The organism is Algibacter sp. YIN40 (assembly GCF_057219435.1).
Genome location: NZ_JBXVVC010000001.1, coordinates 1,268,768 through 1,384,110 on the forward strand (window position 1 = coordinate 1,268,768; position 115,343 = coordinate 1,384,110).

102 protein-coding genes, 1 tRNA gene and 1 pseudogene (1 of these 104 cut by a window edge) are annotated in these 115,343 nt (G+C 32.5%); 64 read left to right on the top strand and 40 right to left on the bottom strand.

Annotation, left to right across the window (positions count from 1 at the left end):
- Positions 1–74: 74 nt before the first annotated feature.
- The 8 genes from AC2D6V_RS05840 to AC2D6V_RS05875 all read left to right on the top strand — a co-directional run bounded on the left by AC2D6V_RS05840 (position 75) and on the right by AC2D6V_RS05875 (position 14,153).
- Positions 75–3,326: a SusC/RagA family TonB-linked outer membrane protein gene (locus AC2D6V_RS05840; RefSeq protein WP_484647121.1), complete on the top strand. Its 3,252-nt coding sequence runs from the start codon at positions 75–77 to the stop codon at positions 3,324–3,326.
- 117 nt (positions 3,327–3,443) lie between these two features.
- Complete coding sequence (locus AC2D6V_RS05845) at positions 3,444–4,847, top strand: SusD/RagB family nutrient-binding outer membrane lipoprotein (protein WP_484647122.1); 1,404 nt, start codon at positions 3,444–3,446, stop codon at positions 4,845–4,847.
- Between the two features lie 15 nt (positions 4,848–4,862).
- The gene (locus tag AC2D6V_RS05850) at positions 4,863–5,645 is read left to right on the top strand and encodes a hypothetical protein (RefSeq protein ID WP_484647123.1); all 783 of its coding nucleotides are present in this window, start codon (positions 4,863–4,865) and stop codon (positions 5,643–5,645) included.
- The gene (locus AC2D6V_RS05855; RefSeq protein ID WP_484647124.1) at positions 5,642–7,111 is read left to right on the top strand and encodes an SLC13 family permease; all 1,470 of its coding nucleotides are present in this window, start codon (positions 5,642–5,644) and stop codon (positions 7,109–7,111) included. The genes AC2D6V_RS05850 and AC2D6V_RS05855 overlap by 4 nt, the downstream gene beginning before the upstream one ends.
- A gap of 37 nt (positions 7,112–7,148) precedes the next feature.
- The gene (locus AC2D6V_RS05860; RefSeq protein ID WP_484647125.1) at positions 7,149–8,924 is read left to right on the top strand and encodes an Ig-like domain-containing domain; all 1,776 of its coding nucleotides are present in this window, start codon (positions 7,149–7,151) and stop codon (positions 8,922–8,924) included.
- A gap of 64 nt (positions 8,925–8,988) precedes the next feature.
- The gene (locus tag AC2D6V_RS05865) at positions 8,989–10,362 is read left to right on the top strand and encodes an Ig-like domain-containing protein (RefSeq protein WP_484647126.1); all 1,374 of its coding nucleotides are present in this window, start codon (positions 8,989–8,991) and stop codon (positions 10,360–10,362) included.
- 136 nt (positions 10,363–10,498) lie between these two features.
- Entirely contained in the window at positions 10,499–12,331 is a 1,833-nt protein-coding gene (locus tag AC2D6V_RS05870) for a lamin tail domain-containing protein (protein WP_484647127.1), read from the top strand.
- Between the two features lie 499 nt (positions 12,332–12,830).
- Positions 12,831–14,153: a glycoside hydrolase family 2 TIM barrel-domain containing protein gene (locus AC2D6V_RS05875; protein WP_484647128.1), complete on the top strand. Its 1,323-nt coding sequence runs from the start codon at positions 12,831–12,833 to the stop codon at positions 14,151–14,153.
- A gap of 178 nt (positions 14,154–14,331) precedes the next feature.
- Here the strand turns inward: AC2D6V_RS05875 and AC2D6V_RS05880 are convergent, their stop codons facing one another.
- The 3 genes from AC2D6V_RS05880 to AC2D6V_RS05890 all read right to left on the bottom strand — a co-directional run bounded on the left by AC2D6V_RS05880 (position 14,332) and on the right by AC2D6V_RS05890 (position 17,494).
- Entirely contained in the window at positions 14,332–15,495 is a 1,164-nt protein-coding gene (locus AC2D6V_RS05880) for a DUF2652 domain-containing protein (RefSeq protein WP_484647129.1), read from the bottom strand.
- Positions 15,496–15,609: 114 nt separating this feature from the next.
- Positions 15,610–16,110: a YybH family protein gene (locus tag AC2D6V_RS05885; protein WP_484647130.1), complete on the bottom strand. Its 501-nt coding sequence runs from the start codon at positions 16,108–16,110 to the stop codon at positions 15,610–15,612.
- A 346-nt stretch (positions 16,111–16,456) separates the two neighbouring features.
- The gene (locus tag AC2D6V_RS05890; RefSeq protein WP_484647131.1) at positions 16,457–17,494 is read right to left on the bottom strand and encodes a LacI family DNA-binding transcriptional regulator; all 1,038 of its coding nucleotides are present in this window, start codon (positions 17,492–17,494) and stop codon (positions 16,457–16,459) included.
- Between the two features lie 151 nt (positions 17,495–17,645).
- Here AC2D6V_RS05890 and AC2D6V_RS05895 point away from each other — a divergent pair, with 151 nt between their 5' ends.
- The 6 genes from AC2D6V_RS05895 (at position 17,646) to AC2D6V_RS05920 (ending at position 23,970) form a co-directional block, all read left to right on the top strand.
- Complete coding sequence (locus tag AC2D6V_RS05895) at positions 17,646–18,692, top strand: PfkB family carbohydrate kinase (RefSeq protein ID WP_484647132.1); 1,047 nt, start codon at positions 17,646–17,648, stop codon at positions 18,690–18,692.
- Positions 18,693–18,774: 82 nt separating this feature from the next.
- The gene (locus AC2D6V_RS05900; protein WP_484647133.1) at positions 18,775–19,443 is read left to right on the top strand and encodes a bifunctional 4-hydroxy-2-oxoglutarate aldolase/2-dehydro-3-deoxy-phosphogluconate aldolase; all 669 of its coding nucleotides are present in this window, start codon (positions 18,775–18,777) and stop codon (positions 19,441–19,443) included.
- Positions 19,444–19,597: 154 nt separating this feature from the next.
- Entirely contained in the window at positions 19,598–20,608 is a 1,011-nt protein-coding gene (locus tag AC2D6V_RS05905; protein ID WP_484647134.1) for a LacI family DNA-binding transcriptional regulator, read from the top strand.
- A gap of 408 nt (positions 20,609–21,016) precedes the next feature.
- Positions 21,017–21,160, top strand: a complete 144-nt coding sequence (locus AC2D6V_RS05910; protein ID WP_484647135.1) for a hypothetical protein — start codon at positions 21,017–21,019, stop codon at positions 21,158–21,160.
- Positions 21,161–21,274: 114 nt separating this feature from the next.
- The gene (locus tag AC2D6V_RS05915) at positions 21,275–23,287 is read left to right on the top strand and encodes a tetratricopeptide repeat-containing sensor histidine kinase (protein ID WP_484647136.1); all 2,013 of its coding nucleotides are present in this window, start codon (positions 21,275–21,277) and stop codon (positions 23,285–23,287) included.
- 8 nt (positions 23,288–23,295) lie between these two features.
- Entirely contained in the window at positions 23,296–23,970 is a 675-nt protein-coding gene (locus AC2D6V_RS05920; protein WP_484647137.1) for a response regulator, read from the top strand.
- Positions 23,971–24,226: 256 nt separating this feature from the next.
- On the opposite strand, the gene AC2D6V_RS05925 is transcribed toward AC2D6V_RS05920, so the two are convergent.
- The gene (locus AC2D6V_RS05925; RefSeq protein WP_484647138.1) at positions 24,227–24,724 is read right to left on the bottom strand and encodes a DUF456 domain-containing protein; all 498 of its coding nucleotides are present in this window, start codon (positions 24,722–24,724) and stop codon (positions 24,227–24,229) included.
- A gap of 120 nt (positions 24,725–24,844) precedes the next feature.
- Here AC2D6V_RS05925 and AC2D6V_RS05930 point away from each other — a divergent pair, with 120 nt between their 5' ends.
- Positions 24,845–25,321 carry a hypothetical protein gene (locus AC2D6V_RS05930; RefSeq protein ID WP_484647139.1) on the top strand — a complete coding sequence of 159 codons (477 nt, stop codon included), beginning with the start codon at positions 24,845–24,847 and terminating at the stop codon, positions 25,319–25,321.
- A gap of 5 nt (positions 25,322–25,326) precedes the next feature.
- On the opposite strand, the gene AC2D6V_RS05935 is transcribed toward AC2D6V_RS05930, so the two are convergent.
- Genes AC2D6V_RS05935 through AC2D6V_RS05950 form a run of 4 tightly spaced genes read right to left on the bottom strand, consistent with a single transcriptional unit; the run spans position 25,327 to position 28,858 of the window.
- A complete protein-coding gene (locus AC2D6V_RS05935) occupies positions 25,327–26,061 on the bottom strand; it encodes a Bax inhibitor-1/YccA family protein (RefSeq protein ID WP_484647140.1) in 735 nt (244 codons plus the stop codon).
- Positions 26,061–26,930, bottom strand: a complete 870-nt coding sequence (locus AC2D6V_RS05940; RefSeq protein ID WP_484647141.1) for a hypothetical protein — start codon at positions 26,928–26,930, stop codon at positions 26,061–26,063. Before AC2D6V_RS05940 ends, AC2D6V_RS05935 begins: the two co-directional genes overlap by 1 nt.
- 54 nt (positions 26,931–26,984) lie before the next feature.
- On the bottom strand, positions 26,985–28,130 hold the full coding sequence (locus AC2D6V_RS05945; protein WP_484647142.1) for a glycosyltransferase: 1,146 nt from the start codon (positions 28,128–28,130) through the stop codon (positions 26,985–26,987).
- Complete coding sequence (locus AC2D6V_RS05950; protein WP_484647143.1) at positions 28,127–28,858, bottom strand: hypothetical protein; 732 nt, start codon at positions 28,856–28,858, stop codon at positions 28,127–28,129. The genes AC2D6V_RS05945 and AC2D6V_RS05950 overlap by 4 nt, the downstream gene beginning before the upstream one ends.
- 329 nt (positions 28,859–29,187) lie before the next feature.
- Between AC2D6V_RS05950 and AC2D6V_RS05955 the strand changes: the two genes are divergently transcribed.
- From AC2D6V_RS05955 to AC2D6V_RS05990, 8 genes and pseudogenes are all read left to right on the top strand, one after another.
- Positions 29,188–29,781, top strand: a complete 594-nt coding sequence (locus AC2D6V_RS05955; RefSeq protein WP_484647144.1) for a cell envelope biogenesis protein OmpA — start codon at positions 29,188–29,190, stop codon at positions 29,779–29,781.
- Positions 29,774–30,331: a crossover junction endodeoxyribonuclease RuvC gene (ruvC, locus tag AC2D6V_RS05960; protein ID WP_484647145.1), complete on the top strand. Its 558-nt coding sequence runs from the start codon at positions 29,774–29,776 to the stop codon at positions 30,329–30,331. The genes AC2D6V_RS05955 and ruvC overlap by 8 nt, the downstream gene beginning before the upstream one ends.
- A 211-nt stretch (positions 30,332–30,542) precedes the next feature.
- Positions 30,543–31,694 (top strand): radical SAM family heme chaperone HemW, encoded by a 1,152-nt coding sequence (hemW, locus tag AC2D6V_RS05965; RefSeq protein ID WP_484647146.1) that lies wholly within the window; start codon positions 30,543–30,545, stop codon positions 31,692–31,694.
- A 14-nt stretch (positions 31,695–31,708) separates the two neighbouring features.
- Positions 31,709–32,458: a cyclase family protein gene (locus AC2D6V_RS05970; protein ID WP_484647147.1), complete on the top strand. Its 750-nt coding sequence runs from the start codon at positions 31,709–31,711 to the stop codon at positions 32,456–32,458.
- 1 nt (position 32,459) lies between these two features.
- Entirely contained in the window at positions 32,460–33,068 is a 609-nt protein-coding gene (locus tag AC2D6V_RS05975) for a DUF4230 domain-containing protein (RefSeq protein ID WP_484647148.1), read from the top strand.
- Positions 33,065–33,425 (top strand): annotated as a pseudogene (locus AC2D6V_RS05980) (MmcQ/YjbR family DNA-binding protein). Before AC2D6V_RS05975 ends, AC2D6V_RS05980 begins: the two are co-directional and overlap by 4 nt.
- A gap of 169 nt (positions 33,426–33,594) precedes the next feature.
- Positions 33,595–34,398, top strand: a complete 804-nt coding sequence (locus tag AC2D6V_RS05985; protein WP_484647149.1) for a hypothetical protein — start codon at positions 33,595–33,597, stop codon at positions 34,396–34,398.
- Positions 34,399–34,513: 115 nt separating this feature from the next.
- Positions 34,514–35,092 (top strand): PhnA domain-containing protein, encoded by a 579-nt coding sequence (locus AC2D6V_RS05990; protein ID WP_484647150.1) that lies wholly within the window; start codon positions 34,514–34,516, stop codon positions 35,090–35,092.
- Here AC2D6V_RS05990 and AC2D6V_RS05995 read toward each other — a convergent pair.
- Positions 35,089–35,934 carry an AraC family transcriptional regulator gene (locus AC2D6V_RS05995; RefSeq protein WP_484647151.1) on the bottom strand — a complete coding sequence of 282 codons (846 nt, stop codon included), beginning with the start codon at positions 35,932–35,934 and terminating at the stop codon, positions 35,089–35,091. The two genes, AC2D6V_RS05990 and AC2D6V_RS05995, sit on opposite strands and share 4 nt — an antisense overlap.
- Positions 35,935–36,090: 156 nt before the next feature.
- Here AC2D6V_RS05995 and AC2D6V_RS06000 point away from each other — a divergent pair, with 156 nt between their 5' ends.
- From AC2D6V_RS06000 to AC2D6V_RS06025, 6 genes are read left to right on the top strand one after another with little or no spacing between them, the layout of a single operon-like run.
- Positions 36,091–37,020, top strand: a complete 930-nt coding sequence (locus tag AC2D6V_RS06000; RefSeq protein ID WP_484647152.1) for a dihydrodipicolinate synthase family protein — start codon at positions 36,091–36,093, stop codon at positions 37,018–37,020.
- A gap of 12 nt (positions 37,021–37,032) precedes the next feature.
- The gene (locus tag AC2D6V_RS06005; RefSeq protein WP_484647153.1) at positions 37,033–37,299 is read left to right on the top strand and encodes a DUF1272 domain-containing protein; all 267 of its coding nucleotides are present in this window, start codon (positions 37,033–37,035) and stop codon (positions 37,297–37,299) included.
- Positions 37,296–38,879, top strand: coding sequence for an aldehyde dehydrogenase (NADP(+)) (locus AC2D6V_RS06010; protein WP_484647154.1), 1,584 nt, complete (start codon positions 37,296–37,298; stop codon positions 38,877–38,879). The genes AC2D6V_RS06005 and AC2D6V_RS06010 overlap by 4 nt, the downstream gene beginning before the upstream one ends.
- Positions 38,876–40,606, top strand: a complete 1,731-nt coding sequence (locus AC2D6V_RS06015) for a DUF885 domain-containing protein (protein ID WP_484647155.1) — start codon at positions 38,876–38,878, stop codon at positions 40,604–40,606. The genes AC2D6V_RS06010 and AC2D6V_RS06015 overlap by 4 nt, the downstream gene beginning before the upstream one ends.
- A complete protein-coding gene (locus AC2D6V_RS06020; protein ID WP_484647156.1) occupies positions 40,599–41,606 on the top strand; it encodes a 4-hydroxyproline epimerase in 1,008 nt (335 codons plus the stop codon). Before AC2D6V_RS06015 ends, AC2D6V_RS06020 begins: the two co-directional genes overlap by 8 nt.
- A gap of 54 nt (positions 41,607–41,660) precedes the next feature.
- Positions 41,661–42,908 carry an NAD(P)/FAD-dependent oxidoreductase gene (locus AC2D6V_RS06025; RefSeq protein ID WP_484647157.1) on the top strand — a complete coding sequence of 416 codons (1,248 nt, stop codon included), beginning with the start codon at positions 41,661–41,663 and terminating at the stop codon, positions 42,906–42,908.
- Between the two features lie 5 nt (positions 42,909–42,913).
- Here AC2D6V_RS06025 and AC2D6V_RS06030 read toward each other — a convergent pair whose 3' ends face one another.
- From AC2D6V_RS06030 to AC2D6V_RS06040, 3 genes are read right to left on the bottom strand one after another with little or no spacing between them, the layout of a single operon-like run.
- The gene (locus AC2D6V_RS06030; protein WP_484647158.1) at positions 42,914–43,696 is read right to left on the bottom strand and encodes a class I SAM-dependent methyltransferase; all 783 of its coding nucleotides are present in this window, start codon (positions 43,694–43,696) and stop codon (positions 42,914–42,916) included.
- A 1-nt stretch (position 43,697) separates the two neighbouring features.
- Positions 43,698–44,165 (bottom strand): GNAT family N-acetyltransferase, encoded by a 468-nt coding sequence (locus tag AC2D6V_RS06035; RefSeq protein ID WP_484647159.1) that lies wholly within the window; start codon positions 44,163–44,165, stop codon positions 43,698–43,700.
- 3 nt (positions 44,166–44,168) lie between these two features.
- Entirely contained in the window at positions 44,169–44,600 is a 432-nt protein-coding gene (locus AC2D6V_RS06040) for a YybH family protein (RefSeq protein WP_484647160.1), read from the bottom strand.
- Positions 44,601–44,823: 223 nt separating this feature from the next.
- Between AC2D6V_RS06040 and AC2D6V_RS06045 the strand changes: the two genes are divergently transcribed.
- Positions 44,824–45,102 carry an STAS domain-containing protein gene (locus AC2D6V_RS06045; RefSeq protein WP_484647161.1) on the top strand — a complete coding sequence of 93 codons (279 nt, stop codon included), beginning with the start codon at positions 44,824–44,826 and terminating at the stop codon, positions 45,100–45,102.
- 3 nt (positions 45,103–45,105) lie between these two features.
- Here AC2D6V_RS06045 and AC2D6V_RS06050 read toward each other — a convergent pair whose 3' ends face one another.
- From AC2D6V_RS06050 to AC2D6V_RS06060, 3 genes are all read right to left on the bottom strand, one after another.
- A complete protein-coding gene (locus tag AC2D6V_RS06050) occupies positions 45,106–46,206 on the bottom strand; it encodes a DUF4407 domain-containing protein (RefSeq protein ID WP_484647162.1) in 1,101 nt (366 codons plus the stop codon).
- A gap of 75 nt (positions 46,207–46,281) precedes the next feature.
- Positions 46,282–47,142, bottom strand: a complete 861-nt coding sequence (locus AC2D6V_RS06055; protein WP_484647163.1) for a DMT family transporter — start codon at positions 47,140–47,142, stop codon at positions 46,282–46,284.
- Positions 47,143–47,256: 114 nt separating this feature from the next.
- Positions 47,257–48,645, bottom strand: a complete 1,389-nt coding sequence (locus tag AC2D6V_RS06060) for a dipeptidase (RefSeq protein WP_484647164.1) — start codon at positions 48,643–48,645, stop codon at positions 47,257–47,259.
- Positions 48,646–48,761: 116 nt separating this feature from the next.
- On the opposite strand from AC2D6V_RS06060, the gene AC2D6V_RS06065 reads away from it, so the two are divergent.
- Positions 48,762–48,843 (top strand) — tRNA-Leu (locus tag AC2D6V_RS06065).
- Between the two features lie 147 nt (positions 48,844–48,990).
- Positions 48,991–51,363 (top strand): GAF domain-containing protein, encoded by a 2,373-nt coding sequence (locus AC2D6V_RS06070; RefSeq protein WP_484647165.1) that lies wholly within the window; start codon positions 48,991–48,993, stop codon positions 51,361–51,363.
- Here the strand turns inward: AC2D6V_RS06070 and AC2D6V_RS06075 are convergent.
- A complete protein-coding gene (locus AC2D6V_RS06075; protein WP_484647166.1) occupies positions 51,353–52,555 on the bottom strand; it encodes a Pycsar system effector family protein in 1,203 nt (400 codons plus the stop codon). The genes AC2D6V_RS06070 and AC2D6V_RS06075 overlap by 11 nt on opposite strands.
- Before the next feature lie 203 nt (positions 52,556–52,758).
- On the opposite strand from AC2D6V_RS06075, the gene msrB reads away from it, so the two are divergent.
- Genes msrB through AC2D6V_RS06115 form a run of 8 tightly spaced genes read left to right on the top strand, consistent with a single transcriptional unit; the run spans position 52,759 to position 60,932 of the window.
- Positions 52,759–53,220 carry a peptide-methionine (R)-S-oxide reductase MsrB gene (gene msrB / locus AC2D6V_RS06080; protein ID WP_484647167.1) on the top strand — a complete coding sequence of 154 codons (462 nt, stop codon included), beginning with the start codon at positions 52,759–52,761 and terminating at the stop codon, positions 53,218–53,220.
- Complete coding sequence (gene msrA, locus AC2D6V_RS06085; RefSeq protein ID WP_484647168.1) at positions 53,210–53,749, top strand: peptide-methionine (S)-S-oxide reductase MsrA; 540 nt, start codon at positions 53,210–53,212, stop codon at positions 53,747–53,749. The genes msrB and msrA overlap by 11 nt, the downstream gene beginning before the upstream one ends.
- The gene (locus tag AC2D6V_RS06090) at positions 53,750–54,271 is read left to right on the top strand and encodes a peroxiredoxin family protein (protein ID WP_484647169.1); all 522 of its coding nucleotides are present in this window, start codon (positions 53,750–53,752) and stop codon (positions 54,269–54,271) included.
- 3 nt (positions 54,272–54,274) lie between these two features.
- Positions 54,275–54,523, top strand: coding sequence for a glutaredoxin family protein (locus tag AC2D6V_RS06095; protein WP_484647170.1), 249 nt, complete (start codon positions 54,275–54,277; stop codon positions 54,521–54,523).
- Positions 54,523–55,065, top strand: coding sequence for a peptide-methionine (S)-S-oxide reductase (locus AC2D6V_RS06100; protein ID WP_484647171.1), 543 nt, complete (start codon positions 54,523–54,525; stop codon positions 55,063–55,065). Before AC2D6V_RS06095 ends, AC2D6V_RS06100 begins: the two co-directional genes overlap by 1 nt.
- On the top strand, positions 55,034–56,254 hold the full coding sequence (locus AC2D6V_RS06105; protein ID WP_484647172.1) for a bifunctional alpha/beta hydrolase/OsmC family protein: 1,221 nt from the start codon (positions 55,034–55,036) through the stop codon (positions 56,252–56,254). The genes AC2D6V_RS06100 and AC2D6V_RS06105 overlap by 32 nt, the downstream gene beginning before the upstream one ends.
- Positions 56,254–57,216: an aldo/keto reductase gene (locus tag AC2D6V_RS06110; RefSeq protein ID WP_484647173.1), complete on the top strand. Its 963-nt coding sequence runs from the start codon at positions 56,254–56,256 to the stop codon at positions 57,214–57,216. The genes AC2D6V_RS06105 and AC2D6V_RS06110 overlap by 1 nt, the downstream gene beginning before the upstream one ends.
- Positions 57,217–57,227: 11 nt before the next feature.
- The gene (locus AC2D6V_RS06115) at positions 57,228–60,932 is read left to right on the top strand and encodes a metallophosphoesterase (protein WP_484647174.1); all 3,705 of its coding nucleotides are present in this window, start codon (positions 57,228–57,230) and stop codon (positions 60,930–60,932) included.
- A 121-nt stretch (positions 60,933–61,053) separates the two neighbouring features.
- On the opposite strand, the gene AC2D6V_RS06120 is transcribed toward AC2D6V_RS06115, so the two are convergent.
- Positions 61,054–61,845, bottom strand: a complete 792-nt coding sequence (locus AC2D6V_RS06120; RefSeq protein WP_484647175.1) for a hypothetical protein — start codon at positions 61,843–61,845, stop codon at positions 61,054–61,056.
- A 66-nt stretch (positions 61,846–61,911) separates the two neighbouring features.
- Here AC2D6V_RS06120 and AC2D6V_RS06125 point away from each other — a divergent pair, with 66 nt between their 5' ends.
- The 9 genes from AC2D6V_RS06125 to AC2D6V_RS06165 all read left to right on the top strand — a co-directional run bounded on the left by AC2D6V_RS06125 (position 61,912) and on the right by AC2D6V_RS06165 (position 69,248).
- Positions 61,912–62,598 (top strand): glycerophosphodiester phosphodiesterase, encoded by a 687-nt coding sequence (locus AC2D6V_RS06125; protein WP_484647176.1) that lies wholly within the window; start codon positions 61,912–61,914, stop codon positions 62,596–62,598.
- On the top strand, positions 62,595–63,803 hold the full coding sequence (locus AC2D6V_RS06130; protein ID WP_484647177.1) for a BaiN/RdsA family NAD(P)/FAD-dependent oxidoreductase: 1,209 nt from the start codon (positions 62,595–62,597) through the stop codon (positions 63,801–63,803). The genes AC2D6V_RS06125 and AC2D6V_RS06130 overlap by 4 nt, the downstream gene beginning before the upstream one ends.
- Positions 63,804–63,805: 2 nt before the next feature.
- Positions 63,806–64,333 (top strand): DUF1697 domain-containing protein, encoded by a 528-nt coding sequence (locus tag AC2D6V_RS06135; RefSeq protein WP_484647178.1) that lies wholly within the window; start codon positions 63,806–63,808, stop codon positions 64,331–64,333.
- Between the two features lie 5 nt (positions 64,334–64,338).
- Positions 64,339–65,448, top strand: a complete 1,110-nt coding sequence (locus tag AC2D6V_RS06140) for a diphosphomevalonate decarboxylase (RefSeq protein ID WP_484647179.1) — start codon at positions 64,339–64,341, stop codon at positions 65,446–65,448.
- A gap of 27 nt (positions 65,449–65,475) precedes the next feature.
- Entirely contained in the window at positions 65,476–66,405 is a 930-nt protein-coding gene (locus tag AC2D6V_RS06145) for a mevalonate kinase family protein (protein ID WP_484647180.1), read from the top strand.
- A 54-nt stretch (positions 66,406–66,459) separates the two neighbouring features.
- A complete protein-coding gene (locus AC2D6V_RS06150; protein ID WP_484647181.1) occupies positions 66,460–67,362 on the top strand; it encodes a geranylgeranylglycerol-phosphate geranylgeranyltransferase in 903 nt (300 codons plus the stop codon).
- Between the two features lie 64 nt (positions 67,363–67,426).
- Positions 67,427–68,272 (top strand): pseudouridine synthase, encoded by an 846-nt coding sequence (locus tag AC2D6V_RS06155; RefSeq protein WP_484647182.1) that lies wholly within the window; start codon positions 67,427–67,429, stop codon positions 68,270–68,272.
- A 414-nt stretch (positions 68,273–68,686) separates the two neighbouring features.
- Complete coding sequence (locus AC2D6V_RS06160; RefSeq protein WP_484647183.1) at positions 68,687–69,007, top strand: hypothetical protein; 321 nt, start codon at positions 68,687–68,689, stop codon at positions 69,005–69,007.
- A 19-nt stretch (positions 69,008–69,026) separates the two neighbouring features.
- On the top strand, positions 69,027–69,248 hold the full coding sequence (locus tag AC2D6V_RS06165) for a hypothetical protein (protein WP_484647184.1): 222 nt from the start codon (positions 69,027–69,029) through the stop codon (positions 69,246–69,248).
- A 95-nt stretch (positions 69,249–69,343) separates the two neighbouring features.
- Here the strand turns inward: AC2D6V_RS06165 and AC2D6V_RS06170 are convergent, their stop codons facing one another.
- Positions 69,344–70,795, bottom strand: a complete 1,452-nt coding sequence (locus tag AC2D6V_RS06170) for an MptA/MptB family glycosyltransferase (RefSeq protein WP_484647185.1) — start codon at positions 70,793–70,795, stop codon at positions 69,344–69,346.
- Positions 70,796–70,911: 116 nt separating this feature from the next.
- Between AC2D6V_RS06170 and ggt the strand changes: the two genes are divergently transcribed.
- A complete protein-coding gene (gene ggt / locus AC2D6V_RS06175) occupies positions 70,912–72,600 on the top strand; it encodes a gamma-glutamyltransferase (RefSeq protein ID WP_484647186.1) in 1,689 nt (562 codons plus the stop codon).
- A gap of 23 nt (positions 72,601–72,623) precedes the next feature.
- Here ggt and AC2D6V_RS06180 read toward each other — a convergent pair whose 3' ends face one another.
- The 5 genes from AC2D6V_RS06180 to AC2D6V_RS06200 are packed head-to-tail and all read right to left on the bottom strand — an operon-like array spanning position 72,624 to position 78,187.
- Complete coding sequence (locus AC2D6V_RS06180; protein ID WP_484647187.1) at positions 72,624–74,114, bottom strand: cellulose synthase family protein; 1,491 nt, start codon at positions 74,112–74,114, stop codon at positions 72,624–72,626.
- Positions 74,111–74,803: a glycosyltransferase family 2 protein gene (locus tag AC2D6V_RS06185; protein ID WP_484647188.1), complete on the bottom strand. Its 693-nt coding sequence runs from the start codon at positions 74,801–74,803 to the stop codon at positions 74,111–74,113. Before AC2D6V_RS06185 ends, AC2D6V_RS06180 begins: the two co-directional genes overlap by 4 nt.
- The gene (locus AC2D6V_RS06190; protein ID WP_484647189.1) at positions 74,800–75,276 is read right to left on the bottom strand and encodes a toxin-antitoxin system YwqK family antitoxin; all 477 of its coding nucleotides are present in this window, start codon (positions 75,274–75,276) and stop codon (positions 74,800–74,802) included. Before AC2D6V_RS06190 ends, AC2D6V_RS06185 begins: the two co-directional genes overlap by 4 nt.
- Positions 75,276–76,877, bottom strand: a complete 1,602-nt coding sequence (locus AC2D6V_RS06195) for a 4Fe-4S binding protein (RefSeq protein WP_484647190.1) — start codon at positions 76,875–76,877, stop codon at positions 75,276–75,278. Before AC2D6V_RS06195 ends, AC2D6V_RS06190 begins: the two co-directional genes overlap by 1 nt.
- A gap of 11 nt (positions 76,878–76,888) precedes the next feature.
- Complete coding sequence (locus AC2D6V_RS06200) at positions 76,889–78,187, bottom strand: NAD(P)/FAD-dependent oxidoreductase (protein WP_484647191.1); 1,299 nt, start codon at positions 78,185–78,187, stop codon at positions 76,889–76,891.
- A 204-nt stretch (positions 78,188–78,391) separates the two neighbouring features.
- Between AC2D6V_RS06200 and AC2D6V_RS06205 the strand changes: the two genes are divergently transcribed.
- The 5 genes from AC2D6V_RS06205 to AC2D6V_RS06225 all read left to right on the top strand — a co-directional run bounded on the left by AC2D6V_RS06205 (position 78,392) and on the right by AC2D6V_RS06225 (position 83,129).
- On the top strand, positions 78,392–79,105 hold the full coding sequence (locus tag AC2D6V_RS06205) for a DUF547 domain-containing protein (protein WP_484647192.1): 714 nt from the start codon (positions 78,392–78,394) through the stop codon (positions 79,103–79,105).
- A gap of 71 nt (positions 79,106–79,176) precedes the next feature.
- Entirely contained in the window at positions 79,177–80,052 is an 876-nt protein-coding gene (locus AC2D6V_RS06210; RefSeq protein WP_484647193.1) for a transporter, read from the top strand.
- A 35-nt stretch (positions 80,053–80,087) separates the two neighbouring features.
- Entirely contained in the window at positions 80,088–81,092 is a 1,005-nt protein-coding gene (locus AC2D6V_RS06215) for a glycoside hydrolase family 113 (protein WP_484647194.1), read from the top strand.
- Positions 81,089–82,351: a BamA/TamA family outer membrane protein gene (locus tag AC2D6V_RS06220; protein WP_484647195.1), complete on the top strand. Its 1,263-nt coding sequence runs from the start codon at positions 81,089–81,091 to the stop codon at positions 82,349–82,351. The genes AC2D6V_RS06215 and AC2D6V_RS06220 overlap by 4 nt, the downstream gene beginning before the upstream one ends.
- Before the next feature lie 46 nt (positions 82,352–82,397).
- Entirely contained in the window at positions 82,398–83,129 is a 732-nt protein-coding gene (locus tag AC2D6V_RS06225) for a metallophosphoesterase family protein (RefSeq protein WP_484647196.1), read from the top strand.
- 19 nt (positions 83,130–83,148) lie between these two features.
- Here the strand turns inward: AC2D6V_RS06225 and AC2D6V_RS06230 are convergent, their stop codons facing one another.
- The 17 genes from AC2D6V_RS06230 to AC2D6V_RS06310 all read right to left on the bottom strand — a co-directional run bounded on the left by AC2D6V_RS06230 (position 83,149) and on the right by AC2D6V_RS06310 (position 98,136).
- On the bottom strand, positions 83,149–83,715 hold the full coding sequence (locus tag AC2D6V_RS06230) for a YceI family protein (RefSeq protein WP_484647197.1): 567 nt from the start codon (positions 83,713–83,715) through the stop codon (positions 83,149–83,151).
- Positions 83,716–83,720: 5 nt separating this feature from the next.
- Entirely contained in the window at positions 83,721–84,209 is a 489-nt protein-coding gene (locus tag AC2D6V_RS06235; protein WP_484647198.1) for a hypothetical protein, read from the bottom strand.
- Position 84,210: 1 nt separating this feature from the next.
- A complete protein-coding gene (locus AC2D6V_RS06240) occupies positions 84,211–84,615 on the bottom strand; it encodes a hypothetical protein (RefSeq protein ID WP_484647199.1) in 405 nt (134 codons plus the stop codon).
- 120 nt (positions 84,616–84,735) lie between these two features.
- Entirely contained in the window at positions 84,736–85,851 is a 1,116-nt protein-coding gene (locus tag AC2D6V_RS06245; RefSeq protein WP_484647200.1) for a helix-turn-helix domain-containing protein, read from the bottom strand.
- 24 nt (positions 85,852–85,875) lie between these two features.
- Positions 85,876–86,667 (bottom strand): TIGR04283 family arsenosugar biosynthesis glycosyltransferase, encoded by a 792-nt coding sequence (locus AC2D6V_RS06250; RefSeq protein WP_484647201.1) that lies wholly within the window; start codon positions 86,665–86,667, stop codon positions 85,876–85,878.
- On the bottom strand, positions 86,660–87,598 hold the full coding sequence (locus AC2D6V_RS06255) for a DUF547 domain-containing protein (RefSeq protein WP_484647202.1): 939 nt from the start codon (positions 87,596–87,598) through the stop codon (positions 86,660–86,662). Before AC2D6V_RS06255 ends, AC2D6V_RS06250 begins: the two co-directional genes overlap by 8 nt.
- A gap of 28 nt (positions 87,599–87,626) precedes the next feature.
- On the bottom strand, positions 87,627–88,598 hold the full coding sequence (gene arsM, locus AC2D6V_RS06260; protein ID WP_484647203.1) for an arsenosugar biosynthesis arsenite methyltransferase ArsM: 972 nt from the start codon (positions 88,596–88,598) through the stop codon (positions 87,627–87,629).
- Positions 88,599–88,674: 76 nt separating this feature from the next.
- Positions 88,675–89,487 carry a purine-nucleoside phosphorylase gene (locus tag AC2D6V_RS06265; protein WP_484647204.1) on the bottom strand — a complete coding sequence of 271 codons (813 nt, stop codon included), beginning with the start codon at positions 89,485–89,487 and terminating at the stop codon, positions 88,675–88,677.
- A complete protein-coding gene (locus tag AC2D6V_RS06270; protein ID WP_484647205.1) occupies positions 89,480–90,109 on the bottom strand; it encodes a TIGR04282 family arsenosugar biosynthesis glycosyltransferase in 630 nt (209 codons plus the stop codon). The genes AC2D6V_RS06265 and AC2D6V_RS06270 overlap by 8 nt, the downstream gene beginning before the upstream one ends.
- Entirely contained in the window at positions 90,102–90,596 is a 495-nt protein-coding gene (locus AC2D6V_RS06275) for a rhodanese-like domain-containing protein (RefSeq protein ID WP_484647206.1), read from the bottom strand. Before AC2D6V_RS06275 ends, AC2D6V_RS06270 begins: the two co-directional genes overlap by 8 nt.
- Before the next feature lie 9 nt (positions 90,597–90,605).
- A complete protein-coding gene (gene arsS / locus AC2D6V_RS06280; RefSeq protein WP_484647207.1) occupies positions 90,606–91,661 on the bottom strand; it encodes an arsenosugar biosynthesis radical SAM (seleno)protein ArsS in 1,056 nt (351 codons plus the stop codon).
- A 47-nt stretch (positions 91,662–91,708) separates the two neighbouring features.
- A complete protein-coding gene (locus AC2D6V_RS06285; RefSeq protein ID WP_484647208.1) occupies positions 91,709–92,044 on the bottom strand; it encodes an arsenosugar biosynthesis-associated peroxidase-like protein in 336 nt (111 codons plus the stop codon).
- Positions 92,045–92,189: 145 nt separating this feature from the next.
- Entirely contained in the window at positions 92,190–94,118 is a 1,929-nt protein-coding gene (acs, locus tag AC2D6V_RS06290) for an acetate--CoA ligase (protein ID WP_484647209.1), read from the bottom strand.
- 35 nt (positions 94,119–94,153) lie between these two features.
- Complete coding sequence (locus AC2D6V_RS06295) at positions 94,154–95,245, bottom strand: acyltransferase family protein (protein ID WP_484647210.1); 1,092 nt, start codon at positions 95,243–95,245, stop codon at positions 94,154–94,156.
- Between the two features lie 14 nt (positions 95,246–95,259).
- Positions 95,260–96,585, bottom strand: a complete 1,326-nt coding sequence (locus AC2D6V_RS06300; RefSeq protein WP_484647211.1) for a sugar MFS transporter — start codon at positions 96,583–96,585, stop codon at positions 95,260–95,262.
- Between the two features lie 25 nt (positions 96,586–96,610).
- Positions 96,611–97,333, bottom strand: a complete 723-nt coding sequence (locus AC2D6V_RS06305) for a LytR/AlgR family response regulator transcription factor (protein ID WP_484647212.1) — start codon at positions 97,331–97,333, stop codon at positions 96,611–96,613.
- Positions 97,330–98,136: a sensor histidine kinase gene (locus tag AC2D6V_RS06310; RefSeq protein WP_484647213.1), complete on the bottom strand. Its 807-nt coding sequence runs from the start codon at positions 98,134–98,136 to the stop codon at positions 97,330–97,332. The genes AC2D6V_RS06305 and AC2D6V_RS06310 overlap by 4 nt, the downstream gene beginning before the upstream one ends.
- Before the next feature lie 469 nt (positions 98,137–98,605).
- Here AC2D6V_RS06310 and AC2D6V_RS06315 point away from each other — a divergent pair, with 469 nt between their 5' ends.
- The 9 genes from AC2D6V_RS06315 to AC2D6V_RS06355 form a co-directional block, all read left to right on the top strand.
- Entirely contained in the window at positions 98,606–101,614 is a 3,009-nt protein-coding gene (locus tag AC2D6V_RS06315) for a TonB-dependent receptor domain-containing protein (RefSeq protein WP_484647214.1), read from the top strand.
- A gap of 12 nt (positions 101,615–101,626) precedes the next feature.
- Entirely contained in the window at positions 101,627–103,213 is a 1,587-nt protein-coding gene (locus tag AC2D6V_RS06320) for a RagB/SusD family nutrient uptake outer membrane protein (RefSeq protein ID WP_484647215.1), read from the top strand.
- Between the two features lie 116 nt (positions 103,214–103,329).
- The gene (gene nagB, locus AC2D6V_RS06325) at positions 103,330–105,255 is read left to right on the top strand and encodes a glucosamine-6-phosphate deaminase (protein WP_484647216.1); all 1,926 of its coding nucleotides are present in this window, start codon (positions 103,330–103,332) and stop codon (positions 105,253–105,255) included.
- An 11-nt stretch (positions 105,256–105,266) separates the two neighbouring features.
- Complete coding sequence (locus tag AC2D6V_RS06330) at positions 105,267–105,695, top strand: hypothetical protein (RefSeq protein ID WP_484647217.1); 429 nt, start codon at positions 105,267–105,269, stop codon at positions 105,693–105,695.
- A 30-nt stretch (positions 105,696–105,725) separates the two neighbouring features.
- On the top strand, positions 105,726–107,765 hold the full coding sequence (locus tag AC2D6V_RS06335; protein WP_484647218.1) for a beta-N-acetylhexosaminidase: 2,040 nt from the start codon (positions 105,726–105,728) through the stop codon (positions 107,763–107,765).
- A 14-nt stretch (positions 107,766–107,779) separates the two neighbouring features.
- Positions 107,780–108,631, top strand: coding sequence for an N-acetylglucosamine kinase (locus AC2D6V_RS06340; RefSeq protein WP_484647219.1), 852 nt, complete (start codon positions 107,780–107,782; stop codon positions 108,629–108,631).
- A 40-nt stretch (positions 108,632–108,671) separates the two neighbouring features.
- A complete protein-coding gene (locus AC2D6V_RS06345; protein ID WP_484647220.1) occupies positions 108,672–111,923 on the top strand; it encodes a VCBS repeat-containing protein in 3,252 nt (1,083 codons plus the stop codon).
- Positions 111,924–112,232: 309 nt separating this feature from the next.
- Entirely contained in the window at positions 112,233–114,563 is a 2,331-nt protein-coding gene (locus tag AC2D6V_RS06350) for a TolC family protein (protein ID WP_484647221.1), read from the top strand.
- Between the two features lie 11 nt (positions 114,564–114,574).
- A protein-coding gene (locus AC2D6V_RS06355; protein WP_484647222.1) for an efflux RND transporter periplasmic adaptor subunit crosses the window boundary here: on the top strand, positions 114,575–115,343 show its 5' portion. The gene runs 323 nt beyond the window's last position; only the first 769 of its 1,092 coding nucleotides appear in the window; the start codon lies at positions 114,575–114,577; the stop codon falls past the right edge of the window.

Here is a 115,343-nt window from a genome sequence, read left to right on the forward strand (position 1 = left end):
ATTTATCACTAAAAACATCAAGCCTTTATTGCGTTAAATTACAGTAAAACTAAACTTTTAAAACCAATTTTAAGATGAAATGCATAACTAAACCACTATTTTTTCTATTTCTCTTTTCATTTCAAATATTAATTGCTCAAACTGTTGTTAAAGGTACTGTTACCGATGAAGAAGGTGTTCCTTTATCTGGTGTAAGTATATTAGAAAATAATGCTTCTAATGGTGCAATAACAGATTTTGATGGTCTTTATAAAATATCATTAGAAACTGAAACCCCTACCTTAACATTTAGTTTTATAGGTTTTAAAAGAGTAACTATTGATGTGAATTTAAGAGATGTTATTGATGTAGTGATGGTAGAAGATTTAGAAGATTTAGACGCCGTTATTGTAAATGCCATAGGATTTACTAAGAAAAAAGATAATTTAGGTTATGCGAGCTCAACGGTTAAGGGAGATGCAGTTGCAAAATCTGGAGAGGCGAATGTTTTAAATGGACTTTCAGGTAAATCATCAGGTGTAAGAATAACCAGAAATTCTGGTGATCCAGGTGCAGGATCATTTATCCAAATTAGAGGGCTTTCTTCTATAACAAGAAATAGTCAGCCATTAATTATTTTAGATGGTATTCCTATTAGTAACGATGTGCGGGGTAACAGTGATAGAGGTGGTGTTAGCCAGCAATCACGTCTTAACGATATTAACCCAAATGACATAGAATCTATTACTGTTTTAAAAGGAGCTGCTGCTGCTGCGTTATGGGGTACACAAGCTTTGGGTGGTGTTATTAATATTACGACCAAAACTGGAAAGTATAATAGTAAGTTGTCTGTAAGTTTAAAATCTACTTATTCTTTAGATAAGATTAATGTAAAATACCCTGTTCAAAGAAGATATGGACAAGGTGATAATGGTGTCTATAATCAAAGAGCACGAGATTCATGGGGTGACTTAATCTCAGATCGTTCAGGTGGTAATGATGAATTTAATACTTCCGGTGAATTTTATTTAGATCAAAATGGAAGAGTTTATTACCCTATATTAAATAAAAACTCGCAAGCTATATTTAGCGATTCTAATTTTAATCAGGTTTTTGGTAATGGCCATTTTTTAGAAAACAATTTAAGTTTAAGTGGTGGTACCGCAAAAAGTACTATGTTTTTTAGCTTAAGTGATTTGGATCAAAAGGGAATTGTAAAAAACAATTCTGATTATAGAAGATCAACAGTTAGATTTAATGCCAAACAAAACTTTACTGATGCTACTAGTTTAAAAGTAAGTTCAACTTACACAAGAACTTCATCTAATCGTATTCGATTAGGAGCAAACTCTTCAGGGCTTTATTTAGGCTTGCTAAGAAATCCAGCTGATTTTGATATTTCTGGTTATAGAGGAGATTATTATGCTTCTAGTGATAGTTCACCAATTCCTAATAGACATCGGTCTTACAGAGAGCCATTAGGCGCAGATGGAACAGCTACTTATAACAATCCGCTTTGGACTATTAATGAACAAGAAAATAAAGCTAAAGTAGATCGCTTCATTACTAATTTTGAGTTTATGACATCGCCTAATAGCTGGCTAACCTTTATAGCAAGAGCAGGAGTTGATCACTATAGCGAAACTAAATCTGAGTTTATGACCCCTGGTTCTGCTTCGGGAGCCTTTACAGCAGGCTTTATAGATCAATCTACTGCTTCCAACACGATTTTTAATACAGATTTTATAGCTAAAACTACATTCAATATTCAAGATATTATTACTGATGGTAGCTTTTTAGTAGGATTCAATTATAACAGTAGATCAAGAAATGTAAATGGTGTAGAAGGTAATGGTTTTATTCAATTTCTTGATGTGGCAAGTGGTATCCGTGATATAGACAATACACTTATTGAAAACACCGTAGTAAGCAGTTCTTTTGGACAAGAGCGAACGGCAGGATTATATTCTTCCTTGTCTTTTTCGGCATACGATATGTTTTTTATAGATAGTACTATTAGAATTGAAAACGCATCAACATTTGGACAAAATTCAGATAAGCCATTTCTATTTCCATCAACATCCTTAGCATGGCAGTTTTCACAGTTAGATATTTTTAAAGACAGTGATTTTTTATCCTTCGGTAAGATTAGAGCTTCATATGCCGAAGTAGGTGTTCAGCCAGCACGCTATAATACTGCTAATATTTTTGTTTCGCCAACATATAATGATGCATTAGGAGGCGGATTAAATTCTGGATTGTTTGGAAATGGAGCTTTTGTACCAAGTACTAATAGAGGTAATGCATCACTAAAACCTGAACGAAAAAAAGAATTTGAAATTGGAACAGATTTAAGGTTTTTTAAGAATAAACTATCCTTAGGACTAACTTATTTTGAAAATGTTACTGAAGATGTTCTTCTAGATTTTCCTGTAGCAAACGCAACTGGATATTCTTCTATTTATGCAAATGGTGCTGAAATTGAGAATAAAGGTTTAGAACTTGATTTAGGGTACAAAATAATTAATACCAATGATATTTCTTGGTCTATTGATGCTAACTTTACTAAAGTAAAAAATGAAGTTACAGATTTAGCGGGAGCAGAATCTCTTAATTTAGGAGGCTTGTCTGCAGTAAGTTCTAGGGCTGTTGAAGGTCAGCCACTAGGTGTTTTATGGGGTTCTAGAACACTAAGAAATGATAATGGGTCAATAGTTTTTGACGAGTTTGGCTTCCCTGAGCAAGACCAATTGGAAGGTGTTATTGGTAATCCAAATCCTGATTGGCAAGGAGGTGTTACGAATACATTTAAATATAAAAATTTCAGATTGTCAGTTTTATTTGAAACCTATCAAGGTGCTGATATTTATGCTGGAACCAAATCTGTAATGAGAGATTTAGGAACATGGTATGATACCGGTAATGAAGTTACAGCTACTAGAAATTACTTCCAATCTAATGGTAATATTATAAATATTGGTGAAACGTTTCGAGGTAATGTAGTAGATTTTGGTGCTGGACCTGTAGCTTTAACAGAGGTTTGGTATAATGGCGATGGTGGATTTTTTGGCGGCGGAAATGATGAGTTATATGTTGAAGATGGATCTTGGACTAGATTAAGAGAGCTTACTTTATCATATATATGGAAATCGGATTGGCTAAAAAAGTCTACATCTTTAAAATCTGTAGAATTTTCAGTGACAGGAAGAAATTTGTTTTTATGGACTAAGTTTGAAGGTAATGACCCAGACACAAATTTATCTGGAGTGAGTGCAGCAAGAGGATTAGATTACTTTAATAACCCTGGCACCAAATCTTATCTTTTTAGTGCAACATTAAATTTATAATCTAAAAATTAATATCCAAAGGTAAACTTTGATAATCAAGTAAACTGACTAATTGGATGATAAAAGTGTCCATTGAAGACCAATAAAAATAAACATACTAATAAAAAATAGTTAATTATGAAATCATATATTTTATTATTTCTTAGCATTATTCTAACTCAATCTTGTAGCGATTTAGTAGAAGACCTAAATAATGACCCGAACAACCAAACTCAAAGCGCATATCAAACCATTTTAACAGGAGCTGAAGTTGGCAATATGTTATTTCAAACTGGAGAGAATGCAAGAAGGGCTTGCATTTTTGCAGGGCAATATACTGGAATAGATAGACAACATTTAGGGTTTAGTCAATACTCAGTAACTACCAGTGATTTTGATGCCTTATGGAATGATGGCTATGTAGATGCTCTAAGAAATGCTATAATCACAGAGGAAGCTGCCAATAATGAAAATATTGGGCCTGTCACTATAGGTATTACTCAAGTATTACAAGCGCAATCCTTTGGTACGCTAACAGCACTATACGGAGATATCCCATTTGACGAGGCTGTAAATGGGGACTTTCCAAACCCAATGTTTAATAATCAAGTAGACGTTTATTCTAAGATACAAACGTTATTAGATAAAGCCATTTCAAATCTGCAACAGGGTAGTGGAAGACCAGCAACAGGATCTGATATTTATTTTGATGGAAATGCTCAAGCTTGGATTGAAAATGCATATACTTTAAAAGCACGGTTTTACATGCATGTTAAAGATTATAGTAACGCTTATGCCGTGGCTCAAAATGGAATTAGTTCATCAAATAATAGTATGTATGGACCTCATGGTACAGCTGCTGAAGATTCAAATTTAAACTATCAATTTTTTGCAATTGAAGTTAGACAAAGTGATCTGGTTGTTTCAAATTTTATGGCAAATTTGATAAATCCAACTAGTAATACTTATAGAGGACATTCTAAAACAAATGAAAGTGGTAGAAATAATTTCTACTTTACAACAAATTCGTTAGGTGTTCAACCAAATATATCTAATGGATATGCTGCACAATCAGCACCTATAGCATTAGTAACTTATCAAGAAAACTTACTCATATTGGCAGAAGCTGGTTTTAGAACAAATGGTTTTGATAACGGGTTATTTCACTTAAATAATTTTAGATCATTCATGAACAATGGAGGGTATTTAACAAATGTAAATTCTTCTAATATTACATATGAACCATTTGTAGCTGCAGATTTTACATCTGGAGGCATTGAAAATCTTGATGGTATAAGTACTGAAAATGCGCTTTTAAGAGAGATATTGGAAGAACGTTATATTACTTTATTTGGACAGATAGAAGTATTTAATGATACCCGCAGAACAGAAAATGAATCTATAGTAAGAGTTCCCGTTATACCTAATACTGGCAATGTTTTACCACAACGTTTTATTTATCCTCAATCAGAAATTGATAGAAACAGTAATACACCTAATCCTATACCTGACTTCTTTAATAAAACACCTGTAAACCAATAGACTATTTATAAGAACATGATAGGACTTAAAAACATAAAAAAGAATTTTATTTTAGTTTTAGCAATAGTTTTACTAGTGCCCTTAGGATTGTTTTCACAGGAAGAACAGCCGCTTAAAGTATTATTTGTAGGGAATAGTTTTACTTATTTCTGGAATATGCCACAATTGGTAAAAGCTATGGGTGAATCTCAAGGCATTGCTCTAGATATTCATCAATCTACAGTTGGAGGTACTAATTTAAAACAGCACTGGAATGAAGAGAAAGGAACCATTACAAGAAAGCTTTTAAATGAACAAGATTGGGATTATGTGATTCTTGGAGACCATAGCTTAAGTACAATAAATTCTCTGGAACGATTTAAAGAGTACGGAGGAAAATTTTCAAAATTAATTCGATCGAAGGGTGCTGAACCCATATTTTATATTACTTGGGCTTATAAATCTAACCCTTTAATGCAGCCTGCAATTACAAAAGGATATTTAGAATTAGCACATGAGCTGAATGCTAAAGTAATTCCTGTAGGTCCTATTTGGATGAAGGCTCGAAATTTAAGGCCAGATTTAAACCTTTATTTTGATGATAAACATCCATCATCAGACGGTAGTTATTTAATAGCCTTAATTGCTTATAAAGCACTTACCGGAAAATCAGTATCTGAAATATCTAACAGAGTAACTACTATGGATAAAGATGGAGAAAAATTATATCTTTCATTTGTATTGCAGGAAACTTCAGCATTCTTTAAGCAACTGGTAGAGGAATCTAAAATTGAATCTTTTAATAAAATAAAAGAATGAAGTCCATACAAAAAAGTATATTCTTAATTTCAGGGCCTCTATTGTTTATTATTTTACAGTGTTTTGATCCACCTGCTGGAATGTCTGAGAAAGCTTATGACTTACTTTCTATTACATTATGGATGGCATTGTGGTGGGTTACAGAATCCGTCCCCATAGCTGTTACAGCATTACTTCCAATTATATTATTCCCAATGACGGGAGCTGTTGATTTACAAACTACAACAGCATCTTATGCCCATAAGTATATATTTTTATATATGGGTGGTTTTATGCTTGCTATTGCTATTGAAAAGTGGAATTTACATAAACGTATTGCATTAAATATTATTAAGATAATTGGCACCAATGTTTCCAAAATCATTTTAGGCTTCATGGTTGCAACAGCATTTCTTTCCATGTGGATTTCGAATACTGCAACAGCTGTAATGATGCTCCCCATAGGAATGTCCATAGTTGCTCAACTTCAAGATAATCCAGATACTGAAGAAGATGAAAATTTTATTTTTGGTAAAGCACTTATGTTGAGTATTGCCTATAGCGCCTCAATAGGTGGTATGGCTACACTTATAGGTACACCTCCTAATTTAGTGTTTGCAGGTTATGTAGAAGAAATTTATGGTATTGAAATTACCTTTTTACAATGGTTGAAATTTGGCTTACCTATAGCAATCCCATTACTTGTTATTGCATGGTTATACCTAACAAAATATGCATTTAAGTTTAAGCAGAAAGAATTTCCAGGAGGAAAACAAGAAATAAATAGACTATTGGTTGCTATTGGCCCAATGAAACGTGAAGAAAAAATTGTATCAGTAATTTTCATGCTAACCGCATTTTGTTGGATAACAAGATCGTTTATTTTACAGAAATTTTTTCCATTTATTGATGATACTATAATCGCTATGGCTGCAGGTGTATTATTGTTTATTGTGCCAGCTAGCGATTTTAAAAAACGTATAATTACTTGGGAGGATGCTGTAAAATTGCCTTGGGGTATTATTCTTTTATTTGGAGGTGGTATGGCGCTTGCTGCAGGATTTCAAATTACAGGACTAGCGTCTTGGATAGGTTCTCAAATGTCTATGCTTCAAGGACTATCAATGATTTTGTTGGTGTTAGTAATAGTTGCTGTAGTCAATTTTTTTACAGAGTTTACTTCAAACCTAGCAACAACAGCGATGTTGTTGCCTATTTTAGCTCCTATTGCTATATCATTAAACATTAACCCGTATATACTAATGGTGTCTTGTACCATAGCTGCGTCTTGCGCATTTATGATGCCAGTTGCAACTCCCCCTAATGCCGTTGTATTTGGATCTGGTTATTTAAGAATACCAGACATGATAAAAAGTGGTATATGGATGAATATTATATCTATTATATTTTTAACAATTATGGTGTATTATTTTTTACCAATAATTTGGGGTTTTGATTCGAGTGATTTCACCGAATTTATAAAATAAAAAGAAATATTTAATAAAACGTAAAACTAAACATATCATGAAGATTATTAAAAAATTTACAATTTACATGCTTATCCCTTTGGGGTTTCTTTCTACATTTTTGGTAGGCTGTGATGACGATGATACTAGTTCTATTGTTGATAACACGCTAATAGTTATGACAAAAACTATTAATGATGTAAAATTTGATAGTGGTATTGAAAATGTAAACATAAATGCTACAATTGAAATTATTTTTTCACATACTCTAAATACAGATCTGTTCTCTTCGTCCTTAACATTAAATTCGGTTTCTGGAACTGTAGATTATACTATAGATTTTTCAAATACTAACTCAACAATTACGATAATTCCTAGCAACCCTTTAGATTATGAAAGTACTTACACCTTAACATTACCAGCTGGAGATTATGGTTTGTCAGGTGAGTCTTTGGAAGAGCCGCTTTCACTTAGCTTTACAACAGCTGCATTTGTACCGCCTGTATTTACTTTGTCAAGTGATGTTTTAGAATTAGAAGAAGATGGTGAAACGGCAACTATTACAGCTAGTCTTGATAAAGTATCTCAAGAGGATATAACTGCCACCTTTGTTTTAGCAGGAACCGCAACCGAAAATACAGATTATTTAGTAACTGGCAATTTAATTATAACAATTCCAGCAGGGAGCTTATCTTCATCTATCTCATTAACCTCAATTGTAGATGGGGAAAACGAAGGGAATGAGACTATCGTAATCTCTCTAAGCGATGTTGTTAATGCTACCAGTGATTCTCAAGAGCTTATAATTACTATTAACGAGCAATTACCTGCAATTTCATTAAAAGGCGTATTTGCTTTAACTTGGGATGGTTCAGGAACTAATGACGGTAAAGCAATTCATTTAATTGCAAATCAAGATATAGCAGATTTAAGCATATATGGTCTTGGTGTTGCAAATAATGGTGGTGGAACCGATGGTTTAGAATATACATTCCCAGTAATGTCAGTGTCTATTGGAGATGATATTCTTGTAGCAAGAGAGCCAGCGTTAATTTCAACCTATTTTGGAGGATGTGCTAGCGAATTTGAGCATGTTTTACAGGCAAACACATCTATAAGTCAAAATGGAGATGATGCTATTGAGCTGTTTAGTGGTAATACCATTATAGAAACATATGGTGATGCAGATGTTGATGGAACTGGAGAGGCATGGGAGTACAAAGGATCTTGGGCATATAAGTTTGATGGTGTTTGGATTTATGGAGGTGTAGATTGTTCAATAGGATCTACAACCACGCAAAGTTCTAATTGCGTATATCCCGTATGTGGTGAGGCATTATCGTTAAAAGGTGTTATGGCAATTCTTTGGGACGGAAGTGGCACCAACGGTGGTAAAGCGGTTCATTTAAAAGCGCAAAAAGATATTGCCGATTTAAGTTTATATAGTGTTGGAGTAGCAAATAACGGTGGCGGAACAGATGGTATAGAATTCACCTTCCCTGTAATGTCAGTTTCTGCTGGAGATGACATTCTTTTAGCAAGAGAACAGGCAACAATAGCAACCTATTTTGGAGCCTGTATAAATACTTTTGAACATGTTATTGAAACTGGTTCTATGAACCAAAATGGAGATGATGCCATAGAGCTTTTTAAAGGGAATGATGTTATAGAAACCTATGGTGATGCAAATGTTGATGGCACTGGAGAAGCATGGGAATATGCTGGATCTTGGGCATACAAGTTAAATGGTAACTGGATAACTGGTGGTTTAGCTTGTGCTGCTGGATCAACTAGTACGCAGGCCTCTGCCTGTGCTTATCCAGAATGCAATTAAACTGACTAATAAATTTAGGTAATGTGCAAAACCTTTCTTTATATTTTAAAATAAAAAATACAATATGAATACAAAAAGAAATATTTTTAGAAAGATTAGTGTGTTCTCAATGATACTGGGCTTATTATTCTTAGTTGGCTGTAATGATGATGACAGTGATTTATTATCATTATCAATACTGTCTATCATAGTAAATGGTACGCCTCTTGAAGACGGAGCTACTAATGTACCAGTTAATTCGGTTATTGAGATTGCCTTTTCATCAGAAATTACCCCTTCTAAATTCGAAGACTTACTTTCAATAACAACAGGATCTGCAGCCCTTGACTATACGGTTTCATATTCAAATGTGTCTTCAAAGGCAATTGTAGCCCTTGCTCAAATGGATGCAAATGAAACTTACAGTTTGTCAATACCAGCAGGAGATTTAGGGCCAAACGGAGAGTATTTCAATAATGGTATATCCTTATCGTTTGTTACTAATTTTGGAAAAACACCATGCCTAAGCGCTACAAACGCGTGCATACAAACTTTACAGGTACCAAATGGAGCTGGTGATCAATTCAATTTTGATATGTATAGTAATTATGATTTTATAGATGACCCAGAATTTACATATAATTCAATAAACCAGTTAGTTATTGTTGTTCATGGTTTAACAAGAAATGCCAACGACTATTTTTCATATATGGCTTCTTCGTTACAAGACATTAACATGGAAGAAAACACTTTACTTATTTCCCCTTATTTTAAGGATAATGCAGCTGCAACTGGTGATGATTTATATTGGGACACACGTTGGAGAGAAGGTGCAAATTCTAGTAATACCAATGCCTCTATAAGCTCATTTACAGCCATAGATGCCATTATTGAGAACATTGCAAATTCTGGTAACTTTCCAAACTTGTCGACCATATTTGTTACTGGGCATTCTTCTGGGGCAGCTTTTGCACAACACTACGCTTTGGCTAATAGAGCTGAAAACACACATACAAATATTAATTTTGAATATGGTATTGCCAATAATCAATATTTTTATTACCCTGACGGGCAGAGGTATGATGAAAGCACACAACAATTTGTAACACCTACGGGTTGTTCAGGATATAACTTTTGGCCCTATGGGTATGAGTTTTCTGTACCCTATCTTGATGGTATAGAGCAACCTGTAATTACAGAGCAACAAGTAACCAGAAATACTACGTATTTATTAGGTAGTAATGACACCACTAATTTCTTGTTAAATACAACAGATTGTCAAGCAACTTTATTAGGCTCAAACCGAGTAAAACGAGGTGAAAATTTGCTTTTGTATATGCAAACTTTTTATAGTGCCACAAACAATCATGATAAGATTATTGTAAATAACGTGGGACATAATGCTAATGGGATGTATAATTCTCCGGAGTTTAAACAATATTTAGTTGATCGTCAATAATTTATAAATAATTTTAATAGATAACCTTATTTTTGCTATATTTAATGGCATTTATTTGTAGCTTACAATTAAGCATATTTGTGGCTTCCCGAGTTTTATTTTAACCTATAATTTTAACTTTAATACTATAATTATTATGAAAAAACTTTACTTTTTATTTTTATCACTTTCAACTATTTTGGCTTTTGGTCAGGATAATTATCTTGTAGAAAATTTTGATTATGCACCAGGAGCCTTATTAACGGATAATGGTTGGTGTTCACACAGTGCGCCAGGAACAAATTCTATGGATGTGGCAAGTGGCAGTTTATCATTTACTAATTATATAGGAAGTGCTGTAGGTAATGCTGCTTTAGTTGACAATACTGGCTCTGATGAAAACAAGATAATGAGTGATTGGATTACTTCTGGAAGTGCATATGCTTCATTTTTAATGAAACCTAATTCGGCTGCAACAACTAGTAATGATGGTTATTTTTTCCATTTTCTTAAATATGCAAATGAAGCCACGCCTAATTGTTTGGAAGAGAGTTCGTTATTTAGAGGTAGAGTCTTCTTTTTACCGGGTTCAACTGCTAGTGATTTTAAGCTTGGGCTCTCTTATGAAACAGGTACTTTTCCTTCAAATGACTCAGTATCTCCATTTGATTTGACAGGTGATTTAAATCTTGCTGACACTTATTTAGTTGTTGTAAAATATACTTTTGTTGATGGTGCCGATAATGATACTGTTAGTTTATTTGTTTTTGCGGACGGCGATAACCTGACTACTGAACCGGGAACACCTACTCTTGGACCACTACCATTTGCAAATTCTGAAATAGGAACAATACAGGGAATAGGATTAAGGCAATATGCTGCAGCAGAAGATTTAACCGTAGATGGTTTTTATGTAAGAAATGAATGGAATTTAATTGATGCAGGTACTAATTTATGTACTGTAGCATTGGGAATAGGGACTGCCAGTTGTAATGCAAATACTGCTGGAAATGATAACGATAGTGTTACTATTAATATTCCATATTCGGGCTTGGATGCTTCAATTACATCTGTAACCACAACTTCTGGAGGTGTTGTTGGAGGAGACAATCCTAATAGTATCTCTGATGGAACAATTACAATAACTGGGTTATCTGAAGGAGATGCTTGGGATATTCTTTTAAATGGAGGAGCTTGTGATGGAAGAACAGCCTCCGGGTCTGTTCCATCTGCGGAATGTGATCCTCGATTTTTAGTTATCAACGAAGTTCTTGCTGATCCTGCAAGTGATATTACTGGAGATGCCAATGGAGATGGAGTAAGAGATTCTAGTGATGACGAATTTGTAGAAATTTATAATACGGACTCTAACCCCATTGATCTAGAAAATTACACTATATCTGATGCTTCTGGAGTTAGACATATATTTCCAGCCAGTAGTATTGTATTAGCAAATAATTTTATAACTGTTTTTGGTGGAGGGACACCGGATCAAAACATTGATGAAGCTGGTGCAGTAATACAAGTTGCAACGGCAACTTCTTTAGGTTTCAATAATTCTGCGGATGTTGTAACGCTTAAAGATCCATTTGGAACAATAGTTGCTCAATTTGATTATAGTGGTGGTGGTATTGATCAATCATTTGGTCGTAGTCCAGATTTTACTGGATCATTTGTAGATCATACGACAATAGTTACTGCACTATTTTCTCCTGGGAAAAAAAATGATGGAACTACACTATCTACAGGCGATTTCGAACCCAATAGTTTATTAATTTACCCTAATCCAGTAAGTAATGGTTTTGTAACTATTAAATCTCAACTTTCTGGAATTAAAAGTATTGAGTTGTACGATATGTTAGGAAGATCTGTACTAAACACAACATTAAATTCAGATGTACTTAATGTTAGCTCAATTAAAAGTGGGTTATATTTATTAGAAGTATCTATTGGAGATCGTTCATCGACTACCAAACTTATTATTAAATAGTAATTATTACGTAATATTTAATTTAGGCGTTTTTTTAAAAGCGCCTTTTTTATTGAATATGGTGGCTTAAATTTTAATATGTTATAAGCGGGTTCGAGTCCCGTCCAGACCGCAATCCCGATAGCTATCGGGAGCGAAAAAGCTCTGAGAAATTAGGGCTTTTTTAGTATTAAGATGTTGTGTTGTTCACGCCAAAAGCGTGATGTAGTCTACTAAGTTAGCTTAGTAGCCAATGGAAAGCTTTCCTTTTTTCTCCCGATAGCTATCGGGAATAAGAAAATTGGGATGCTTTTTTGTTTTGGGGAAGTTTGTAATTACAAAGGCACCAAGTTCCTATTTTTTTTATTGAATCAAAATAGAGGTAATATTCGATTTGAATGATTTGATTAGAATATTTTAAGTCAGCTAATTTTCAGTAATAAGTTATTAGAAACATAGGTTAAAAATTTAAACATTAAAAACTCTTGCATTATATTTACAATAAAAAAAATATAGGGTTATGAGATATTTGGTTTTCCAAAGGCATTATTTTCTATCATTATTTGTTTTTTTCTTGTTTGCAGGTTGTAAATCCAAAGTTAAAACGGCATCTAGTGGAGTAGGGATAGGGATAACAAAATCAGAAGTTCGTCTAACGGATGAGGGCTATGGCATTTTTTTGAATGGCGCACCTTTCTATATCAAGGGAGCTGGTGTCGATAAAGGGAATATTGATGCTTTAGCTAAGCATGGAGGAAATGCAATTAGAACCTGGAGTACAGATAATGGAAAAGAAGTATTGGACAAGGCACATGAGCTTGGTTTAAAGGTAATGATGGGCGTATGGGTTGGTCTAGAACGTCATGGATTTGATTATAATGATGAAGAGGCTGTAAAAAAGCAATTAGAAAGTATAAGAGAGCGCGTTATTGTACTTAAAGATCACCCTGCATTGATGATATGGGGTGTTGGAAATGAAATGAACCATGGTTCGCAAAACCCGAAAGTATGGGATGCAGTTAACGAGATTTCTAAAATGATTCATGAGGTAGATCCATATCACCTAACGACCTCCCCTTTGGCAGGTATTAATAAAGAGCTGGCAGATTTAGTTAATGAAAGAGCATCCGATTTAGATTTCTTGAGTTTACAGCTATATGGACCAATGGATGTACTTCCAGATATTATTAAAAACTCTGACTATAAAGGCCCTCTATTGATTACGGAATGGGGAGCTACAGGCTATTGGGAGGTACCTAAAACAGAATGGGGAGCACCCATAGAGAACAATAGCTCCAAAAAAGCAGACCTTTACCTAAGTAGATATCAAAAGTCCATTATATCTCAATCGCAGCAAGTAATGGGGTCTTTTGTTTTTCTTTGGGGGCAAAAACAAGAACGAACCCCTACTTGGTTTGGTATGTTTATGCCAGATGGGAATGAGACTGAATCTGTTGATGTTATGCATTATGTTTGGAATGGAAGATGGCCAGAGAATCGTACGCCCAGGATTCATGATTTTACTTTAGAAGGACAAAAGGCTATTGATAATATAAAACTGAAAGCAGGTAACACCTATAGGTCTCAAGTTATAGTAAGAGATCTAGATAATGATGAATTAACATATAGATGGGAAATCAGGAGAGAAAGCGAGTCGAAGAAATCAGGCGGCGATAAAGAGTATATACCAGATGCTATTGGCGATTTATTTACAGAGAATTCTTCTAATACTGCGAATTTAATTGCTCCTTCAAAACAGGGTGCTTATCGTTTGTTTATATATGTAGAAGATGCGAACAATCACACCGCTCATGCTAACATACCTTTTTTAGTGGAGGATTAAGCTTCAAGGATTGGATATTTGTATCCTTTTTAGAACTTAGGATATATTTAATATTAAACGAGCTTTTTTGGCAAGTTAAAGAAATTGTACTGTTTGGTAAAAAATTGTGTTTATCTCTCTAAATAGTTGAGAAGCTGATATGAATGTAGTGCCAGCCATTAGATAAGATTCTTTTTTATTATAATAAAGTACTTCGGTCTGCAGGTTCCAACAAAATACCAGAAGAATGTTTTCTACCCTCTTTCTCCAAACCTTTGCAGTATTCGTTGAGTTTTTCTACTGAACCGCCATAGAATTGAACAAAACCTTTCTTTTTAAATAAATTATATAGTATTTTTTTGATAACATTCTGTTTTTGCATAACCGTTAAATTGATTCTGGTTAGCCGGTTTCCAATACGTTGAAGAGTTATTACAAGATCAGATTTCCCTGCATGATTGGTATCGATCCAAGTTATTAGGTCTTTAGTTATTTTAAACCCCCGAGACGTTAAAAAAGGGTCGTTTTCATCTCCGTTCATAATACATCGATGGGTACTGCCGTTTTTGGGAATCTTGCCATTTGTTTTATCACTTCCTGTAACATGAAGCACCCAGAGGTGCTTAGCGTGAGTATCAGAAACAACATCAAAGACTAATTCAATTGGTGCATTTATTACAGATTCTACAGATAGAGTTTTGCTCATTTTCGGATCAAGAGCATAATCTTCAATCGTGGGTTGTGGGATATGTGATTCTAAAGGAGCTAGAGATAAGTAACAATATTTAATAGAGCCAAAGTCATAATCACCATTTCCTTTACTTGGTTTCTCCCACGCTACCTGATCAATTTCGACCCAAGAGGAACATGCATTAATAAGTTGATTAGTTATTAAAACATACTCTTTTAAGGAAATGTCATTTTTCATGAGTCGGTGAGCCACTATGAGATCTTTACCAAAAAGTTTTGATCTGGATTTAACTTGATTAATGGAAATATTTCCGTAATGGATGATGAATTTCAAGGAAAGATCATTAGCACTTATACATGCACCACATTGGCAAATTCGTTGCGAATCATACTTTCGTAACGCGGCATGAAACTTAATATACATTCTTTGAACTTGAGCTAGGGTTTCTGCAGCGGTAGGTTTTCGACCTTTCCTGTAAAAAAGAACAGCATCACCTTCAATTTCTGAAATCTCAAGATCCATTTCATTAGCATCTATAAGAGCTTCCAAAAGCTCTTTAATAATATGCTCACTATGAGATATTTCGGTTTCGTGTACAAATTTAGTGAAGCCACTTATGTCAGGAATAAAAAGCAGTGTTAGTTCTGCAGAAGTGTTTTTTGTTGATGTCATAAGTTGAAAATATAGAAGAATTTCTTGAAAAAGCTCGCGTGGTTAACAAGGTTTTTGCTTTAAAAACAAAACATGAAAGAGGAGTTCGTGACTCCCCTTTTTTAATATATTATACTATTTCTCTTCTTCACCTTGGTCTTCAGAAGAAGATGGTTCTTCTTCCTGTGGCACTGGTAATGGAATGTTAGAGCTAAATATATCCCTGTCTAAATGCCATTTACCATCAATATTCTTCCAAATAATAATGTATTTGCCTTCGTCTAACTTATTATCACTGGCATCAAAAAGATTGTATACACCTTCTTCAATAGCCGTGTTTTCGTAAGATTCAACATGAACCGTCGTTAAAGTCGCATTGTCAATTCCCATGCCAAATACAGCATTCCAAAAAGAGCCTATAGCTTCTCGCCCTTCAATTACAGGACTGTTAGCAGGGAAGAGTCTTCCGTTTTCTGTGTAAAGCTCACCAATGGCTTTTCCATTATGAGCATTAAAAAATTCAGCAAAAACTTTATTAGCTTCTACAATTTCATTTGTTACATCTTTTGATGTTTGAGAACAGTTAATAATTAAAATCGAGGCAAGAAATACAATGAATAATGCTTTAGTTTTCATGTTCTTAGTGTTGGTTGGTTTAAAAAATAGAATTTAGGAAAACTATCAAAGTAGAAAGGATGTTATAAATATAGTGATTTTTAAGATTATGAGAAAGTAAATAGCTTTTGTTGCTATAAAAATTTTAAGTCATAATAATCGTTTTAGGTAGAACAAATTTTTGATTTTATTTCAATCTAGAAGAATCCCGAGCCACCAATTCAGCCTTCAAAATTATTTTGTGAAGTGTAACAGATGTTACACAAAACTATTTTTTTAATGTTATCTATGCATTCTGAATTCTGTTTAAGAATTAAGAATGTTAATAGCTAAAAAAGGTATATACTCTCGTATATGCCTTTTTGTATTATAGGTTTTTATTTAATATTTTAGAAGAATCCCGAACCACCAATTCAGCCTCTAAAATTATTTTGTTAAGAGATTGCGTAATTATTTCTTGTTTGGTATGCTCTAAAAAAACCATAGCAGCTTGCTTTCCAATTTCTGCGCTATGCTGATTAATACTAGAAATAGAAGGGGTTACCATGGAGGCAAAAGGTTCATTACCAAAACCCACCAATGCGATTTCTTCGGGAATATTTATATTTTGCTCGCTAAGCACCTGCAGAGCTCCTAAAGCAGCATAATCACTAGCAACATAAATAGCATCAGGTCTGTTTTCTAGTGCTAATAATTGAAGCATTTTTTCTCGCCCATCCTCAGTTGTTAAACTACTTTCAAGAAGTAACTCATTATCTAGAGGGAGGTGGTGTTTTTTTAAGGCGTCCACATAACCTCGAATTCTATTGTTAAAAATGCGCGTGTGCTTATAACCTCCTATATGTGCTATTCGGTTACAACCTTGCGCAACAAGATGTTCAACAATCATATGGCTGCTATCGTAGTCATTAATACCAATATAGTCCACATTTAAATCATTTTCACCACGATCGAATAGGATTAATGGAATTCCTTTCGACTTAATTTTCTCAAAATATTCTAAATCTACTGTTTCATTTGCCATGGAAGCAATAATACCATCAACTTGGGTAAATAATAAGGTGTCAATATTAGCGCATTCTTTTTTGTATGATTCGTTAGATTGTGTGATAATAATATTATAACCCTCTTTATTTAGAACTTCTTCTATATTCTGAACAACAGATGAAAAAAAATGGCTATTTGTTCGAGGCACAATAACACCAACTAAGTTGCTTTTCCCCTTTCGTAAGGCACTGGCTAGATGGTTTGGTTGATAATTTAGATTTTTTGCAACTTGTTTAACAGCCTTTTTTGTCTTTTCGCTAATTCTTGAATCGTTGTGAAGTGCTTTAGATACAGCAGCGGCAGAGATATTTAAGACATTGGCAATATCTTTTATAGTGGTTTTCTTTTTATTTGCCAATTTTTTATATATTTGCTTAAACGTTTAAACAAATATAAACTGTTATTCGTTATAATCAAAATACTATTGACTTAATATGGTTTTGATTATTTTTTGAAAACATTGCTTAAACGTTTAAGCAAATATAATAAAACTAAATAAGACCGTAAAAATGAGTAAAGTAGTAACGTTTGGAGAAATCATGCTAAGATTGGCTCCTCAAGGATTTTTAAGATTTTCACAGGCTAATAATTTCGACGCTATTTATGGTGGTGGAGAATCGAATGTAGCAGTTTCATTAGCTAATTATGGTGTTGCAGTAGATTTTGTAACACGTTTGCCAAAGAATGATATTGGCGAATGTGCGATGATGGAAATGCGTAAAAGAGGCGTTGGGGTAGATAAAATCGTTTACGGTGGAGACCGTTTAGGTATTTATTTCTTGGAAACAGGAGCCGTTTCAAGAGGAAGTAAAGTTGTATATGATAGGGCACATTCAGCTATTGCTGAAATTGAATCAGGAATGATCGATTGGGATGCTGTTTTTGATGGAGTTGAATGGTTTCACTGGACAGGAATTACACCTGCAATTTCTCAAGGTGCTGCCGATGTGTGTTTAGAGGCTGTAAAAGCTGCTAGTGCAAAAGGGATTACTATTTCAACAGATTTAAATTACCGTGCTAAGCTTTGGAAGTATTGTGATAATGCTCATAGAGAAGCTGTTATGACAGAATTAACTTCCTATTGTGATATAGTGTTAGGAAATGAAGAAGATGCAGAAATGCATTTTGGAATTAAACCCGAAGGAGCTGCTGTACAAACGGCTGGACATGATGTAAAAGCGGAAGCTTTCTTATCTGTTTGTCAACAAATGATGGAGAAATTCCCTAGAGCTAAAAAAGTAATTACAACTTTAAGAGGTTCTATTTCTGCTTCTCATAATACATGGGCTGGAGTTTTATATGATGGAAAACAAATGTTACAGACACGTCAATATCAAATTACTGATATAGTAGATAGAGTAGGTGGTGGAGATTCTTTTATGGGCGGATTAATCTACGGATTATTAACATATCCAGAAGATGATCAAAATGCATTAGATTTTGCAGTTGCTGCATCTTGTTTAAAACACACTATTAAAGGTGATGCAAACTTGGTAACGGTAGCTGAAGTAGAAAAGTTAATGGGTGGCGATGCTTCTGGTCGTGTAGCAAGATAAATAAAAGGTTCATCCCCTTAAACGTTGAGTTGTTTAATCAATAATTCAACAATTAAACAGTTTAACAAATAAACAATACGAAATGGCACAATTTTCAAGAATAGAAGTAGCGCAAGCGATGAAAGAAACAGGGATGATTCCTTTGTTTTTTCATAATGATATTGAACTGAGTAAAAAAGTATTAAAAGCTTGCTATGATGGCGGCGCAAGATTAATGGAGTTTACCGCTCGAGGTGATTTTGCTCATGAAGTTTTTGGAGAATTAACTAAGTATGCAATAGCTGAATTACCTGGAATGATTATGGGTGTTGGCTCTGTAACAGATGGGGCAGCAGCATCTTTATATATGGCGTTAGGTGCTAACTTTATTGTTACACCTGTTTTAAGAGAAGATATTGCAATAGCATGTAACCGTAAAAAAGTATTATGGTCTCCAGGATGTGGTACGTTAACCGAAATTACTAAAGCAGAAGAACTAGGTTGTGAAGTTGTAAAATTATTTCCAGGAGATATTTACGGGCCACAATTTGTAAAAGGTATAAAAGGCCCTCAACCTTGGACAAGTATTATGCCAACAGGAGGGGTTTCTCCAACAGAAGAAAACCTAAAAGGATGGTTTGATGCTGGTGTAACCTGTGTAGGTATGGGTTCAAAACTTATATCAAAAGATATAATTGCTAAACAAGATTATAAAAAGCTTGAACAAGACGTTAAGATTGCTTTAGATATTATAAAATCTGTGCGTAAATAACAATTAAAAATAAGCCTATATTAATAAAAAAGAGTCACATTATGTGACTCTTTTTTAGTTGCTAAAATGTTGTTTTTTCTATTTTTAGAATACAGTGCATAATACAGCAGGTAATTTTGTAAATTGCATAGCTTTTAAATATTTAATAATACAAATGGTTACTTTAAAACAATTAGCAAAAGAGTTAAATGTTTCTATATCTACAGTTTCTAAGGCTTTAAATAATAGTGAAGAAATTGGAGAAGATACAGTTAAGCGCGTTAAGGAACTTGCTAAATTGTATAATTATACACCTAATAAAGTTGCCTTAAGTTTAAAGCAAAACAAAACTAAAACGATTGGGGTTATCATTCCAGATATCTTGAATCATTTTTTAGCGAAAGTGCTTTTTGGTATAGAAAGAGAAGCCACCCAACGAGGTTATAATATTATTACATGTATTTCTAATGAGTCTCTCGACAAAGAAAAAGAAGCGCTAAATTTACTAGCAAATGGAAGCGTTGATGGTTTTATTTTATGTGTTGCTGAAGAGTCGCAAATTAAAAATGAAATAGACCATTTTAAGAGAACTATGGCAAAAGGATTGCCGCTTGTTATGTTTGATAGAGTAGCTCATGATGTTTTATGCGATAAAGTGATTGTTGACGATTTTGATGCTACTTATAAAGCTACAAATAGTTTGATAGCAGAGCATAGAAAAAACATAGCCTTTATAAGTAGCATCGATGACTTAAGTGTTGGTAAATTAAGAGAACATGGTTATAACAAGGCCATTTTGGAAAAAGCAAATCAAGAGCCATTGGTTTTAAAGCTGAAAAAAAAGGATGACAATCAGCAAAAAATAAAATCGTTTTTTAAGAAACATAAAAGTATAGATGGTGTTATTGCTGCAGATAGTTCTTCTGGTATAATTGCCATAAATACAGCATTAAATAAAGGGCTTAAAGTCCCTAAAGATATTTCGGTTATTGGTTTTGCAAGTAAATCTGTATCAGATCTCTCCATTCCTAGATTGACAATTATTAGACAACATGCAAAACAAATTGGAGCTAATGCAGCCGATTTACTTATTCGTCGATTGGAAAAGAAGTACGATGAAGAAATAGACTTTAAAACCAAAATAGTTAAAACGACTTTGGTTAGCCATAAATCTACTTTAAATTAATAGTCTATTTTATTGCTAAAATAGTTTAGAGCTTTGGTTCGATTTTAGTGAGTTTTTTGTAGGAAATTAACCTTATTACCGTTTATCGATACTTTTAATCGGTAAAATATGTATTTCATCGATTATATTCTATCCTGAATGTCTCTTTAACCTAGTTTAGTTCCCTCTTAGCGAGCACTATTATTTTCCCCTCAGCGAGTTAAGAAAATTAATCCATTTTTTGACTGTAAAGTCAGATTCCCTCGAAATTTAAAGTAAAGAAATCTGTACGCTTTTTTGCGTTCGATTTTAAAGTTAATTATCCATTTTTTCCCTCGTTAGAGATTTTGATTTTCAAAGTCTTTAAACAGATAAGTATTTAATATTTAAAAAAATATAGAAAAAATGTTTAACCTTAAATCGAATAATATGAAAGCCCTAAAAGTTACTTTACTAGTTGCTGTATTTTTTGCAGCTTTAACATCATGTACTAAGCAAGACTTAAATGAAGATGATGTATTAATTGAAGATTCACAGTCATTTTATAAAGGAGGAGACACTCCCAACAGATAAAATTTAACGAAGATTTACTTTTTGTTGAAGCCCTTATCAATTGATAAGGGCTTATTGTTTTGCTTAAAATTAAAAAATTATAGATACATTTGAGATACTATATATTTAATCCAATTGAACTTTAAATTTTTTGTTTTATTTATTTTCTGCGCTTTTGTCTCTTTTGCTCAAGAAGACAGTAAGGAAGGTGTTTTTGATAGCATCACTTTTTATTTAAATAATTCCAAAAACGTAACGTTCAATTCTGAAGTCAAATTAAAATATGCCCATCGAGCCAAAGTGTTATCAAAAATTAATAATGACAATTCTTTATTAATAAAAAGCGTTAAGAATTTAGCGACCTTATATTTAGAGGATAATAATTCAGATCTGTTTGTTAAATATAGCCATCAGGCATTAAGCTTGGCAAATAAAATAAACGATTCAACGTCAATGGCAGAGGTTAATAAAAATTTGGGTTATCATTATTTCAACGTATCAGTTGATAGCGCTTATTATTACGATAGTAAGGCAGAGAAATTATTTAGAAATTTAAAGGACAATTTTAATACGGCCATTGTTCTTCTTGATATTGCTTTACTTCAGTTTAATGATAAGGATTATACTGGTAGTGAATTAACCAGTATAAAAGGACTTTCATTGCTGGACAAACTAGAAGAAACAAATGAGGTTATTAAATATAAATCTTTTTTTTATGAAAGGTTAGGTCAGGTGTTTAGACAGCTTGAGCAGTACGAAGAATCAATAGATTATTATAAAAGAGCTTTAAAATTACAAAAACAAATATATGATGAATCAAATATTATTATTAATCGCGAAAAGAATAATTTAGGGAATACCTATAGAAGCTCAGGACAATTTGATCTAGCTTTAGAAAGTTATAGTGAAATATTGTCAATTAAAGATTTAATTAATCAGAATCCAAGTTTTTATGCAGTTGTATTAGGTAATTATGCGCGTACACTTTACTTGTCTAAAAATAACGATAAACTTCCCTCCTTATACCTTAAAGCATTAAAGGTTTGTGATAGTATTGGAGATAGTTATAACTCTATTGCGATAAACCACTATTTAGCCGAATATTATTACGAAGAGGATAAAAAGGACTCGGCTTTGTATCATGCATATAATGCTAAGAATATTTCAGAAAAATATTTTAAAGATGATTTACTAGAGTCTCTTCTGTGGCTTTCTCGCATTGAAGATGACAGCATAGCTGTAAAACATTATAATGCTTATATAAAACTAAATGATAGTCTTTTAAAGAATGAACGTTCGATTAGAAATAAGTTTGCAAGAATAGCGTATGAAACAGACCAAAAAGAAAAAGAAAATATCCAATTATCTAAAGAACGTCTATGGCTTCTAATAATTTCAATCGTACTTATTATTGCCTCGTTTTTAATATACGTTATAATCAATCAAAGAAATAAAAACAAAGAGCTTCGGTTTGTGCAAAAGCAGCAGGAGGCCAATGAAGAAATTTATAACCTTATGCTCTCGCAAAACGAAAGCATAGAGGAAGCAAGAACTTTAGAAAAGCAGCGTATCTCACAAGAACTGCATGATGGCGTTTTGGGGCGTTTGTTTGGAACCAGATTAAGTTTAGATAGCTTAAATATGAATCCATCTCCAGAAGCTATTAAAACAAGGAGTCAGTATATTGATGAATTAAAAACGATTGAGCAAGATATTCGTAAGGTGTCTCATGAGTTAAATACTGATTTTGTTTCAGGCTCAGGGTTTATAGACATTATTAAAACATTAGTAGAAACACAAACAAATGTTTATAATTTGACTTACACCTTTAATCATGATGAGTCAATAAATTGGGACGATGTTTCAAACAAAAAGAAAATTCATATTTATAGATTAATACAAGAATCGTTGCACAATATCTATAAACATGCGGATGCTACAAATGTTAAAATTAGCTTTAAGTTAAAAAATAGTGTAATTTGCTTAATGATTGAAGATGATGGTTCTGGATTTGATGTTAATAAGGCGAAGTCTGGAATAGGTTTAAAAAACATGAATTCCAGAATTAAAGAAGTAAACGGAAACATAAATATTACATCAGAAATAAATAAAGGAACACAAGTAAGCATAGAAGTCCCAATACCCTAACGACAATTATGACCGAACATATTAAAATATTAATGATTGATGATCACCCTATGATTATTGAGGGTTATCAAAACACACTTCAATTTACAAAATCTGAAAATCAAGAGTTAAAGATAGATATTGCCAACAACTGTGATGAAGCAGTTGCTTTTATGAATAAATCTGTTGAAGTTAATCTTCCTTATGATGTTTTGTTTGTAGATATAAGTCTTCCTCCTTCAACAGATGGATCTATGAGTTCAGGAGAAGATTTAGCAGAGTATGCCAGAGAGATATTACCTAATGCTAAGGTTATTATTTTAACTATGTTTAATGAGTCCTTTAGAATCCATAATATTATTAGGAATATCGATCCGGAAGGTTTTCTAATAAAAAGCGATTTAACATCAAGTGAATTAGCAAGTGCATTTCAAGCTGTTTTGTATAATCCACCTTTTTATAGCGGTACCGTAAATAGTCATATTAGAAAAACGATTACCAGCGATATAGTTATTGATGAAAAAAACAGAAAGATATTACATCTTTTATCTCAAGGCGTGAAAACTAAAAATTTAGCGTCTCACTTAGATATGTCTTTAAGCGCAGTTGAAAAACGAAAAAAACAACTTAAAGAGCTATTTGAAATAGAAGATGGCCAAGATGAAAGTTTACTAAATGCAGCTAGAAAAAAGGGTTTTGTTTAAAAATTAATAACAAACAAAGCTTATTTGTTAAATAGTTAATTTAGTCATCTTTTTTTTCTGCTCAAAACAGCTGCTATATATAGATACTACCACTTAACCGTAGCATCGTTACGGTTTTCCCACAGTTAATTGATAAGAAAAATTCCTACTTTTAACGGCGTCAACACTTCAATTTAGTTAATCCCTCAATTTATTTGTTGATAATAGCAATTTACATTGGCCCTGTGGAGGTGAGAGACCCACAGGGCTCTTTTATTTATATAATTTTACTACCATGTTCTATAATAATACCTATAAATAATCCTAAATAAATTATTGCTACTACAAACTTTATAAAAGTTGAAGTTAAAAAACCAATAAAAGATCCAAACGCAGCTTTGGTTGCCGCTTTAGAATCACTTTTATTTAAAAGCTCACCAATAAGAGCTCCAACAAAAGGGCCAATTATTATTCCGCCAGGAATCGGGGATAATAAACCAACAATCAAACCTATAGTAGTGCCAATCATGCCATATCTCGTACCTCCAAAGCGTTTAGTACCAATAGCAGGAATTATATAATCCAATAACCAAATAAGGATGGCAATTACTAATGTAATGACCAAAAATGTGACATTCATAGGAACAGCGTCCATAAAATGCAGAGTTAAAAGACCTAACCAACTTGTTAACGGTCCTGGTAAGATGGGAATAAAACTACCTATAATGCCTAAAACCATAAGTAGGCCAGCAATGATTAATAAAATGATGTCCATAAATAAAAGTTAGTATTCATCCTGATTTGACGGATAAATTCTTGCTTTGTTACAAATAGAATAACTGAAAATTAACAAGTATTGGAATAATATTGTATTTTTCGGTTTCAGTTATTGTTCATGAAGCGAATAAGTGTTTTATTGTTATTTTTTATACTCTTTTCTTGTGAGTATTTTAATGTAAAAAAAACATCTTCCGAAGCTATTTTAAAAGAAGAATTACAAACTTTTAATTGGAATGAGGTAGATGCTTATCCTAGTTTTTCTGCTTGTGATTCGGCGTTAACAAAGCTGGCCGGAAAACTATGTTTCGAGCGGGTTTTAAGAACGCACATAATGACTAGTTTGCTAAAAGAATCTATTATTGTAACGCAAGATATTAATGATACCGTGAGTCTTAAATTTATGGTTTCCGAAACGGGTGATTTAGCACTTATGGATGTAAAAGTAGATTCACTCACAAGTGCAGAAATACCAAATATTTTAGATTTACTTAAAAAAAGTTTAGATTCTCTACCTAAAATATTTCCAGCTACAAAGCGAGGACAACAAGTTAAAACAGAATTTAAGTTGCCAATAATCATTAATGTTAAGTAAGGTTATTAAAACCGAATAGCTAGCTTTTTCATTAGCCTTAAAACTTCAACATATTGCCAAACTAAAGAAACTAATAGCCCCCAAGTGGCAAGCCATTCTTTATATTTTGGAGATTCATTTTTGTGTTGTTCAATAAAATCGAAATCTAATAAAAATGTTAGAGAAGCAAAAATAACTGCAATAAAATTAAATATTATTGAAGGCCAAGAGGTGCCCCAAATAAAAACTTCAATTCCGAAGAAACTTAATATCCATGAAATAATGTAAATCATAAAAATGCTGGTCACTGCGTTTATAATAATGCTCCTAAGCATTTTGGTAACTACAATAATTCGTGTTTGATATAGCAGCAACATTACAACAAAAGTGACCATAGTAATACCAATAGCTTGATATGGGAAATTAGGAAATTTAGCATGTGCATATGCCGATATGCTCCCAAGAAAAAAGCCTTTTGCTGCAGCGTATAATGGAACTAATATATGTGCCCAATGTTGCCTAACAGAAATTACTAAACTAATAATAATTGACGCCAGCAAACCACCCATGGAATACCATTTTATTTCTACACCATCACCATGAAGTTTCCAAATCCCTATAGAAATAATAACGATTATGGTAATTGAAGCTAATGACTTAAGAAGAACACCAGAAACGGTCATTGTTTTCGGGGAGTTATTTTCTTCATTAAAAAAGTAATCGGTAAAAGCAGGATTAGATGTTTTTTGAAGTAAATTCATTATAAGTTAAACTTATATCCAGCAGCAAAATTTATTGGAAAATTATCGCTATTGGCAACAAACACAGAGAATAGTTCATTGTAAATAAAGGATATTACGCTGGAGTCAGACAGTCTTATATCGCTACCTATTCCGAAAATAAAAGGAACTCGAAATGCATTACTTTTAATAACCATATCACTATTATCTACTGTCATGGTGTTTTTTGAAATGGTATAAGTCGCAAATTGTGAGTTTACGTAAATATTAAATTTAGGCTTATTTATAAAACGATACCTATATCCTAGAGCTAACACAGTTGAGACATATTTGAAATCATCATTTTCTAAGGCGTGCTCAATGCTAAAAAAACCAGATTGTCTTGGCAATTCCTTTTTCTCAAATGCTTCCAATTCAACAGTAAAATAAGGTACTTTTGTGTTGTCTAGATTTTCGATAAAAGGATGATTCGTAATACCTCCAAATATACCCAATCGTACTTGGGTTTTCACTCTTTCATCTGTATAAGCATACCTTGCATGCCCCACAGAATTATAAGCTTTAATAAATTGTTTTAAGCTATAACGACTAAAACCAACTTCCTCTGTAGACATATTAGAGCCTTTTGTTAGATCGCTTAAAATATCTCTGAATTCATTGAAGTATGTGTCATCTTCATCTTTGGTGTTAATCAACTCTGTTAAGTTTTCATCATTGTCTTTAATGAAAAACCGATAGTTATCTTCTAGTTTTAAAGAAAGTAAATCTAAATTACCCTCAACTTCTAGTTTTAAAGTAAGGGATTCGCCATTAACCGCATAGTTTTCTTGAGCTAAGATGCTTTGGGAGTTAATTATTAAGATTAGCAGTAAGAGGAAAAGTCTTTTCATGCTATTTTAAGTTTTGGGTATTTGTAAATCTACTAAAAATAAATGAGATTCGGGTTATTTTTTAAAGACCCTACCTTTCCATTTATAGCTTTTGAATAATGATATAAAGGCAATATAAATAGTAAAAAAAGGATATATGATAAAACTAAAAAAGAAACTTTTTAGCACTTCTTTTTGATTAAAAAATGTAGCTGATTTATAAATTAAAAAGAAATCAATATTAAATTTAATAATTAAAATATATAGAAATACTTTGAAGCTAATCTCGTTAAAAAGCATGAGTATAAATGTGCTTATTAGTAAGCCATTCATAGCAAGAACAATTAGCCCGGTTAGCTTGGTAAACCAGCTGTTATAAGCTTTAGCTTTTGATGCCCATCGTATACGTTGTCCAATTAATAAAGACCAACTAGATTGTGCTTTTGTATGAACAATACTCTGTTCGCATTTCAAATAATTTACTTGATTAGGGTAAGTTTTAACGGCTTTTTCTAGCAGGAAAATGTCATCTCCGCTAGCAATAGAACTGTTACCTTCGAAACCGTTTAATTCATGAAATAATCCTTTTTTATAAGCCAAGTTAGCGCCATTACACAAAGAAGGTTTCTGTATCCCAAAACCACCTATAGTAACACCTTGAAGACTTAAAATGTCAAGAGTTTGAAACCTATTTAAAAAACTGTTTTCTGTAATATATTTTATTGGAGCTACAACACATTTACTCTGGGTATTTTGTATAAACTCATCAAAGCTGTCTAACCAATATTTTGGCAGAAAGCAATCGGCATCTGTGGTTATTATCCAATGGTATTTTGATTGATTTATAGCTGAGGTAATGGCATCTTTTTTTGGCGAGTTTGTAAGTCGCTCATTCTTTATTATCCTGATGTTAGTCCCAGTATTTTCATTTTTTTTCGAGATTGTATCGAGAACTTTTTCAATAATTCCTATGGATTCATCTTCAGAAGCATCATCTATAAAAATAATATCGTACATGCTCTTCGGATAGTTTAATAAAGTTATTGACTCTAATAAAACAGGTAAATTTTCAGCTTCATTTCTAAAAGGAATAATGACTGAAAAAGTAGTTTTGGGAGTTATGTCTTTCAAATAAAACGCTTTTACTTTATCAAAACCATAAACAAAGCTTCCGATAAAAATCAGGTATAAAATGATGATTATGAAGTAAACAAGTATCATATTTTAGCTATGTCTTTTGGGAGTTTGAATTTTAGAACATAATAACTTCCAATAACACTTGGGAACACAAAATTAAGCAACCACATAATCGTTATGATGCTTAAAATAGTGAGTTCATTTACGCCTAAAAAAGCAAATAAATAAACTGCCACGCTACCTTTAACAATAACATCTAAAATAAAAATAGATGGAATAATGGATGCTAATAGATACATACTAGTTATAACAATCATGGCGTCAAAGTAGTTTAAATTCACTTTAAAAATCAGCAATAGAAAATAGAACTGAAATGAAAATATAAAATATCTAATTATCGAAAAAATGAAAGTTTTTAATAATTGGATCCTTGGAAAATTTAAAACATAATCTATAATTTTTTTTAACGAATAGCCTCGAATAGTAAATGACATTTGGGTAATAAATAAACTAATAATAATTCCTATTAATAATACACCAGTTCCAAGTATTATAATTTTTGTATAATTAATTAACAATTCATATTGGTAAGCAAAAATAATAAGACCTATAAGTCCAAAGATAGAAGTAGTAGCCATTTGCATCATGTTGCCTATTAAATTTAACAATACAATCTGCTTTCTATAACTCGTTGTGTAGTACATGGCTTTTGCTCCATATTCTCCAATTCTATTTGGTGTAAATAACGAAGCTGTAAGGGATCCAAGACTTTGTTCTAACGCTTCAACAATTGTAATTTTTTTTACAATCAAAGCCAAATGTTGCCATTTTAAGATTTCGAAAAACCAATTAAAAATTGTTAAAAAGAGTAGAAAAACAATGTTTTTAAGTGAAAAAACATCATTTTTAAACAAAAAGCTAATAAAAACAGAAAAATCAAGTTGGGTGTTATTTTTTATTTTATGAATTATATAATAAAAAGCACAAACAACAATACTCATTTTAACAAGTACAAAAAAGAATTGTTTAGATTTGTATAGTAACGCGTTTTGCATATAGAGTTACAAATTAAATCATTATAAATGTTATGACCTCAAATTTTAAGACCTATAAGCTTATAATTTTTATTTTAACCTTCTTCATGATTGGATTTTCTGGATTTTCTCAGCGAGACACCAGTACCTTTAAGGCTCAAGTAGCACTTGGAGTTAATAGTCCATCTAGTGATGGTTTTGTGGATGGTTTTGAAGGGAAATCTTTAAATTTTCCAACAGTTAACTTAGGTTTACAATATATGTTTAAGCGAAATATAGGTGCAAAATTAGATTATAGTTTTAGTCGAATTTCAAATAAAGATGCAACACCAGAATTCAAGCTCAATTATTCGAGAATAAATGCCCAACTAGTTTACGACACCAGTCGAATATTGAGTTTTTTACCATCTCGAATGGGAACCTTTATACATGCTGGTCCTGGATTTTCAATGATTAAACCTTTAGGGGATTTTGGACAAAATGATGTATCGTTTTTAAATATTATGGGTGGTATGGAATTCCATTATGGTATCTCCGATAAATTGTCAATGTATTTAGATGCATCATATATGTATGCGTTTTCAGATGATTTTGATCCAATTTCAGATGGTTTTGGATCCTTCAACGGAGATATCTTAACCGTAACAATAGGCGTTTCAATTTCACTAAGCGGTTGTTATTATTGTGAACAAGATGAGTAAAGAACGTATTATTTTAGGGATTGATCCAGGAACAACCATTATGGGGTTCGGGCTTATAAAAGTGGTTGGTAAGTCTATGCAATTTGTGCAATTGAACGAATTGGATTTAAAAAAATATAGCGACCACTATTTAAAATTGAAACTAATATTTGAGCGTACAATCGAACTTATTGATACCCATCATCCGGATGAAATTGCTATTGAAGCACCTTTTTTTGGAAAGAATGTGCAAAGTATGTTGAAGCTTGGTCGTGCCCAGGGTGTTGCTATGGCGGCAGGTTTAAGTAGACAAATACCAATTACAGAATACCTACCTAAAAAAATAAAAATGGCAATTACGGGCAATGGTAATGCGAGTAAGGAGCAGGTTGCTAGAATGCTACAAAGTTTATTAAATCTTAAAACTTTACCCAAGAATTTAGACGCCACAGATGGTTTAGCGGCGGCTGTTTGTCATTTTTACAATTCTGGAAAAGTTACGGTTGGTAAAAGCTATTCTGGATGGAGTGCTTTTGTTAAGCAGAATGAAGATAAGGTTACGAAAAGTTGATTTGTTTCGTTGTTAAGTCGTTTAGCTGTCATTCCTGTGAAAGCAGGAATCCACTTTTAAATTATTGATGTGATTTATGTAAGAATTGTTTTTTTAATCCTTTTGGGTTAGAATTATAGTAAACAAAATTTAACTCTAATTTTACCACATCCATGAGTAGTTTTGTTAATAATCAATTGGCTGCGAACTGCAACTGAATACTGATAACTAAATGAGCGGCATCTACATTCATATCCCTTTTTGTAAACAAGCATGCTATTACTGTGATTTTCATTTTTCAACATCTTTAAAAAAGAAAGATGAGCTAGTTCAAGCTTTAATAAAAGAATTAGAACTGAGGAAAGGGGAATTAAATGACCAAACCATAGAAACCATATATTTTGGTGGAGGTACACCTTCTTTGTTAACTAATGAAGAATTAATGATGTTAATTAGCACCGTTTACAAAAACTATCAAGTTGGTGATAATCCAGAAATATCACTAGAAGCTAACCCAGATGACCTTTCTTCTAAACGAATAAACGATTTAGCAAATACACGAATAAACAGATTAAGTATTGGTATTCAATCCTTTTTTGAAGACGATTTAAAAAGTATGAATCGCGCTCATTCATCAGAAGAAGCTAAAAATTCCTTGTCCGTGGCGACGCAACATTTCGATAATATTACTATAGACCTTATTTATGGCATACCAAGTATGAGTCTAGAAAAGTGGAACACCAATTTAGAAATAGCTTTTAGTTTTGGTGTAAATCATATTTCAAGTTATGCTTTGACTGTAGAACCAAAAACGGCATTAGATTCTTTTATTAATAGTGGTAAATACCCGCCAATTGATGAAACTTTGGCATTAAAGCATTTTAATCATTTAGTGGAAAAAACAAATGAGGAAGGTTTTGTGCATTATGAAATTTCAAATTTTGGAAGGCCTAATTTTTTTTCAAAACACAATACTAGTTATTGGCAAGGAAAACCCTATTTAGGCATTGGTCCTTCGGCACATTCATTTAACCAAAATCAACGAAGTTGGAATGTTGCCAACAACGCAAAATATATTAAAAGTATTCAAAATAATGAATTGCCAAATACAATAGAAACGCTTTCAAAAAAAGATCAATATAACGAGTATGTTATGACCGGACTAAGAACCATTTGGGGTGTTTCGTTAAATAAAATTCAAAACGATTTTGGCAATGAGTCACTTGAGTATTTAAATAAGACTGCAGAAAAGTTCATAAATAATGGGCTACTAGTCACTTCGAGTGAAATTGATGTGAATCAAAATAGCATCGAGAAGTTAATAACTACTCAAAAAGGAAAATTTTTAGTTGATGGCATTGCTTCCGAACTATTTATGATTTGATTATATTTGGGAATATGATCGCTACAATTCAATACAATTCTAGAAAACTTCAAATAGACTTATCAAAACCATTGGATATTTCCATGCCATTAAGGGCTTCTGAAAACAATGTAAATGCATGGTATATTGAAGAACCAAAAATTGAACCAGTAAAAGATGGTGAATGGACTGCAAGTGTTAAGGATGGTGCTTGTGTAAATTTTAATAATATTTCTTTTAATCCACACGCCCATGGCACTCATACCGAATGTGTTGGTCATATAACTGAAAAAGTATATTCTATTAACCAGAATTTAAAACAGTTTTTCTTTTTAACAGAAGTAATTACTGTTGCGCCAGAGAGGCTAAATGGCGATTCTGTGATTTCTAAAAAACAACTTCAATTCGCAATTGGTAATAAAAAAAGAGAAGCGATTGTTATTCGAACCATTCCGAATATGGAAGAAAAAATAACCACACAATATTCCAATACAAACCCAACCTATTTGCTTGAAGAAGCAGCTATTTATTTGCGAGAAAAAGGGATAAAGCATTTGTTAATTGATTTACCAAGTGTTGACAAAGAAAAAGATGAATGTCAACTTTTGTCACACAATGCTTTTTGGAATACAGCGGGCAAATTGAGAATGGATGCGACTATAACCGAGTTTATTTATGTGCCAAACAATGTAATAGATGGAACTTACTTTATTAATATTCAAATAGCACCTTTTGAAAACGATGCAAGTCCAAGCAAACCAATTTTATATAAAATTATAGATTAATATGGAAGCTTTTTTAGGAATCATTATTGGAGTTTTAGTGAGTTTGGGAATTGTTACTTATTTAAAATCGATTAAGAAAAAACAACTTGTAAATTCACAATCGGTGCTGCTGCTAGACAAAATAAAAAAGGTTTGTAAGTTTATAACAGTAGAAGGCGATTTTGCCGAAATTTATCATTATGAAGATGTAAAGGCACGTTTCTTGAAACTAATCTCAAGTAAGAAAAAGGCTTTGCTGGTTATAAATGCTAAGGCTCATGTCGGGTATGATTTGTCTAAAATCGAATTAAAATCGGACGTAGGAAGAAAGAAAATTATTTTAGAGCATTTTCCACAACCTGAAATTCTTTCAATTGAAACTAATTTGAATTATTATGATAAGTCCGATGGGTTGTTCAATAAATTTGAAGCGACCGACTTATCCGATTTGCACAATGAAGCAAAAACTCATATTAAGGATAAAATCCCAGAAAGCGGATTGATTCAAATGGCACAAAAAGAAGCTTTAGAAACTATTTTACTCATGGAAACTATTGTTGAAACTATAGGGTGGCAATTGGATTATTCAGCTCTTAAAATTGAGGGTAATAAGGAAGAGTTTTTAAAATGAACATTGAGCAAATTCGAGAATATTGTTTAAGTAAAAAAGGGAGTACCGAAGATTTTCCATTTGATGAAGATACCCTTGTTTTTAAGGTGCTTGGTAAAATGTTTGCGTTAACATCTTTAAAATGGTGGGAACGAGGCGAGGCAGGTATTAATTTAAAACGTGACCCAGATTATGCTCAAGAACTTAGAGCCATATATTCTAGTATCCGTCCAGGCTATCATATGAGTAAAATACACTGGAACACTATATCTTCGAGAAGGAGAGTTGCAATCAAAGTTCATTATCGAGCTTATAGATCATTCTTATGAAATGGTTGTAAAAGGGATGCCCAAAAAACTTCGAGAAACTTTAAAGTAGAAGACTAGACTAGGTTAATTCAATTTTTTTGTTGTACATTTAAATCCCTTTAAAGAATTTTTTAATAGCGCGTAAAAATTCAACCCCATAATTTTACATTTTTGTTGCCCCTAATCTTAAAGAAGTATTGACTAATTTAAATATATTAACTTTAATTTTTAAAAACATTATGAAAACAACCAACCAATTTTTTACCGCTATCTTAGTATTACTCTTTTTATTAAGCCCAAGTGCTATTTTTGCTCAAGATGAAGAAGCTCCAAAAAGGCCAGAATACGTTACAGTAACCAAATCGTATTGGAGCAAGAATTATGAAGGATCTCCAGAAGAATGGAGAGCAACAGAGAAGGAATATATGGACAAGGTTACTAGCAAGAATGAGTATGTTGTTGGTGGATGGTATTATACCCATTTACTAACTGAGAACAGTAATGAAGTGCTTTATGTGCAAACATACCCTAATTGGGAAGCACTAGATAAAGCAGCAGCTAGAAATAGCGAATTAGAAAAAGAAGCATGGCCAGATGAAGAAGAGAGAAAAGCTTTTTTAGAGAAATTGAATTCTGCTTATTCAATGTTTCATTCAGACGAAATTTATGCTACTTTACCAGGGGCTAAGATTTTACCAGCAGCCCCAGAAGGAGATATGGTTTTATATATGCGCCAAAATAAATTAGCATATCCAGAGGATGGATCAATGGAAGAATTTAATGCACTTCGCGCAAAAATTCTAGAAAATGTTATAAATAAAAACGAATATATTAAAGGCTATTACCCAAGTATGCACGCTTGGGGATCGGATAAGAGAGATTTTAATGAAGGTATTTTAATTGATTCTTTAGACGATTTAGGCAAAATGTTTGATAGAAACATTGAGTTAATGAAAGAGGCTTTAACCGAAGAAGAAGGTAAAGCTTTAGGAAAGTACTTTAAAGGACACGGAGATTATGTATACACTGCTGTGAAACTTTAATTAAAATAGGTTTTTAAAAAAGGGTGCCAAAAGGCACCCTTTTTTATTTGTGAAAATTCAAACTTGTAGAACCTGCTATTTAACTGTAATATTGCAAAGTTAAAACCACATGATCATGAGTGTATTACAAACATTAAAAGACAGAAGCAATAATACCTGCGAATTATGTTCTTCAACCGAAAATTTAAAGCAATATACTATCCCACCTTCGTTAAACGAAAATGTGGCTAACGATATTTTAGCATGCAGCACTTGTTTTGATCAAATAAATGGTGACCTAGAAATGAATCCAAATCACTGGCGTTGTCTAAACGATAGTATGTGGAGTGAACATGTTGCAGTACAAATTATGGCATGGAGAATGTTGCAAAGACTTCGTAATGAAGGTTGGCCAAAAGATTTATTGGACATGATGTACCTAGACGATGAAGCTATGGCTTTAGCAAGAACTACAGGCGAGCACGAAGACGATTCGGCTAAAATAATTCATAGAGATTCTAACGGGGTTATTTTAAATTCTGGAGATTCTGTAGTACTTATCAAAGATTTAAAAGTGAAAGGCTCGAGTATGATAGCTAAACAAGGAACAGCTGTTAGAAATATACGCTTAGACCGTGAAAACGATAAATACATAGAAGGTAAGGTTGGAGCACAGCACATTGTAATTATAACCGATTACGTCAAAAAAACCTAATAAAGGGACTTCCTGAATTCTGAAGGATTCAAATGTTTAATCGCTTTAAATTGTCTATTAAAATTAGACATATTATTAAACCCAACTTTTTCAGCAACAGAAATTATTGATAGGTCTTTGTGAGATTTCAATATTTTGCAAGCATGTTCTATGCGTAATTCGTTTAAAAACTGAATATATGTCTTGTTAGTTCGCTTTTTAAAGTATTTGCAAAAAGCATTTTTGGTCATATTAGCGACTTCAGCAATAGTGTCTAAAGAAATATCATCTTCAAAATAATTCATAGTATATTCAAATACATTACGCATTCTTTGCCCTTCATTAGTAGAATATGATTTATCATAAATAAAAGAAGATAAACTTTTGTAATTTGCTCTTGAGCATATTTTTATGAGTTGAAGCAAGGTTAAAAATTGATCAAATTTGTTAGCGTTTTCAAGTTGATAAAACAATTTTTTAATTAATTGATTTTTAGAGGTAAGCCTGAAACCAAACTTAGAACGTTTAAAGAATGGTTGTAATTCTTTCAATTCTTCTAATTCGAAAAAACGAGATCCAAATGACGACTTCGTAAAAAACAAAGACAGCATATGGGAGTTTTTCGCATTTTTAAGGTCGCTTTTAAATACATGTGCAATATTACTTCCTAGAATAATGATATCATCCTTCGTGTAATAATTTATTTTGTCTCCTACTATTAGAGTGCCTTCTCCTTCAAGAACCAAACTTATTTGAATTTCATCATGCTGGTGTAACTTATCATAAAAAGCAGCCCCCTCATCAACTTGAAAAATGAAAGAATCGTATTCAGGTTTGGGTATTTTAAATGGTAAAACTTTCAATTAATATAATTTAAATCGTTCTTAAAAATACATAAATAATATTCACAAATATTAATATTCACTTAAAAATGGATAATATAATATTGAAATTGAATAATAAAACATGCTTAGTAAAGTTGAAACAAAAGTAATTTTACGGTATCAAAAATTTAGTATATGAGTATTCAATGGAAAGGGGTAATGCCCGCAGTTACAACACCGTTCACAGTAAACGATGAATTAGATTTAGAGTTGTTTAAAGTAAATATCAAGGCGCAATTAAAAGCAGGTGTACATGGTATTGTTTTAGGAGGTACTTTGGGAGAAGCCAGTACCTTAACAGATTTAGAACGAAGAATATTAACCCGAGAAGCCGTTAAGATTGTTGATGGGCAAGTGCCAGTTTTAATGAATATTGCTGAACAAACTACCAAAGCAGCTATTATTTTGGCAAGAATTGCTGAAGAAGATGGAGCCAAGGGACTTATGATGTTGCCACCCATGCGTTATAATGCTAGTGATGCTGAGGTTGTAGAATATTTTAAAACTGTTGCTAATAGTACGTCTTTACCAATTATGATTTATAACAATCCTGTAGATTATAAAATTGAGGTGACACTAGATATGTTTGATGAGCTGTTAGAGAGTTGTCCTAATATTCAAGCTGTAAAAGAGTCTACTAGAGACACCACCAATATTACAAGAATTAAGAATAGGTTTGGCGACAGATTAGCAATTCTGTGTGGCGTAGATACTATAGCTTTAGAAAGTTTGTTAATTGGCGCCGATGGATGGGTAGCTGGTTTGGTAGACGCCTTTCCTGCTGAAACAGTGGCTATTTACGAGTTGCAAAAAGTTGGTCGAATAGAAGAAGCTCTTACTATTTACCGCTGGTTTATGCCCTTGCTAGAATTAGATATTAATCCTAAATTAGTACAATATATTAAGTTAGCATCTCAATTTACAAATATTGGATCGGAATATGTTCGAGCGCCTAGATTAGTTTTAAAAGACCAAGAAAGGGAAGCAATAATTGCAATTATAGAACATGGCTTAAAAACAAGGCCAACGCTTCCAGAATATAAAAGATTGAACGTCTTTGCATAAAATTAAGATAACATGTTAGAAATACGTCCTTCTTGCGAACATTGTAATAAATTGCTGCCCTTTAATTCTGAAGAAGCCATGATTTGCACATTTGAATGTACCTTCTGTAAGGATTGTATAGAAACGATTTTACATCGTGTTTGCCCAAATTGTGGTGGAGGTTTTGTGCCACGTCCTATTAGACCAAAAGCCTCGTTAAGCAAATATCCAGTATCGACGAAAATAATTCATAAACCTGTGGATATTGAAGCACATTTAAAAAGAATAAATAAAAAATGATATCAGGTAAAAACTATATAGGAAACCAGCAATCTGCAAAAGGGAATGAAACGTATAAAACATTCAATCCAGAATTGAATATTGAAAACGAAAATATTTTCACGCAAGCAAATGATGAAGAAATAAATGAATCTGTAGCACTTGCAACAGAAGCTTTTAAGATTTATAGAACAATCTCTGGTGCTAAAAAGGCAGAATTTCTTAATACAATTGCCGATGAAATTTTAGAACTTGACGATACATTAATTCAAACATATTGCTCTGAAACAGGTTTGCCAGAAGGAAGAGCGAAAGGAGAACGAGGAAGGACGGTTGGCCAATTAAGATCATTTGCTAATTTAGTTTTAGAGGGCTCTTGGGTAGAAGCGACTATTGATGCTGCTCAACCAGAACGTAAGCCTATGCCAAGGTCAGATATTCGTAAAATGATGGTGCCTTTAGGACCAATAGTAGTTTTTGGAGCCAGCAATTTCCCATTAGCTTACTCTACTGCAGGAGGGGACACAGCTGCTGCACTTGCTGCTGGTTGTCCAGTTATTGTAAAGTCGCATCCTATGCATGCTGGAACAGGCAAATTAGTAGCTTCTGCAATAATAAAAGCAGTAAAAAAAACAGGCATGCCTAATGGTGTCTTTTCAAATTTGAATAGCAAAGGAATAGATGTTGGGGTGCAATTGGTTAAACATCCTGGAGTAAAAGCAATAGGATTTACAGGAAGCATCAATGGTGGGCGAGCATTGTATAATCTGGCTGCTGAGCGTGAAGAGCCTATTCCCGTATTTGCAGAAATGGGCAGTGTAAACCCGGTAATTATGCTTCCAGAAGCTATTAAAAATAGAGATGAAACCTTGGCGAAAACCTATGCTAGTTCTATTACTTTAGGAACTGGGCAATTTTGTACAAATCCTGGTTTGCTTTTTGGAATTAAAAGCGAAAGTCTGAGCAAGTTTATAAAAAGTCTTTCCGAAGAAATTGTAAAGATAGAACCAACTTGTATGCTACATCCTAATATTATTGGAGCTTATAAAGCTAAAAAAGCAAAAGCAATAAACCAATCTAATTTGGTAGTTGTTGCAGATTATGAAGGAAATGTAAAATCTAATTATGCAAGACAAGCAATTTTAGCAGTAGATGGAGAAGTGTTTTTAGCGAATCCAACATTGCATCAAGAAGTTTTTGGCCCTTTTTCGATGGTGGTTGAATGTGAAAACGCGAATCAATTAAAACAAATTATTTCTAAATTAGAAGGGCAATTAACGGGAACTATAATTGCAGAAAATGATGAAGCTTCAAATTATGGCGACGTCATTTCAGCATTACAAAACAGAGTAGGACGCATTATATACAATGGAGTTCCAACTGGTGTTGAGGTTTGCCCATCTATGGTACATGGAGGCCCTTATCCCGCTTCTACAGATAGCCGTTTTACAGCTGTCGGTATTCATTCTATAAAGCGGTGGGTGAGACCATTTAGCTATCAGGATTGGCCTAATAAACTACTTCCAGATGAACTTAAAAATGAAAACCCTTTAGGTATTTCAAGACTCGTTAATAATGTTCAAACCCAAGACACTATATGAAGTATTTTAATTTAATTTCAATATTGACACTGCTATTCATTTTTGGATGTGAAAAAGAAAAAACTGAAAACACATCTCTGGAATTAGATAAAATTATTAAGAGTTATCAAGATTATGAGGGATATGATAAAAAAGCTTATCCCTTAGGAATTTTTACTAAAGCACATTACAAATCTCAAGCAGAATTTGCACAAAAAAAATTGGATGAGCTTACACAAATTAATTTAAAGAATTTAAGCGAAACCGATCAAATTTCAGCAGAGCTTTTAGACTTTATCCTAAAGGATCAAATTAGTTATTATGAGTTTGAACAATATTTAAATCCGTTATTATCAGACGCAGGATTCCACAACAATCTAACTTACGGGGTACGACCTTTAAATGATTATTTTCAAGTGAGACAATACTTGAACAAACTAAATGCACTACCAGTTTTTGTCAATCAACATTTGGAAAATCTTCGGGAAGGTTTAGAAAAAGGGGTATCTCAACCATTAGTTATTTTTAAAGGCTATGAGTCCACATATAATGATAATATAGTAGAAAATTATGAAGAGAGTTATTACTATTCCCCATTTAAAAAATTGCCTTCAGGTTTAACTAAAACTCAAAAAGATTCTGTGCTAACCGCAGCAAAAGAAGCTATTGAAATTAATGTAACACCTCAATTTAAAAGGATTAAGGTCTTTTTTGAAACAGAATTTTTTCCAAATACAAGAACTAGTTTAGGAGTTTCTGAAACTCCGAATGGAAAATCATTTTATCAAAACCGAATTAACTTTTATACAACAAGTACAGAATTTACAGCTGATGACATTCATCAAATAGGACTCCAAGAGGTTGCTCGCATCAAAGGTGAAATGGAGCAGATTATTGGAAATTTAAACTTTAAAGGAAGCTTTGTAGATTTCTTCCATTTTTTAAGAACTGATGAGCAATTTTACGCCAAAACTCCGGAGCAATTGTTAATGATAGCAAGAGATATGGCTAAACGTGCAGATGCACAATTGCCGCAGTTTTTTAAAACATTACCAAGAAAACCATATGGTGTCGCACCCGTACCAGACGCTATTGCTCCTAAATACACTAGTGGACGTTATATTCCTACTTCAAAGGAAAGTACAGAACCAGGTTATTATTGGGTAAATACTTATGATTTACCAAGTAGAACTTTATATACATTACCAGCTCTAACGGTTCATGAAGCGGTTCCGGGACATCACTTACAAGGTAGTTTAAATAATGAATTAGGAGATAGCATTCCTAAGTTTAGAAAGAATTTATATTTATCTGCTTATGGTGAAGGTTGGGGATTATATTCAGAATTTTTAGCTAACGAAATGGGTATGTATAGAACACCATATGAACAATTTGGAAAGTTAACTTATGAAATGTGGAGAGCTTGCCGATTGGTAGTAGACACAGGAATTCATGCAAAAGGTTGGACTCGGGAACAAGTTATCGATTATATGTCTTCAAATACAGCACTGTCATTACATGAAATAAACACAGAAACAGATCGCTATATTTCATGGCCAGGGCAAGCTTTGTCATATAAAATTGGCGAATTGAAAATTAGAGAATTACGAAAGAAAGCAGAAGTTGAATTGGGAGTGAAATTCGATATTCGAGAGTTTCATGAAGTTATTTTAGAACAAGGTACAGTGACTTTAGCAATTCTTGAAAAAAGAATAAATGCCTATATCCAACATCAACAAAATGAGTAAATCAACTTTCATTTGCATTGATGCCCATACTTGTGGTAACCCTGTTAGACTAATTAAAGAAGGAGGCCCAAAACTGGTTGGTAAATCAATGAGTGAAAAACGCCAGCATTTTTTGAAGGATTTTGATTGGATTCGTAAAGGCTTAATGTTCGAACCTCGAGGGCATGACATGATGAGTGGGAGTATTTTATATCCACCACATGACTCAGATAACGATTTAGCTGTTCTTTTTATTGAAACATCAGGTTGTCTACCAATGTGTGGACATGGTACTATTGGAACCATAACAATTGTGATTGAAGAAGGCTTAATTACGCCTAAAAAACCTGGAAAAATAAAAATGGAGACTCCTGCAGGCCTAGTTGAAATCGACTACCAACAAATTGGTAATAAAGTAGATTGGGTAAAGCTCACTAACGTAAAAAGTTATTTGGCTTCAGAAGGATTAACTATCACATGTTCACAATTAGGGGAATTAATATTTGATGTAGCCTATGGTGGAAATTTCTATGCAATTATAGATCCCCAAGAAAATTTTGCTGGAGTTCAAGAGTTTAAAGCAAGTGAGCTAGTTCAATATTCACAGGTAATTAGAGATAGAATTAACAAGAGATATCCAGATATATTTATTCACCCTGAAGATAAAACTATTAATGGAGTTTCGCACTTACTTTGGACAGGTAACCCAATTGATTCAAGCTCTTCTGGCAGAAATGCTGTTTTTTATGGGGATAAAGCAATTGATAGAAGCCCCTGTGGCACAGGGACATCAGCTAGAATGGCACAATTACATGCGAAAGGAAAGCTTAAAAAGGGAGAAGAATTTATTCATGAAAGTTTTATTGGTAGTAAGTTTATAGGTTGTGTTGAAAAAGAAGTAACTTTAGATGGGAAACCTGCAATTATTCCCAGTATAAAAGGATGGGCAAGAATATATGGGCATAATATAATTACAATAAATGATGATGATCCTTATGCCCATGGCTTTCAAGTGATTTAATGCGAAGCGTTAAATCATCCCAAACTTGTTTCGGGATCTATTACAATTATTTAAATGAGTAAAAAAGTTATAATTATAGGAGGTGGAATAATTGGACTGTGCTCCGCATATTATCTTCATAAGGAAGGTCATGATGTTACCATAGTTGATCAATCTAATATGGCCGAAGGTGCTTCTTATGTGAATGCTGGATATTTATCACCAAGTCATATAATTCCGTTAGCAGCTCCAGGGGTTATGAAGAAAGGACTAAAATGGATGTTCGATACGACAAGTCCACTCTACATAAAACCACGCTTCAATTCAGATTTTATAAGATGGGTATGGGCATTTAATAAATCGTGTAGTGTAAAACATGTTAAAAAAGCGATTCCAAATATTAAGAGCATATCACTTTTAAGTCAGGAGTTGTACGATAATATTAAGCGAGATGAAAAGTTTTCATTTCATTATGATAAGAAAGGCTTATTAATGCTTTGCAAGACAGAACGCATGATGGAGGAAGAAATTATAACGTCACACATTGCTAATTCTGAAGGATTAAATGCAGTGGTTCTGAATAAAGAAGAGTTAAGCAAAGTAGAACCTGATGCGAAAATTTCAGTTCTAGGAGCGGTACTTTATAAATGCGATTATCATACAACGCCAAGTGAGTTTATGAAGGAAATGAAATCCTATTTAGAATCAGTTGGGGTTACGTTCTATAAAAATGAAAGGGTTGTAGACCTAGAGATATCGAATAATAAAGTGTCATCGATTAAGACAAACAAACAAACTTTAAATGCCGATGAGTTTGTTTTGGCAGCTGGTTCTTGGTCTCATATATTAAGCAAAAAAATAGGATTAAACTTGTTACTTCAGGCAGGAAAAGGATATAGAATTAATACAACCCAATCTACAGGAATAACCGTGCCTGCTATATTAACTGAAGCTAAAGTTGCAGTTACCCCAATGAATGGTTTTACGCGATTTGCTGGAACAATGGAAATTGCGGGGATTAATAATAATATAAACAAAACAAGGGTTGAAGCTATTGCTAGTGCCGCTTCGCAATATTATCCAGATACTGTTTTGAATTCTTCAGAAAAAAATGAAGCTGCATCAGGGTTACGTCCAGTATCACCAGATGGGTTACCATATATAGGAAAATCTTCAAAATGTAAAAATTTAACTTTTGCAACTGGTCATGCTATGATGGGGTGGAGTATGGGAACAGCTACGGGTAAAATAGTTTCAGAAATAATTTCGGACAGAAAAGCATCTATTAAAATTGATGCTTTTCATCCCGACAGAAAGTTTTAATAGAATTACTTTCTAGCTACTACAAACAAATAATCACCGTTATTATTTTCATAGGATTTAATAATATCTTGGATGGTATTGTTATCTATATCTTGTCTCATTTGTTCTAACCCTTTGTCTACTTCTTTTTTGTTGGAAAGTGAAGAAAACGAAGAGATTCCATGACGTATTTTAGCATCGAAATACAGTTCAGGATTATGTTTACCGCTGTAAAGAAATAAATCTTTTAAATCAGATTTTATAGTGTATTTTTCTGGTTTAATGGATTTAAAACCAGTGTTAAGCATAGCATGAGAAACAGATTTTAAGGTTGGCATTTGTTTAATAGAATCATTTAGCATTTTTGGAAAGTAATGATTTAGCCAATAGCCTTTCATTTGATTAGGAGTGGAAGTGAAAATAACAATATTACCATTTGGTTTTAGAATACTATATAATTCTTTAAAACCTTTTTCTAAATTCCCCCAATGGTGTATGGTTAAACTTCCTATTATACCATCTATACTTTCAGGTTTTAAACCTGTGCTTTCGGCAGATCCAATCTTCCAAACAATGTTACTTTTACTACTTTGTGCAATGTCTAGCATCTGTTTAGATGGGTCTATACCTATAAAACAAAAACCTTTATTAGCAAACTCTTTTGTGTAATTACCAGTTCCGCATCCTATGTCTAAATATTGCTTTCCTAGTTTAGGATTTAAAAGCTTAATAAACCTCTCAGCTATATATGGGTCTGCTTTTCTTGTAAGATTGTAATTATTCCCTATTTTATCATATTTAGTGCACATCTTAATCGTCTTTTAAATTAAGACGCATAGTTATCATATGCTTTTTGAATCCTGCTTTTTCATAGGCTTTAATAGCGGGAAGATTGTCTTGATAAACATCTAGTCTTATTTCAAAAACACCTTTTTCTTTACACCATTGCAAAAGGGCATCCACAATAAGTTTGTTTAATTGTTTGCCTCTATGTTTTTCGGAAACATACATAAATCCAAGATAACCATGTTTTGTATGTCTTAAATAATGTCTATCTGGTTTTATCTTGGCATAACCAGATGCTACAATGGTATTGTCAATTTTTACTACAAAAACATCCGAGTTAGGACTATTAATCAATTCAGAAATATCATAATAGGTGATGTTTCCTGATTTAATTGTCGGGTCAAAAGGTCTTTCCGCTTCAATAACGCCTTGTTCAAAGTCCAATAAAATTGGAAGATCTTCCGCAGTTGCTTTTCTAACTATTGATGCCATGACTTAGCAAGATGTATCTGCAATAATTTTCCATTCGCCATCTATTTTCTTGAAAATAATCATGAAAATTCCGTTAGCATCTCCAACACTTCGTTTTAGAAAGAATTCGCCCATAACGTAGTAAGCATCATTAGTAATTTTACTAATTGCATTAATTTTAAAATCTAATATTCCTGTGTGTTCTTTTGTAGGATAGCCTTTTTTGTAGTTTTCTAATGTATTTTTCCAACCATGAGTAATGCCATTTGCTCCATAGAATTTTAATGAATCGCTTTTCCAGTAGCCACCCATAAATGCTTCTATGTTGCCATTCGACCATGATTTTCGTTGAGATTCGAGAACAGCTAGAATAGCTTCAGTATCCTGATTACTGGTTGTTTGGGCATTTAAGTTAAAACATATAATTGAAACGAATATTATTAAAAAAGCTCTCATATTTAATGATGTTTAATTAAAAATTTAAAACTATTTAAATGTAATAAATCTAAATTTATAATGAGCCATAAAAAGCTTATACTGAGGCTAAGTCCTCATTTTATCAGATGAGTATTCCGTTTGTCGAAAAAATTATGCGTAATCGATTATTATGTCTATATTTGATTGATAGTCAAAATATTACACTCCCTAAGTCTAATGTTTAACCTAATAATTATGTTATATGAATCTTAGAATAACCAGCTATGGGAATTTTTTAAAAATTAAGGGCGTTCTAAATAAACGAAATGTGCATCAATTTAGAAATGAACTTCAGCGCATGCTTGAACGCGAGAATAGTATTGTTATAAATGTTGAAGGTGTGGAGCACATTGACCGTTATGGAATAAGAGCGGTGTTAGAATTACACAAAGAATCTGTTAAGAACCATAAAAATATTTCTATTATTGGAAGTGGTCCCACAAGTTTATACAATAAGTTTAAATCGGAAAATGCGGCCTAATTTCTAAAGCGCATTTTTTTGTTTTTTATAAAAGGCATCTGCTTGAAGTTGCATTAGCTCTCTAGCTTTTTTGCGTTTATAATTATAGAGTTCATCTTCTTGTTTTATGTCTTCATAAATACGATCATTAATCGCATAATCTGTTTTTAATAATGCTTCTCTTTGGTTTTTATTTTGAAGAACATTTGTTTTTACTGCAGTTTCTTGATCTTCCAATTTAAAATCGTAAGCGCCTTTTGGCGACAATAATTTCGCGAATATTGGAGACGTTTCAATAGCCAAAAATAGTAGGAATATGAATAAAGATGGTAGCCATGGAAGTTCATTTAAGGCATTAACTCTTGCCATTAAACCATCAAAACTATTAATGATTGGTTGCGTGTTTACAACCTGTGCTTCATAATCCCCTTTTAAATTTGCAATTTGAGAATTTGCTTCCAATATTTTGGCTTTGTTTTCCGCTTTTAGCTCTTGTAATTCGGCAAGTAGAGCATCGTGTTTCTCACGTTTCTCTTTATATACAGGACCTTTACCTAATAGTTTAGTGCCGGCAGTCCCTTCTGCTTCGGCGATGTAGGTATCATATAATTGATTTACTTCTGCTTCCTTAGTATCTATTTGCTGTTTTAATGAAACAATATCATTATTTAGCGCAACGATGGCGGGCGTAAATTGTTCGGCAATTTGATTTTTATTAGCAAGAGTTAACTTGTTTTTTTGCTCAAGTAAAACTTGATTTATTTCTTTTTCAAAAATCTTTAATTCAAGTGGTTTAGAAATTACAATAGCAATAATGATTGCTAAAAGTATTCTTGGAGATGCCTGCATTAATTCGTCTATGACATTTCCTGTTTTTTTTATAGTTGAAACAATATAGCGATCTAAATTAAAAATAAGTAAACCCCAAATTAGTCCAAAAAATATAGCCGTGTATAGATTGTCGAAAACAGTATAGAGGGCATAGCTAGCAGCAATGAATGCCATTACTGCTGTAAAAAAAACAGTAGCACCTATGCCAGCATATTTATTTTGTTCGCCAGTGGAACAGTCTTTTAAAAGATCGGTGTCTGCACCAGAGCAAATTATGAAGAATTGCTTTAACATGATTTGATTGTTTTTGATTGATTGACTATTAGAACGTTAAACCGGGCGATTTGTTACATAGAAAAGGAGGAAAGTTTATCTTTTCTTTGATCTAATACTTTCAATTACAACTGTGGCAAGTATTAAAGAGCCACCAATAAAGGTATTTAACGTTGGTATTTCTTTTAGGAAAATAAATGCCAGTATAATTCCTAAAATTGGCTGTAAACTAACAACTATACTTGCTGTAGTAACCGAAAAATATTTTAGGCTATGTATAAATAATGAGTGACCAATAGCTGTAGTCAATAAAGCTAAAATTATAACATACGGAAATTGAGTTTTTATAGTTGATGTGTCCATTATAAACATGACAGGAACTAATAAAATTGTAAGCATAATTGTTTGATGCAACATAAGTACAGTGCCATTATAATGTTTTATATGACGTTTTAAAATGAGATTGCGAATAGCATAGCAAAGTGCAGATAATAACCCAAATAAAAGCCCTTTTATATATGAATTCTCTATGTTAAAATCAGGAGATAGAATATAAATTCCAGCGAGAACCATTGCACCTAAAATAATATGGATGGGGTCTAGTTTTGTTTTTGAAAAAACTGGCTCTAACATGGCCGTTATAACAGGAAACGTGAATAGTGATAACATACCTATGGCTACATTAGAAAGTTTAAGTGCGTAGAAATAGGTAATCCAATGCCCGCCCATAAAAAGAGCACTTAAAATTAATGTAGGAATGTCTTTTTTAGATTTAAGGTCTAAATTAATTCTTTTATAACGACAATAAATGAATAAGAATAATGCCCCTAATGAACTTCGCCACCATACCACTACTGGTGTTGGCATATCTATAAATTTACCTAAGACACCAGAAGTACTTATAAAAAGTGTTGCAAGTAATAGTAATAAAAGTTGATTACTGTGTTGGTTTTTCATAGGCATTGCTGACCTGTGCTAAGGATTAAAATCCTTTTACTTAGCTCAGGATAAATTCAATTCTTTTGCTTTTTTGTAAAAGTTATAGTGAAAATCGTGGTAACACCCCCAAATCTATTGAGAGAATTCTGTAAAATATTTATAAAAGTAAGGGATGGTTTCGATGCCTTTTAAATAATTCCAAATCCCGAAATGCTCGTTAGGAGAGTGAATGGCATCACTATCTAAACCAAAGCCCATTAAAATAGTTTTACTTTTTAATTCCTGCTCGAAAAGCGATACTATTGGAATACTCCCACCACTGCGTTGAGGGATAGGTGTTTTACCAAATGTGTCTTTATAAGCTTTACTTGCCGCCTTGTAACCAATACTATCTATAGGTGTTACATAACCTTGACCACCATGATGTGGTGTTACTTTAACTTTTACACCCTTTGGAGCTATATTTTCGAAATGAGTTTTAAATAGTTGGGTGATTTCTTTCCAATCTTGATGAGGTACTAACCTCATGGATATTTTAGCAAAAGCTTTACTTGCAATAACAGTTTTAGCGCCTTCGCCTATGTAACCACCCCATATCCCATTAACATCTAAGGTTGGTCTTATAGAATTGCGCTCGTTAGTTGTATAACCTTTTTCACCATAAACAGACTCAATATCTAAAGCGTTTTTATAATTGTTTAAATTAAAAGGTGCTTTAGCCATTTCTGCTCGTTCATCTTTTGAGAGTTCTTCAACCTTATCATAAAATCCGGGGATGGTAATATGATTATTTTCATCGTGTAAGGATGCTATCATTTTGGTTAATATATTGATTGGGTTCGCCACTGCACCACCATATAAACCAGAATGTAAATCGCGATTTGGTCCAGTAACTTCAACTTCAACATAGCTTAAACCTCGCAAGCCGGTTGTTATTGATGGAACATCTGGAGCAATCATACCTGTATCAGAAATAAGAATAACATCATTCTTTAGTTTGTCGTGATTATTTTTAACAAATGTTGCAAGGTTTGCACTTCCAACTTCTTCTTCGCCTTCAATCATAAATTTGACATTGCAAGGTAATTGGTTGGTAGATGTCATAAACTCCATAGCTTTTACATGCATATACATTTGCCCTTTATCATCACAAGCACCACGTGCGAATATGGCCCCATCAGGATGTATTTCTGTATTTTTAATAACAGGTTCAAACGGAGGGGAATGCCATAAATCTAATGGGTCTGGTGGTTGTACATCGTAATGACCATATACTAGAACAGTTGGCAAGTTTTTATCAATTGTTTTTTCACCGTAAACAATGGGGTATCCATTTGTATCACATACCTCGACAGTATCACATCCAGCTTTTTCTAAGCTAATTTTAATGGCTTCGGCTGTATTTAATACATCTTTTTCAAATGTTGAATCTGCACTTATGGATGCAATCTTAAGTAGTTCGATAAGCTCATTTAAAAATCGGTCTTTGTGGGTTTCAATATAAGTTTTAACATTATTCATAAAGCGATAATATGGTTTCCTTCAAAAGTATAAAAAAGAATGTTTTTAAGGCTCATTAAGTTTGCAATTTAAAAATCTTGTTTATATTTGCATCCCGATATTTATCGGGACTAATAGCGGGCGTGGTGGAATTGGTAGACACGCTAGACTTAGGATCTAGTGCAGCAATGTGTGGGAGTTCGAGTCTCCCCGCCCGCACTGTAAAGGAAAAGCATCTCAATTTTGAGATGCTTTTTTTATTTATAATTTAACACATTTTATTGTAACATTTTTAGTGTTAGCAAGTCTTCTAAACAACGACTAAACCAATAATTCGTAACTTTGTTCTATAAGGAGTATAACATAATGGATATTAACGATAATATCGAATCGCCAATGACGCTTAAAGTAAGCTTTAATAAGTTACTTGAGCATTATGAGAAATTAGCTAAAAGTAAAGATGATTTTCTTTCGGCAAAGGCGAAGCGTGTTTTAGCATCTGCTAATCCATATCCAGAGCTACGAGATGGATTTAGCGATATTAACTTGTTAAAAGAAAGAGAAAAAGAAATTGGAATTATTCTACAAGACTCTTTTGCACCAGTATTAAGTAACAACGAAATTAAAACTGCTTCTGTACCATTTCATAATTTAATTTTTAATTCTTCAGAACGTTTTAAAAACATTATTAAAACAGCAGGCGATGATTTTGAACTGCAAATTAAAAACATGCCAGAAGATGATAGATACATTATAGCTTGTACTATTATTTTAAATTTTTGTTATGGTTATACTTTAAACTTCAAGCGCCCATTCTTTTATGAAATTCCTGATGCTAATGGCATATTACGTTATTACAAAATTTTATATAATGCGGATTTTACCGAAATTATAAAGACCGACATTGCTCCAGATATTACTAGAGAAGATTATGAATTATTGTTAGATAGCTTCGATAATATTGACCTTTGGAAAGAAAAATTTCCACCTAACAGTTATATTTTTAAAGGATTTGTTATTTCTAATATTTTTGATGTTACTGACGATCAATCAATCTCTAATATTAAATCTAATCTTATAGGAGAAGATAAACGTCAAGATGAGAATTTCATGGAAGAGTTTCATGAGATATTCAGATCGTTACTTAATATTAAAGAATTAAAAGTTGGTTTTTCAATATATAACAAAGAGGAGGATTCTCTGGAGAGTGTTTATGGTGTTGGAATGAACAGTTTTTTACTTAATGGTAAAAGTGTAAATGCTACAGAAAAATCGTTTTGTAAAAGGTCTTATAATCATATACTTAAAGATAAAAAATTCTATGCTATTTCTGATGTAGATAAATATTATAAGCTCTCAAAAGGTAAAGCACCACAATATAAATCGTTAAAAGAACAAGGAATTAAAAGTGCTATTTTGGCCCCAATTGCAAACGATGATGGTTTACTTGGTATTATGGAGCTGGTTTCTGAAAAGCCATATATACTTAATAGTATAAATGCAAATAAATTGGTGGATGTTATGCCGTATATTCTTTCTGCGGTTGAACGTTCTAAGAAAGAAGAAGAAAACTTGATTGAAGCAGTGATTCAAAAAGAATGTACTTCAATTCATCCAAGTGTGCATTGGCGTTTTGAAAAAGAAGCTAAAAACTTTATTAAGGCTGAATTTAATGGAGAAAAGGCGGCGTTTAATAAAATAGCATTCGAAAATATATATCCACTTTATGGTCAAATTGATATAAAAGGTTCATCAGAAGCGAGAAATACAGCTACTAAGTTGGATTTAACATTACAGTTAAATGCTATTAAAAATATTTTCACAAAGGCATCCGAAATTGAAATGTTACCTATTTATGAGCAGTATACTTACCAAATTGATGATTTTTTAAAAGGGCTAAGTGAAAATTTTCAAGTTGATAGTGAACAACACATATCTAACTTTTTCAAGGATGAAATAGAACCTGTGTTAAATCATCTATACGAGTTAAGTGAATTAAAAGAGCATATTGATGCTTATTTTGAAAGTATTGATGATAAGATAAATGTACTTTACCATCACAGAAAGGATTATGATGATACCATAGCTACTATTAACAAAGAAATGGCTTCGTTATTAGATAGTAAACAAGTAGAAGCACAAGCTATGTATCCGCACTTTTTTGAACGTTTTAAAACCGACGGAGTAGAGCATAATATGTACATAGGAGAGTCAATTACGAAAGAAGATTCTTTTAACCCTATATATCTTTATAACTTGAGATTATGGCAGTTGCAAGTCATGTGCGAAATGGAAAATTCATACTATCAAATGCAAAAGAATTTCCCTATTGCACTAGATGTAGCTTCTATGATTTTAGTTTTCAATCAACCATTGTCTATTAGTTTTAGAATGGATGAAAAGCAATTTGATGTAGACGGGACTTATAATGCCAGATATGAAATTGTAAAAAAACGAGTAGATAAAGCCTATATAAAAGGAACTAATACAAGAGTTACAGATAAAGGTAAAATCACCATTGTTTATTCGCAAAAACAAGACGAGCGTGAATATTTAAGATATATCAAATTTTTACAGTCTAAGAACTATTTAGATACCGATGTTGAAATTGTTGAATTACAAGATTTACAGGCTGTTACTGGATTAAAGGCTATACGTGTTAGCGTTCTTTATCATAAAAATGAGGAAGATAAAGCATTCTATACCTACGATGATTTAATGAAAGAAATTAAAGCCTAGGCACTTGATATTGGAATGCAATAGCAAATGCAATTACGCTAACTATAATGCCTACCATAAAAACTGAATAGGTAATTCTGAGAATTTTATATTTTTTATCTAGTACTAATCCTAAAAAGTATAAATCTTTTTTCATTGAAGAATAAAGATAGTTTTTGTCTTGCATCATTTCTCCCATAGCCCATTCAAAATCTTTAAGACTCATTTTATGGAAATTCCCAAAGAACAACAAATTTACTTTTTTGTTAGCAACGTCTTCTTTGGTAAACTTACCACTTGTAACATTTGGTCGTGTCGCTAATACAGATAAAATAATTGAAGCTACAGTAACGGTAACAAAAATAATGGTTGGGTAAATAAGGTATTGATTAGATGGATTATCTAACTTAGGAATTAAATTAGCCAAAACTAACGAGACAATTATAGCATTTACAGAGAGTAAAATATTAGCCTTTGTATCGGCAATATTACTTAAAGTTATATGATTTTTAAGCGTTACCCTAAACATGGTTTCAATGCCTCTCTCGGGCAGTTCTACTTTATTCTTTTTAAAGTTTAACTCTTCTTTTTTTTGTTTTAATTTTTTGCTATCGACATCTAGTTTTTTCTTCGCTTTTAGTAATTCAGAAAGATTTTTGCCCTTTCTTTTATCCCAATTTAAAGCAGCTTCAGTTGTATGAAAACTATGTTTAGTTGCTAAAAAATTAATGTTTTCATCTAACCATTCACTTTCAGATAATGTTCTATCACAAGTTAATTCCCATTCTTTTCTAAGTAACTCAGAAACCTCTAAATAGCTTTTGCTTCCTATGTGGGCACAATCAGCATCCCTAATAATTTTTTCTAATTTATTTTTAGGAACATAATCCATTTTAGTTGCCAAAATTAAATCACAAACAGCATCAATATCTTCTTTTGGACATTTCTGGGAACTTAAAAAATCCTTCGTAATAACAACGCTGTCCTCTTCATGATTTTTTATGCCTTTAGTATAACCAGTATCATGAAACCATGTCGCTAATGTGAGTATGTCTTTTTCAGAATCGGATAATCCACTTTGTTCGGCCAGTTCTTTTGCTTTCTCGACCACGCGCTGGGTATGCGTTAAATTATGATAGAGAAAAGAAGTATCTAACTTTTCATTTAAAAGATTGGTTGCAAATTTTTCAGCTTCAGCAATAAGATTGTTCATAGAAACAATAATTTTAGTAAAAATACTAAACTTTATTTAACATAAAGTTGTAGTACATAAAACGTAAATATTTGTCGTAAATTTCATGAATGCTTTCAATAATGTTATTGAATTTATTATATGTAAGTTTTTGATTGTTGTTTCGACTAAAATTTGGTTGAAAAGCATATTATAATTAACTAAAAAAGAAAGGAAACTTAATTATGCTAACTTGGAAAGAAGTAATCAACTTTTCCGTAAAAGGAAACCCAAACCCAGACAAACGTGTCGAAAAAACTGAAGCAGATTGGAAGGCACAACTCACTCCAGAACAATTCAGAATTACTAGATTAAAAGGTACAGAGCGACCCCATAGTGGTGCACTTTGCAGTATTCATGAGGCTGGAAAATACAACTGCATTTGCTGCAATACGCCTTTATTCAATTCTACTATTAAGTTTGAATCTGGTACAGGGTGGCCTAGTTTTACACAGCCTATAAAAGAAAATGCGATTAAGTATCAAAGAGATACTGCTTTTGGTATGGTGCGCGTTGAGGTTATGTGTAATACATGTGATGCTCATTTAGGGCATGTGTTTCCAGATGGACCAGAACCCAGCGGATTGAGATATTGCATTAATTCAGAGTCTTTACAATTAGAGAAAGGGGTAGTTAATGAACAATAAGAATATACAAATTGCTACTGTTGGTGGTGGATGCTTTTGGTGTACAGAAGCAGTTTTTCAAGAAGTAAAAGGTGTAGAAAAAGTAGTGTCAGGATACTCGGGGGGAAATGCTCCAGGGCAGCCAACATATCGCGAGATTTGTTCTGGTTTAACTGGACATGCCGAAGTGGTTCAAATAACTTTTGATGCAAATATTATTTCTTATGAAGATATTTTAGTCATTTTTATGACAACACATGACCCCACAACTTTGAATAGACAAGGAGCAGATAGAGGCACGCAATACCGTTCGGTTATTTATTATCACGGTGATGCGCAAAGAGAAATTGCAGAAATTGTTGTAAAGGAAGTTACGCCTTATTATGATAATCCAATTGTAACCGAAATAAGTCCTTTGGATGTTTTTTATGAAGCAGAAAAAGAACATCAAGATTATTATAGAAGTAATCAGGCACAAGGGTATTGCAGTTTTGTAATCACTCCAAAGTTATCGAAACTACGTAAACTTCATGCAGATAAGTTGAAGTAGATGAAAATTAAATTTAAAGAAAGGGACAATTATATGTCAAATCAATTAGGGCATGAAAATGTTTTTAAAGCTCCAGAATTTGGAGTTAAAGATTGGGTAAATGCTAATGGTGTAAAAACAGATAGTATCAAGCTTTCAGATTTTAAAGATAAATTTAAAGTGGTTTACTGTTTTCAAAGTTGGTGTCCAGGTTGTCATAGTAAAGGTTTGCCAGATTTGAAGAAAATGGCAGATGCTTTGAAAGAGAATGATAATGTGGTATTTCTAGCAATACAAACCGTTTTTGAAGGGTATCATGAAAATACTTATGAAAAGATGCTTGAAACTCAAAAGCAATACGATTTAATAATCCCATTTGGTTATGATGCTGGTGATGACGGGAAGTCTGAGTCCAATATTATGAAAAACTATCAAACAGGAGGAACACCTTGGTTTTTGTTTATAGATAAGCATGACAATGTGGTGTTTTCAGATTTTCATTTGAACCCAGATGCGGCAATCGAGTTGCTAAAAACAATGTAAGTCATGTTAAATGAAATTAAACTTTATGGCACCGAAAGGTGCCATAAAAGTCAATATTATAAAAAGTTTCTAGAACATTTAAATTTGAAATATGAGTTTTTAGATGTGGAGTTAAATACTGATCATGCTGAAGCATTGTGTAATCTTTATGAAAACAGAAAACTTAATTTTCCAACAATAACTATTGGCGCAAAGAAATTAAGAAATCCATCTAATAAAGAATTGGCTAAGTGGATTGAGAAATTATTGTGATGAATAAATTAAATAAAATAGCATTAGGAGGTGGTTGCCATTGGTGTACAGAAGCTGTATTTCAATCGTTAATAGGTGTTTCAAAAGTAGAACAAGGTTTTGTGGCTTCAACTGATGCAAACAGTGAATTTTCAGAAGCGGTTATTGTATATTTTGATGACTCTAAAATCCCACTTTCTATTCTTATTGAAGTCCATTTGCATACGCATAAAAGCACCTCAAATCATTCTATGCGAACTAAATACCGTTCTGCGATTTATACGTTTTCAGAAGATCAAAATAATCTAGTAAAATCTCATTTGGAGCTATTTCAATTCCAGTTTCAAAATAAACTTATTACACAGATTCTCCCTTTTGATAGGTTTAAAGCCTCAAGAGAGCAAATTCAGAATTATTATTATAACAACCCAGAAAAACCGTTTTGTGAAAGTTTTATCAATCCCAAGCTGCAAATGTTATTGAAAAACTTTTCAAAATACACAGACCAAAATAAATTAAAGCATTTAAAGAATGAATCACGAACGACTAAGTATTCAGAATAAAAAAGGACATAAATTACAGGCATATCTTGAATTACCTGCAGATCAAAAGCCGCACTATTTTGCCATTTTTGCGCATTGTTTCACTTGCAATAGTAATTTGTCTGCGGTAAAAAATATTAGTAGATCATTAACGTCTCATGGTTTTGGTGTGGTACGTTTCGATTTCACGGGTTTAGGTAGGAGTGAAGGGGAGTTTGCGGAGAGTTATTTCTCTGCCAATATAGACGATTTAATAGCAGTAAACGATTATATAACTGAACAATATAAAGCACCAGGCTTATTAGTTGGACATTCTCTAGGAGGTGCAGCAGTTATTGTAGCTGCTTCAAAGTTAGAAAACATAAAAGCAGTGGCTACAGTAGGAGCACCATCAACGGTAAATCATGTGACACACTTGTTCTCGCACGGGATTGAAGAAGTAAAAGAAAAAGGTGAAGTTGAGGTGAATATTGGCGGAAGGCCCTTCAAAATAGATAATCGTTTTGTGGAAGATTTTGATAAAATAAATTTACCAGAGATTACTAAAAACTTAAGGAAACCATTGTTGATTATGCATGCGCCGTTTGATGGTGTGGTGGGTATAAATAATGCACACGAGTTATACCATAATGCACATCACCCAAAAAGTTTTGTGAGTTTAGACAATGCCGATCACCTGTTGTCGAAATCAAAGGACAGTAAATACGTTGGTAATATAATTGGCACTTGGGCAGACCGTTATTTTGAACCTCAGGATAACACGATGTTAGATCCCAATGGAGAACAATTAGTGGCACATTTAAATTTGGCGGAAGATAATTTTACGACGTCTATTCAAACCAAAAAACACAGTTTTATTGCTGATGAACCAGTAAGTATAGGAGGTGATGATTTTGGGCCTTCTCCTTACGATTTTTTAAGCGCAGGATTAGCCGCATGTACCGTAATGACTTTGAAAATGTATGCAGAACGTAAAAAATGGGATTTACAAGAAGTGTACGCTTACATTACGTATTCTAAAAAGCACAGTGACGATTTAATGTTAGATTTAGAGAAACCTAGACGTATAGACCACCTACAAAAACGATTGAAATTTATTGGTAATTTAGATGAGACTCAAAAAGCAAAACTTAAAGAAATTGCTTCAAAATGTCCGGTTCATAGAACGTTGATGTCCGATACTTTAATAGAAACCGAAGTTATAAATTAATGACAAAAAGTAATACAAAAATTGGGTTAGGACTAGCGGCTTTAGGGCGTCCAGAATATATCAATATAAGAGAAGATGAATCTATAGATAAAACTGAGGTAGCTTTTAAACAGAATACACTTTCGGTTTTAGATGAAGCTTATGCCTTAGGTGTCCGTTATTTTGATACAGCACCTTCTTATGGAAAAGGTGAGGCATTTTTACAAGAATGGAATGATACCAGAAAATATAAAGAGGCTGTTTTAGGAACAAAATGGGGTTACACTTATGTAGCGAATTGGGAGTTGGGTTATTCTGGAAAACACGAAATTAAAGAACATTCATTAGCGAAGTTACAGGAACAATGGGAGGTTTCAAAAGCATTAATGCCTCAGTTAAAATATTATCAAGTGCATTCGACTACTTATGAAAGTGGTATTCTGGATAACGAAGCTGTTTTAAATCAATTACATCAAATAAAAAAGGCAACAGGGTTAAAAATTGGAATCACCACAAGTGGAGAAAATCAAAAAGATGTGATTGAATCTGCTTTAAGTATAAAAGTTGAAAATGAATCGCTATTTGATAGTTTTCAAGTAACATTTAATGTGTTTGAACAAGATGCTTTTGAAATTTTGAAAACTGTTTTATCACAAGGAAAATCTGTCATTATTAAAGAAGCTTTGGCAAATGGTAGGGTTTTTATTAATGAAGAATTCAAGCATTGCAATCACGCTTATCAGGTTTTTAATCAGTTATCAAAAAAGTATCAAGTAGGCGTTGATGCTATTGCATTACGTTTTGTGATTGATAACTTACAACCGACTTATGTTTTAAGCGGTGCTTCAAATCGAATTCAGCTAAAGGAAAATATGAAAGCTTTAGACTTTAGTTTTTCGGAAGATGAAATTCTTTTATTGAAGGGTTTGAAGGGTTCTGCAAAAGACTATTGGGAAGAGCGCAGTAAGTTAATTTGGAATTAAATAAATTTCTAATGATTATCTTTAATGAATTAATTCACCAACCAATGAAGTTTCAAAAATCAGCAATATTAGTTGCCCTTATATTCATGCTAAATGCCTGCGCTACATATAATCTGCAGTATAAGGATAAGACTGTACAGTCCATATTTCCAGATAAAGAAATAAAACACTCATTTTATCTCATTGGAGATGCCGGAATAGCAGGAGATTCAGAATCTTCTAGTGCTATAAGCAGTTTTAAAACCGAACTTTCAAAAGCTTCTAAAAATAGCACGGTTATTTTTTTAGGAGACAATATTTATCCAAAAGGGTTGCCAAAAAAAGATGAAGAAGGTCGCTCTGAAGCCGAAACTCAATTGAATACTCAAATTAATGCAGTTAAAGATTTTAAAGGTGAAACGGTTTTTATTCCAGGAAATCATGATTGGTATAGCAACGGATTAAAAGGTTTAAAGCGTCAAGAAAAATATATTGAAGACGCGTTAGGAAAAAACACTTTTTTACCTGAAGATGGTTGCCCAATTGAAAAGGTTGAGATTACGAAGAATATCATTTTAATCGTAATAGATTCAGAGTGGTATATGACCGATTGGGATAAACACCCAACAATTAATGACGATTGTGATATAAAAACAAGACAAAAGTTTTTTGATGAGCTGGAAGGTGAAATTAAAAAAGCACGAGGTAAAACGACCATTATTGCGCTTCATCATCCCATGTTTACAAATGGGTCTCATGGCGGGCAATACTCTTTTGGAAGCCATATGTCTCCAATTCCTGTTCTTGGAACTTTAAAGAATTTAATTAGAAAAACGGGCGGCGTAGTAACAGTAGATGACCAAAATAAGCGCTACAATGAATTCAGAAAAAGGGTTATTACGCTATCTCAAGAGAATGATAAAACAATTTTTGTTTCTGGTCACGACCATAACCTGCAATATATTTTAGAAGATAATCTGCCACAAATTGTTAGCGGTTCAGGATCTAAAACCAATCCAACAAGAAATGTAGGCGGTGGACAATTTTCATATGGCGCACCTGGTTATGCGAGATTAGATGTGTTTAAAGATGGATCGTCACATGTTCGTTATTATGCAGATAATAAAGTGGTTTTTCAAACGCAAGTAATTAAAGAGGACGATAAAAAAGTGTTCAATACCTATCCAACATCTTACCCAACCAATAAAACTGCTTCAATTTATACGGATAATGAAACGACCAAAGGAGGATTATATAAAATGTTCTGGGGAGATAGATATCGCGAAGATTTTAGTGCTAAAATTAATGCCCCAACCGTAGATTTAGATACCTTATTTGGTGGATTAACCGTAATAAGAAAAGGTGGTGGCCATCAATCAAAATCATTGCGTTTTAAAGATAAAAAGGGACGTGAATATGTTATGAGGGCCCTGCGGAAAAATGCTGTTCAATATTTGCAAGCCGTAGCCTTTAAGGATCAATATATAGAGGGGCAGTTTGATGATACTTATACCGAGGGACTGTTACTAGATGTCTTTACTGGAGCACACCCGTATGCGCCATTCACTATTGGAACGTTGTCTGATGCTGTAGGTGTTTATCACCCAAACCCAGTATTGTATTATGTCCCGAAACAAAATGCTTTAGGGCATTTCGCAAGTGAGTTTGGAGATGAATTATATATGATAGAAGAACGTACCGATTCCGGTCATGGCGATAAGGCAAGTTTTGGATTTTCAGATGAATTAATTAGTACCGATGATGTCTTAAAAAAGTTAAATAAAGATGAAGATTTTGTGTTAGATGAAGCATCATATATTCGAGCCCGTTTATTCGATATGCTTATTGGCGATTGGGATAGACATGAAGACCAATGGCGTTGGGCGGAATTTAAGGAAGATGGAAAAAAAGTATACCGGCCAGTGCCTCGAGATCGCGATCAGGCTTTTTCTATTATGGCAGATGGCGCCTTATTAAGCTTAGCAACTAAAATTGTGCCTTCGCTGCGCTTGATGCAAAGCTACGATGAAGAGTTAAAGAGTCCGAAATGGTTCAATTTAGAACCGTACCCTTTAGATATGGCGCTCATCAATCAATCAGATAAGCAAGTTTGGGATGCACAGGTTACACGCATTGTTCAAGGATTAACTGATGATGTGATAGATGAGGCGTTTAAGAACTTCCCGTCTGAAGTGAATCAAAATTCTATTCAAGAAATTAAGCAAAAACTAATTGGAAGGCGGGCAAATCTTCAAAAAATATCAGATGCCTATTACGAGCATATTAATAAATATGCAGTTGTAAAAGGAACAAATAAAGACGATTGGTTCGATATTGAGCGTTTACCAAATGGAGCTACTAAAGTAAGTGCTTATAGAATAAAGAAAGGAAAAAAAACAGATATGTTTCACAATAGAACATATACCTGCGAGCATACAAAAGAAGTTTGGGTATACGGTTTAGATGATGTTGATAGGTTTAAAGTTTTTGGAGCAGGTGATAAACTTATTAAAATACGATTAATAGGTGGGCAGAATAAAGATGTTTATAACATTTCAAACGGAAAAAAGCTTAAGATTTACGACCATAAATCGAAACCTAATGAATTTGTTACTAACAAAGGGAGTAAGAAGCTTACAGATAATTACGAAACCAATGTTTACGATTACAAGAAGTTAAAAAACAGTTCGAATCAGTTTGTGCCATCTTTGGGTGCAAATCCAGATGACGGATTTAAAATAGGTTTTGTAAACACTATTACTAACTATGGATTTGAACGTAATCCGTTTAGTTCACAACATACATTATCTGCAGCTTATTATTTTGCTACTAGCGGTTTCGATTTGGGTTATCATGCGGAATTTGCAAATGTTGTTGGCCATTGGAATTTAAGTATTGATACTAAGTTTACAAGCCCAAACTATGCCGTTAACTTTTTCGGGTTTGGTAACGAATCTATCAATCCTGAAGCAGAAGATGGCGATAATTTCGATTTAGATTATAACCGTGTAAAGCTAAGAACTTTTAGAATATCACCAGCTTTAACCTGCAGAGGTGACTTGGGATCTACCTTAAGAATAGGACTGTCTTATGAATCGAATGAAGTCGATAAAACGGCTGGACGGTTTGTTGACATGTTGGGAGTCTTACCAGCATCTATATTCGATAAGCAAGATTTTTACGGCGTTGATGCAAAGTATCAATATGCAAATTTAGATAATGCGGCATTTCCAACATTGGGGATGTTATTTGCAATTCAAACAGGATATAAAAACAATGTAAGTACGTCTAAAGGTTTTGGTTATATTATTCCAGAATTGGCTTTCGATTATAAACTCATACCAAGCGGACAATTGGTGCTAGCAACCAAACTAAAAGGGCATGTTAATTTAGGAGATGATTTCGAGTTTTATCAAGGTGCGAACTTAGGAGCAAACAATGGTCTACGAGGCTATAGAAATGAACGTTTTGTAGGTAATTCTGCCTTTGTACAAAGTACAGATGTACGCATAAATCTTCGTAAGGTTAAAACAGGGTTATTACCACTTAATATTGGTATTTATGGCGGTGTAGATTATGGGCGTGTATGGTTAGATGGCGAGGACTCTGATAAATGGAATAATTCGTTTGGTGGTGGCATATTTGCCAATGCCGCGGATATGATAACTCTTAATTTATCAGCATTTAATAGTGATGATGGGTTGCGATTAGCCTTTAGAATGGGGTTTGGGTTTTAAACTTATTCATGGTCTTTTTTTAGTTGACTTTGTAAAAATTTCTACTACCTTCGTTTAACTACCGATAAAGTTCATTAAAACGGAACCTTATCTTTGCATTAAACGAACATCATATACTCAATCACAACCCAAACCCATACAAATTCCCACCATTACTTTTAGTTTTTTCATCAGTAATATAAACTGTTTTAGCATCTTTAAAACAAATGCCTTCCTTTTGAGAATTATGGCCGAATTTTAATTCTTGTATGTTGCCTTCAAAGAAATTATCACCTTTAAAATTAGTAATCTTCCAGAGTTTGTTATGATTTAACAATACTATGGTTATGCCATCATTACTTATATCTGCCGAGGTAATTCTATGGTTTTTGCCTTCTAAGTTAAATTTTTCAAGTAACGTTGCTGTATGTAATCCAATTTTATTGGGTACTTTAAAAACCATACTTGATTTATTTTCTTTACTAAACAGGTAGAAAAAATCATTGTAAAGAAAAAAACTTTCAAAATCTTTTGGTTTAACGCTTTGAGGTAAAACAAAATTTATACGTTCTGCGTTGGTTTTATTTGCCTTCAAGTTCGAAACTTTATAAATGGTAAAATCGTCTCTATTTTTACTATTGTTGCCAAAGTCGCCAATGTAGAGATTTCCTTGTTTGTCGGAGGTTAAATCTTCCCAATCAATATTACTGGAATTGCTAATATCTATATCTTTTACAATGTTTCCTTTTAAATCTAAACCGTAAATATTGTTTTTGTTTCCAGAATCTTCAATCGTCCAAAGTAAGTTCGAATTCACAACTTTTTCAATAGCAGAAGCTTCTTTTAAACTAGATGGTAAATCGGCGATAATATGTAATTTTCCAGTGCTGCAACTAGAAAAAATTAAAAAAAATAGTGATAGAATTTTATTCATTTTAGGCAATCAGAATTTATAGTGCTAAATTTACACAGATAATATTTACTTTTTTATAATTCATAAATGAATTTACCTGTTTTAAAAATTGGCCACAGAGGCGTAAAAGGGCACGTTGCAGAGAACACTTTAGCATCCATAAAAAAAGCTTTACAATTAGGTGTTGATGGAATCGAGATTGATGTACATCGCTGTGCCTCAGGAGAATTGGTTGTTTTTCATGATTTTACTTTAGATAGAATGACTGATGGAACTGGAGAAATCTCAAAATTCACCTATAGAGAATTGAAGAAATTGAAGACTAAAGGGAATTATGAAATTCCCACTTTAGCACAAGTTTTAACTTTAGTTGAAAACAAATGTTTACTTAATGTTGAATTGAAAGGCCATGATACAGCAAAGGAAGCCGCTAGAATATTAACTTTTTATGTAGAAAAAAAAGGATGGGATTATAGTAATTTGCTAGTTTCTAGTTTTGAAAAAGATTTACTGGAAACGGTATATAGCATTAACAAGAACATACCACTTGGTGTGCTAACAGATAGTAGTATAGAACGCGCCGTTGCCTTTGCTAAAACAGTTAACGCCGTTGCTATTCATGCAAATTACACCATGCTTACAGCAGAAATTGTGGAAGAGCTAAAACAAAATTATAAGGTATTTGCTTTTACAGTTAATAATCTAAAACCATTAGCGCGAATTAAATCGTATGGCGTGGACGGTATTATCTCCGATTACCCGGATAGAATATGATTCGCAAAGATATCATCATTATTGGTGGTGGGGCAGCCGGTTTCTTTGCTGCAATTAATATCGCTGAACAAAATCCTAGTTTAAAAGTTGCGATTCTGGAACGCGGAAAAGAAGGATTAACTAAAGTAAAAATTTCCGGTGGCGGACGCTGTAATGTGACGCATGCCGAATTTATTCCACAAGATTTAATTTTGAATTATCCGAGGGGCGAAAAAGAATTGTTAGGTCCTTTTCATCAATTCATGACAGGTGATACCATTGAATGGTTTGAAAAGCGAGGTATTGCATTGAAGATTGAAGATGATGGTAGAATGTTTCCTGTTTCTAATTCATCTCAAACCATTATTGATTGTTTTTTAAGTGAAGCTGAAAAATACAGAGTTGAAGTATTGTACAATCATTCCGTAAAAACGATTGAGAAACCAGATAGCGTTTTTAAAATTGAAACAACACAAGGTGATTTCGCTTCTGAGAAACTTTTGGTAGCCACCGGAAGTAATCCTAAAATCTGGAATATATTGGAACATTTAGGGCATACTATTTCTCAACCCGTTCCTTCTTTGTTTACATTTAATATTCAAGATAATCGAATTAAAGATATCCCTGGAGTTGTAGCTAAAAATATTGAAGTTAAAGTTCTAAACACCAATTTATGGAGCGAAGGACCGCTTCTAATTACGCATTGGGGTATGAGTGCGCCATCAATTTTAAAACTGTCAGCATTTGGAGCTTTGGAATTTGCAAAAAGAGATTATAAATTTCGAATAGAAATCAATTTTATCAAGCAGTCCTTTGAAGACTGTATGGAAAGTTTAAAAGCATTAAAACAAGATTTAGCTAAAAAAACGGTTTATAAATCTACACAATTCGATTTACCGAAAAGACTTTGGCATAAGATGGTTTTAGCAGCTAATATGAATGAAGACACAAGATGGGCTGATTTAAATAAATCTCAACTAGAAAATTTAGCTAATCAACTTACCCAAGCCGTTTTTGACGTGGATGGAAAGAGTACTTTTAAGGAAGAGTTTGTTACTGCCGGAGGCGTAAATCTTAAAGAGGTTAATTTTAAAACTTTTGAAAGTAAGAAAATTGAAAACTTATATTTTGCAGGCGAAGTTTTAAATATTGATGCCGTTACAGGAGGGTTTAATTTTCAAAATGCTTGGACAGGTGCTTATATTGCAGCTAAAAATATTTGTTGATAATGAAAACATACATTGCACTTCTAAGAGGAATTAACGTTAGTGGACACAAAAAAATACCAATGGCAGAACTTCGTGAAGTATTGGCCAAAGTTGGATTAAAAAATGTTCAGACTTACATTCAAAGTGGGAATGTAATATTCAAATCTTCCCAGAGTGATAAATTACAATCTAAAATTCATAATGCAATCAAATCTCATTTTGGTTTTGAAGTTCCTGTTCTAGTTAAAACGCCTTTTGAATTACAGCAAATTTTTGATAACTCTCCGTTTCCAGAAGAAAGTAAAATAAATAGTTATTTTATGATGTTGTATTCACCAGCAAATAAGGTTTTAGTGGGCGAGGTGTCTAAACTTACCTGTTCAAACGAAGAATTTAAAATAACGGATAATTGTATTTATTTTTATTGTTCGATAGGTTATGGAAAAGCCAAACTTGGTAATAATTTTTTCGAAAGAAAATTAAAAGTTACCGCAACCGCAAGGAACTATAAAACAATGCTAAAGTTACTATCTTTGTCGGCAGAATAATTAGTATGATAGAAAAAGATTTTATACCAAATCCTTATGGACAATCTATTGAAGATGGAAGTTTCACTTGGTCTTCGCCAAGTAATATCGCCTTAGTTAAATATTGGGGTAAAAAGGAAAATCAAATCCCAGAGAATCCATCATTAAGCTTTACTCTTAACAATTGCAAAACTACAACGACTGTTAGTTTTTCTAAAAAAGCGTTAAATACAGATTTTTCGTTTGAGGTTTTTTTAGACGGACAATTAAAAGCCGATTTTAAGCCAAAGATTTTAACTTTCTTTAAGCGAATTAAAACCTATTTGCCTTTTTTAAAAGACTATCATTTTAAAATAGAAACATCCAATACGTTTCCTCATAGTTCAGGAATAGCTTCTTCAGCTTCAGGGATGAGTGCTTTGGCATTATGTTTAATGAGCATTGAAAATGAGTTAATTAATTCTAGTGTCATTCCGAGCGCAGTCGAGGAATCTTATAATAAAGATTTCTTCATAAAAAAAGCTTCATTTTTAGCAAGATTAGGTTCTGGTAGTGCATGTAGAAGTTTGGAAGGAGATTTAGTAGTTTGGGGAAAGCACAATGCATTAGAAGGTAGTTCAGATTTATTTGGAGTTAAATACCCTTATGAAATACATAATAATTTCAAAAATTATCAGGATACAATTTTATTAGTAGACAAAGGAGAAAAACAAGTGAGTAGCAGTGTTGGTCACAATTTAATGCATGGGCATCCGTACGCAAAAAAACGTTTTAAACAGGCAAATAAAAACCTTTCAGATCTTTTATCTATTCTTAAAAATGGCAATTTTGACGCTTTTATAAAACTGGTTGAAAGTGAAGCATTAACTTTACACGCCATGATGATGACTAGTATGCCTTATTTTATTTTAATGAAACCAAAAACGTTAGAAATAATTAATAAAATTTGGTCTTATAGAGAGAAAACAGACTCAAAGCTTTGTTTTACATTGGATGCGGGAGCAAATGTGCATGTGCTTTATCCAGAAAGTGAAACGAAGACATGTCTAGAATTCATTCAAAATGAATTAGTTGCATATTGCCAAAATGGACAGTATATTTGTGACAGAATTGGTTTTGGAGCAAAACATTTGTAACTTTATATTCCAAATCATAATTGCTAAATGAAAGGACCACTTTTTTATTCAAAAATATTACTCTTCGGGGAGTATGGTATTATCAAAGATTCCAAGGGTTTATCAATTCCTTATAACTTTTATAATGGTGCTTTGAAATTAGATGAAGGTTCTTCTGACCGCGTTAAACAATCTAATGAAAGCTTAAAGGAATTTTCACGACATTTATTGAATATCGATTCAAGTTTGGTAGAGTTTGACAATAGACAACTTTCAATAGATGTTAAAAAAGGCATGTACTTTGATTCATCTATACCTCAAGGATATGGAGTTGGAAGTAGTGGTGCTTTAGTCGCAGCTATTTATGATAAGTATGCAAAAGATAAAATTACAGTTTTAGAAAATTTGACTAGAGAAAAACTTTTAAAATTGAAAAGTATTTTTTCTGCAATGGAATCATTTTTTCATGGTAAATCTTCTGGTCTAGACCCTTTAAATAGTTATTTGAGTATTCCAATTCTTATTAATTCTAAGGATAACATAGAAGCTACGGGTATTCCATCTCAGAATATAGAAGGAAAGAACGCTGTGTTTTTATTAGATAGTGGTATTATTGGCGAAACAGCACCAATGGTTGGTCTTTTTATGGAAAACATGAAGCAAGAAGGGTTTCGTAATATGTTGAAAGACCAGTTTATAAAACATACCGATGCTTGCGTTGAAGATTTTTTAAAGGGCAACATAAAATCGTTGTTTAAAAACACAAAGCAATTGTCTAAAATCGTACTAAGTCATTTTAAACCTATGATTCCAAAACAGTTTCATGAACTTTGGAAAAAAGGATTAGATACTAACGAGTATTACTTGAAACTTTGTGGTTCTGGTGGTGGCGGTTATATTTTAGGTTTTACCGAGGATATAGATAGAGCGAAACTAGCGCTTAAAGATTATAAATTAGAAGTCGTTTACAACTTTTAATCTTCATTTTATTCATTCTGAACTAATTTCAGGTTCTGATCAAAATTATTTTTTATGTTAAGCAGAAGACAAAAGCATATTCTACTTAAGTTTTTTAGTATGTTTTCTGTGGTTCGGGGATACAACATCTTAATAATTGTACTAGCTCAATATCTTACCTCTATTTATATTTTGGCGCATGATAAGCCCTTGAGGGAAGTTCTATTTGATGTTAATTTATTTATGATTGTACTTGCATCTTCAGCAACCATTGCGGGTGGTTATATTATCAATAATTTTTATGATTCAGAAAAGGATTTAATTAATAGACCAATTAAATCGAGGTTAGATAAATTAGTTAGCCAGAATACAAAATTATCATTTTATTTTGTGCTTAACTTTGCTGCAGTAGTAATGGCAAGTTATGTATCCTTCAGAGCTGTTATGTTTTTTTCGTGCTACATATTTGGGATATGGTTTTATTCGCATAAACTAAAGCGCTTACCTTTTATTGGTAACTTAACTTCCGCTATTTTAACCATTACACCATTTTTTGCCATTTTTATGTACTACAAGAATTTCGAGACGGTTATTTTTGTTCATGCAGTATTTTTATTTCTTATGATTTCTATGCGAGAACTAACTAAAGATTTAGAAAATATAAAAGGAGATTTAACACTTGGTTATAAAACAATTCCTGTTGTTTATGGTGAAAAGGTTTCTAAAATCATGCTAACAGTGTTATTAATTCTAACATTTATACCAACGTATTTACTTCTTTTTAATTTTGTGATAGGATATATGTTTATATATTTCTATTTCTGCATTGCATTGTTGTTTGTTTTTCTTTTTGTTTTATGGAAATCTAATACAAAAACATACTATTTAATTCTTCATAATATATTAAAATTCATTATTGTTGCTGGTGTTTTCTGTATCGTTCTTATAAATGTTGATTTGGTGCTAAATAGAATTTAACAAAATTGTTATTCAAAATCGCCAATCGTAATTTTAACTATATCTTTGCAGCAAAATTAGAGTTATGAGTAAGCAACAAGGTGGACAGAGAAAAGGAAAAACTTCAGTTGGAGGTAATAAAGGTACTTTCAAAAAAAGTTTTGTGAAAGGGAAGGCTCCATTTAAAAAGAATGATGGTCAACAAAACAAAAAACCATCTAATCCTAATGAGATTAGACTGAATAAATATGTCGCTAATTCGGGCATGTGTTCACGTCGAGAAGCCGATGTACATATTGCCACAGGGTTAGTTTCTGTAAACGGAAAAGTGATTACAGAAATGGGTTTCAAAGTAAAACATGGAGACGAAGTGCGATATGATGGTGCTAGAATCAATCCTGAAAAGAAAGCTTATGTGTTACTTAATAAGCCAAAAGGGTTTGCTACAACGACCAGTGAAGGTAAGGGGAGGACAGTGATGGATTTAGTCTCTAATGCAACATCATCCAGAATAAAACCTATTGGACGCTTAGGAAGGAATTCTAAAGGTTTATTGTTATTTACAAACGATGATACCATTGTAGATAAATTTACAAACTCTAAAAATGGAGTTGCTCGCTTATTTCATATAGAATTAAATAAAAATTTAAGGTTAGAAGATTTGAAAAAGATTCAAGAAGGCTTTAAAGTAGAAGGAAAATTAATTAGTGTCGAAGAAATTAGTTATATCGATGGTTCGAGTAAAAAAGAAGTAGGCTTAAAAATTAAGAATACTGGAAACACAATCATTCGTACCATATTCGATTATTTAAAGTATGAAATAGAAAATTTAGATTGTGTAGCTATCGGACATCTTACTAAAAAAGATATTCCTCGTGGTAGTTGGAAACATCTTACGGAGCAGGAGTTAAACACGCTTAAGATGCTTTAGTTGTTTTTTTTCAAAAATGTCTTGCGTATTTAAAAATAGAGTACATTTGATACATATTAGCTGAACAAATTGAAACCTGTTTCTGTGTTCGGGCTTTTGAAAATTAGGAAGTCATATTCAAAAGCAGCTTACCGATTAAGCGACCGAATTTTAAAGCTAACTTCCATTTCTTCTGCATATATAGTTCTCTATGTGTGTGTTCCTGCAATTCAAAATCAATTACGTATTTGAGTATTTATTTTTTATAGATTTAACATCTAGTTAATCTACAAAATTCATCTTTAATTTTTATTAAATGAATGACTTCAAATTAAAAATTATTAAATTTAAATATTAAAAATAATTATGATAAGCTGGTATCGCTAATTTATCCATTGATTAGTAAAAGAGCTGAGCTATCAAACAATTGTATCTATGCATAATAAAAAAGATAATTTAAAACGTGTCATTGTCGATTTTAAGAAATTAACCCCTGAGATTCTCGCATTATTAGTAGAAAAGTACCCGGATGGGTATGATGATGACCACATTATTTCTTTTAGAAACTTAAATAATGAAATTATTGAAGCTGTTGAAGTTACTACTTATGATACTAAATATTTAGTAAAAGTAAGTACTAAATTAGAAGTTACTATGGAAAATTTTGATGAAGACGATTACGAAGATTTTGATAATGATGATCCAGAAGCAGTACAAGATCCAGATATAGTAGATCAAGACACAGAAGAAGATTAACAAATTAATAGTATAAATTATGAGAACAGCCGCTTTTAAATCGCACAAAAACGGTTATTACAATTTTTGGTTTGAGAATGGAGAAGAATTGGCATTTGAAGAAGTTCATCCTCGCGTTTTAAAACAGTATGATTTAAAAAACGATAAAAGTTTAGTCGACAAGGATTTTAGAATCACTTTTGTTGAAGATGGCGATGACGATAATCCAATTTACCGAGTAGAAAGTTTAAAACCAATTTGATTTTTTTTGGTGGAATCATTTATCAGCGAAATTAGAATTGAATTTAGTTCAATTTATCTTATTTTCATATTGAAAAGTATTAAGTATATCAAAATTTACGAGGCTTCCGATAATTTGGGAGCCTTTTTTATAAACACTTCCCAAATAAACACAACATAAACAATTGCATACTCTAAAGTAATAATCCACAAATTTTCAGATTTATCAGCCTTGTCAACATTTATATAAGCTAAATAGCTAAGAATAATTACAAAGCTCCATACTAGTGGGAATTTATATTTTGTGAAAACCGATAAAATTAAGAGTGTTGCTATATACCAAGGGTGCACAGTAGTTGCTGTAAAATAGTAGAATGATAAAGCAAATAACATCGCAGTTATAAGTTCGACAGTCGTTTTGTTTTTCCTAAAAAAACTTAATATTAAAACGAATAGAATGACAATAATTGATGTTGCTTTACCAATAACAGCAATTTCATTATAACCTCTAAAAGTGTATCCAACTTCTCTTACTATATAATAAATACTGCCATTAAATTCAAAATTTTGAAACCATAATGCAACAGTTTGTGTGTAATTATTTACGAATTCAGAAGAATAAAACGGGGCAAATAATAATAGGGTTGTAATACCTGTAATAAAGTAGAAGGGTATTAATCTTGTCATACCTGCCAAAGGAGGAATCTTCTTTTTGTTCTTTACGCTATGCTGTCCCGAATGTTTTCGGGATTGTTTCAGTACCTCAAGCTCCTTTGTCTTAACAAACCTTTGATAAAACAAAGGCAGAAATATTAAGGGTATAAGTTTAACGGAAATTGACAGAGCTAATATAATCGCAGCCATTTTCCATTTTCCCAAATGAAGTAAATATAAACTCCAAATTAAAAAGAAAATCATAACACCCTCAAAGTGCAAATTCCCTGTAAGCTCAATAATGATAAACGGATTTAATAGATACCAAAAGATGTTATGAGCGGGCATATTAAGTTTTTGGAGTAGTTTTTTACCAAAATAAAGCGTTCCAAAATCGGCAGCAATAATAATAAGTCTTAAACCAATAACAGAACTCAATATGCTGTTGCCTGGAAAAAAATTAGCAAGCACAAAACACAATTGATTTAATGGAGGGTAATTGGTGAAATGACTCGCATTAAGAGCTCCCATACCATTACGTAATTCTTGCGCTTGTACTACTGGAAATATGTCCTTAGAAATAAAAGATTCAACCGTGTATAAATAAGGATTAAAACCTTCTAAAATCATTCTGCCATCCCAGATAAAGCGATAAAAATCTTGAGATAAGTTTGGTATGGCCAAAATAAAAACTGCTCGAAATCCAAAAGCTAAAAAGGCGAGTAATTTTAAATTATACTTTAATATTTGTATTAGTTTATAGAATAAAAAGAACAGGGCTACATAGAGCATAATTAACTTTAAATAATCTGTGCGCACCAAATCATAAGCAAAAGAGAAATAGAATAGAAAACTAGAAAACACTAATATAATAGGTGTTCTGTTTAGTTTTAAAAAAGTAGAATTCAAAAACATGTTTCAAATATAGTGTTATTTGTTTGTTGTGTTTCTTAATAAATACTTACTTGATAATCTTAAATAAAACGAGTAAATTCGTTAAGCCTCGTTCTAATCAATTAAAATTCCATTTTATGAAAAAGTATAAGTTAGTTTTGTTTTTATTCTTTTTAATTTTATTGTGTAATGCTCAAGATAGAATTACAGGAGAACTTTGGTCTACTCGATCTGAAATTATTGCGCAAAATGCTATGGTAGCGTCAAGTCACCCATTAGCCACCCAAGTAGGTTTAGATATCTTAAAAAAAGGAGGTAATGCCATTGATGCCGCTATTGCAGCTAATGCTACATTGGGTTTAATGGAACCTGTTGGCTGCGGTATAGGCGGTGATTTGTTTGTAATTCTTTGGGATGCTAAAACCAAAAAATTATATGGACTTAATGCAAGTGGGCGTTCGCCAAAGGACTTAACATTAGAATATTTTGAGAAGAAAGGTCTAACAAAAATTCCATCTTATGGGCCATTGCCTGTTAGTGTTCCAGGAGCAGTAGATGGCTGGTTTGAACTACATAATAAATTTGGGTCATTACCTATGACCGATATTTTGGAACCAGCAATTCAATATGCCGAAAATGGATTCCCTTTAACTGAACTTATAGGATATTATTTTGGTTTAAGTGTAAAAAGATTTAGAGCAAATAATTATCCAAATATCGAGGACAATTATATGATTGATGGACAAATACCACAAGAAGGAGAAATTTTTAAAAACCCATATTTAGCAAATACATATCGTAAAATAGCAAATGAAGGAAGGGATGTATTTTATAAAGGAGAAGTAGCAAAAACTATTGCAGATTTTATAAAGAGCCAAGGAGGTTTTTTATCTATGGAAGATTTAAAAAATCATAAAAGCGAATGGGTAGACCCTGTTTCCATTAATTATAGAGGGTATGATGTTTGGGAACTTCCTCCAAATGGACAAGGTATAGCTGCTTTGCAAATGCTTAAAATTCTTGAGGGATATGATTTTTCTAAAATAGAATTTGGAAGTGCTGAACATCTTCATTTGTTTACAGAAGCAAAAAAATTGGCGTTTGAAGATCGCGCAAAATATTATGCCGATATGGATTTTGCAAAAGTACCAGTTGAGAAACTAATTTCAGATGATTATGCAAATGAAAGACGAAAATTAATTACTGATAAAGCATCTAAGTATAAAGCTGGCGAAATAAGTGCAGGTGAAACTATTTATTTAACGACTGCCGATAAAGAAGGTAATATGGTTTCTTTTATACAAAGTAATTACCGTGGAATGGGATCTGGAATGGCACCTCCAAAGTTGGGTTTCATGCTTCAGAATAGAGGAGAACTATTTAATTTAAAACGCGGTTATTTTAATACTTACGAACCAGGTAAGCGACCTTTCCACACAATAATTCCTGCATTTGTAACCAAAGATGATGAGCCGTTTTTAAGCTTTGGTGTTATGGGCGGCGATTTTCAACCAATGGGGCATACCCAAATAATTATGAATATTGTTGATTTTGGTATGAATATTCAAGAGGCTGGTGACGCTCCACGTTGGGACCATTCAGGAACATCGAAGCCAACAGGAGAATCAGCAGAGGGTACTGGAACCATCCATATAGAATCTAGAATACCTTATAAAACGGTAAGAGGTTTAATGCAGAAGCGACATAAAGTTGGATTTGGGTTAGGAGGTTATGGTGGTTACCAAGCTATTCTATGGGATGCTAAAAACAAAGTATATAGAGGTGCTTCTGAGAGTAGAAAAGATGGACAGGCAGCTGGTTATTAAATAGAGTAGTGAATTATAATTCCTTAAACTTTTGATGCCAAAGATTTAAAAAAGACATAGCCAAAACCAGCAAAGAGCATTAAATGAAAAGGAAAGAGTCCAAAATCACCTCCTTGATTCCCTACAATAAACGCACTATACATTCCAAAACCAAAATAGAGTGTAAGTAAGCCTTCGAAAATAACATGAACAGAAACAGTCTTTTTCATGTATTTATTGTTTTTCCAATTGTCTTTATATTTATTGATATTGAATTTTGGTGTTCTAACAAATTCACTTTTTTTACCCCAATGGCCTTCTAAAACAGCTATAGAATTATGAAGAGAAAAGCCCATGGCAATTGAGAAAAATACAAAAAACATCCCAATATATTTTATAAAATTTTTAATGCCACCTCCGTAAATATTCTTGTACATAAACCAGTAGCATATAAAAAATATTATACTACTTACTACAAAAAAGCTCATGACGTAAAAGTATGGCTTCAAGTGTTCGTATTCATTTTTAATGTAGAGCATAGGAATACTAAAAACACCTACAATAAGTACGTTTAAAAACATGGTGCTATTTAGTAAATGTAATATGCCATGTACTTTGGTTTTAGTAGAAATATTTTGACTGTTTACTACGCGGCCAAGCATTTTTCTAAAATTTTCAGCACCTCCTTTATTCCATCTAAATTGTTGTGAACGAGCGGCACTAATGACTATAGGGAGTTCGGCTGGAGTTTCAACATCTTCTAAGTATTTGAATTTCCAATTCTTTAGTTGTGCACGATAACTTAAATCTAAATCCTCAGTAAGTGTGTCACCTTCCCAGTTTCCAGCATCTATAATACATTCTTTACGCCATAAACCAGCAGTTCCATTAAAATTTATAAAATGTCCTTTGCTATTTCTTCCCGTTTGCTCTAAAGTGAAATGAGCGTCTAGCGCAAAAGCCTGTATTCTAGTAAGGATTGAATAATTACGGTTAATATGTCCCCAACGGGTTTGGACAACACCAATGGCTTCATCCTTAAAATAAGGGACGGTTTGTTTTAACCAATTTTTTTTTGGAAGAAAATCGGAATCAAAAATGGCAACAATTTCACCTTTGGCTATTTTTAATCCTTCCTTTAAAGCTCCTGCTTTAAAACCAGTACGATTAGTTCTTGTAATATGCGTAATATCTAATCCAGTAGCTTGGAGGTTTTCAACATGTTTGCGAGTACTTTCAATTGTTTCATCTGTAGAATCATCAAGCACTTGAATCTCAAGTTTATCTTTTGGATACTCAATTTTAGAAATGTTGTCTAACAAACGTTCCATAACATACATCTCATTATACACTGGAAGCTGTATAGTTATATATGGTGTTTCTTCTGGATTATTTAAATCAAATTTTGGGCAATTGTCTTTATTTTTTTTTGAAGACAGATAATTAAACAACAAATTTAATTGTGCCAGTGCATACATGAAAATGAGTACAAGTGCAATGGAATAAATAACTATAACTGTTGTTTCTAAAATCATTGTTTAATGCTGTATTTAAAAATCCAACCTAAAATTTTAACGCCTGCAAATATAGCACCTTTTATTGTACCAGACACTTTTGAAACACCAATTCTATTTCTGTAATTTACTGGTATTTCGGTATATGTAAGTTTTTGCTTAAGTGCTTTTAATTGCATTTCTACAGTCCAACCATAGGTCTTGTCTTGCATGTTAAGAGCGAGTAATTTTTGGTATTTAATTGCTCTAAATGGTCCAAGATCAGTAAATTTCGCTCCAAAAAATAATTTCATTAAGCTAGTCGCTAACCAATTGCCATATATTTGAGGTTTGGTCATAGAACCTACTTCTCTCAGTCGTTTGACCCTTGAGCCAATTACAAAATCAATATTTTCATTAATTATAGGCGCGACAATTTTGGTTAATTCTTCAGGGTAGTCGCTATAATCTCCATCAAGGAATACAAGGATATCTGGTTTCTCATGTTGATTAGCGATATAATCCATTCCTTTTAAACACGCATATCCGTAACCTTTGTTTGTTTCAACTAAAACGGTGGCTCCTGCTTTTTTTGCATTTGCTTCAGTATCGTCGGTAGAATTATTGCTAACAACAATTATTTCATCTATGGTATTAGGAATATCATTTATAACATTGGTTATAGAATCGGCTTCGTTATATGCAGGAATGATGACTTTTATTTTGGTCATTGAAGGTCGCTAAGGTTATTTTCTTTTTTAAATGAAGCAAAGTTAGTCCATTCTTTTAATTTTTTACCTGCTTTAAATTTTGAAGCTGCTATTAGCTTTTCATTTTTATACATAAGACAATAACCATTCTTTTGGTTATACTCAAGTTGGCATTTATGATTTATTTTTTCCATATCATCATAAAAAAGCCACCAACCTGATTTAAAGCCTTTATCAAAATGCCCTTCTTTTACAATAAATCCATTTGTATTATAAAACTTCCAATATTTAGATGCTTTATTTTCTGAAAAATGACCTTCTTTTTTTAGGTTACCGTTTGCATAATAGAATCTCCAAAACTTTATTTTTTTACTATTTTCAATCCAACCTTCAGATTGAATGTTTCCGTTTTCAAAATACGTTCTTTGGTATTCTTTTCCCGCGAAAGCATTAAAAGTAGTAAGGAATATAATTAGGCTAAAAAGATGTCTCATTATTTATTATTTACTAAATCCATTAAATCAACATCATTTCCTAGTAGTACTTCTGTCGGATTGATGCGACCTTCCATACTATCATTCTCAAGCTTTAAAACACCTCTTGGGCAAACAGCAGAACAAACACCACAACCTACGCAACTGGAACGCACAATATTTTCTCCTTTTTGAGCATAAGAACGCACATCGATACCCATTTCGCAGTATGTAGAACAATTTCCACAGGAAATACATTGTCCGCCATTTGTAGTGATTCTAAATTTTGAGAACATGCGTTGTTGAAACCCTAAGATAGCTGCCATGGGACAACCAAAGCGACACCAAACACGATTACCTAATATTGGATAAAACCCTGTTCCTACAACTCCAGAGAATATAGAGCCTATATATAATCCATAAGCAGAACGAAGACTACTTGATTTTATTAAAAATATTTTATCTGTTGTTCCTGTGTAAAACATTAAAAATAGTGCAGCAATAATTACAAAATAGCCAATAGCCCCGTACTTTGCATCTTTGCCAAGTTCATTACGTTTAAAAAGCATAACAACAGCAAAAATTAGCGTGAGCAAAATCCCAACACTTAGCAGAAATGAGCCGCGAGTTAACCAGTATTTGTTTGGGTCACTTCCTAAATAGGTGTATATCATAGCTGTTGTCATAATAACCGAGAACACTAATACTGTATGAATTAGCCAGCGTTCGAGCTTCCAAGCAGATAATTTTTTACTACTTAATTGCCTAAAAGGGTCTCCAGCGGTTTCGGCTAAGCCGCCACAACCACAAACCCAAGAACAATACCATCGTTTACCATATTTATAAGTTAAAATTGGAGATACTACAAAGATGGATAATACCCCAAAAAGAAGCATAATTAAGCCTAAGGATCCAGATGATAATAATCCATTAATAGACCAGCTATCAAAAAGATAATAGTTTAACGGCCACATGCTTTTTAAATCGTAATAAGGTAAATTATAGGCAGAACTTTCATTTAGTCTAGCCATAAATTCTGGAATTAAAAAAGCAAAGCCTAATTGAAAAAACATAACAGATACAGTTCTTAATTGTTGGTATCGATTATGGCGATATTTAAGCATAAACTTATAGCCAAAAACTAAAATTGCCACTGTGTAAAGAGTTCCGTAAACAAACCATTGACTTGCAGGCCTCCCACTTAGTAAATTACTTAAAGGGTCGAATAATGAAATAAGTCCAGAATTAGCACTGCCATCTGCGGCTTGACCTAAATACTGCGGGTAAAAATATAGCAATATATAAAATCCAGTGAGTACGACACCTGAAATCCAACCCAATAATCCACGTGATGATATTGATTTAAACCATGTTCCATCATTTTTAATGCCCTCAAGTTTTGTTAAATATAGATCTCTTGTAAATACAATAGTTCCAACAGAAATTAGTCCTAACGCTAATGATAAGAACATTCCTTTATTAGGGAAGTTTGTATTAAAAAGCGCTAGGGTTAAAATGAAAAGACCTATGGTGCCAATCAAAAGAGCAATTCTTTGTTTGGTTGATAAATCGTTTGCTTCAGGCTTTGCTAAAGACATACTATGATTTATTTGATTACTCATTTTATATGTTGTTATACTGTTTGTAATTTGTTTTTATATGCAGATAATATGTCAGTTTCGTATGTTTTATAAAATTCTGGATCAAAATTAGCCTCGGATAAATGATCCATAACATAATTAATATCACGTTTCTCAGTAAGCCATTTATTGAACACCTCATGACGCATCCGAATTCCGAAGGTATTAATACCTAAAAATTTGTTGCTATTTGTGTCATAGCAAATAGTGATGCATTTGGTGTCATCTTCATGTTTCCAATGAAAATGAACGTCATTTTCTCTAGGCTTGGAAAACACCCATCCATAAGTTTGATATTCTATATCTAAAAATTTAGCGGAGTTAAACCAATGCCCTGGATTATATTGAATTCTATTACCGCAGATGGTCTGTGCTAGAGTTTCGCCCATCATACGGCCAGTATACCAAACAGCTTCAATAGGTCTACGTCCATTTATTCCTTCGTGCTGTTCTGCACAGTCACCAATGGCATACACATCTGGAATATTAGTTTCTAAGTACCGGTTTACTTTTATACCACGACCTGTTTCAATCTCAGAATCTTTAATAAAATTAATATTAGGTGAAACACCAGCAGTTAATCCAACCACATCACAAGCTAGTTCTTCCCCAGTTTCAGTGATAATAACCGACTTTGCTTTACCATTTTCATCTGCTTTTATTTCCTTAAGATTCATGCCTAAGCGCAAATCGATATGATGATTTTTTATATGACGATTTATCATTTCGCTTTCACCTTCAGGTAAGACCCCATTCCAAAAACTATTTTCACGAACTAAAAATGTTACAGGAATATTTCTTGAATTAAGCATTTCAGCAAGTTCAATTCCTATTAAACCCCCACCTACAATGACCGCTCTTTTGCAAACTTTGTTGTTAGGTGCGTGCTTTTCAAGGTTATCTAAATCTTGCTTATGGTACATGCCCATAACGCCTTCTAAATCTTGTCCAGGCCAACCAAATTTGTTTGGTTTACTGCCTGTGGCGATAATAAGTTTATCGTATTGCAATTCATCACCCTTAGCAAAATGAAGCGTTTTGTTATTTGTATCAACCCTTTTTACATATCCTTTTTTAAGATTAATTCTATTTTTTTCCCAAAACCAATTTTCATAAGGTTGCGTGTGTTCAAATTTCATATGCCCCATGTAGATATACATCAGAGCCGTGCGAGAGAAGAAATAATCGGTTTCTGCGGAAACAATGGTGATTTTTTTATCGGAAAGCTTCCGTATATGTCTAGCAGCTGTAACGCCAGAAATTCCATTGCCAATAATAACGATGTGTTCCATAATTTGGTTGTTATGTGGTATTAGGTCGCAGCTAAAGGTAAGAACTTATATCGAACAGTTTAATTTAGAATAGGTTTAAATTGTATGCATGTGTAAGGAATAGATGTTTTATAAGACGAGTGTTTTTTTTGACCTTATGTAAGTTAGCTAACACTTCTTTCGACATAAGTGCAGTTACTTTGCAACAGATAAATTTATTAAGAAATGAAAACAAGACTCATATTGGTATTAATAACCTTAATTACAGTTAAGGGGTTTTCACAAGATTTAAACTCATTTTTCACAAAAGCAGATTCATTTTTTAAAACATATGTGTCTCAAGGTTTGGTTGCTTATGATGATATTCATTCTAATCCTGAAAAATTGAATACCATTTTAAAAGCAGCCGAAGGTATTTCAGTTTCAAAAGATGATGCTCAAGAGTATCAAGCGTTTTGGATTAACGCTTATAATTTATCTGTAATAAAAGGCATTGTAGATATTTATCCAACAAATTCTCCGCTAGATAGCAAAGGCTTTTTTGATAAAACGACTTATAATTTAGCAGGAAAGAATATTACTTTAAATGATATTGAGCATAAACTTTTAAGAGGTCAGTTTAAAGATGCGCGTTTTCACTTTGTTTTAGTCTGTGGAGCTGTGGGTTGTCCGCCATTAATAAATAAAGCCTATTTACCAAATACTTTAGAAACCCAATTAGAAAATCAGACTAAATTAGCTTTAAATGGTTCTTTTTTAAAAGTAAATACTAAAAAGAAACGCGTGCAAGCTTCTCAAATTATGGAGTGGTATAAAGAAGATTTTACTATGAACGGAAAATCAGAAATAGACTTTATAAATCAATATAGAACAGAAAAATTAGAAGGCAAATATAAATTAAGCTACTTCCCATATAATTGGAAAGTAAATAAACAGTAATCATATAAATAACAAACTAAATTAAAGTAATAGATTTCCACCTTCGTTGAAATGAAAAACAAAATCAAATTATGAAAAAATTAATCGCAATATTCGTATTAATAGCCATATCATATTCTGGATTTTCGCAAGAAGACACAGAATCAACACCTCAAAAAAGTAATGTACAAACTTACACGCCTTCAAAACTTTTAAAGAAAGGGCAGTGGGATATTAAATGGTTTAATAATTTGTTTACACAAACAAAAAGTGCCGATAGTAATGGTGATATAACCAAAAATTTAGATAGAGAAACTTATTTTACTTCTAGCATTGACATTTTTACTGGTGTTTCTGAAAACAGTAAAGTTAATGTTGGTTTATTAGGAGAAATAAGATCTAATGTAATTGGAGATCGCAGTGCACTAGATGTGTTTTCTTTTGATGGAGAACCAGGGACAGCGCGTTCAGGTCTAACTTCTATTGCTCCGGTAATTAAATTTAATCCACTTAAAAATGTAAGCAATTTTACAGTTCAAACGGCCTTTCATATTCCTTTAATTGATAATGAAAGTGAGAATGGCGTCTTTTTAGATCAAACGGCTTATACATTTCAGAATCGTTTTTTCTATGATTATACTTTGCCAAGTGGAAATTGGCAATTATTCACGGAGTTGAATACAGAGTATAATTTTGGTGACGATTCCAGTTTTGCTGATAAAACATTTGTGTTGGCACCAGGCGTATTTATGAGTTATTTTCCAAGTGATAAATCTACTATTTTAGGGTTTGTTCAACACCAACAACGTTTTGGAGATTTTGATCAAGACTTTACTGCTTTAGGTTTTGGAGGAAAGTACCAATTAACTAAAACTTTGAACTTAGAAGCACTTTATAGCAGTTTTGTTAGAGGCTCTAATTCTGGGATAGGACAATCATTTAACATAGGTTTAAGAGCATTATTTTAATGGTTTATAGTAAATTAGAGACTTAAATATGTTTTATGAAATCATTTAAGACCCTAATTTTTTTATCAATACTAAGTGTACAGTCGTGTAAAACTCAAACTAGTAAAATTAATGGAGTAAGTTTTGTTGCCTCTAGCGAGCGAGTAAATGAAACTCATATTAACCCAGTTATTAATGTAAATGCTAACTATGCAGCGGTTATGCCATTTGGGTTTATAAAAAACTTAGCGCATCCAGAAGTAATTCATAATACAGATAGACAGTGGTTTGGTGAAACGAAAGCGGGTGCTGAACAATATATTACAGAGCTTAGAAAGAAGCAGATTAAAGTCATGATTAAACCTCAAATTTGGGTTTGGCGAGGTGAGTTTACAGGATTTATTGAGATGAAAAATGAAGCCGATTGGAAGGCTTTAGAAGATTCCTATTCAAGTTTTATTTTAGAATATGCAGATTTAGCTAATCAGGTTAAAGCTGAACTTTTTTGTATTGGTACCGAGCTAGAAAAGTTTATTGAAAATAGACCTGAATTTTGGAGTTCTTTAATAAAAAAAATAAAGGCAAAATACAAAGGAAAACTAACCTATGCCGCCAATTGGGATGAATTTAAACGAACTCCGTTTTGGAGTGATTTAGATTATATAGGAATTGATGCTTATTTTCCAGTTAGTGAGAATAAATCTCCAACTGTTGCAGAATGCTTAAAAGGATGGAAAAAACATAAACAAGTGGTTAAAGACCTTTCTCTTCAAAATGACAAACCTGTTTTATTTACTGAATATGGGTATAGAAGTGTTGATTATTCAGGAAAAACACCATGGGTTAGTGATAGAAGTATGAATCAAGTAAATCTAGACGCACAAACAAATACTACAAAGGCTTTGTATCAAACTTTTTGGGAAGAAGAATGGTTTGCAGGTGGTTTTATTTGGAAATGGTTTCATAAACATGATGAGGTAGGAGGAAAGAATAATTTTATGTTTACACCTCAAAACAAACCTGTTGAAGCGGTTATCAGGCAACAATATGGATCACAGTGAAAAAACTAGAATTTCTTTCAATTTTTATATTGGGGTTCATGTCTATGAACGCTCAAGACTATGTGGTTCACGATTTAAAAATTCAAGGGAATAAAAGGTTAAAGTCTTCGTTCGTAAAAAAAATAGCATCTATTAAATCTGGTAATGTACTAGATTCTTTGATAATGGAACAGGATATGAAGTTACTAAAACGCTTACCATCAATATCGCACGCCTATTATCAGGTGTTTTCATCAGAAGGGGGCCAATATAACGTGTTTTATAATATTGAAGAGAATTTTACTCTTATTCCTTCAGCTAATATTTATACTACAGATAATGATGAATTTGCTTATCGGTTAGGACTGTATGAGTTTAACTTTTTAGGCAGAAATATTGCTTTAGGGGGCTTTTATCAAAAAGATATCTACGCTTCCTATGCGCTAAATTTTAGAGCACCATTTTTATTTTCAAAAAATTGGGGATTAGCAGTAAACTACCAAGATTTAACAACGCAAGAACCTGTATTTTTTGATAATACAACGGCTAATTATAAATATAATAATGAGTCTTTGGAAGTATTAGGGTTATACAGATTAAACTTTAATAACAGATTTGAATTTGGAATAAATTACTTTGTTGAAGATTATAGATATAAATCGGGAGCAACTAATCCTGATGTGCCTCAAGAGTTGAATGTACATAAATGGCTTGCAAAAGGGATTTACGAATATAACAATCTAGATTATTTTTATCAATATGTTTCTGGTTTTCGAAGTGTTGCTAATTTTCAATATGTCACATCAACGAATAGTATGCTTCCAGATTTTTTTATTGGTTGGAACGATTTTTTCTATTTCAACCGCGTTGGTGGAAAAGGCAATTGGGCTAGTAGATTACGATTAGGGCTATCTACAAATGACAATACCCCATTTGCTCCTTTTTCTGTGGATAATAATTTAAATATTAGAGGGGTTGGAAATACTATTGATAGAGGTACTGGAGCCATTGTTTTAAATACTGAATACAGACATACATTTTATGAAAAAAACTGGTTTGTGCTTCAAGGCAATGCTTTTATTGATGCAGGATCGTGGCGTAACCCAGGTGGTGATTTCGGAGATTTTAGTAATATGGATAATGTAAAGGTTTATCCAGGTTTGGGATTGCGCTTTATTCATAAAAAAATATATAATGCTATTTTTAGAATAGACTATGGTTATGGTTTAACTAAAGATGCTAGTAAAGGTTTTGTATTTGGTATTGGACAGTATTTTTAATTTCATAAACTATATTAAATAGTTATTTTTGCTCGAAAATTAATTCATGAGAACTTTTGCAATTGGAGATATTCACGGTGGTTTAAAAGCCTTGATTATAGTTTTAAATAAAGTTGAGGTTAGAGACGAGGATATCTTAATTTTTGTTGGTGATTACGTAGACGGTTGGAGTGAATCTGCTCAAGTAATTCAGTTTTTAATCGACCTTTCTCAAAAGATTACTTGTGTTTTTATAAAAGGAAATCATGATGTTTGGTGTGAAGAATGGTTAAGAAGTGGTGACGTTAACCCAACCTGGTATATGCATGGAGGAAAAGAAACGATTGAGAGTTATGAAGGGTTATCTGAAAATGATAAAAAAGTACATTTAAACTTTTTTGAAAATATGCCTTTGTATTATTTAGATGATAAGAATCGTTTGTTTTTGCATGCTGGATTTACTTCTATGCATGGTGTAGAAAAGGAAGTGTTCGAAACTACCTTTTATTTTGATAGAACACTTTGGGAAATGGCTTTGACAATGGATAGACAGATTGAAAGGGATTCTGTTATTTATCCAAGTAGATTAAAACATTATAAAGAAATTTATATCGGTCATACACCAACAATTAACTTTAAAGTTGATGTCCCAATGAATGCTGTTAATGTTTGGAATATTGATACAGGAGCAGCTTTTACCGGAAAACTTTCAGTAGTTAATGTTGATACTAAAGAAGTTTTTCAAAGCGATAATTTACCTGACTTATATCCAAACGAAATGGGTAGAAATAAACACTAATTAAAAAACACTACATTTTTTAATTTATTGGTAACTTAAAAACTAATTCTCCATTCAGCTGGAAATTATCAGCTATTGCATTCTCTTTCATTTTCTTAAAGAAACTTGGAGAGTTAAATTTCATACCATAATCGGTTCGGTTTAATTCACATTCAAAAGACATAATTTTTTTATTAATTAAAACGCTAATTATCTCCTCTTTGGTAATACCATTTATTGTCATTTTACCAAGTAATATGGCTTTATTATCTACTATTTTTATAGGTTCATAAATTTCAAAAAATGCTTCTGGAAAAGTATTAACTTCAAAAAAGTCTTTACCACGTAAATGTTTAGTTAAATCTTTGTTTTCATGGTTAAGACTTTTCATATTAATAATAATTTTTAAATAGGTAATAGTGTTATCTGCAATTTTTATAAAACCAGCCTTAGCTTTTAATGTTCCTGTTAAACTATAACTACTAAATGCGGCTTTTCCTGTCCAAGTTAAGTTGCTTTCTTTACCAATTAGGTCTAATTTTTGTGCAGTTATTTTTAAGCTTGAAAAAGTAAGGATTAGAATTATAATCATTTTTAAAGTTCTCATTAGTTTTAATTTAAAAGATTATTAGTTGTATTTAATTTTTTATAACCACAAACGGTTTCTCCATTTTTGGTTTCACCAATAAAATACCATAAAGCCCAACCACCAAACATTCTACCGTCTGTTCGCCAATTATTCGCCCATATATAGGGTTGGCCTTGCAATAGTTTTTGTTTTTTAGTATTAAACAATTTATCGAGTTCTTTTAAAGGATAAATTTTTCGAAGGTTCCATGTATCGTTATAATATATATATGCGCCATATTCGGTAATTGTTATTGCACTTTCTTTACAAAGAATTCCTGTTGCGTGTTTCCAATAATAAGTATCCCCAATTTTAATAGGGTCATTTTCTTCAGGAAATTGAATAACATCAATAGCCTTTCTTAGTTTTTGTAATTTTTCGGGTAACGGTTTATTTGTAGGGTTACCATAATTGGTTTGAGACCAAGAATATGATGTAAATAATACTAATAATAATGTGATTATAGTTTTCATTTTAGTGCATTTTTTTTGCTACCCAAACTGAAAGAAAATCTTTTTTTAAAGAATGAGTAGAACCATAAAGTTTTCCGTTTTCTAAAAAAAATGAGGTATTATAGTTTCCACTATTATCTCCAGATACTAAAGCGACATAAATTTTACCGGATTGAATATTTGTTCTTCCTTCAGTTATTCTAACACCTTCTCTATAGAAAATACCTTCAACTAAATTATTAGCGATTTTTTCTATTTTCATAATGGCAAACTTGGAATCTGACTCATTTTCAGGAGTCAGATCAAGTTCCCAAGAGCCAATAAGTTGATTTAAATCTAATGATTTTTCTTGTGCGTATCCTAAATGAGTAATTAGTAGTAATGCTGTAAATAATAGCATTGCTTTTAATAGATCATTTCTTTTCATAACAATTTTGTTTTATAATTTTTAACAAATATGTAAATGAAAAGTAATAAAATCGTCTCAATTTTAAATTTGAGACTTGTTTTTTGAGAGTTTTAAGTTTCAATTAAAAAAATGAAACTTTTAAAATATTGATTTCAAGTGTTTTGGAGATTTTCCAGTGAGCTTAGTTACCGCTCGATTAAAAGATGCTTTTGAATTAAAACCAACTTCAAAAGCAAGGCTTAATAAGGTGTAGTTTTGATTTTCTGGATTTTTTAAAAGTAGTTTTAGCTCTTCAATTCGGTATTCATTAATAAAATCATTGAAATTTTTTTCAAAAATTATATTTAAACATTTAGTAGTTAGATAAGGCTTTTCATTAAGTTCTTTAGAGAGACTTGCTAGTGTAATATCTGAGTTTTTAAATACTTTTTCTTGTTGCATTAATTGCTTTAATTTTTCAGATATATTTTCTAATTGTTCTTTTTCTTTTGGATCTAAAATAGTTTTAAGTTTTATAATTGAGTTGTTTTTTTTGTTGAAACCTTCAATCCCTAACCAATAAGATATTAGTGCCATACCAGCAAATAAAACAATGTGATATGAACGATTAAATGAATAGTCAAAGAATAAAAAATCTATGGTTACATCTGCGATAATTAGAAAAGAATATATTTTCATAACCTTTAAAACACGTTTAATCCATTTAGCTTTTTCGGTTATGATATTGTATGAATCTTGATTTGTTCGATTCAATAATTTTTCTGATTTCGAAATATAAAAAATAATTAAAATAGCACTTATTATGTATTGTGTAGGCCATTGCATCCAAACTACATAACCCCAATACCCAAGCCATGATAAGCTTTCGCGTGTACCATCCCAATAAAAATTTTGTGATTTTATAAAGTTGCTCCAAACAAATTCAATAGCAACTGGAACGAAATGAATCCAATCTTTTTTGAAATTTAATTTAAAATTAGGTGTAGCATAAGCTTTAACAAAAAAATATATTAGTGCTCCGTATATCCAATTGTATTCTAATAAAATATGATAAAAGAAATCATAATAACCAATACCAAAAAGCTTTAATATCTCTACAATAAGTCTGTATGAAAAGAAAAAAAGAATAGTTGCTAAAAAATTATTTGCAATACTATTTTGGCCCTTATTTCGCCATAAAATTATACCATAAATAATACCTTGAATAGCTCCAATTGAAAGAAGAATAACTAATAAAAGTTCAAGAGGTTTCATTTGCATAAAGATAGCTAAGATACTTTATGACGCAATATACTTCTTATAATATTGGTTGAGTTCTCCTGGCGAAGCACCAAAAAACTTTTTTAAATGAATTGTCCAATAATGATACTGTAATTTTAAAACACCATTTTTTTGATAGCATCTTGGGGAAGTTATAAGCCATTTTTGAATAACAATAAATTGATTTAATTTAAAAAGCTTTGAGATAAAATCATTGTCTTCGTAGATATCGAAATTTTCATCGAAGCCACCAATATTATTAAAAAGAGATTGAGTTATATAAAGGCTTTGGTCTCCACCTCGACAAAATTTAAAAGGTAATTGCGTCAACCATCCTGACAATTTTAACCATAAATTATTGCTATTAAATTTCATTCTAAAACAACCTGCTTGATTGCCTTTTTCAATTTCATTTATAATTAATTTATCGAAGCTTTTTGGCGGAAATGAATCGGCATGTAAAAAATAGAGAATACCTCCTTTTGAAAAATTGGCGCCTAAATTCATTTGTTTAGCACGTCCTTTTTCTGAAGTTATAAGTTTAATCTTTGTTTTTGAAATTTGTTTTTCTGGAATGCTATTTTGTAAAATGCTATTATCGATATAATGATATGCTTCTTTTATGGGGTTCAGGTTAAAATTCGAAAAAGCAGTAACAATTTCTCGAGTTTTATCTTTGCTACCGCCGTCAACAACTATAATTTCAGAAATGTTTTGTGTTGACGAATTTACTTGTAAGTGCTCTAGTAGTTTACCTATATAAACTTCTTCATTTAAAACAGGTATAACAATAGAAATTTGTTTATTCATTTAAATCCCAGTTGTAATCCATGTACCGCTTTTTTGCATTAGGTAATATTTTAATATCTGAATATTGATTTAAAAAGTCTATTAAGCTACCTTCTTGTTTAAAATCTTTGGCAAACCACTGAAATATTTTAGATAATTTTAAGTTGCTTGCAGATATTTCATTACGTTTTGAATCATTTAAGAATTCTTTGGTGGCAGATGTAAGTTGTTTTTCTAAGTTAACGGAAGTAAAGGCTTCGTTCTGTAATTTAGGGCAAGAAAATGAAGCACAAACTATAGCAAAATGAATTCTGGACTCATCCATTTTTCGTAAAATTTGATGCTCTATATCATTAAGATTATACCATTTATCACCAAACTTCCAAAGACGTTGATCCCAAGGGTTTTTAATATCTTTAATACTATTTACAGGATAATTTCTTAATATTAAATCGATTGTCAAGGCGTTGTAGGCGTTAATCCAAAAAGCTAATTTATCCTCTTTAGTCCATTTATCAGCAGGAATTGTTTTGCCTAAATATGATATGTAATTTTGCAGGTCTAATTGTCCATTTTTTAAGTCTTGATAATTTACTATTCCTGCATTTGAAACATATGTTTTAAGTAATTTATTAAAACTATCATGATTAGGTTTTTTTATTGATCCCTTTATAGGTTGAGTAGCATAATCTATAATTAGAGTATTATTAATTTCAGATTTTGAAACTATTAGATTTGGTTCTTCAACTATAGGGTCTTTTATTTTTTCTACTTCTTTGGGAAGTATAGGTGGTGTTGGAGGTTCTTGGATTGGAGGTGTTTCAACAACATCTGATACTTCTGTTGTAACAGTATTTTTATTAGTTGTTTCTGTGGCATTTTCAACAACTGTTTTTGTGCTGCAGCAAGCACTTATAAAACAGAATAAAAAGATGAGCAGAAAGTATTTCATAATTAAAATAAGGAATAAAATTCATCTTTCAACAGCACCCACCACCATCATAATGAAAAGTAGATTCTGAAAAATAGATATCATCTCTATTCAGGGCTTGCAGTATTCCTGCAGTTTTATCACAAATGGCTAATGGTTGATTTTTTAATAATATATGACCAGCATTATCATCAAAATAATCTTCATCACCGTAATAAATAGCTGCTTTTCCTGTAAATATGCAAGGGCCATCTTCTGGCATAGGATCTTTTATAGCAGCAACTTCTATAGATTCGATATAGATTAATTCATCCGTTGGATAGTTTTTAGGGTCTAAAATTCTATATGGTTTTCTTGCTCGAATTTCAATAGTACCAAAACCAGCATCCGTTAATGCTTTCACATATTCTGCGATTGGTAAACTTCCGCTTAGACACAAAGCTCGTAAGCGTTCATCGTTTCGTAATTCATCATTCATTGGCTGCTCACAAGTAGGATCACTCATTACCAAACGCCCATGAGGTTTCAATACACGATACATTTCGGCTATGGCTTTCTTTAGATCATCAGCTTTAAAAATATTGAATAAACAGTTTTGAGCCGCCACATCAATGCTATTATCTTCCACTGGAAGATTCATAGCATCCCCTTTTTTTAATTCAACAAATTCACTTCTAAACCAATCATTTTGTACTTCAGCTTCAATAAAGTTTTTACGTGATGCTTCTAGCATTTCATCAACAACATCAATACCAACGACACCATTTTTTTGACGATTAAAATAGGCGAATTGTAATAATTCCATGCCGCCACCCACACCAACATAAAGCATTTTGGGGTTGTTTGTTAAATCGCGTGCATGTACCGTAGAACCACAACCATAATTCATTTCTTGCATGATTCTAGGGATTTTAAGTCCTGGTAATTCCCAAATAGGATTTGTGGTACAGCAAAGACCAACATCTGGTGTTAGCGCTGCTTCTTTATATACGTCGTGTGTGGTTTCTAAATAGTTATCCATAATAAATTCTTATATATTATTTGAAAGAATAAAGGTAGTTTCTTTAATCTAAAATGATGTAACAAACATTACACCACTATAACATTTTTATTAGTTCTTTAAACAGAATAATCATGTCTGGTTCAGCCTTCGTTGCCATTTCGATAATTTCTTCAATATCAACGCGCTTTAAGTTATCTGGGTCGCATTCATCTGTTAAAACTGACACGGCAGCCACTTTTAATCTTAAATGATTTGCGACAATAATTTCTGGAACAGTACTCATACCCACAGCATCGGCTCCAATTATTTTAAGCATACGATATTCAGCTCTAGTCTCTAATTGAGGCCCAACAACACTTGCATATACACCTTCGTGAAGTTTAATGTTATTTGTATTTGCAATTTGGCGGAAGCTTTCGTTTATTTTTGCATTATATGGAGCACTCATATCTGCAAAACGTTCACCTAATTGGTCAACACCTTTAAAAGCTAATGGTGAACTACCTTGAAGATTTATATGATCTTCGATTAGCATCAATTCTCCTTTTTTAAAGTTTAAATTAACCGCTCCAGCAGCATTAGAAACCAACAAAGTTTTAATACCTAATTTTTCCATGATTCTAACAGGATAAGTAACATCTTGTAAAGAGTATCCTTCGTATAAGTGAAAACGTCCCTGCATAACAATTACTTTTTTTCCTTCCAGCACACCATAAATAAGTCTCCCTTTATGAAACTCAACCGTTGCAGTAGGGAAGTTAGGAATATGGTTATAACTAACTTCTTTTATAACGTTAACATGGTTTATAAGTTGCCCTAATCCGGTTCCTAAAACGATTCCTATTTCTGGATTATCAAAACCTTTGTCTTGTAAATATTCAACTGTTTCGTTTATATGCTTAATCATGGAATTGTATTATTTTTTTCTGTAATTCTAAATTCGATTTATAAAATTCTGAGGCAATTAAATCCTCAAAAGTATCGATATCGTTTAAGGGCTCAAGTAATTTGTAACCTATTTTTTTTAAATTCAATTCTTCTAAAGTAAGTTTTAATAAGTTTGGTTCGCTCCAAGGTTTATTATTAAAAACCATTTCATGGAATGAGTTTAGACCAATTAAATAATATCCCCCATCTAATGCTGGTCCAAATGTAACCTCATTGTCATTTAGTGATTCCAATCCTTCTTCAATATGTCTTGCACTTATATCTGGAAGATCTGATCCAATGAGTACAATTCGCTCATAACCATCTTCAAAGCCTTTTTTAAAAGCATTTTTCATACGCTCACCTAAATTTTTTCCAACTTGAACAGTTTTTAAATCACCTTTCCATTGAGCTTCTACGATAGCTTCTGAAAAATAAATATGCCTATCTGCTTTAATATCTTTTGTAGCTTCTTCTGTTACTTTAACAAGTTCGCTATACACATTAAAAGCACTTTGGTTACCAATCGTTTTAGCTAACCTGGTTTTTACTTTGCCTAGTTCAATATTCTTTACAAAAACGATAACGAGTTCCTTATTCATATACTTTTACACCTTTTTTCAACCATTTGCTCCAAGTTTTGGAGAACGTGTGGACACTATCAGTTTCTTTTTCTTCAATATTGTAAACAGGAAAATTATGGTTTTTCCATTCAAAAATACCACCAAACAGGTTTTCAACTTGGCTATAACCAGCGAGCTTTAAACTGTCTGCTATAGATTCTGATCGAATTCCGACGGAACAATAAACAACAATTCTAGAATCTTTGTTAGGAATTTTTTTCTGAAGACTGTCAATATTAAAATTATCGTACCCAACGTGTATAGCATTTTTTAAATGGCTCGTTTTATATTCATTTAGTTCTCTAGAATCCAAAATAATAGCATCTGTTTTTGGCATAGCTAGTTCTTGAACTGTTATATAAGGGACACTATTGTCATTATATTCTTTCAATAATTTGTCAATTGATTTTTGAGCAAACAAAGAACAATGAAATGTAATTAATATTATAATGAGAGTATTTTTCATTCACCAATCTTATGCTACTACACCTTGACAACTACTACCTGCACCTGCTGTACAACCGTAGCAATGTTGTGATATAACAATGTTTCTGTCTTCTAATAATTCTTCGTTATACTCAGAAATATGTTTTACTTTACTATTTACGGGCAATTCTAACATTTGATTAAAATCGCAGTCGTATAGATAACCTTCCCAACTTATTGAAAGCGTGTTAGTACACATAACGTTAGCGACAGCAGCAGGATTATAAGCTTCAACTAAGGAATACATATAATCTTCGTAATTTTCTGAGGCAATAAGATAATCTAAAAACCTTGAGATTGGCAAATTGGTAATGGCAAATAAATTATGAAATTGAATCTCGAAATCTTCTTTTAAAGCTTTTTTGAAATCCTTTTCCATGGATGCTTGATCTCCTGGCAGAAAGGCTCCCGATGGATTGTATACCAAATCTAAGCGTAAGTTGCTATTGGGCATTCCATAACCTACAGCGTTTAATTCTTGAAGTGCTTTTATTGATTTATCAAAAACACCATCGCCTCTTTGTTTGTCTGTTTTACCACGAGTCCAATGTGGCATAGAACTGACTATGTGAATATTGTGCTTTTTAAAAAACTGGGGTAAGTCGTAATATTTTTTATTTGCTCGAATAATTGTGAGGTTAGAACGGACTATGAAATCTTTAATGCCTGCCTTAGCAGCTTCTTCAACAAACCACCTAAAATCAGGATTCATTTCTGGTGCGCCACCAGTTAAATCTAAAGTATGAGCTCCAGTGTTTTTTATAACCTTCAAACATTGCTTCATCGTCTCACGTGTCATAATCTCTTTTCGGTCTGGACCTGCATCTACATGGCAATGATCGCAGACTTGGTTACACATATAACCTACATTTATCTGCAAAATTTCTAATTTCTTTGCCTTTAAGGGAAATTGATTGCTTTCTGCAATTTTCTTTTTAAAAGTAGGTAAGTCACCATTTTTAAAAATCCCGTTGGATAAAATCTCAAGTTGTCTATTACTATTTGCTAAATCGCTGTTGCGTTTATGTAGTGAGTTTGTAGCCATCAATTGTGTGTAAAATATGATTAATCTAGTAGAATCAAATATCTAAATTAGCCATCCAATTTATTTACTTTATTCATCATTTGCACACCATGTACAAGCGTAGCACCACTTTTTATAGCAGCACCAACATGAATGGCTTCCATCATTTCTTCTTTTGTAACACCGCGTTGCAATGTGTCTTTAGTGTATGCATCTATGCAATATGGACATTGTTCGGTATGTGAGACCGCTAAAGCTATAAGTGCTTTTTCACGCGCGGTAAGTGCGCCTTCCTCGAAAACTTTAGAGTAATACTCGAAAAATTTATTGCCCAATTCTTCATTCCACTCTGTTATATTTCCAAATTTTCTAAGGTCAGCAGGGTCGTAGTATGTTTTTTGCATAAAATATTTTTTGCTAAAGATAAAAATCTAATACTTGTAGTCGTATAAAAGAAGTTTACTTAACAATAAAATTAATTATTGTTCAAGAATTATTCATTGATAATCAGAAATTTTAAAAGACTGATGGATAAAATAGTTTTCAGCTTTACCAATTAGTATTATCTGCTTTTTTTTTGCCATCAATAATACTTTGAACCACTTCAGGGTTTAATAAGGTACTAGTGTCTCCCAAGTTAGAAATGTCATTATGTGCAATTTTTCTAAGTATACGTCGCATTATTTTTCCAGAGCGTGTTTTAGGTAACCCTTCTGTAAATTGAATTCTATCCAACTTAGCAATTGGCCCTATGTGTTCGGTAATTATTTGATTAATTTCTTTTCTTAAATTATTATGATCTCTAGTTTCGCCAACATCCTTTAAAATAACATAACCATAGAGCGCATTACCTTTTACATCATGAGGAAAGCCTACTATGGCCGATTCTGCCACTGCAGGATGCTCGTTTACAGCATCTTCAATTGGAGCCGTTCCTAAGTTGTGCCCAGAGACAATTATAACATCATCAACACGTCCGGTAATTCTATAATAACCAACTTCGTCTCTTAATGCACCATCTCCTGTAAAATATTTGTTTTCATAAGCAGAAAAGTACGTGTCTTTATAGCGCTCATGATTTCCCCAAATGGTTCGAGCCATACTTGGCCATGGAAACTTAACGCATAAGCGACCACTCACTTGATTGCCTTTAATTTCGTTTCCGTTTTCGTCCATTAAAGTTGGCTGGATTCCAATAAAAGGAAGCGTAGCGTAAGTTGGTTTAGTTGGTGTTACAAATGGGATAGGGGTAATCATAATACCGCCTGTTTCTGTTTGCCACCAAGTATCTACAATCGGACTTTGTTTTTTACCAATATTATCATTGTACCAATGCCAAGCTTCTTCATTAATAGGCTCTCCAACAGAACCTAAAACTTTAAGCGATGACAAGTCATGTTTTTCAACTACTTCGAGGCCTTGTTTTGCAAGTGCTCTAATAGCAGTAGGTGCTGTATAAAATTGATTTATTTTGTGTTTTTCAACAATCTCCCAAAATCGTCCATAATCTGGGTAACTAGGCACTCCTTCAAACATAACGGTTGTTGCCCCATTTGCTAATGGGCCATAAACAATATAGCTATGTCCAGTTATCCATCCTATATCTGCCGTACACCAATAAATATCGTCTTCTTTATATTGAAATACATTTTTGAAAGTATATGCTGTATAAACCATGTACCCAGCTGTAGTATGCACCATGCCTTTAGGTTTCCCTGTGGAACCAGAGGTATACAAAATGAAAAGCGGATCTTCGGCATCCATAACTTCAGCAACACAATGCTCTGAAGCATTATCTAACAAAGGTTGGAGCCATTTATCACGTCCTTCTTTCATATTTATTTCTGAATGAATTCGTTTGGCAACTAAAACAGAATTCACTCCTGAACAACTTTCTAGTGCTTCGTCAACGATACCTTTTAGGTCGATTGTTTTAGCGCCTCTGTAAGAGCCATCACTTGTGATAACCATTTTACAATCTGAATCATTAATTCTTGTAGATAATGCCGTAGCTGAAAACCCTGCGAAAACAACAGAATGAATGGCACCTATTCTTGCACAAGCTAGAACAGAAATAGCAAGTTCAGGAATCATAGGTAGATAAATGCAAACGCGATCTCCTTTTTTAATTCCTTCTTGTTTTAACACATTTGCAAACCGATTTACACGTTCACTGAGTTGGTTATAACTAATGTGTTCTGCAGGTTTTGATGGGTCGTTAGGTTCAAAAAGAATAGCAGTTTTGCTGCCGCGAGTAGCTAAATGTCTATCTATACAGTTCTCGGTAATATTAAGTTTTGCCCCTTCAAACCATTTAATCTCTGGTTTAGAGAAATCCCAACTCAACACATTGTCCCATTTTTTTTTCCACATAAAATGTTCCTCGGCAATTTCTTCCCAAAAGTGTTCAGGCTCTCTTATCGATTTTCTGTAGACTTGATAGTACTCTTCTAAGTGTTTTATGTGATAGTTGCTCATGATTTATTGATTTTTAATATCTAATAGAGATGTATTTAGACTTTAATAAAAATATTTTTTTTGTAAAGTATGTATGCTAAAGTAACATAAAATGTTACTATTACTAGAGCGTATAACAAAGAAGCTAACTTATCTGTTATAAGCGCATTTGTAAAAATAGATTCATAAATATATGTATGGATATTACCATGATTATTGACTTTTATGGAATAAAAAATTTTGGTTATAAAAATAGACAAGAAATATATGGTTATAGCGTTCATTCCAACGTGTTTAAATAAAGTTCCTAATTTTAAACTTTTTACATCTATGCAATAGTAAATAATTGCCAAAATAAGCGTTGCCCAACCACTTGTGACTAACACAAAACTACTACTCCAAATTGCTTTGTTTATAGGAAACCACAGGTTAAAAATATAACCAAGAATTAAAAGAGAAAGAGCCGTAATAACTAATAAGCCTAAATGTTTTAACTTATCTATTAACCTAGCCACTAAAATTCCAGATAGGCAGGATATAGTAGCGGGAATTGTGCTTATAATTCCCTCAGGATCATAATCAGGTTGCCACATATGTTTTCCTAATACTTGTAAATCTATATAATTAGCCCAATTATTTGGTGCGCGATCAAAAGTTGGAGAAATGCCTTCTAGATTTGGAAAAGGCATGTAACCTAAAAACAACCAATAACTAACTAAAATAAATAAACTAATCCTTAACAGAATCTTCCAGTTAAAATTAAGATATAAGATTGCAGAAATAAAAAACACAACACCAATACGTTGAAGCACCCCTGGAATTCTAACCGTTCCTAGATCTTCAAAAAATGGAAAGTAGGGGGTAAATAAATTTAGAAATAATCCAAGACCAATAAGTTTTAGACTCCTAATGACTATTTTTTTATAAGTTACGCGTTTACTTGTTTTGTTCTTATATGCGAAATATATTGAAATACCAACGATAAATAGAAAGAACGGAAAAATGACATCTGTAGGGGTTAAACCATGCCATTTAGCATGTGAAAGTGGTGGGTATATATGATTCCAATCTCCTGGAGTATTTACTAAAATCATAGCGACTATAGTAAATCCTCGCAATATGTCTACCGATGCTATTCGCTGCTTCACAATTAATGTTGAAATTAAGCCGAAAAGTTCTTTTTTAAACCAACCTTATGTCCCCAAAAAGCATAATAAAAAATGATTAGATAACATGGCAATAAAATCCAATATCCGCTTGAAGCTGCTTCTGCTGTAGCTGCAATTTCTTCTAAGCCACTTGTTATTAATTCTTCTTTTTTATTATCTACAATAGCTCCATACAATGGTGGTATAATAGCTCCACCAGAAATGGCCATAATTAATAATGCTGAAGCTGTTTTAGTAAATTTACCTAAACCTGTTAGTGCTAGCGGCCAAATTGCTGGCCAAACTAGAGCATTAGCAATACCTAAGGCAGCAACGAAAAGAACTGATGTAAACCCACTTGTAAATACAATACAAAATGATAACATTATACCTAAGACAGCACTGGCCTTTAAAGCAAAAGCCTGACTTATATATTTAGGAATTAAAAAGACTCCTAAAGCATAGGTGGCTACCATAGCCATTAAAGTAAATAAGGTAAAAAACTTGGCTTGATCTACAGGGATATCTAATGAAATACCATAAGAAATAATGGTATCCCCAGCAATAACTTCAACTCCTACGTAGACAAACAATGCTAAAACGCCCAACCATAAATGCGGAAATTGAAGAATACTTGATTTTGCTTTTTTACCAGCTTTAGAAGCTTCAATTGGCTCTGCCTCAACATGCGGCAAAGGTGCTTTTCTAATTAAAATTCCTAATAAGAATAAAACAACAGCCATTACAATATATGGTGTAACCACACTATCAGCCATGGTGTTTAATAAACTGGCTTTTTCAGAAGCATCAACGTAGGTTAGCTTTTCTTTAATTTCATCTATACCAGATAATAAAATCGCTCCAAATATTACAGACCCTAAAGACCCTGCTACTTTGTTTGCTATTCCCATTATAGCAATGCGCTTGGCAGCGCTTTCAATTGGACCTAAAATTGTAATATATGGGTTTGATGCTGTTTGTAATAATGTCATACCCGCCCCTTGGATAAAAATTGCAGTTAAAAACATCCAATATGTTCTTGCATTAGCTGCGGGAATAAAAACCAAAGCTCCAATGGCCATAATAATTAATCCTAACGACATTCCTTTTTTATACCCAATTTTGTTAATTATAGAAGATGCTGGTAACGCCATAACCACAAATGAAATGTAAGATGCTGATGCAACTAAATAGGACTGAGCATCAGTCAATTCATTAATGGTTTTCATAAATGGGATTAATGCGCCATTAATCCAGGTAACAAATCCGAATATGAAAAACAATCCAGCGATGATTAGTATTGGTATTAAAGTTTTGTTTTTTTCTTGATGATTCGACATGATTGCAAGTGGAATTTAATTATGGTTAGTTATTTCTATCGTCGTTAATATTAAAAATGCGCTCTTTAGCTTGTTTAGTGTAATTGCGACCTATGGGTATTTTTCTATTAGAAACTTCCACGGTATTGCCTTCTAAAGCAATTATTTTATTTATAGATACAGTATAGGATCTATGGATACGCATGAAATTAGATTGCGGTAATTCTTCAGTAATAGCTGAAAGTGATTTATGCACGACATAATCACCTATTGTGGTAATCACTTTGATATAATCTTTTAAGCTTTCTATATAAAGAATATCGTTTAAATTAATTTTTATTAATTTTTTATTGACTTTTAAAAAAATATGTGGCTCTTGTTTTAGCGAGGCATCCGCTTTAGTATTAGTAACATATACTTGTTGGTATATTTTGTTTACTGTTTTTAAAAATCTATTAAAAGGGATTGGCTTCACCAAATAATCTAAGACATCCAATTCAAAACTTTTTACGGCATACTCCCTATAAGCAGTAGTAATAACAATTAATGGCTTGTAGCTTAAATTTTCAATAAAAGTAAAACCAGTCATTTGTGGCATGTTGATATCCAGAAAAATAATGTCAATTTTTTCTTGTTCTAAAACCATGTAGGCTTTTAATGGGTTATTAAAAGTCTGAACAATTTCTATATGGTCAAAATTCTTTAAATGATTTTCGATCACTGTTATAGCCAATGGCTCATCATCTATTATTAGGCACTTAATTTTCATTTTTGTACCGGGATTTTTAAAAACAAATTATAAATATCGCCTTCTTCATTAGCATTTAAAACATAGTCGCTAGAGAATAATAGTTTTAATCGTCTTATTGTATTAACATTGCCAATTCCAGATAAAGATTTTTTAGAGACTTTTGGGTTAAAGTTATTACTCAATTTAAACTCCAAATACCCGTTTGCTAATGTAAAGCTCATTTTAACCTTTAAAAGATCATTACCTTTCATTCCATGTTTAAAAGAGTTTTCTACAAACGAAAGAAACAAAAGAGGTGGTACTTTAACATCTTCTATATGACCTGTAATATCCATATCAGTTTCGACTTTGTTGTTAAACCTTAAGCGCTCAATATCCATGTAATTATTAATATGTTTTATTTCATTAAGCAACAGCGTTTTAGGGCCATCTATTTCATAGAGTATGTATTGCATCATTTCAGATAACTTTATAACTAGTTTTGGAGCGTTGTCAGATTTTTGCAATGTTAAAGCATATAAATTGTTTAAGGTATTAAAAAAAAAGTGTGGTTGAATTTGAGTACGTAAATACTTGAGTTCCGTGCTTAGTTGAAGTTTAGCTAAATCTTCATTTTTCTTTTTTTCTAAGAACCATTCTACTATAAATTTTATTGACGTTACGAAGGAAATAACATAAAGTTCGCCAAGAATTACATCTATAATATAGTTAACATCAAAATAACTTGAAGGAACTATAGATTCTGGAAAGGCTACTTTTGTTACCAAAGCATAATTCAATCCCGTTCTAATTACATAAACCATGACTAAAATAAAAATCACAATGGCCAAATAGGTTTTGTATTTTTTTCGTAAAATGAATTTTGGAATTAAATAAAATATATTACCATAAACAATAATAATATGAATGGTAAACTCAACTACATTCGACTTAAATGAATACTCATAATCATCAAAGTAACTTCCCCATCTCCAAACATTGAAGGTAAAGTATCCTAGCCAGAATATAACGTGATATCTGATAGGAATGTTTTCGCCTATTTTTTTACTAGATAATGAAATGATTCTTAAGTTTAAACGATTATTTTTAATAAAAATTCATTAATACAAGGCAATTTTAGTGATATATTCATTAATTAACAATTAAATTGACAATTGTTATTTTTCAAAAATCACTTATCGAACATAAAATGTTGTCTATGTGCAAAACGATGTCGTTTATATAATTTTTTTTTAAATTATTTTCATAATGGATAGTTTGGCCTAACTAAAAAACAAAATAATTCAAATTATGAAACAAAACTTACGTACACTTTTCTTGTTTTCTTTCTTACTCTTATTGGCGCAAGGTTCTTTCGCTCAAGAAAAAGAAATTACAGGAACTGTAACTTCAAAAAGCGATGGCATCCCTCTACCTGGAGTGAATGTTATTGTACAAGGAACCACTAATGGTGCTCAAACAGATTTTGATGGAAATTATACGCTAACAGCAAATGTTGGTGATATTTTAGTCTTTTCATATGTTGGAATGGCTACTTTAGAAATTTCTGTTGCAGACTCTAATTTAATTAATGTTCAACTAGAAGAAGATGCACAACAACTTAATGAAGTTGTTGTAACGGCTCTTGGTATTAAAAAGACTAGAAAGTCTTTAACTTATGCAGCTCAGGACATTAATGCCGATGAGCTAAATAAGGCTAAACAAACTAACCCAATAAATAGCTTATCTGGAAAGGTTTCGGGGGTATCAATTACGCGTAGTGCTTCAGGTGCTGGTGGTTCGGTAAAAGTAACCTTGAGAGGTAATTCCTCAATTGGGAATAACCAACCATTATATGTTGTTGATGGTATACCATTATCTAATCCATCTTCTAGTCAACCAGGTGACACATTTGGTGATATTAATGGAGGAAATAGAGACGGTGGTGATGCATTAGCTTTAATAAATCCAGACGATATAGAATCTTTAACAGTTTTAAAAGGAGCTTCTGCTTCTGCTTTATATGGTAGCGCAGGTTTAAATGGAGTTATATTAATTACAACCAAAAAAGGACGCTCAGGGAGTTTTAAAGTAGATTTTTCGTCAAATCTAACAGTTGATAGTGCTGCTTATATCATGGACTTTAATGATAAGGCTCAAGGAAACATTGATGATTTTTTAACTTCGGGAATAACAAATATTAATTCGCTATCAGTTTCTGGAGGAACGGAAAATGCTCAAACCTATTTTTCCTATAGTAATACATTTTCTGATGGTGTCCTTCCAACAAATAAATTAAAGCAACATACTTTTAATGTTAGAGAAACTGCTAAGCTATTTGATGGCAAATTAAATATCAATGCAAGTGTTATGGCATCTACACAAAATATTAAGAACAGACCTATTTCAGGCTTGTATTTTAATCCACTAGTTGGAGCTTATGCATTTGAATCAGCTACTGAAAGCCTATCTAACTATGCCAACTTTGAAGAATTAGACCCTAATCGGAATATAATGGCACAACGCTGGTTTAGAGGAACTTCAGATATAGAACAAAACCCTTATTGGGTAGTAAATAGAAATGCTTCTGAAGATAATAATAAGAAATTAGTAGCATCGTTAAGTTTAGATTTTAAAATCAATGATTGGTTATCGCTTCAAACAAGAGGGACTTATGATAAATCATTATTTGAGTTTGAAAGAAAAATTCATGCGACTACCGAAGCTACTTTGGCACCATTAAATGGTCGTTATATTGTTTTTGAAAATGATTACACACAATATTATGGTGATGTTATAGCAAATATTAATACACAATTTAATGAAACAACTTCAATATCTGCAATAGTAGGTGCCAGTACAACGCGCACAACTACAGAGAATTTTACTGGAGATTCTGGAACAAATGGAGATTTACAATTTGCTAATGTATTTTCGTTTCAAAATTTTAATGGAGGGCCATCTACAAACTTTAGGCAGGATACATTTGAGACTAGAGTGAACTCTATATTTGCAAGTGTTACTATTGGCTTTAATGATCAAGTTTTTGTGGATCTAACGGCAAGAAATGATTGGTCTTCAACATTACCAGCAGAAAACAATTCATTTTTTTATCCATCTATAGGTGTGACAGGAGTTTTAAGTGAATTATTAGATTTGCCAGAAAATGTTTCTTTTGCTAAAATAAGAGCTTCTTATGCCGAGGTTGGTAGTGGTTTTGGAGCAGATCAAATTAGTCCAAATGGGCAAATACAGTTTGACGGTTCACCTATAGTCGATCAAGTAAAAGCTTTTCCAGGTTCTACACCAAAACCAGAAAGACAAAAATCTTTTGAAATAGGTACTGAATGGAAATTTAATAATAATCGATTTGGGATTGACTTAGGGTATTATAACACGAAAACAGTGGATCAATATTATGCTTTTGCTACATCTGTTGCAGTAATTGGCGCTCCTTCAGCATACTTAAATTCTGGAGAAATTTCTAATAAAGGTATAGAAGCTTCTATTTTTGCAATTCCAATTCAAAAAGAAGATTTTAAATGGACAACTACCGTAAACTTTGCTTCTAATAAAAATAAAATAGAAAAAATATATAATGGGCAAGTAATAGATGGGCTTATTGAACCTGAGTTTTTTACACTTTCAGCAAAAGGGGTTAATACTTTTGGATCATATTTAGTTGAGGGCGGTTCATTTGGAGATATTTATGCGCAGGTTGTTAGCCGTAATGCAGATGGGTTACCTATAATAGAAGGAGATGCTGTAATTGCCAATGATGATAATACTGTTGATGGGTTAACAAAAGTGGGAAATGCAAATCCTGATTTTACATTAGGATGGAATAACTCATTTGAATTTAAAAATTTTACGGTTGACTTTTTAGTTGATGGTAAGTTTGGAGGCGAAACCATGAGTATGACTGAAGCTATAGTAGAAGGATTTAGTAATAATTCTGCTAGAGAAACAGCTAACGGAAATGTAAATGCACAAATAGATGGATCAGCGTCAACTTTATCGGCGCAAGATTATTATGGAAAAGTAGGAGGTAGAAATGGTTTTACAGGAGAGTATATTTATAGCGCAACGAATGTAAGGTTAGCCGAATTCGCTTTAGGTTATAACTTCAATCTTTCTGAAAACTCATTCTTTTCAAGAGTGAAAGCATCATTAGTAGGAAACAATTTATTTTTCTTCTATAAAGATGCACCACATGACCCTAATATTTCTTTAAGTACAGGGAATGCATTACAAGGTGTTGATGTTTTGGGACTTCCTTCAACTAGAAGTATTGGGCTAAACCTTAATTTAACATTCTAAAAAAATAAAACAATGAAAAATATAAGTAAAATATTAGCATGTTTAGTTGTCTTGGGGTTAGTCATTACTTCTTGTAGTGATATAGATCAATTCAACCAAAATGATAGAAATATAACACAAGAACAATTGGAAGTTGATTTTCAACAAGTAGGTTCTAAATATCAGCCTATTTTTGAAAGCATTTATCAATATAGCCCAGCATGGTCATACCAATTACAGCAAAACTTAAATGCCGATGTATTTTCAGGGTATTTAACCAACCCTAGACCCTTTGGAGCTGGAGCAAATAATACTACATATAGTTTGGTGAGTGGGTGGAATAATTTTATCTGGTCTGTACCTTATGATTTTGTAATGGATAATGTTAATCAGATAACTGAACTGACAGAAGAAGAATTTCCGACTTTAAATGCGGTGGCATTAATTTTAAAAGTAGAAGCTATGCACCGAGTTTCTGATGTGTTTGGCCCTATAGTATATACAAGTTTTGGGGATCTAGCGAATGCGGGTGTTTATGATTCTCAGCAAGAGGCGTACAATGCTTTTTTTGCTGATTTAGATACAGCAGTTGGGATTCTTTCTAACGATTTAGAAAACCCTAGATTTAGTGCATTTGATTTGTCATACGGTGGAGATTATTCAAAATGGGTAAAGTTCGCAAACTCATTAAGATTACGTTTAGCAATAAGAATATCTAAAGTTGATCCTGCAAGAGCAAAATCTGAAGGCGAAAAAGCTTTATCTCAATCACTTGGGCTAATTGAAGCTAATCCAGAAGGTTTCTTTGTTAATAGTTCTTTAGATCATCCTTTAGCTACAATAGATAATTCTTGGGGAGACATAAGAGCAAATGCTTCAATGGAATCTATTTTAATAGGTTACAATGATAGTCGTGCTGGAAGTTATTTTGATGCCCCTACAAGTGTTTCAGGAGAAATGAAAGGCGTACGTGGAGGGCTGCCATTGTTAGCTGGTTATGCAGATGAGCTTGAACAAAAGGCAGATTATATTGGCTTTTCAGCAATAAATGATAATATACATACGCCCTCAGTACAGCTAATGACGGCAGCGGAAGTTGCTTTCTTAAAAGCTGAGGCTTCTTTAAGAGGCTGGTCTGGAGCAGGTGATGCTCAAGGAAATTACGAAACTGGAATACAGTTATCATTTGATCAGCATGGAGCAAGTGGTTCAGCTGCTTATATGGCAGATAACACCTCTACACCAGCAGATTACACAGACCCTGTTAATGCTGCTAATAGTGCTTCGGCAATGAGCACAATAACAATTGCCTGGGATGCAGGCGGTACAAACGAAGAGAATTTAGAGCGTATAATTACGCAAAAATGGATTGCTATGTTCCCTGAAGGGCAAGAAGCTTGGAGTGAATTTAGACGTACGGGTTATCCAAAAATATTTCCTGTAGTAAGTAATCAAAGCGGCGGTGTAGTAGATACCGATATTCAAATCAGAAGAATTCCTTTTGTAGATAGTGAACTTTCTACTAATCCAGAAGGTGTTTCAGGAGCAGTTTCTAAGTTAGGAGGTCCTGATAATGGAGGTACCCGTCTCTGGTGGGATACTGGAGGATCTAATTTTTAAATACTTTTTAAAAAGAAGTATAAAGTAGTATTGAGTTAGTTTAATTTGTTTGATTGGCGAACGGGAAATGATTTTTCTGTTCGCTTTATCAAAAATCATTAACAAGAAAAAGTAAAATGGTGAAAATTGAAAATCATAAAAATATAGCTTACACCGAAGCAGGAACCTTTGAAGAAACCCGTTTTGAAAAAGTACATAATGTAATTTTCAAAGATTCTCAAGAGCCTTCTATTCTTGTAGCTCAAGAAATAGCCTCTTTAATTCGAAAAAAAGCATTAAAGAATGAGTCATGTGTATTAGGTTTAGCGACGGGTTCTTCACCGATTAAGGTTTATGAAGAATTAGTGAGAATGCATAAAGAAGAAGGGTTGAGCTTTTCTAATGTAATTACCTTTAATCTTGATGAGTATTACCCAATGGATAAAAATAGCATTCAAAGTTATTTTTATTTTATGCATGAGCATCTTTTTAATCATGTAGATGTTTTGCCTGAAAATGTTAATATTCCAAATGGAAAAGTTAGCGCAGAAGATCTTTATCAATATTGTATAGATTATGAAATGAAAATTAAATCTCTTGGAGGTTTAGATTTTCAGCTTTTAGGTATAGGTAGAACGGGGCATATAGGTTTTAATGAACCAGGGTCTCATTTAAATTCAAGAACAAGAAGTATTACCCTAGATCATATAACTCGAGTTGATGCTGCTCCCGCTTTTTTAGGTATTGATAATGTACCAAGAAAAGCAATTACCATGGGTATTGGAACTGTAATGAGTGCCAAAAGAATTGTCCTCTTAGCTTGGGGAGCTAATAAGGCAGAAATTGTTAAAGAAACAATTGAAGGAGATATAACTGCCGAAGTACCTGCGACATATTTGCAAAACCATCATAATACTACTTTTATTTTAGATGAAGGTGCTGCATTAGAACTTACTAGAGTTAAAACTCCTTGGTTAGTAACGGCTTGTATCTGGAGTGAGGCATTAAAGCTTAAGGCAGTAGTTTGGCTTTCAGAACTTTTAGGTAAACCTATTTTAAAGTTAACAGATTCCGACTATAATAATAATGGGATGTCTGGTTTGCTTACAGAAGAGGGAACAGCCTACAATTTGAATATAAAAATGTTCAATAAACTACAACATACAATTACTGGTTGGCCAGGAGGAAAACCTAACGCTGATGATACCAACCGTCCTGAAAGAGCTACGCCAGAAAAAAAACGTGTTATTATTTTTAGTCCACATCCAGATGATGATGTCATTTCTATGGGAGGTACTTTTGATAGATTAGTACAGCAAGGACATGACGTTCACGTAGCATATCAAACTTCTGGAAATATTGCTGTATCTGATGAAGAAGCCTTAAAGTTTGCAGAAATAACACAGTCATTATGTCCTGATTGCGATGAAACGCAAAGTATTATTAATTTTCTAAAGATAAAGACCGAGAATGATATTGATTCTGATGAGGTTCGAAAACTAAAAGGATTAATTCGTAGAAGTGAATCTATAGCAGCAACGAGATATTTAGAATTAAGAGATGAGAATGTACACTTTTTAGACTTGCCTTTTTATGAAACAGGTACTATTAAAAAGAATAATATTAGTAACGAAGATGTTGTTATTATGAAGACATTGATAGACGATATAAAACCACATCAAATTTATGCTGCTGGAGATTTGGCAGACCCCCACGGTACTCATAAAGTATGTTTGGATGCTTTATTTTTGGCATTAGAAGATCTAAAACATTATGATTATATGACTGATTGTTGGGTTTGGCTATATCGTGGCGCTTGGCACGAGTGGGAATCTTACCAAATTGAAATGGCTGTTCCTATGAGTCCAGATCAAGTACTTAGAAAACGTCACGCTATTTTTTACCATCAATCACAAAAAGATGGTGTTATGTTTCAAGGAGGAGATTCAAGGGAGTTTTGGGTACGTGCTGAAGATAGAAATAGATTAACGGCCAAAAAGTATAACGATTTAGGTTTGACTGATTATGCGGCAATTGAGGCATTTAAGCGTTATCATTTTTAGGTTCATTTAATATGAAGGTAATTGTTTTGTGTTTGTTTTTGGTTTCTATTTTAAGTTGTAATATTAATAATACTTATAACACAGAATTAAGAGGGACTTGGAAGATGGTCTATGCTGAAGTGATTGAAAATGATTCTTTAAAAGTTAAGAATCTAACAAACACACATTTTATAAAGATTATTAACAAGACCCATTTTGCATTTTTTAATCAAGACAAACAAGTAGATTCAAGTTTTTATAGCGGTGGAGGAACTTATATTTTGAATGATAATGTTTATGTAGAAACCTTAAATTTTACAACGGTTAAAGCTATTAGAAACCATACATTTCCTTTTGAGATAGCATTTAAGGGTGATACATTAATTCAATCTGGGGTAGAACTTGTAAAGGGGGCAAATATTAATCGAAAAATAACCGAAAAGTATATTAAGATAAACTGATAAAATAAATTATCAATTTTAAAATAAGTCATGAGGAAAATCATATTATTTATTGTAATATTTAATTGCTCTAGTAGCACTACAAATGCACAAAATGTATTGCTAGAGAGATATGATTTGATGCCATGGCCTAAAGAAATTTCAGAAAAACCTGCTAAGTTTTATATTAATAGCGACGTTACGATCTCAATAAATGCTGATGATAAGAAACATAGAGTTCGTAATGCCGCTGTTAGTTTTTTAAGAAGACTAAGTAATAGAACAGGGGTGTTTTTAAACGAAGGGTTTCCTTTAAAAAGTCAAGAAGCAAATATTATTATAACATTTGATGAAGTTGCTGAATTAAATGTGAACACTGATGAATCTTATTCATTAGATGTAAATGATTCTTCTATAATTATCAATGCAAAAACAGATATAGGTGCAAATAGAGGGTTAGCAACACTTCTTCAATTAACACAAAACAGCAAAATAGAATATTATTTTCCTGGAGTCTCTATTAAGGATGCTCCAAGATTTGTTTGGCGAGGTTTAATGATTGATGTTGCAAGACATTTTCAACCAATTAATGTGTTAAAAAGAAATCTAGATGCTATGGCTTCTGTTAAGATGAATGTGTTTCATTGGCATTTAACAGACGATCAAGGATTTAGAATAGAATCAAAAAGTTATCCTAGGTTACAAGAGTTTGCTTCAGATGGACAGTTTTACACCCAAGAACAAATAAAAGATGTTGTGGCTTATGCCGATAATTTGGGGATACGAGTTATACCCGAGATTGATGTGCCTGGACATGCATCTGCGTTATTAACTGCTTACCCTGAATTGGGAAGTAGTGAAGGTTTTCATTATGCTATAGAAAGATATTCAGGAGTTTTTGACCCAACGCTGGATCCTACCAACGAAAAGACTTATGAGTTTCTAGAAAATTTATTTTCTGAAATAGTACCATTATTTCCAGATGAATATTTTCATATTGGAGGAGATGAAAATGAAGGGAAGCATTGGGATGAAAATGAACAGATTCAAACTTTTAAAAAAGAACACGGTTTAGAAACAAACCATGATTTGCAAACCTATTTCAATATTAAATTAGAAAAAATTCTGTCCAAACTTGACAAAAAACTTATGGGTTGGGATGAAATTATGACACCAGATATGCCTACAACGGCTGTTATTCATTCTTGGAGAGGTGAAAACGAAGGATTACCTAATGGTGGGTCTTTAATTAATGCGGCAAAACGAGGATATCAAACCGTATTGTCTAATGGGTATTATATTGACAGGATGCTCTCGGTTGAGCACCATTACAGTGTTGATCCCATTGGGAACATTAAATTGTCAGATGAAGAACGTTATAAAATTTTAGGTGGCGAAGCCACAATGTGGAGCGAGCTGGTAACACCTTTGACCATTGATTCAAGAATATGGCCTAGAACGGCCGCAATTGCCGAACGTTTTTGGTCTCCAAAAGTTATTAATGATGTTGATAATATGAAAAAACGTCTTGAAAAAGTATCTTTTCAATTAGAAGAATTAGGGGTAGCACATATTAGAAATAGAGATGTTATTTTAAGAAGCATGACTAATAATCAAGATATTTCTTCACTAGTTATGTTATCTAAAATATGTGAGCCTTTAAAAGTATACGAGCGAAATAAGGACGGAGTTGAATATAAAACCTTCTCCCCTTTTACCTTGTTTGCCGATGCTTGTGTAGTTGATGCTGAAGATGCGGCGAGGTTTAATAAATTAGTCTCTACATTTATTAAGCAACCCAAAAAATCAACAGAAATAGTAAACTACTTAAATCTTTGGGCTAAAAACTATACCGCATTTTCAAAACTTAATAGAAACCCAAAAATAACTCCTTTAGAAGAACTATCTAAGAGCTTATCTAGCGCGTCTCAAATACTTTTTCAGTCAATAGAAACGAATTCTATAAATTCAATAAGTCTAGATTCTTTAAAAAACCATCTAGCTACATTGGAAAAACCTCATGCAGATGTTGAAGTTGCTATTACTAAATCCTTGAGATTATTAATGACGTTTTGTGAATCAAATTACTAATAAGTTTCCGAAAGATGATTTTAATAGCCGATAGTGGTTCGACTAAATGTGATTGGGTTCTTTACAATCAAAACAAAGCCAATCCTATTAAAATTAGAACAAAGGGATTAAATCCTGTTATCTTATCAAAGAAAAAGCTTAAATCCATTATTACTAAGAATGAGGATCTATTTAGTTACAAAGACTTAATAACGTCCGTTCATTTTTTTGGAGCAGGTTGCGGTACTAAAAAAAATCAGAAAAAAGTAAATAGTATTCTTAACTCTTTTTTTAAAAATGCCAGAGCATCTACTCACGAAGATATTATGGCTGCCGTTTATGCAACTACATCAAGTCCTGCCGTGGTTTGTATTTTAGGTACAGGTTCTAATTGTTGTTATTTTGATGGGACTACAACCCACTTAAAATCGCCTGCACTTGGTTATATGTTGATGGATGAGGGAAGTGGTAATTTTTTTGGAAAAGAATTATTAAAAGCCTATTATTATAATCGAATGCCAAAATCTTTAAGTAAGATTTTTGAGAGTGATTGTAATTTAAAAGAAAAGGAAGTTGTAAAGAAACTATACAAATCGCCAACTCCCAACAAATACTTGGCGCAATTTGCTCGTTTTTTGTTTGAACATGAAAAACATCCTTTTATTAGAAAAGTTTTATTAGATGGAATAAGTAAGTTTATTGAAAATAATATCATGCAATATGAAGAAGAATTAAAAAAAGTTCCTCTCCATTTTGTTGGTTCTATTGCTTATTTTGCTCAAGATTATATTCAAGAATTATTAAAGGAAAAAGGTTTAAAAGCAACACATTTTGTTAGAAGACCAATCGATAATATTATAACTAATATTGTTAGTGAATCTATTTAAACAAGGATACGCAGTTTTCGTTTACGTGCTAATATTTCTATTGGCATTACTCACAGCTTGTTCAAAAGAAAAAATAGAATCTAACCCCACCACTCTTTTTACCTTAATAGATAACCAGCACAATAATATTCACTTTAAAAATACTGTAAAAGAGGATCTTTATTTTAATTTTATTAATTATTCATATATCTATAATGGTGCAGGGGTAGCTGTAGGAGATATTAATAATGATGGGTTAGAAGATTTGTATTTCACTTCTAACCAAAATTCTAATAGGCTTTATCTAAATAAGGGTGATCTTAAGTTTGAAGATATAACAGAAATGTCTGGTGCTTCAGATGAAAATGGCTGGACTACAGGTGTTAGTATGATAGATATAAATAACGATGGTTGGTTAGATATTTATGTTTGTAAATCCGGTTCATTAAATAGTCATGAGCTAAGAAAAAATAAATTGTTTATCAACCAAAAGAACAATACGTTTAAGGAGTCAGCGGGAAATTATGGATTAGATCATTACGGATTTTCTGTTCAAGCTTATTTTTTTGATTATGATAGCGATGCCGATTTAGATATGTACTTGGTTAATCACCGAGCAGATTTTAGAAACAACACAAATATTGATGCAGAGATACAGAAGACCAAAGAACCATATAGTTCAGATCAACTATTCAGAAATGATGGTGAAATTTTCACTAACATAACAAAAGAGGCTGGTGTTGAAAATAAAGCGTGGGGGCTAAGTGCTTCCATTGGTGATTTTAATAATGATGATTTACTTGATATTTATGTAGCTAACGACTTTCTTGAACCAGATTTTCTATACATTAATCAGGGTAATGAAACTTTTAAAGATGAAATACTAAACAGATTTAAACATATTTCTACCAATAGCATGGGGTCAGATTATGCAGATATTAATAATGACTTACTACCAGATTTAATAACGCTAGATATGATGGCGGAGGATCATATTAGAAGTAAAGAGAATATGGCAACAATGAGTACCGAAAATTTTAATACGCTTGTTAATGCAGATTATCATTATCAGTACATGTCTAATATGTTTCAACTCAATAATGGAAACGGCATATTTAGTGAAATTGGACAACTTGCAGGAATAGCTAAAACAGATTGGAGCTGGGCGCCATTAATTGCCGATTTTGATAACGATGGTTATAATGATTTGTTTATAACTAACGGGATTGAACATGATTTGTCTAATCAGGATTTCAGAAATCAAATGAAAACTAATATTCGAAATCGTAAAAAAGTTTCTTTAGACCAAGCTATTAATATGATGCCCTCAAACAAGCTTAGTAATTATATTTTTAAGAATAATACAGACTTGACATTTGATAATGCGACAATAGAATGGGGCATGAATCAAGAAGTTAATTCAACTGGTGCAATTTATTCTGATTTGGATAATGATGGCGACTTAGATATTGTTTTAAATAACCAATCTGATGAAGTGCATGTTTATAGAAACAACTCTAATAATAATTATATTACGATTTCATTAGAGGGACCTTCGAAAAATAAAAACGGTATAGGAGCATCAGTAGCTGTATATACAGATAGCATCAAACAATTTAAGGAGTTGTTTGTTAGTCGAGGTTATCAGTCTTCCGTAACAAATAAAGTTCACTTTGGTTTAAGAAATTATTCGACAATAGATAGTGTTGTTGTTAATTGGCCAAATGGAGATTCACAGATTATTTTAAATCCTAACATCAATTCACTTTTTACAGCAAATTATAAGGATGCTCATATTAAAAAACAAAATGCTTCACAGGTTCAGCCTCTGTTTGAAAATATAGACCCAAAAACTCTTGGTATAGATTATATACAGATGGAAAATAACTTTAACGACTACGATCTCCAATTATTGTTACCTCAAAAACAGTCAGAAAAAGGCAAAGCTTTAGCTATTGGAGATATTAATAATGATGGTTTAGACGATTTCTTTGTTGGTAATGCCAAAAACTCAAAAGCATCATTATATCAGCAACAACCAAATGGTAATTTTATAGAAACAAATAGTGATTTGTTTAACTTAGAAAAGGGTTTCGAAGATACTGACGCTGTTTTTTTTGATGTTGATAATGATAATGACCAAGATCTTTATGTTGCTTCTGGGGGTTATGAATTTAAAGAAGGAAGCATATACCTTAAAGATAGATTATATATTAACAATGGTTCTGGCCATTTTATTAAGGCAAATAACTTACCAGAAATTTTAATTAATTCGCAAAGTATTTCAGTTGACGATTACGACAACGATGGAGATGTAGATGTTTTTATTGGTGGCGGTGTAATACATGGAAAATATCCTTTATCATATGATTCCTATTTACTTAAAAATGAAAAGGGGAAATTGATTAATGTTTCATCCAATGTATTTAAAAGCGGCAAAGATTTGAGAATAGTAAATGATGCTATTTTTTCTGATTACGATAATGATGGAGATAAAGATTTAATTGTAGTAGGCGAGTGGATGCCTATTACTCTATTTGAAAACAAGAATGATGAATTCTTAAAAAAAGAGAGTGAGTCTTTTAAGAATTCAGATGGCTGGTATCAAAGTATAAAAGAGTGTAATTTTGATAATGAAGGGAGCAAAAATTACATTGTTGGAAATTGGGGAAATAATAATAAATTTCATCCTAGCAAAGAAAAACCATTACATATTTACGCAGACTATTTAGATGATAATACGACTTTTGATGTTGTTCTTAGTAAAGTTTCAAAAACTGGAGATTTATTGCCAGTTAGAGGTAAGGAATGCTCATCGCAACAAACCCCATTCATAAATGATAAACTCAAAACATATAATGCTTTTGCAAATGCTACGCTATCCGATATTTATGGCGAAAACAAACTAAGCAAAGCGTTACATTATAAAGCATATACTTTTAATTCTGTGTTTTTAAAAGGTAATAGCAATGGAAGTTTTGAAATTGTTGATTTACCTAATCAATCACAATTTTCACCAACACTTTCAACCGAAGTCTTAGATATAAATAATGATGGTTACTTGGATGTTTTTGGTGTGGGAAATATATTTGACGCCGAAGTAGAAACTATTCGATATGATGCATCTATGGGTTATTTATTATTAGGTTCTCAAAACAAATCTTTTTCTTTTTTACATGATATGAGTTACTTAAATATGGAAGAGACGAAGGCTATAAAGAAAATTATTATTAATAAATCGCCCCATTTAATTCAACTTAATAAAAACAGTAGTTTGACAATATTAAAGGTAAAAGTTCATGATAAATTCTAAATCTTGATAAGATAATTGAATTTATCAGTACCCTAAAAACAAAAAATCCCGTAAACAACAATGTTTCGGGATTTTTTTGTGGTACCTCCAGTAGCTTATTATTTTACACTTCTATATAACTATGTACATCTGTATGCATAGACTAAGAGTTTCTTTATTTTATAAATGTACTTGTGTGATTCTGTATACTAGTGAGTATTCAAGAGCATATTTGAGATTTAATATTTATGAGGTTAGAACTTTAAAAATTAATTACCACGTTTGAATTATATATAAAAGTGTTATTTTTATAGAAAAACTAACCACCTTATGAAAAGAATTTTTGTGTTTTTCTTTGCTCTAATTTTGCAATTAAGTTTTTCTCAAACCATAGAAATAGGTCTTTTAACAGATAGAGATACCCCTGAAGTACAACCTTTACTTGAACAATTAAAAACTGAAATTAGAGCAGTTTTAGGTCAAGATAAAACGGTAAGCTTCAAAAAAGTACTTTCAAATAACTATAATTTAGAAACGGCAAAAGCTAACTACCAATCATTGGTTAATAGTGATGCAGATATTATTTTGTCTTTTGGTGTGGTGGATAATATAGTTTTAAGTCAACAGGAAAAGTATACCAAACCTGTTATTGTTTTTGGTTCAATTAATTCTGATTTTATAAATCTACCTCCTGAACAGAAAACATCGGGGATTAATAACATTACATATATCATAGCCCCGCTATCTTATAAAAAAGATTTAGATGCCTTTAAAACTATCTTTGATTATAAAAAAATAGGAATCATAATGGATGACTATTTATTAGAAACACTCCCTTTGGCATCTGTTTTTGATCCTTATTTCGAAAATGAAAATAAGCAATATAAAATTATTCCATTGTCTAAAGAAGGTATAAGAGATGCTGATATGGATGGCATTGATGCGGTTTATGTAACAGGTGGTTTTAATTTAAATGAAAGTGATTTTAGTCAAATAGCAAGAAAAATTAATAGTAAACAATTACCATCTTTTTCTGCAAGTCGAATTCGCGATGTAAAACTTGGTATTTTAGCCACTAATCAGCCACAAACTAATATAGACCAATTCTTTAGAAGAATAGCATTAAATGTAGAAGCAATATCTAGTGGTATTAACGCCTCAGAATTGCCACTATTATTAGAATACAAGCAGAAACTCACTATTAATTACGACACTGCCAAACTTATTGGTTTTCCATTGCGTTATGCTATGTTGGGCTCAGTAGATTTTATTGGTGGTGACAGAAAACGGTTTAATGTTAATTCAATCTCAATATTAGATATTATTGAAGATGTATTAGAACAGAATTTAAGTTTAGCTTCTTCAAAAAAAGGAGTTGAATTATCTAGTCAGGATGTGAAAACAGCAAAAAGTGGATATTTGCCAAATTTAACCGCTGGTGCAAATGCTTTTTATTTAGATCCTAAAGTAGCTGAAATTTCCAATGGAGCAAACCCGGAATTTTCTACTTCTGGAAATATTATACTAGAACAACTTATTTATTCAGAAAGTGCATCAGCCAATATTGATATTCAAAAAGAGTTATTTAATGCACAACAAGAGGTTTATAATACAAATGAGTTAGACGCTTTACTTAACGCAAGTGTTGCTTATTTTAATGCTTTAGTTTTAAAAACAAATACGGGGATTCAAAATCAGAACTTGCAATTAACAAGACGTAATTTGGAAATAGCAGTACAAAATTATGAAGGCGGAGAATCTGGTAAATCAGATGTCTTGCGATTCCGCAGTCAGTTAGCGCAGAATACCCAAAACCTTATTGATGCAGATAACCAATTAAAACAAGGTTACTATACCATTAATCAATTGATGAATCAACCCATTTCTAAAGAAATAGATATTGATGATGCAGAATTGTCGGAAGGAGTTTTTAAAAATTATAAATATGAAGATTTTTATACAATTCTAGATAATCCAAAATTGCGTCCCTATCTCTTAGAATTCTTGGTTGAAGAAGCTAAAAAAAATGCACCAGAACTTAAAAACATAAGCTATAACCTTAACGCAAATGAACGTACCTACAAATTAAATGATTGGGGACGTTTTATACCAACGGTTGCTTTGCAAGGTCAATATAATTTAGCGCTTTCTCAGTCTGGAGTTGGATCAACTTTACCATCAGGTATTCCTGTCGCTCCTGATGGCACTTATAATGTTGGTTTAAACTTATCTTTACCAATTTTTAATCAAAACCAAAGAAATATTAATCGTCAAACAGCAGTAATCCAAGCAGACCAATTAACATATGAAAAAGAAAATATTGAATTAAGTATTGAAAAAAACGTGAATGATATTATTCTCGATTTAACAGGTCAGATTGCAAATATTGAAATTTCTAAAGTGGCAGAAAGTACTGCAAAAGAGAGTTTAGAACTTACACAGAACGCATATAAAGAAGGCGCTGTGCCAGTAATACAATTAATAGATGCGCAAACCAATTATCTACAGGCACAATTAGGCAGGGCAACAGCAACGTATAATTATTTATTAATATCTATGCAACTAGAACGAGCTATTGGTTATTTCTTTTTGGTACATACTGAATCTGAAAATCAAGAATTTATACAAAGAATTAATACTTACATTTTAAGTAAAAACTAACAAACTCAATTATGAAAATTAATAAACTATCACTATTAACCTTATTAAGTCTTGTAACTTTCATTTCATGTAAAGAAGAGCAAAAAGTAAAAGAAACTATTTTGCGCCCTGTAAAATATGAAGTTGTTGGAACTTCAAACGTTCAGGGTACAAGGGTATATAGCGGAACAGCAAAGGCAAGTGATGCCATAGGTTTAAGTTTTAGAAGCGGCGGTATTATCACGAAAGTGAACCATTGGAAAGGGGCACAGGTTAAAAAAGGAGATGTTATCGCAAGATTGGATAATGTTGAGGCAAATTTGGCATATGAACAATCTGTTTCAGCCTTAAATGCAGCAAAATCTAGTATGAATACTTCTAAATCAAGTTTGGATAGAATTAAGTCATTATATGAAAAAGGAAGCAATTCATTAAGCGATTATGAACAGGCTAAAAACTCGTATCAATCAGCTTTGGATCAGTTTGAATCGGCAAAACGAAATAAAAGCATACAAGCCACTCAACTAAGTTATGGTGTTATTACAGCTCCAAAAGATGGCGTTATTGTTTGGACAGACGGTGCAGTTAATGAGCAAGTTTCGGCTGGTCATCAATTTGCAGAATTGAACGCAGGTAAAGACATGAAGGTTGAGGTTGGATTACCAGAGGCCGTTATTAATAAGGTAAAAGTTGATATGCCTACCAAAATTGAGTTTTCGGCTATTGAGGATAAAGTTTTTGAAGGTAGAGTTTTTGAAGTATCACCAAGTATAGACCCTAATTCTTCGACCTACATTACTG

Coding starts and splice junctions, on each gene's coding strand:
- AC2D6V_RS06270 (WP_484647205.1), bottom strand. CDS start 90,109: ATGAATAAGGAACTCGTTATCGTTTTTGTAAAGAATATTGAACTAGGC.
- ruvC (WP_484647145.1), top strand. CDS start 29,774: ATGAGTAAAGAACGTATTATTTTAGGGATTGATCCAGGAACAACCATT.
- acs (WP_484647209.1), bottom strand. CDS start 94,118: ATGAGCAACTATCACATAAAACACTTAGAAGAGTACTATCAAGTCTAC.
- AC2D6V_RS06320 (WP_484647215.1), top strand. CDS start 101,627: ATGAAAAATATAAGTAAAATATTAGCATGTTTAGTTGTCTTGGGGTTA.
- AC2D6V_RS06235 (WP_484647198.1), bottom strand. CDS start 84,209: ATGAAAACTATAATCACATTATTATTAGTATTATTTACATCATATTCT.
- AC2D6V_RS05895 (WP_484647132.1), top strand. CDS start 17,646: ATGAGTAAAGTAGTAACGTTTGGAGAAATCATGCTAAGATTGGCTCCT.
- AC2D6V_RS05985 (WP_484647149.1), top strand. CDS start 33,595: ATGAAAACAACCAACCAATTTTTTACCGCTATCTTAGTATTACTCTTT.
- AC2D6V_RS06330 (WP_484647217.1), top strand. CDS start 105,267: ATGAAGGTAATTGTTTTGTGTTTGTTTTTGGTTTCTATTTTAAGTTGT.
- AC2D6V_RS06135 (WP_484647178.1), top strand. CDS start 63,806: ATGAAAACATACATTGCACTTCTAAGAGGAATTAACGTTAGTGGACAC.
- AC2D6V_RS06145 (WP_484647180.1), top strand. CDS start 65,476: ATGAAAGGACCACTTTTTTATTCAAAAATATTACTCTTCGGGGAGTAT.
- AC2D6V_RS05855 (WP_484647124.1), top strand. CDS start 5,642: ATGAAGTCCATACAAAAAAGTATATTCTTAATTTCAGGGCCTCTATTG.
- AC2D6V_RS06275 (WP_484647206.1), bottom strand. CDS start 90,596: ATGAAAAATACTCTCATTATAATATTAATTACATTTCATTGTTCTTTG.
- nagB (WP_484647216.1), top strand. CDS start 103,330: ATGGTGAAAATTGAAAATCATAAAAATATAGCTTACACCGAAGCAGGA.
- AC2D6V_RS06010 (WP_484647154.1), top strand. CDS start 37,296: ATGATATCAGGTAAAAACTATATAGGAAACCAGCAATCTGCAAAAGGG.
- AC2D6V_RS05990 (WP_484647150.1), top strand. CDS start 34,514: ATGAGTGTATTACAAACATTAAAAGACAGAAGCAATAATACCTGCGAA.
- AC2D6V_RS05940 (WP_484647141.1), bottom strand. CDS start 26,930: ATGAAAAGACTTTTCCTCTTACTGCTAATCTTAATAATTAACTCCCAA.
- AC2D6V_RS06245 (WP_484647200.1), bottom strand. CDS start 85,851: ATGAAACCTCTTGAACTTTTATTAGTTATTCTTCTTTCAATTGGAGCT.
- AC2D6V_RS05975 (WP_484647148.1), top strand. CDS start 32,460: ATGGAAGCTTTTTTAGGAATCATTATTGGAGTTTTAGTGAGTTTGGGA.
- AC2D6V_RS06025 (WP_484647157.1), top strand. CDS start 41,661: ATGAGTAAAAAAGTTATAATTATAGGAGGTGGAATAATTGGACTGTGC.
- AC2D6V_RS06035 (WP_484647159.1), bottom strand. CDS start 44,165: ATGGCATCAATAGTTAGAAAAGCAACTGCGGAAGATCTTCCAATTTTA.
- AC2D6V_RS05845 (WP_484647122.1), top strand. CDS start 3,444: ATGAAATCATATATTTTATTATTTCTTAGCATTATTCTAACTCAATCT.
- AC2D6V_RS06230 (WP_484647197.1), bottom strand. CDS start 83,715: ATGAGAACTTTAAAAATGATTATAATTCTAATCCTTACTTTTTCAAGC.
- AC2D6V_RS05875 (WP_484647128.1), top strand. CDS start 12,831: ATGAGATATTTGGTTTTCCAAAGGCATTATTTTCTATCATTATTTGTT.
- AC2D6V_RS06005 (WP_484647153.1), top strand. CDS start 37,033: ATGTTAGAAATACGTCCTTCTTGCGAACATTGTAATAAATTGCTGCCC.
- AC2D6V_RS05935 (WP_484647140.1), bottom strand. CDS start 26,061: ATGAATTTACTTCAAAAAACATCTAATCCTGCTTTTACCGATTACTTT.
- AC2D6V_RS06120 (WP_484647175.1), bottom strand. CDS start 61,845: ATGAATAAAATTCTATCACTATTTTTTTTAATTTTTTCTAGTTGCAGC.
- AC2D6V_RS06015 (WP_484647155.1), top strand. CDS start 38,876: ATGAAGTATTTTAATTTAATTTCAATATTGACACTGCTATTCATTTTT.
- AC2D6V_RS06115 (WP_484647174.1), top strand. CDS start 57,228: ATGATTATCTTTAATGAATTAATTCACCAACCAATGAAGTTTCAAAAA.
- AC2D6V_RS06250 (WP_484647201.1), bottom strand. CDS start 86,667: ATGAATAAACAAATTTCTATTGTTATACCTGTTTTAAATGAAGAAGTT.
- AC2D6V_RS06185 (WP_484647188.1), bottom strand. CDS start 74,803: ATGACCAAAATAAAAGTCATCATTCCTGCATATAACGAAGCCGATTCT.
- AC2D6V_RS06300 (WP_484647211.1), bottom strand. CDS start 96,585: ATGTCGAATCATCAAGAAAAAAACAAAACTTTAATACCAATACTAATC.
- AC2D6V_RS06340 (WP_484647219.1), top strand. CDS start 107,780: ATGATTTTAATAGCCGATAGTGGTTCGACTAAATGTGATTGGGTTCTT.
- AC2D6V_RS06000 (WP_484647152.1), top strand. CDS start 36,091: ATGAGTATTCAATGGAAAGGGGTAATGCCCGCAGTTACAACACCGTTC.
- AC2D6V_RS06140 (WP_484647179.1), top strand. CDS start 64,339: ATGATAGAAAAAGATTTTATACCAAATCCTTATGGACAATCTATTGAA.
- arsM (WP_484647203.1), bottom strand. CDS start 88,598: ATGGATAACTATTTAGAAACCACACACGACGTATATAAAGAAGCAGCG.
- ggt (WP_484647186.1), top strand. CDS start 70,912: ATGAAAAAGTATAAGTTAGTTTTGTTTTTATTCTTTTTAATTTTATTG.
- AC2D6V_RS05945 (WP_484647142.1), bottom strand. CDS start 28,130: ATGATACTTGTTTACTTCATAATCATCATTTTATACCTGATTTTTATC.
- AC2D6V_RS05910 (WP_484647135.1), top strand. CDS start 21,017: ATGAAAGCCCTAAAAGTTACTTTACTAGTTGCTGTATTTTTTGCAGCT.
- AC2D6V_RS06130 (WP_484647177.1), top strand. CDS start 62,595: ATGATTCGCAAAGATATCATCATTATTGGTGGTGGGGCAGCCGGTTTC.
- msrA (WP_484647168.1), top strand. CDS start 53,210: ATGAACAATAAGAATATACAAATTGCTACTGTTGGTGGTGGATGCTTT.
- AC2D6V_RS05850 (WP_484647123.1), top strand. CDS start 4,863: ATGATAGGACTTAAAAACATAAAAAAGAATTTTATTTTAGTTTTAGCA.
- AC2D6V_RS05870 (WP_484647127.1), top strand. CDS start 10,499: ATGAAAAAACTTTACTTTTTATTTTTATCACTTTCAACTATTTTGGCT.
- AC2D6V_RS05900 (WP_484647133.1), top strand. CDS start 18,775: ATGGCACAATTTTCAAGAATAGAAGTAGCGCAAGCGATGAAAGAAACA.
- AC2D6V_RS06335 (WP_484647218.1), top strand. CDS start 105,726: ATGAGGAAAATCATATTATTTATTGTAATATTTAATTGCTCTAGTAGC.
- AC2D6V_RS06205 (WP_484647192.1), top strand. CDS start 78,392: ATGAAAACAAGACTCATATTGGTATTAATAACCTTAATTACAGTTAAG.
- AC2D6V_RS05955 (WP_484647144.1), top strand. CDS start 29,188: ATGATTGGATTTTCTGGATTTTCTCAGCGAGACACCAGTACCTTTAAG.
- AC2D6V_RS05860 (WP_484647125.1), top strand. CDS start 7,149: ATGAAGATTATTAAAAAATTTACAATTTACATGCTTATCCCTTTGGGG.
- AC2D6V_RS06225 (WP_484647196.1), top strand. CDS start 82,398: ATGAGAACTTTTGCAATTGGAGATATTCACGGTGGTTTAAAAGCCTTG.
- AC2D6V_RS06070 (WP_484647165.1), top strand. CDS start 48,991: ATGGATATTAACGATAATATCGAATCGCCAATGACGCTTAAAGTAAGC.
- AC2D6V_RS06075 (WP_484647166.1), bottom strand. CDS start 52,555: ATGAACAATCTTATTGCTGAAGCTGAAAAATTTGCAACCAATCTTTTA.
- AC2D6V_RS06180 (WP_484647187.1), bottom strand. CDS start 74,114: ATGATTTTAGAAACAACAGTTATAGTTATTTATTCCATTGCACTTGTA.
- AC2D6V_RS05970 (WP_484647147.1), top strand. CDS start 31,709: ATGATCGCTACAATTCAATACAATTCTAGAAAACTTCAAATAGACTTA.
- AC2D6V_RS05930 (WP_484647139.1), top strand. CDS start 24,845: ATGAAGCGAATAAGTGTTTTATTGTTATTTTTTATACTCTTTTCTTGT.
- AC2D6V_RS05920 (WP_484647137.1), top strand. CDS start 23,296: ATGACCGAACATATTAAAATATTAATGATTGATGATCACCCTATGATT.
- AC2D6V_RS06315 (WP_484647214.1), top strand. CDS start 98,606: ATGAAACAAAACTTACGTACACTTTTCTTGTTTTCTTTCTTACTCTTA.
- AC2D6V_RS06255 (WP_484647202.1), bottom strand. CDS start 87,598: ATGAAATACTTTCTGCTCATCTTTTTATTCTGTTTTATAAGTGCTTGC.
- AC2D6V_RS06125 (WP_484647176.1), top strand. CDS start 61,912: ATGAATTTACCTGTTTTAAAAATTGGCCACAGAGGCGTAAAAGGGCAC.
- AC2D6V_RS06150 (WP_484647181.1), top strand. CDS start 66,460: ATGTTAAGCAGAAGACAAAAGCATATTCTACTTAAGTTTTTTAGTATG.
- AC2D6V_RS06030 (WP_484647158.1), bottom strand. CDS start 43,696: ATGTGCACTAAATATGATAAAATAGGGAATAATTACAATCTTACAAGA.
- AC2D6V_RS05840 (WP_484647121.1), top strand. CDS start 75: ATGAAATGCATAACTAAACCACTATTTTTTCTATTTCTCTTTTCATTT.
- AC2D6V_RS06055 (WP_484647163.1), bottom strand. CDS start 47,142: ATGAAAAACCAACACAGTAATCAACTTTTATTACTATTACTTGCAACA.
- AC2D6V_RS06195 (WP_484647190.1), bottom strand. CDS start 76,877: ATGAGTAATCAAATAAATCATAGTATGTCTTTAGCAAAGCCTGAAGCA.
- AC2D6V_RS06020 (WP_484647156.1), top strand. CDS start 40,599: ATGAGTAAATCAACTTTCATTTGCATTGATGCCCATACTTGTGGTAAC.
- AC2D6V_RS06350 (WP_484647221.1), top strand. CDS start 112,233: ATGAAAAGAATTTTTGTGTTTTTCTTTGCTCTAATTTTGCAATTAAGT.
- AC2D6V_RS06215 (WP_484647194.1), top strand. CDS start 80,088: ATGAAATCATTTAAGACCCTAATTTTTTTATCAATACTAAGTGTACAG.
- msrB (WP_484647167.1), top strand. CDS start 52,759: ATGCTAACTTGGAAAGAAGTAATCAACTTTTCCGTAAAAGGAAACCCA.
- AC2D6V_RS06090 (WP_484647169.1), top strand. CDS start 53,750: ATGAAAATTAAATTTAAAGAAAGGGACAATTATATGTCAAATCAATTA.
- AC2D6V_RS06060 (WP_484647164.1), bottom strand. CDS start 48,645: ATGAATAATGTTAAAACTTATATTGAAACCCACAAAGACCGATTTTTA.
- AC2D6V_RS06165 (WP_484647184.1), top strand. CDS start 69,027: ATGAGAACAGCCGCTTTTAAATCGCACAAAAACGGTTATTACAATTTT.
- AC2D6V_RS05905 (WP_484647134.1), top strand. CDS start 19,598: ATGGTTACTTTAAAACAATTAGCAAAAGAGTTAAATGTTTCTATATCT.
- AC2D6V_RS06100 (WP_484647171.1), top strand. CDS start 54,523: ATGAATAAATTAAATAAAATAGCATTAGGAGGTGGTTGCCATTGGTGT.
- AC2D6V_RS06045 (WP_484647161.1), top strand. CDS start 44,824: ATGAATCTTAGAATAACCAGCTATGGGAATTTTTTAAAAATTAAGGGC.
- AC2D6V_RS06105 (WP_484647172.1), top strand. CDS start 55,034: ATGAATCACGAACGACTAAGTATTCAGAATAAAAAAGGACATAAATTA.
- AC2D6V_RS06190 (WP_484647189.1), bottom strand. CDS start 75,276: ATGAGACATCTTTTTAGCCTAATTATATTCCTTACTACTTTTAATGCT.
- AC2D6V_RS06305 (WP_484647212.1), bottom strand. CDS start 97,333: ATGAAAATTAAGTGCCTAATAATAGATGATGAGCCATTGGCTATAACA.
- AC2D6V_RS06110 (WP_484647173.1), top strand. CDS start 56,254: ATGACAAAAAGTAATACAAAAATTGGGTTAGGACTAGCGGCTTTAGGG.
- AC2D6V_RS06095 (WP_484647170.1), top strand. CDS start 54,275: ATGTTAAATGAAATTAAACTTTATGGCACCGAAAGGTGCCATAAAAGT.
- AC2D6V_RS06050 (WP_484647162.1), bottom strand. CDS start 46,206: ATGTTAAAGCAATTCTTCATAATTTGCTCTGGTGCAGACACCGATCTT.
- AC2D6V_RS05885 (WP_484647130.1), bottom strand. CDS start 16,110: ATGAAAACTAAAGCATTATTCATTGTATTTCTTGCCTCGATTTTAATT.
- AC2D6V_RS06240 (WP_484647199.1), bottom strand. CDS start 84,615: ATGAAAAGAAATGATCTATTAAAAGCAATGCTATTATTTACAGCATTA.
- AC2D6V_RS05880 (WP_484647129.1), bottom strand. CDS start 15,495: ATGACATCAACAAAAAACACTTCTGCAGAACTAACACTGCTTTTTATT.
- hemW (WP_484647146.1), top strand. CDS start 30,543: ATGAGCGGCATCTACATTCATATCCCTTTTTGTAAACAAGCATGCTAT.
- arsS (WP_484647207.1), bottom strand. CDS start 91,661: ATGGCTACAAACTCACTACATAAACGCAACAGCGATTTAGCAAATAGT.
- AC2D6V_RS06040 (WP_484647160.1), bottom strand. CDS start 44,600: ATGAGAGCTTTTTTAATAATATTCGTTTCAATTATATGTTTTAACTTA.
- AC2D6V_RS06265 (WP_484647204.1), bottom strand. CDS start 89,487: ATGATTAAGCATATAAACGAAACAGTTGAATATTTACAAGACAAAGGT.
- AC2D6V_RS06210 (WP_484647193.1), top strand. CDS start 79,177: ATGAAAAAATTAATCGCAATATTCGTATTAATAGCCATATCATATTCT.
- AC2D6V_RS05865 (WP_484647126.1), top strand. CDS start 8,989: ATGAATACAAAAAGAAATATTTTTAGAAAGATTAGTGTGTTCTCAATG.
- AC2D6V_RS06160 (WP_484647183.1), top strand. CDS start 68,687: ATGCATAATAAAAAAGATAATTTAAAACGTGTCATTGTCGATTTTAAG.
- AC2D6V_RS06285 (WP_484647208.1), bottom strand. CDS start 92,044: ATGCAAAAAACATACTACGACCCTGCTGACCTTAGAAAATTTGGAAAT.
- AC2D6V_RS06155 (WP_484647182.1), top strand. CDS start 67,427: ATGAGTAAGCAACAAGGTGGACAGAGAAAAGGAAAAACTTCAGTTGGA.
- AC2D6V_RS06200 (WP_484647191.1), bottom strand. CDS start 78,187: ATGGAACACATCGTTATTATTGGCAATGGAATTTCTGGCGTTACAGCT.
- AC2D6V_RS06170 (WP_484647185.1), bottom strand. CDS start 70,795: ATGTTTTTGAATTCTACTTTTTTAAAACTAAACAGAACACCTATTATA.
- AC2D6V_RS05925 (WP_484647138.1), bottom strand. CDS start 24,724: ATGGACATCATTTTATTAATCATTGCTGGCCTACTTATGGTTTTAGGC.